Raw genomic sequence first — 94,632 nt, 5'->3', positions numbered from 1 at the left:
GTCGAAGGAGTGCTCGCCTCCCGCCGCGACCAGGCGACGCGGAAAGGCATCGACCTCGCCGAACACCTGACGCCCGCGGCGACGACCGGAGACCCGAGACTGATCGAGAGCCTCGTCGCCAACCTCGTCGACAACGCCATCCGCCACAACCACGCAGACGGGCAGGTGACGGTCACCACGCACACCTCCGGCACGCAGGTGGCCCTCACGGTCGCCAACAGCGGGCCGGTCGTCCCCGACGACCAGGTCCAGCGCCTCTTTCACCCCTTCCAGAAACTGGCGCCCGACCGTCACGGCAGCCGGGACGGCTACGGTCTCGGCCTCGCCATCGTCAATGCCGTCACGCAGGCTCACCACGCCACCCTCACCGCCGGCGCACGCCCGGAAGGCGGCCTGTCCATCACCGTGCGGTTCGCGAACGGGGTTCCGCCGAACCGCCCCTGACGTCGGGTGCCGGCGTACCGTGCGGAACTCCGTACGAGGGCCGCTGTGGGGGCGGCGGCCATGACGGGTGGGAGCGAACCCCGAAGGGCGTGTCACGGTGGGTTCCTCAGGTGCCTGACCCGGACGACGCCGGGCACCGTGCGGGCCAGCAGGTCGGCGATGTGGTCGGCGGGCTCGTGGGGCGGCCCGCTCAGCTCGGCCACGCCGTCGTGCACGGTGACCTCCCAGCTCGGGCCGAAGGGATACTGCTCGCGCAGCGCGGCCTCGACCGCGGCGCGGAGTTCGCTGTCCGGGCGGGCCAGCATGGCCATCAGGTCGCGGCGGCTGACCATCCCGACGATCTCGGCGCCGCGCAGGACGGGCAGGCTCTTGATCCGCTTGCCCACCATGAGCTCGATGGCGGTGGTGACGTCGGTGGTCTCGGTGACGGTGGCGGCCTCGCGGGTCATCACCTCCATGACCAGCCGCGGTGCCGGCTCACGCGCCGCATGCGGGGGCAGGACGGTGGCGCGGGGGTCCGGCTCGAACTCGCCGCGCAGCAGATCCAGTTCGCTGACCACGCCGGCCAGGCGGCCCGAGTCGTCGACGACGGGGGCGGCGGTGATGTCGTTGTCGTAGAGGGCCCGGACGGCCCGCCGCACCGGGTCGGTGCGGCGGACGGTGATGGCCGGGCTGGTCATGACCTCGCGTACGAGCATGACTACATGCCTTCCCACTTGGAGTCGTCCCGCTTCCGGCTGAGCTCGTCGACGACGTCGACCACGCCGTTGACCCGGCCGGCCATGCGCACCGCGACGGCGGCCTCGGTGCGGCGCTTGACGTCGTGGGTGTCCATGAGGCGGGCGGCCTCCACCGCGGCCGCGGCGGCCGTGACGGTGACGGGAGGGCTGGTCATCGGCTCGGCGTGCGCAGCAGGGCGGCCTCGGACACCATGCCGATCACCTGGCGATCGTCACCGAGCACCGGCACCGCGCTGATGCCGCCGGAGATGAGCGCTTCGGCGATCTCCCTGAACGGGGTGGCGGCGGTGACCGTGACGACCTGGTCCGTCATCACGTCCGCGACGGTCATGCGCATGGCACTCAACCCTTCTCCGGCTGCTGTACGAGGACGCGGGTGCCGGCCGGTCCGGACTCGGCGATCTCGAGTCCGCCGTCCCGGTGCGCGATGGCGTTCACCCGTCCTCCTGGTCGGTCGCCTTCATCACACCTCGCGAAAGCGGCGCTCCTCAGAGGAGAAGGTCCCCGAACGGGACAGTCGTTGGTCCGCCGTTGGCCGGCACGGCCAGGCCCGAGCTGCGCCCATCCGCGCCGGCCATCGTCCGGCCCCGTCCGGTCCCGTCCGGTCCCGTCCGGCCCCGTCCGGGTCAGGGTTGGGCGTTGAGCCACTCCTGGAAGGTGGGGCCGGCGAGCTTGGCGTGCGGGCCGGGCAGGAACCCGCCGCCGGCGGCCGTCTCGGCGTCGGGCATGCCGGAGCCGTCGACGCCGACGACCTTGACGCCTCGCCGGGCGCCGAGGAGGGCGGCCGCCTCGGACATGGTCTCCCGGCGGGGTCCGGCGATCTCGGGGATCGGTGTCCCGGGAGCGGGCTGGGCGGGCGCGTCGCGGTCGGTGGCCAGGTCCACCAGCTCCTCGGCCACGGTGCGGCAGGCCACGAGCTGGGTGGGCAAGGCCGGGATGTAGGCGACGTCGCCCGGTTGCCAGTCCAGCAGCTGACCGACGAACTCGTGGAACTGCGCGGCCCGCAGAATGCGGGCGGGGAGCGGGCCGGACAGACTGGCCTCCTCGTGCACCTGCTGGGCGGCGATGAAACCGGCGGTGGCCTTGTCGGTGCCGATGATGGATGCGATGACGATCTGGCCGGCTCCCGCCTGCCGGCCGGCCTCGTGCAGGTTGCGGGTCGCCGTGCGGAAGAACTCCGTTGCCGCCTGCTGGTCGGAGCCGTGCCACGACGCGACGTCGATGATGACGTCGACCCCGGTGAGGGCCTCGGCGAGGCCCTCACCGGTGATGATGTCCACGCCGGTGGCCCGGGACATCGCAACGACCTGGTGCCCCCGTTCGGAGAGGACGTCCACGACGTGGCGTCCCAGCCGCCCGGTTGCCCCTGCCACGGCGAACTTGCTGATGCTCATGCTTCGTCCCTGTCTTGGGTGCCGAATGGTGTCACTCGCTGTAGTTCTGGCCAGGGGCCCTGCCGGGGATCGGCTTGGCGATGAGAGCGGCCGGGGTGAAGAATCCGATGTGACCGATCGCCAGGACGAGCGACCAGAGCGCCTTGTCGTCGTACTGCGCGGACGCCCTGGCGTACAGCTCGTCGGGGACGCGTTCCCCGGACGGGTTCGGGGTGAGGACGGCCTCGACGAGCTCCAGCGCGATCCGTTCCTCGCCGGTGAAGTAAGGGGCGTCCCGCCAGGTCGCCACGGCGGTGATGCGCTCCTCCGGTTCCCCGGCCTGGCGGAGGTTGCCGGTTTCCCGGACGGTGAAGTACGTGCTGCCCAGGATCTGCCCGGCGCGGAGCTGCAGCAGGCTGATGGTGGTCTGGGGAATCGAACCGTTCCCGACGGCTTTGTGCACTCCTTCGGCGATCGCCGCCATCTCGGGGACGAACCGGAGGGGGTTGGGCATACGCGACCGCAGGTCTTCCTGGTTGGTCGTCGTGGGTGCGGACATGGTGAGGTCTTCCCAACTCGTGGTGTGTTGCGTGCCGCCCGGATCGTCCGAGCGGCGTCCTGACGAACACGAGACGCCGGCGGCCCGGCCGCTGTGACAGCGCGATCATGTGACGTGGATTACCGAGCGTGGGTGTCACAGGGCGGTGGGGACCGGCGTCTTGTGCGTGTGGCAGTGGTGAGAGCGAACAGGCAGGAGCCGGGGATGAGCGAGCACAGCGAACGGACCGCGGGCCCGGCCGGGCCGCTCGATCGTGCCGAGCGCGTGGACTCCGCCACCGAGGCGTTCGTCGCCCACCGCAACCTGCTGTTCACCGTCGCGTACGAGATGCTCGGTTCGGCCGCCGACGCCGAGGACGTGCTGCAGGAGACCTGGCTGCGATGGGCGGGCGTCGATCTCGGCACCGTGCGGGAGCAACGTGCCTACCTGGTACGGATCGTCACCCGGCAGGCGCTGGACCGGCTGCGTACGCTCGATCGGCGCAAGGAGTCCTACGTCGGGCCGTGGTTGCCCGAGCCGCTGCTGACCGCGCCCGACGTGGCCGAGGACGTCGAGCTGGCCGACAGCGTCTCGATGGCTATGCTGCTGGTGCTGGAGACGCTGGGGCCGATCGAGCGGGCGGTGTTCGTGCTGCGCGAGGTGTTCGATCTGGAGTACGACGAGATCGCCGAAGCCGTCGGCAAGAGCCCGGCCGCGGTCCGCCAGATCGCCCACCGGGCCCGGGCACACGTCGCCGCGCGCCGGCCCCGCGGCATCGCCTCCCCGGCCGAGACCCGAGCCGCACTCCAGGCATTCCAGCGCGCGGTCGAGACCGGCGACCTGCAGAGCCTGCTCGACATCCTGGCGCCGGACGTCGTCGCCCTGAGCGACGGCGGCGGGATCAAGCATGCCCTGCTCCGGCCCGTCGTGGGTGCCGGCCAGGTGGCTCGCCTGCTGGCCGTCGGCTGGTGGAAGCGCGACGCCGAAAGGTCCGCCGAGCTGGTGCAGATCAACGGTGGCCCCGGGTTGCTCATCCGGCTCAACGGGGAGATCGACGGCGTGGTGGCGGTGCGGCTGGAGAACGGCTACGTCACCGGCGCCTACCACGTGCGCAATCCCGAGAAGCTGTCGCGCGTGGACCGGGAAACCGTCGTGAGCCGCTGAGACCGGAACGTCCCTGCGGCACGGGCCGGCCCGGGCCGCAGGATCGTGCCGGGAGGGCCAGGCCCCGGGGCGCGTCGTGCCCACCGCGCGAGCCGATCGTCAGCGTCGCTCCCGGGGCTCGCCGGTGGTCCAGTCCCAGCCGGTGATCGTGGTGCGCATCAGGCGGGCGGCGGCTGACAGGTGGCTGTCGGCGCCCCAGCACAGGGTGACCGTGCGACGGCAGTCGGGGCTGTCGACGGCGATCCAGGTCCCGGGGGTGCGCGTGGCGCTGCGGCGGGCGAAGCCGGGGACGAGGCCGATGCCGAGTCCCGCGCTGATCAGGTCCGCGATGGCGCTGTGCTCGTCGCTCTCGCAGACGATCTTCGGAGTGAGGCCTCTCGCGGCGAACAGCCGATCGAGCAGCCGGCGGATCCAGTGTCCCTTGCGGGCGGTGACGAAGGGCTGGCCGGCGAGCTCGTCGATGCTCACGGAAGCACGGCCCGCCAGCGGATGATCGAGCGGCGTGCCCACGCCCACCGCCTCGTCGAACAACCGCACCGACTCCAGGCCCTCGGCGTGGATCGGCTGCGAGGCGACACACAGGTCGACGTCCTGGGACCGCAGGCGGCGGGCCATGTCCTCGGCCGGCGACCACTGGAGCTCGATCTCGACCGAGGGATGGGCGCGCTTGTAGGCCGCCAGCGGCCCGGTGAGGGTGAGGAAGGTCTCCGAGGCCAGCCGTACGGTGCCCAGGCCCTCGCTGGTGGCCGCGGCGACGGCACGCCGTCCCGCCTCGAGCTCGCCGAGGGACCGCTCGACGTGATCGCGGAAGAGCCTGCCCGCGTCGTTCAGCCGGAGCCGGCCGCTCCGGTCGAACAGCGGCGCGCCCAGCTCGCTCTCCAGCCGGGTGATGGTCCGGCTCAGCGACGGCTGGGCCACGTGCAGCTCGTCGGCCGCCCGGCTGAGGTGCTCAAGCCGGGCCACCACCAGGAACTGCCTGAGCGAGTTCAGCTCCATCATGCCTCCCCGAGCATAACGCCATAGCAATATTGATCTTAGACAAGATAACTCCCGAGCCATAATCTCGCCCCAACGACAGCAGAGCGAGGAGGGATTCACATGCTCACCGTGGCCGCGCAGCGGACGGAACGCTCGGGGTGGACGCTGCGGGCCGTCGTCAGCGCGCACCTGGTGGCGATCGCCGGCCAGCCGGTGTTCGCCGGGGTTTACCTGACCGGCGACTACGACAGCCTGCGAGGGCACGCGATCGGCGCCGACGTGGTCACCTCCCTCGGCTGCCTTCAGGTGCTCGTGGCGATCACGGTCTGGGTACGCATGCGTCAGGCCTGGCCGTTCCTGACCACGACGGCGGTGGTGGCGGCCGAGACGGTGCAGTACTTCGCCGGCCTGGACGGCGCGCTGTGGCTGCACATCCCGCTGGGCGTGATGACCGTCGCCGCGCTCGTCGTGCAGTTCATCGCCGTCTGGCGGCGGCCCCTCCTGCGGCAGGAGGCCCGCGATGCGCGTTGAGGGCCGTGACCCGAGCCGGCGGCGGATCCTCGGCATCGGCGGGGCGCTCGGGCTGATGGCGGCCACCGGGCTGTCGGCCTCGGCCGCGCTGGCCCGCCGGCCGTCGGTCACCGGTGCCGAGCTGCGCAGCGCCGTGCCGCTGCCGCCGCCCTTCCAGGTGCCGCTGCCGATGCCTGCCGTGCTGCAGCCGGTCCGCACCTCGGGCGGCACCGACCGTTACGAGATCACCCAGCGCGAGGCGAGCGCGGAGATCCTGCCCGGCCTCAAGACGCCGCTGTGGACGTACGAGGGCACCTTCCCCGGGCCGACGATCGAGTCGCGCCGCGGCCGGCCGGTCACCGTGACGCACCGCAACGACCTGCCCGTGCCCACCGTCGTTCACCTGCACGGCGGACGGACCCCCGCGGCCTCCGACGGATACCCGACCGACCTGGTCCTGCCCGAGCACTGGCCCGAGCAACAGCCCGAGCAACAGCCCGCGGAACGGCCCATGGAACGGCCCGACGCCGCCGTGCACGTGAGGCATGGCATGCACGACCCGCGGGCCGTGGTGACCAGGCGGACCCGCGACTACACCTTCCCGCTGGACCAGCGGCCGGCGCTGCTGTGGTACCACGACCACCGGATGGACTTCACCGCCCCCGCTATCTGGCGCGGCCTGGCCGGGCTGCACATCGTCCGCGACGCCGCCGAGGACGATCTCGGCCTGCCCGCGGGGCCGCGCGAACTGCCGCTGATGATCGCCGACCGGGCGTTCGCCGCCGACGGCGGTCTCGCCTACCCCGCCCTCGACCCCACCCTGCGCGAGCGGCCGGGCGTGCACGAGGCCTATCTCGCCGGCGTCCTCGGCGACGTGATCCTGGTCAACGGCGCCCCGTGGCCCGTGCACGAGGCCGACGCGGCCCGCTACCGGCTGCGCGTCCTCAACGCCTCCAACGCCCGCCACTACGAGCTCGAAGCGGTCACCGACGACGGGCGCCGGCTCGACCTCGTCCAGATCGGCGCCGACCAGGGGCTGCTCGCCGCGCCGGTCACCCACCGGCTCCTGCCGATCGCGCCCGCCGAACGCCACGACCTGATCGTCGACTTCTCCGGTCTCGCGATCGGCAGCCGCGTCAGACTCCTCAACCGGCTCGGCTCCGGCCGTACGCGCGACGTGATGGCCTTCCGCATCGCCCGCCGCGCCACCGACGGCAGCCGCATCCCCCGTACGCTCTCCACCGATCTGCCGACCTGGCGGCGGACGGACGCCGCCAGGGTGCGCGACTTCTCCTTCCGCACCGGGCGGATGCGCGGCGGCCACGGATGGCTGATCGGCGGGCGGCCGTTCGATCCCGCCCGCACCGATGTCACCACCCGTCTCGGCGATGTCGAGGTGTGGCGGCTGGTCGCCGACGTCCACCATCCCGTACACCTGCATCTGGCCGGCTTCCGGGTGCTCTCGCGCAGCGGTCGCCCGCCGCTGGCGCACGACGCGGGGCTCAAGGACACCGTCTCGCTCCGGCCGGGCGAGGCGGTGGAGATCATCACCCGTTTCGACGGCTACCGCGGCCGCTATCTCTTCCACTGCCACAACGCCGAGCACGAGGACATGGGCATGATGGCCAACCTCGAGATCATCTAGCGGCACGTCCGGCGCCTGCCGCCGGTGGGCGCGCGTCAGGCGCCGGCGAACGGCATGTGCACGCCGGGCACGTACGTGGGGAACGGCTGGTAGACGTTCACGCCGGGGTCGCCGCGCAGCAGCAGCGCGGAGACGAACGGCTGCTGCTCGCTGGTGATCCGGGTCGAGGTCGGGATGTAGCGGATCGTCAGCCCGCACCGGCGCCTGGGCGAGGTGTTGGCGTTGGAGGCGTGCAGGATGTTCGGATGGTGCACCTCCACGTCGCCGGGTGACAGCACCAGGTCCACGGCCTTCGACTCGTCGACCGTCACGGCGCTCTCCGAGCCGAGCACGTTGTCGACGTCGTCGCGCTGCCGCAGCTCGTGCAGCTCCTCCCGGTGCGAGCCGGGGATCACCCGCAGGCAGCCGTTCTCCGGCGTGGCCTCATCGACGGCCAGCCAGAGGGTGACCACCCGCATCGGCTCCAGGGGCCAGAACGCGCCGTCCTGGTGCCACAGGACCGCTTTGCCGGAGAAGGGCGGCTTGCTGATGTAGTGCGAGGCGAACAGCGCGATGTCGGGGCCGACGAAGAGCTCGGCGAGGTCCAGCAGCCGTTCGTCGCTGACCAGGCGGACCCAGAAGGGGTCGCCGGCGACCAGCTCGGTGGCCAGGTCCTCGCCGAGCCGGTCCGGGTATTTGGCCTGCAGCCAGGAGACGTGGTCGCTCGCCTCGGCGATCAGGCCCGGGTCGAGGACGTTGCGGAAGATCGTGTAGCCGTCGCGGTCGTAGTCCTGGAGGGTCCGGTCGACTTCCGTGATCACCATGTGCTCCTCTGAGGGCCGTGGGCGGGGCGTCGATCCGGATTCTTCGGGCTCCGCGGCCCGTGTTACTAGTACTCGTCACCCCATAACTATTAATTTCCTGACATGTCGACCATCCTGCGCTGGGTCGAGTTCGCCGCCGGGCTGCCGTACCACGCGGCCCTGGTGCCGGTGACCGGCGGCCACCGCGACCGGCCCGAGCCGCACACGCACGCCGACTTCCACGAGCTCGTCCTCGTCACGGCCGGGGCGGGGACGCAGCGGGTGGGCGACGCCGAGATGCCGCTGCGCGCGGGCGACCTGATGCTGGTGCGGCCACCGGACCTGCACGAGTTCGCCGCCACCGCCGTGGGCATGCGCTTCGTCAACATCGCCTTCCCCAGCGAACGCTGGCGCGCCTTCGCCGACCTCGCCGGGCTGGCGGGCACGGCGGAGTGGGACCGGCGCGAGCTGCCGCTCATCGCGCGTACGGACCTGGACGGGCCGGTCGCCGCGGAGTTCGCCCGGGTGCTGGGCGCCTGCACCGGTACGCCTCGGGTGCTCGACCTGGTCAGGCTCTGGACGGCGGTGGTCCCGGTGCTGGAGCGCGCCGACGGCACCGCGGTGGACCGGCGGCCGGGCTGGCTGGTGTCGGCCTGCGTGGCGATGAGCCGGGAGGAGAACCTGCGCGAGGGGCTGCCCCGGCTGCTGGCCCTGGCCGCGGTCAGCTCCGGGCACCTGGCCCGCTCCATGCGCCGTCACTACGGCTGCACCCCGGTCGCCTTCGTGGCCGGTCGCCGGCTGGAGCACGCCGCCCTGCTGCTGACCACGACGACGGAGGGCATCGGGGAGATCGCCCAGCGCTGCGGGTTCTCCGGCCAGTCGTATTTCGGCCGGCTCTTCCAGCGGAGGTACGGGATGGCGCCGCGCGAGTATCGGGAGGAGGCGCGGCGGGCCGTGGTCCCCGCGGCTATGGACAGCCAAGATATCAAGTGATTAGATGACTCGCCACGGGCCCGTTTCACCCCCACCGTGAGCACTTGTGAGCGAACAGGAGGCCGGGCATGAACCGGTCGCGTCCACTGCTTGTCGCCGCCCTCATCTCCCTCGTCCTGGCCGGCTGCTCCTCGGGCGGCGGCGCCGCGCCGCAGGCCGCGAAGACCGAGCTGAAGCTCTACAACGACAAGGGGGCCTGGAGCAAATACTTCGACGAGATGGGCGTCCTGTCCAAGCAGCAGATCGGCCTGTCGATGAAGCCGGTCGGCTACACCGACGAGCCGACGTACCAGGCGTTCATCAAGGCGTCGTTCCGCACCGACGTCAAGCCCGACCTGTTCACCTGGACGACGGGCGGGCGGCTGGCGGAGATCGTCGCGCAGAAGCAGGTGGCGGAGACGACCGCGCTGTGGCAGGAGGCGATCAAGAACGGCGACCTGTCCGCGGACCTGGCCGAGTATTACACGGTGGGCGGCAAGCAGTACTGCGTACCGCTGAACGCGGCCTACTGGGGCATGTTCTACAACAAGAAGGTCTTCGACGAGTACGATCTCCAGCCACCGTCCACCTGGGACGAGCTGATCACGGTCGCCGACACTCTCAAGAAGAACGGCGTCAAGGCCTTCTACCACACCAGCGTGCTGTTCTCCTTCGTCTGGTTCGAGCAACTCCTCGCCGGCACCGACCCCGACCTGTACGACCGCCTGTCCACCGGCCAGGCCAAGTACACCGACCCCGGCGTGGTCCAGGTGATGGAGCGGTGGAAGTCGATGATCGACGCCGGCTACTTCACCAACCCCGGCGACAAGACCGACCCGGGCGACGTGCTCAAGACCGGCAAGGCGGCGATGGTGTCGTTCGGCACCTGGTTCAACACGAGCATGACCCAGCGCGGCATGAAGGCCGGCACCGACTACGGCTTCTTCGTCATCCCGAACGTCAACCCGGCCCTCCCCAAAACCTCGATGATCTTCGAGAGCGGCCCGCTCTGCTCGCTGGCCAAGGCTCCCGACCCCGAGGCCAGCATGAAGTACCTGAAGTGGTGGGTGGGCTCGGCCGCCCAGGAGAAGTGGGCCACCGCCAGGGGCGACGTCTCGGCCAACCCCAAGGTCGCCATCGCCGACCAGGCCATCGCGCAGGTCAGCAAGGCCGCGGGAAGCGGCGAGCACCGCCTGGTCAACCGCTATTTCGAGGCCACGCCGCCCCCGGTGCTGACGGCCGCGCTGGACGGCTTCAGCGCCTTCGTCGTCAAACCGGCCGGCTACCGGGAGGTCCTGGCCGGCATCCAGGCCGCCGCCGACGAGTACTGGAGCACCCACAAGCCGGGTGACTGACACCGCCCGACCGGCACAGACACCTGCACCCCGTCCCTCGTCAGCACTCACCTCACGCGCCCCCGGCAGCCGTCGGCGATCTCCCGGGCGGCGGACAGCGGCGTGATCGGGTCGCGGGAGCCGGCCATGACCAGCGCGTGGCACCGGATGGAGGCCAGGCGGCCGGTCGGGGTCGAACCGGGCGGTGGACATGAAGCCCATCGTGAGCCCGGGGTTGGGGATCATGCGGGCCATGGAGGCCCCAGCGGGCCGAGGAGGCGGCCGCCGCGGCCGTCCCCCTCCTGGTCCGTGCGGCCGATCCGCGGGTCGGTATCGTCATGGCGAACCTGCTGGTCCGGGCGCTGGACGTGTCCGGTGAGGCGAACGGAGAAGACATGCCAGAAGATCGCCGCCCGAACATTGTGATGATCTTGACTGATGACCACGCCGCGCAGGCGATCAGCGCCTATGGATCGATGCTGAACGTCACGCCGCGCATTGACGAGATCGGGCGGCGCGGCGTGCGGTTCGACAACTGTTTCGCGACCAACGCGCTCTGCTCGCCCAGCCGGGCGTCGATCCTCACCGGTACGTACAGCCACGTCAACGGTGTGACGACCCTGGTCACCCCGATCGACGCGAGCCAGCCCACCTTTGTCTCGCAGCTCAAGCAGGCCGGCTACCGGACGGCGATGGTCGGCAAGTGGCACATGGGGGAGCACGAGGGAAGCACGCCCGAGGGCTTCGACTACTGGGACATCCTGATCGGCCAGGGCGGGCAGGGGGAGTACTGGGACCCGCTGTTCCTCTCGGCCGAGGGAAGGCGGGTTGCCGAAGGCTACGCCACGGACGTCATCACGGATCTCGCCCTCGACTGGGTGGAGTCCTTGGAGGGTGACGACCCGTGGTGCGTGCTGATCTATCACAAGGCGCCCCACCGCCCCTGGGAGCCGCATCCGCGCCATGCCGGGCTCTACTCCGACCCGGTCCCCGTGCCGAAGACGTTCGACGACGACTACTCGACGCGGACGTCGTCGGTGCGCCGCGCGCTCATGCGCCTGGCCGAGAACCTCAACGTCGAAGACCTCAAGGTCACCCCTCCGGCGGGGCTGACCTACGAGGAGCTGGCTCTGTGGAAGTACCAGCGTTTCATGGAGGACTATCTGCGGTGCGTCGCCTCCGTCGACGAGAACGTGGGCCGCGTCATCGACTGGCTCACCGAGCGCGGCGACTTCGCCGACACGATGCTCATGTACGCCTCCGACCAGGGCTTCTTCCTGGGCGAGCACGGATGGTTCGACAAGCGCCTCATGTTCGAGGAGTCGCTGCGGATGCCGATGCTCCTGAGCTACCCGCGCCGCGTGCCGGGCGGCACGGCGCACGACGGCATCGTGACGAACGTCGACTTCGCGCAGACGATCCTGCACGCCGCCGGGGTCGCGGCGCACCCGCGCATGCAGGGCCGGAGTTTCTGGGGCGACCTGACCGGTGCGGACGCTCTCCCCGCCGCGGAAGGCATGTACTACCGCTATTGGGAGCACGACGACATCTTTCACCACGCCCCGGCGCACTACGGGTACCGCACACACCGCTACAAGCTCATCTACTACTACAACGACGGGCTCGGGCTGCCCGGCACGGGCGGGTTCGTGTACCCGGGTGAGTGGGAGCTGTACGACCTCGAGGCCGATCCGTCCGAGTTGCGCAACGTCGCCGACGATCCGGGCTACGCGGAGATCCGCGCGCGGCTGACCGAGGCCATGCTCACGGAGCAGCGCAGGCTGGGCGACGAGCCACACCCCTCGCAGTTCGCGGCCATGTCCTGACGTCCGCATCCCAGTCACCTCCAACTGATCCACAAACGCCGGATGGTGGGCTTCGACCGCGAGCCGACGACGTCTGTGCGCGTTGCCATGGGGCTCGCGACTCATCGAAAGGGAGGCAAGGACCAGTGGGCAAGAAGATCGTTCGTCTGGACGACCTGAGCGAAGAGCTGACAGCCATCGACGAGGTCGATCTCGGCCTCGTTTCCGGTGGTCAGCGGATGGAACGCTGCTACCACACGGCCGGCACGGAAGGCCGGCCGTCCGACGGCTGGGTTTCGGACTACTAGGCCGTCACCGTCCCGAGGACTCGTGCGTAGCGCCGCGTGGGAGGGACGCGCCTCCCTCCCACGCGGCTGAGGGGGAGAGTTGCTGCTGATCCTGAGTGAGCCCGGCGACGCCACGGTTCACATGGTCCTGCCCGAGCTGAAAGCCCGGGGGGTGGACGTTCTGTGGTGGGATCCCGGCGAGTATCCGGCCGGCGCCCGGCTGACCGCCCGGTTCGACGCGGACGGAACCCGGCTCGTCCTGGCCAGAGGCGGGCAGGTCACCGACCTCTCCGAGACGACGGCCGTGTGGTACCGGCGCCCCGGCCCACCGCGCGCCGCGGAGCAGGTCACGGCGGCCGACCTGCGGGACCGCGTCGGGGAGCTCTCGGAGTGGTTCCTCGAAGGCTTCTGGGACCTGCTGGACGCTCGATGGCTGCCCGGCAGGCAACCGGTGCTGCGCAGGGCGCACAACAAGCTGGTCCACCTGCCCCTGGCCCGCGAGCTCGGCTTCGCCGTGCCACCGACCACGGTCACCAACGATCCGTTCGAGCTGGCACCTGCCTATGAGCGGGCGGGCGGCCGGCTGATCGCGAAACCGATGGAGCACACCGGGTTCGAGATCGACGGCGCGGCGCACACCGTGTACACCACCGTGGTGCAACGGAGGGATCTCGCGGGCCGGAGCCGGATCGCCCACGAACCGACCATCCTGCAGCCGTACGTGGACAAGGCGGTGGAGCTGCGGGTCACGGTGGTCGGGCGCGAGGTGTTCGCCGCCGAGATCGCCTCGCAGGACTCGCCGCGTACGCGGGACGACTGGCGTCACCATGACTTCGACCGCGCCCGGCACAGCGTGCACCACCTGCCCGATGACATAGCCCGCCGGTGCGTGGAGCTGGTCGCGGCGCTCGGCGTGTCGTTCGGGGCGATCGACCTCATCCTGACTCCCGGCGGCGAGTACGTGTTCCTGGAGATCAACCCCAACGGTCAATGGGGCTGGATCGAGGACCTGACCGGCCTGCCCATCAGCACCGCCATCGCCGACTGGCTCACGGCCGAAGAAACGGACCCGCGATGACTCACACTTCCCTCGGCCCCGCCCTGGAAAGCGGCGTGAAGCTGCTCCGCGGGCTGACCCGGCGGCGTTCGGCGGTGGCGGAGGCACACCGCGGCGCCGACGCCTGGGCCGCGGCGCATCCTTCGTTCGCCGCCCAGCTCGTGGCCAGCCCGCGTCCCGGGTCGCCGCTCGTCGATTACGACCTGCTGATCGACGACCCGTCGGGCGGCACCATCATGCTCGGCGTCCAGGTGGACGACGGGGCGTCCTGGCTCGTCGATCATGCGACCCACTGGGCCGCCGGCCGCCTGCTGACCGTGGACGGGACACCCGTCTCGGTCTCGGAGGCGATGCTCATGCTCCGTTCGCTCACCCGCCCCGGGCTGTCGCCGCAGGAGGAGTTGGTGCGGTTCTGCCTCCTGCGCAACGCCGCCGCCAAGGAGCAGGTCAGCCTGGCCGACATCCAGGCGGCCGCGGACACCTTCCGCAAGCGGCGCCGCCTGACCAGCCGGGACGCGATGAAGGCGTGGCTGGACCGGATGGGCCTGAGCGCCGAGGCGTTCCATGATCACATGGCCGCGACCGCGAGGGATCACACGTTCCGGGCCCGGATGCGCGCGGAGCTCGGCCCCGGACATCTGGCCCGTCATCGTGACCGGTTCGCGAGGGTATGGGCGGCCTGGGTGCTGTCGGAGGAGCCGATCGACGTCGCCGAACTGCAGCGCTCACCCGGCGGCTCACTCGCGGACCGCTGGGACCTGCAACTGACCAAGGCCCGCACCTGGTCCGGTGACCTGCCCGCCCCCCTCCGCGAGACGCCGGCCGGAGGCGGTGCCGGACCGGTTTTCCACGAAGGGCGCTTCCTGACGGGCTTGATCACCAAGCGCCAGGAGGCCATGGCGGACGCGGAAACACTGGAGGCGGCCGGACATGCCGCCTTCGACCAGTGGCTGGCCGACGCCGCCGAGCAAGCGCAAGTCACCTGGCACTGGCTTTGAGCCTGCCCGCCCCCAGATAATTCGTATTAGCTTATTGACGCGGCATTCCGATGGGGGCGAGCGTGTGATTCCGTACCACGACGCAGCGTGAAGGAGTCGAAGTGGACACCCCCCACCCATTGATCCGACGTCGAACCGTGTTGCTGGGCGGAGCCGCGGGCGTAGCCGCGGGTCTGGGACTCGGATCGGCCGCGAACGCGGCGGCGGGCCCGGCCGGGATGCCGACCTACCGCTACCTGCGCGACGCGCTGGCCCTGCCGCTCAGCCACAACCCGACGGGGGAGTTCATCTTCCCCTGCATCAGGGGCGTGTACGACAAGCTCAGCAGCCCCCGAGCCCGCTACTACCTCTACTACGCCCCGCACGAGAATCCCGGCGGCATCTGCGTGGCCTTCGCCAACTCCCTGGCAGGCCCCTTCGACGACCACTCGGGCAACCCGCTCATCGACAACCGCCTCCCGACCACCACGGTCTCCCACGTGTCCTCACCGCACGTGACCTGGGACGCCGCCACCCGGCAGTTCTTCTGCTACTTCCACGGCGAGAACTTCACCACGCGCGTGGCCCGCTCCACCGACGGCATCACCTTCACCGACGAAACCCCGATCCTGAGCACCCGCCTGGTGTCCGGCACCTCCGAGACCTCCTACGCGCGAGTCTTCGAACACCAGCTGCCCGGCCGGAACAACAAGTACGTGATGATCTTCATGGGGGTGCGCAACGGCCGTCGCCTCTTCTACGGCTGGTCGCCCAACGGCTGGGACGGCTGGCAGTTCAGCTCGACCCCGCTGGTGAACCCCGAACCCGACGGCGTGACCGATATCTCCGGCCCCACCCTCGTCAAGCGCAACGGAACCACCTATGTGGCCTATCACGGCAACGACGGCAGGATGCGGATCACCGAGGTCGGCAACGCGTTCGACAGGGAGACCCACCTCGGCGTCTTCCACTCCCCGATCCCCTCGGACAACGGCAGGGTGGCGGCGCCGTCGTTCGGCACCCAGGACGGTGTGGAGTACATGTTCTACGAGGCAGGGCCGCGTCTGAGCGCACGCATCTGCATCGCCCGCGCGGTCTGACCGCCGTCGTTCGAGGACGAGCCCGGGGCGACCTCGTCACTTCGGTGCGGGCTCGGGCGGGGAAGACCGGCATGACACGGTCGGGGGAGACGCGGCGCCGAACGGCCGCGTCTCACCCCGGCCCACGCCGGCCCCGGCCGACGGCGCGATCACCGCGCGAGGGCACCGTACGGTCGGCCGGTCACCCGCCATTCGCTCGGCGTGCGGCCTGCGAGGTGACGCGCTCGATCGCCTGGACGGCGGCCGGCCTGTCCAGCCCATCGCCCCCTCCGTGCATCAGGACGATGACGCCCGCCGGTGTGGCGGGACCGCTAGGCTCGCCCGATGATCGATCTCCGTCGGGTCCAAGACCTGTGGCGGCGGTGTGACGTCACGGTACGGGACTTCCCTTTGGCGCTGCTGCTGACCGTCCTGTCACTCCTGCCGGGGTTCCAAGGCAACGGGACGCAGATCAGCGATCTGCCGACCCGCCCCTACGACGCGCTGGCCGTCGTGGTGGTCGCCCTCGAGTGCCTCCCGCTGACCGTGCGCCGGCGGTGGCCGGCCGCCGGTCTTGTCCTGGTGTCGCTCGGCTTCGCCCTCGACCAGCTCCTCGTCTATCACACGCCGGCGGGCACCGCGCTGCCCATCGCGCTCATCAGCGCGGGCGCCCATCTGGAACGCCACCGGCGCGTCATCGCGGCCCTCCTCTCGGTCGCGTACCTGCCGCTGATGTTCGCGCTCCACCGGCTCGGCTCGAACGAGACGCCGGCCGATATCGCGCTGTTCTACCTGGCGCTGGTCCTCGCGTGGGGCATCGGGGCCTGGCTGCGCTCCACCCGGGCCGCCGAGGCCGAACGCCGCCGCCACGTCGCCGCGGCCACCCGCGCCGCCGAACGCACCCGCATCGCCCGCGAGCTCCACGACGTCGTCACCCATCACGTGACGGCGATGGTCGTGCAGGCCGAGGCGGCGCGCTACCTGACCGCCGCCCCCGATCGCCTCGACGCCACGTTGAGCGCCGTCACCGACACCGGCCGGCGGGCCATCGGCGACCTGCGGCACCTGCTCGACCTGCTCAACCCCGACCACGACACCGACGCCAGGACGCCGCCCGCCGGCGACCTGCGCACGCTCGTCGAGCAGACGCGCCAGGCCGGGCAGCCGGTGGAGTTCACCGAGGAGGGCCGCCCGGCTGAGCTGATCGGCAGCGCCGAGTTCGTGACCTATAGGGTCGTGCAGGAAGCCCTGACGAACGCCCTCAAATACGCCCACGGCAGCCCCACCGCGGTTCGCGTGCAACATGGCGAGAAGGAGATCACCGTGGAGGTCAGCACCGACGGTCCCGGCTCGGGGACCCGCTCTCCCGGCGGCAGCGGGCGGGGCCTGGCCGGGCTCCGCGAGCGGGTCGACGCCCTGGGCGGCGAGTTCAGCGCCGACCGGCAGGCGGGAGGCGGCTTCGTCGTACGGGCCCGCGTCCCCGCCGGGAGCCCGTCGTGACCGCGCCGGTCCGGGTGCTGGTCTGCGACGACCAGGCGCTGATCCGCACCGGGTTCGCGACGATCATCGATGCCCAGCCCGACCTGGAGGTGGTGGGCGAGTGCGGCGACGGCCGCGCCGCGGTCGACCTCGCCCGCCGGCTGGACCCCGACATCGTGGTGATGGACGTACGGATGCCGGTGCTCGACGGCATCGAGGCCACCCGCCTGCTGGCCGGCGCCGGAGTGGCGGACCCGGTCAAGGTGCTCGTGGTGACGACGTTCAACCTGGACGAGTACGTCTACGAGGCGCTGCGCGCGGGGGCGAGCGGGTTCCTGCTCAAGGACGCCCCGCCGGCGCAGCTGCTGCACGGCATCCGCACCGTCGCGACGGGCGCCGCGCTGCTGGCCCCCGAGGTGACGCGGCAGCTCGTCGGCAGGTACGCGGCGCGCATCCGTCCCGCCCACGACACGCCGGACGACGTCGCGCTGACCCCGCGCGAACTGGAGGTGCTGCGCCTCATCGCCGACGGCCGGTCCAACAGCGAGATCGCCGCGACGCTGGTGATCAGCCAGGAAACGGTCAAGACGTACGTGTCACGCATCCTCACCAAGCTCGACCTGCGTGACCGCGTGCAGGCGGTGGTCTACGCCTACCGCAGGGGCCTGGTGACCTGAGACGCCCACCGTGTTCCGTGGGGAGTAGCCGGCACGATCCCCTGCGGACCGTGAGTAGACGACCGGTCGTACACTGCAAAGTATGGGACGGACCAGCGATGCCAGGGAGAAGATTCTCGGTGCCGCGCGAGCGCTCATCGAACTGCGCGGTTACTCCGCCCTGGGCGTGGCCGAGATCTGCAAGGCGGCCGGCGTGCCCAAGGGCAGCTTCTACTACTTCTTCGAGTCCAAGGAGGCCCTCGCTCTGGCGGTCATCGACGAGCAATGGGCCGTCCAGGAGCGGTCCTGGAAGGAGGTGCTGGCCGGCGACGCCGAGCCGCTGCTGCGTCTGCGCCGGCTGTTCGAGGTGACGCAGGCCGCCCAGCACGCCGGGCAGCGTGACTGCGGCACCATCTCGGGCTGCATGTTCGGGAACCTCACGCTGGAGATGAGCAACCACACCGAAGCCGTCCGCGTACGGCTGCAGGAGATCTTCGACGCGCAGGTCGGCATGATCGACGCGGTCGTCGCCGAGGCTCTCCTGCGTGGGGACGTCACCGTGACCGACACCCGGGAGGCCGCGCGGTCCGTGGTGGCCCAGCTGGAGGGGCAGGTGCTGCTCGCCAAGCTCTACAACGACACGCAGGGGCTCGGCGTCCTGTGGGCCAACTGCCTGGCGCTGCTCGGCGCCCGTGCGCCCGGCGAGGTGGCCACCGGCCTCTGACGCCCGCCGACCCTCGGCATTGGTAGGCGCAGACTCTCACCGCCGTAGCATGGTGAGTGTGGAGCTGCGTCAGTTGCGGTACTTCGTCGCGGTCGCCGAAGAGCTGAACTTCGGCCGCGCCGCCGGTCGGCTGCTGATCGCCGGCCCTTCCCTGTCCCAGCAGATCAAGGCGCTGGAACGGGATCTCGGTGTCCGCCTGTTCGACCGGGATCGCCGCTCGGTGTCCCTCACCCCGGCCGGTGCCGCGCTGCTTCCCGAGGCCCGTGCCCTGCTGGAACGCGCCGACGACCTCCGGCACCGTGCCCGCCGGCTGTCCGGATCGGAGCCGGTCCGGCTGGGCTACGTCAACTGGCTGCCGCCGGACATGATCGCGCGCACCGCGGCGGTGGCCCAGGTCCACGTCGACGCCTGGGTCGCGCCCTCGCACACCCAGGCCGCCCGGGTCGCCGACGGCGGCCTGGACCTCGCGGTCTGCTGGCTGCGCGCCGACGACCTGGAGCGACGCGGCCTGCGCGCCCAGCTGATCGGCGCCGACCGCCTCTACGCGGTCGCCACCGGCCATGACGTCGGCGAGGTTCCCGCCCGGGAGACCGCCGTCCTTCTCGACGACGACACCACCTCCTGGTCGTCCTGGAACGCCTACGCCGAGGAAGTCGCCCGGCACACGGGGGCCCGCGCGGTACGCATCTCTGACGGCGGCATCACCGGCCCGGCGTTCTTCGACCACGTGCGCCGCGGCCGCCGCCCGGTCATCAACTCGCCCAAGGGCCAGACCGCCCCGCTCCCGCCGGATCTCGTCCGGCGCCCCGTCGTCGCGCCGGAGATCTACTGGACCTGGTCCCTGGTGTGGCGCCGCGGGGAAGACCGCAACTCGGTCCTCGCCGTCGTCGAGGCCCTGCGCGCCGACGGCGACTTCGGGATCCACGGCCCCGACGCCTGGCTGCCCGAGGGCGACCCGCACCGGCGCCGGCCGGTGCCGGTAAAGCCGGGCTGATCTGCCGTAGGAGTCTTTGCCTAGCATTTGGCAGGATTCCAGTCCCGGTTGGCGGGCTGTCATCCTTTGACTTCCCCATGCCCGCCGCCTGGCTTCGCCCTGACTGATAGGCGACCGGTTGCCTAGTAAGCCGGTAGGCGAAGCTCTCGGCACGGATCTCAGGGGAAGGGTCATCATGAGCATTCAGCAGCAGCAGAAGGTCGCGCTCATCACCGGCGCGTCGAAGGGGATCGGCGCCGCTCTCGTCGACGCCTACCGCAAGCTGGGCTACGCCGTCGTCGCCGTCTCGCGCACCATCTCACCCTCAGACGACCCCGATGTCCTCACCATTCAGGGCGACGTCGCCGACCGTGCCACCGCCGAAGAGGCGATCGCCGCGGCCGTCGAGCGGTTCGGCCGGGTGGACGCCCTGGTCAACAACGCGGGCATCTTCGTCGCCAAGCCGTTCACCGACTACACGCTCGACGACTACGCCGCCATGCGGGCGGTGAACCTCGACGGCTTCTTCCACATCACCCAGTTCGCCGTCGCACGCATGCTCGGCCAGGGCGGCGGCCACGTCGTCACCATCACCACCAGCCTGGTCGACAACGCCGACGCCCGGGTCCCGTCCGTGCTGGCCTCGCTGACCAAGGGCGGTCTGCAATCGGCCACCAAGTCCCTCGCCATCGAGTACGCCACCCGTGGCGTCCGCGTCAACGCCGTCTCCCCGGGCTCCATCAAGACCCCCATGCATCCCGAGGAGACGCACGAGGCCCTGGCGTCGCTGCAACCCGTACGCCGCATGGGCGAGATGAGCGACGTCGTGGACGCGGTCGTCTTCCTGGAGAAGGCTCCCTTCGTCACCGGCGAGATCCTCCACGTCGACGGTGGCGTGAGCGCCGGCCACTGACCGCGTGCCCCGGCACTGCACATCTCGATCCCATCGAAAGGAGAAGCCCGATGACCAGCACGGAGGCAGTCCTCCGGGACGTCCTCGACCGGTGGCAGGCCGGCGTCGACGGCCACGAACCGCAGCAGGTCGCTGACCTGTTCACCGAGGACGCGATCTTCCAAGGGCTCCACCCGTACAGCGTCGGCAGGCCGGGCATAGCCGCCTACTACGACTCCCAGCCGGCCGGGCTGACGGCCGCGTACCGCATCGTCGAGACCAGAGACCTCGCCGACGACCTCGTCCTCGGCTACCTGGCCGTCGACTTCTCCTTCACCGACCGCCCCACCATCAGCGTCCATCTCAGCGTACTGGTGAAGCGGACGGCGGAGGGCTGGCGGATCGCCCACTACCAGGTCTCCCGCCTCTGAGCCCCGGCACCGCGCGTCCGATTCCGTGCGCGAGCAGGCCGGGGGAGAGCTCCCGTCATGAGCGAGTTCACCTGCCGCGCCGTCACCGTTGCCGGCCGGACCGCGACCCCCGGGTGCCCCACCGGCATCGGCGGCGCGTGCCCACGTGATCTCAGCCGGGGCGGCTCGGCACATTGACACTGTCACGGACGGCAATGCACCAGCCACAGCCCCAGCGATGTGGAGGAGACTCCCGCCAGAGCGGGGGCAGCGCCGGTACGCAGCGCCTCCAGGATCGGGGGCCAGGCGGGACGGGGCACCGAGGGAAGGCACGCCTCCAGGTAGCCGGCCGCCGCGGCAGGCGACATGGGCTGCGGCTCGATGACCGCCGCCGCCGTGAGCACGTCCCTGAACGGCCAGGCGTCGGCCGGCGGGGTGGGGAGCGCGCGCGGCCTGGCGGCCCTGTACGCGGCGGCGGTCTGGGGCATCGCCGGACGGCCCCCGCTGCTCAAGCCGGACACCGTCGCGGAGTTCGCCCAGCTGCACTCCACCGGCGGCGATCCGGTCCGCGGCGACCGGGGCGACTACGCGCTCGGCTTCCAGGCCAAGGGCCTGCGCTAGGCGTTCCTCAGCGCGAACGCCTTCGGCCACGACGGCTCGGCCGGCTCCGAAGCCTTCGCCGACCCGGTCGCCGGCATCGCCTTCGGCTACACGCGACACCGCTTCGGCTTCGGCTGGTCCTACCCGGAACACGACCGGCTCGCCGCCGCCGTCCACCGAGCCGCCACCTCCTGAGGAGCGGCCTCGCCCGCCCGCCTCGGTACGGTCGTCGGCGAGTCCCCGCCGGGCCGATTATGCGAATCCCCGGTAAATGTCGCCGTTATTGCGTAAGCCCGCGGGTAACTGCGGCGACTATTTGTGTCGAGCCGTATTGTGTGCCCGCGAGCAACCACCGGACAACCAAGCGTTGTTGGACGACGAGGACCGGAGCTTCGAACGATCCAAAACGCAGAATCGGCCATTGAACGGCCGATATTTAAAGGGTGAGTAGAGCGTAACTTTTTCCGCCCGTGATGTCGGGAGAGTGTGGGAGGCACGCATGGACGAAGGTGAGAATCCCCCAAGGAGGAGGATGACGTGCCGACATCCCCGGGCCATAAGGTGCCGTTCCTCGACGTCCTGAATCCGGCCTTCGACTTCGACACCCCGGAGGTCTACGCCGCGCAGGCGGAAAGCTGGTACGCGAACAGTCCCATCGGCCTGCTCGTGCTCCGGTACGAAGAGGCCAACGACCTCCTGCGCGACCGCAGGCTGGACCACGACGGCAAGCGCTACATGGAGACGCACGGCATCTTCGACGGACCGATCTACGACTGGTTCGTGCCGATGATCGTCAACCACGAGGGGGAAGACCACCGCCGCCTTCGCGGCTTGATGAACAAGGCGTTCACCGCCCGCCGGGTGGCCCGGCTGCGGCCGTTCATCCGGGAGCAGTCCGAGCAGCTGACCGACCGCCTGGCCGGCGCCGGGACGTGCGACTTCGTCTCCGAGTTCGGCATCCGGCTGCCGCTCGCGGTCATGTGCCGGCTGCTCGGCGTACGGCCCGAGGACTATGACCGCTTCGGCACCTGGACCGCCGACCTCGGCCTGGTCTTCGGCCTCTCGACGGGCGGCGACGTCATTGCCCGGGTGGAGAACGCGGTCAACGGTCTCAACGACTACGCCGACCACCTCATCGACGAGAAGACCGCCCGGCCGACCGACGACCTCGGCTCCGACCTGATCGCGGCCCACCAGGCCGATGACGGCCAGGTGAGCCGGGAGGAGCTGCGCAACCTCCTGGTCACCCTCGTGTTCGCCGCCCACGACACGACCCGGCACCAGCTCGCCAATGCCATGGTCGCCTTCTCGGAGCATCCCGACCAGTGGACGCTGCTGGGGCGGCAGCCGGAGCTCGCGGCCCAGGCGGTCGAAGAGGTGATCCGCTGGCTGCCCTCGTCGGCCACCGTCTACCGGTTCGCCGCCGAGGACTTCGACTACCAGGGGCTGCGCATCGAGAAGGGGACGTACCTCACGATGTGCGTGAAGGTCGCGCAGCGCGATCCGCGAGCGTACAAGATCGCCGACCGGTTCGACATCACCGCCGTCAGGGACATGCCTCCGCTGCAGTTCGGCGCCGGCCCGCACCACTGCCTGGGCGCCGCCCTCGCCCGCGTCGAGGTCGGCGAGGCGCTGACCGTCCTCACCGGCCGGCTGGGCCCGCCGTCCGTCATGGGGCCGGTGTCCTGGCCGGGCCCCCTCGGGATCCAGGGCCCCGAGACGCTCCCGCTGCGCTTCGGCTGATCAAGGAGAGGTCGTCCGAGGCGGGTTCACGCCCGGGCCGCGCCACCGGCCCGGCCGTCAGTTGCGTCGCGGCGGGCAAACGGCGGCAAGGGCCGGCGCCACTCCATGAAACCGGCGCAACTCCAAGAAAGGGGTGGGCTCGACGTCCACGATCGGCTCCGCCGGTCGGGCGGCGGTTCAGCTCTGCGGGCTCAGCCCCGCCACGGTCAGCCGGAACAGCCGGTCCGCCCGGGCGGCGGGGTCGGGGTGGTGCTCCGTGGCCAGGGCGATGCCGACGGCCAGCGTGATCAGGTCGGCGACGGTGACGCCTGCCGTCACCGCGCCGTCCTGCGCGGCGCGGCGCAGCAGCGGGGCCGCCGCCTCCTCCAGCGCCGCCGAGCAGGCGTTCTCGTGCACCGGGTCGGATCCGGCGTCGTCGTAGGAGAGCGCGGCCGCCAGCCCCCGGGCGGCGACGCAGTAGGCGACGACGTCGCTCAGCCACTCCAGGAGCGCGGTGCGGCTGTCGCCCGTGCCGGTCAGGTCGTGGGCGCGGACGCACAGGGCCTCGATCCGGTGCCGGGAGACCGCCTCCAGCAGGGCGTATCGGGTGGGGAAGTGCCGGCGCACGGTCGCCGAGCCGACTCCCGCGGTGCGGGCGATCTGTTCCAGGGAGGCGCCTGAGCCGTGGGCGGCGACCTCCTCCTCGGCCACGGCGAGGATGCGCGCGTAGTTGCGCCGGGCGTCCGCGCGCTGGCGGTCGGGCATGGCGTCATCTCCCAGGTTGCTAAATGGCGGGCCCCGCCATATCGTACCGGAACATAAACGGCGAACCCCGCCGTTTATGTGACGAGCACCTGAGGAGCACCATGCCCACAGATTCCGCACCCGTCCTGGTCACCGGCGCCACCGGCAGGCAGGGCGGAGCCACCGCCCGCGCCCTGCGCGCGGCGGGCGTTCCCGTCCGTGCGCTGGTACGCGACCCGGCCACCGACCGGGCCAGGGCCGTCGAGGCGCTCGGCGCCGAGCTGGTCACCGGCGACCTTCACGACCGCGACTCCGTGATCCGGGCCGCCGAGGGCGCCCGCGCCGTCTTCTCCGTGCAGATGCCCGCGGTGACCGCCGAGGGCTTCGATTTCGAAGGGGAGGTGGCCCAGGGCGTCAACCTCATCGAGGGCGCGAGGGCCGCCGGGGTGCCGCAGTTCGTGCACACCTCCGTCACCGGCGCCGGCCGGCACACCGAGACCCCTGGCTGGGCCGAAGGCCGCTGGGCGTCGATGGAGCCCACCATGGGCGCCAAGAGCGCGATCCAGGACCGGCTCCGCGCGGCCGGCTTCCCCCATTGGACGCTGCTCAAGCCGGGCTTCTTCATGGAGAACTTCCTGCCGTCCATGGCGTACCTGTTCCCGCGCGGCATCGAGGGCGGCCTGGTGAGCATCCTGAACCCCGAGACCAGGCTGTCCCTCGTCGCGGTGGACGACATCGGCAGGGCGGCCGCCGCGGCCATCGCCGCGCCGGACCGGTTCGACGGGGTCGAGCTGGAGCTGGCGAGCGACTACCTGTCGATGACGGAGATCGCCGAAGTCCTCTCCCGCGCCCTCGGCACGCGGCTGTCCGCGCCGGACATGACCGAGGAGGAGGCCCTCGCCGCCGGAATGCCGGCGATGGGCGCCTCGGGGGAGTGGCTCAACGTGGCCGGCCAGCCGGGCCGCCCGCAGTACGCGAGAGACCTCGGCATCCCGCTCACCAGCTTCGAGGAATGGGCGCAGGAGCACATGCGCGCCAAGGCCTGACACGCCGGCACCACTCCCTACTCGCTCGCGGCCAGCGCATCGTCGGGGACGGTGCGTGCGGTCCGCTGCCGGGTGCCGAGGGTGAGGAGCAGCGAAGCCGCTGTCAGCGCCACGCCGAACCAGACGACACTTGCGACACCCAGATGATCGGCGAACAGCCCGCCGAAGAGCGCCCCGAGCGCGATGGAGGTGTTGTACGCCATGGTGTTGAGCGACATCGCGGCCTCGAAGGTGTCGGGCGCGGCGGCCTGCGTCATGTTGACCTGGCAGAGCTGGACGACGCCGAAGGAAACGCCCCAGAGGATCAGCGCGATGACCGAGCCGGCCTGGCCGTGACCGACCGCGAGCAGCAACAGCATGGACCCCACCAGTCCCGCGCAGCCGGCGACGAAGCTGCCCCGCAGGTTCCTGGTCACCGTGTGTCCGGCGATGAAGTTCCCGGCCGCGCCGCCGGCGCCGTAGACCATCAGCAGCACGGTGATGAAGAGGGGAGAGGCGGAGGTGGTGCTCTCCAGGTAGGGGCGCACGAAGGTGTACGCGCCGAAGTGGCCGAGCACGAACAGCACGACGGTGCACAGCACCAGGCGGAGCGGCACGTTCCTGAGCGGGAGCCCGAAGACCTCCCGGACCGGAACCGCGTTCGCCGACGGCAGCGATGGGACGGCGGCGACGACCGCGAGGAACACCAGCGCGCTCAGCCCGGCCCAGATCAGGAACGTGGTCCGCCAGTCGGTGAGGCTTTCCAGGACCGTTCCCAGCGGTATGCCCACGACCGCGGCGATCGAGATGCCGGACATGACGATCGCGGCCGCCCTGCTCGCGTGGCGTCCCGGAACGAGGCGCATCGCCATGCTCACCCCTATGGCCCAGAACACGCCGCTGGCGAATCCCATGACGAGCCGCGTGGTGAGGACCAGCGGATAGTTCGGCGAAAGGGCGGTGATGACGTTTCCGAGGGTCAATATCGCCAGCAGCGTGGACAGCAGGGCACGCCGGTTGACCCGCCTGGTCCAGGCCACGATGAACGGCACGCCCAGCCCGGCCGAGACGCCGTAGAGAGTGACCATCAGCCCGGCGACGCCCACCGGGATCCCCAGGCTCGCGCTCACCGGAGTGAGCAGGCCGACGGGCATCAACTCGGTGGTCAGGAAGACGAACAGGCTGGCTGTGATCGCGGAAACACCGAGCCATGGCCTCAAGGCCGGCCGCGGATGTTCATCGTGTGTGGTCACTGATCTTCCTTCAGGGGTGCAGGAATCATCGGCAAGACGGGAAAGGCGTCAGCGCCTCCGTCGCGGGTTCAAGGGTGCGCCCCCATCGATCGATGAGTCCAACACATAGTTTTCATCGTGATCGATCGTGATGCACGATGGTCGGATGGAGCTGCAGCAACTGAGGTACGTCATCGCGGTCGCGGAGACCAGCAACTTCACCCGGGCGGCCGAGCGCTGCCGGGTGGTGCAGTCCGCGCTCAGCCACCAGATCGCCGGTCTGGAGCGGGAACTGGGCGCCCGGTTGTTCGAGCGCACCAGCCGCCGCGTGCGGCTGACGCCGGCCGGAGAGGCGTTCCTGCCCGCCGCCCGGGAGTGCCTGGAGGCCGCCGACCGCGCGCGGGCCGAGGTGGCGGCCGCGAGCGGGGAGATCCGCGGGCGGCTCGCCGTCGGCGCGATCCCCACGGTGACGGCCGTCAACCTGCCGGTCGCCCTGAGGGACTACCGCCGGCGCCATCCGCGGGTGCAGATCACGCTCACCTCGGCGGGCAGCGGGGAGCTGATCGAGCGGGTCCGGCAGGGCGGCGTCGACGTCGCGTTCCTCGGCCTGCCGCCGCGCGCGGAACCGAAGGGCGTGCGGAGCCGCCGGCTCGGCGGAGGCGAGCTGGTCGCCGTGGTCGCGCCGGATCACCACCGGACGGAGTCCGAGGCGGACCTGCGGGGCCTGGCGGACGAGCCGTTCATCGACTTCCGCGCCGGCGCGGCCGGGCGCGCACAGTCGGACCAGGCCTTCGCGGCCGCGGGGGTACGGCGTGAGGTGCCCTTCGAGGTGTCGTCCGCCGACTTCCTGGTCGATCTGGTACGGCAGGGCCTCGGCGTCGGCATGCTGCCGGCCGCGTACGCGCTGCGCTTCCCCGACCTGCGCGTCATCCGCCTTCGTGACGCTCCCACGCGGATGGAGCACGTGATCTGGGACAACCGGCCGTCCCCGGCGGCCACCGCCTTCCTCGACCTGATCCGCGCCGATCGCGCGGAAACGCTTCCCGCCTGAGCCGCCCCGGGCGGGAGACCTTCTCCGCGACGCGTCAGCCCTTCTCCGCGCCCTGGTTGGGGTCGCGGACGAAGTACCGCTGGAACACGACGAAGATGATCGCGACCGGGATGGTGGCCAGGAGCGCGGCGCCGAGCTTGAGCGGGAACTGGGTGCCGCCGCCGAGTGAGCCGCTGACCAGGTCGGCCAGGCCGCGCGGGAGGGTGAACAGCGCCGGGTCCTGCACGGCGACCAGGGTGTGCGGGAACTCGTTCCACGAGCCCTGGAACGACAGGATCGTCAGCGTGATGAGCGCGGGCCGCGACATCGGCAGCACGACGGACCAGAAGACGCGGAACGTGCCGGCGCCGTCGATGCGGGCCGCCTCCTCGACGCTGTGCGGGACCGACTCGAAGAACTGCTTCATCACGAACACGCCGGTGGCGTCGGCGATGAGCGGGAGGATCAGCGCCAGGTACGAGTCGTACATCCCCAGCTGGTTCAAGACCAGAAATTTCGGGATAAAGAGCACGACCCCCGGCACGGCCATCACCGCGATGACCGCCACGAACAACCCGCGCCGCCCCCGGAACCGCAGCCGGGCCAGCGCGTACCCCGCCATCGAGTCCAGCAGCACCCGCCCCAGCGTGACCACCACGGTGACCAGCAGCGAGTTCGCCAGCCAGACCGGCATGTCCGTGCCCAGGAACACCCGCTCGAAGGCCGACAGCGTGGCCGGGTGCGGGATGGGCGACAGGGGGTTGACGGCGGAGTCCGGATCGGTCTTGAAGGCGTTGGCGATCTGGATGACGAACGGGTAGATGAAGACGACCGAGAACACGGTCAGGACGACGCGCCTCATGGCTTCCGCTCCCTCATGACCCACCGCTGGAACAACGTCAGCAGCACGATGATCAGGAAGAGCACGAACGAGATCGCCGTGCCCGCCCCGTAGTCGAAGTCCCGGAACGCCGTCCGGTACGACAGGAACGCCGGCGTCAGCGTGGTCTTGGCGGGATCGCCCTGGCTCATCACGTAGATCTGGTCGAACACCTGCCACGTGCCGATCAGCCCGAGCGTCAGCACGAGGAACATCGTCGGCTTGAGCAGGGGCAGCGTCACCCGCCAGAAGCGCTGCGAGCGGGTGGCGCCGTCGATCATGGCCGCCTCGTCGAGCGTCCTCGGGATGTTCTGCAGCGCCGCGAGGAACATCAGCATGAACGTCCCCGACGTCGTCCACACCACCAGCACGATGATCGCGCACATCGCCACGCTGGGCCCCGCCAGCCACTCCCACCAGGTCAGCCCCAGCAGGCCGTGCTCGGTCAACGCCGCCGGCGGGTCACCGAGCAGCAGGTGGATCACCCCGCGCGCGTCGGAGAACCACTGCGGCCCGTCCACCCCGGCGAACGCCAGGAGCTGGTTGACCGCCCCCGAGTTGGCGAAGATGAACAGGAACACCACGCTGATCGCCACCGAGCTGGTCACCGAGGGGAAGTAGAACGCGGTACGGAAGAAGGTCCTGCGCTTGTTCACCACCAGCGCGAGGAAGAGCGCGAGCCCCGTCTGCAACGGCACGACGGCGGCCACGTAATAGACGTTGTTGCGGATGCTGGTCATGAAGTTCTCGCGGGCCAGCCCGTCCTCGGCGAACAACCGCGCGTAGTTCTCCCCGCCCACGAACGGCACGCCGCCGCGGAAGGGGCTGCCCTGCCCGTTCCATCCCGTCAGGCTCACCCAGAGCGCCATCAGGATGGGCAGCAGCAGGAACAGCCCGAGGATCACCACCACCGGCGCCACGAACAGCCATCCCGCGAGGTTCTCCCTGGTACGGCTGCGCATGATGTCAGCCGAGCGCGCTCTGGGTGTTCTTCTGCAGCCTGGCCAGGATCGTCTTGGGATCCTGGGTGGCCAGCTGCTGCAGCCCGGTGTCGAAGTCGGACAGGACGCTGTCCATCTTGGGGGCGTTCACCGGGCCCTGCGCGTACTCGACGCCGTTGACGAAGGCGGCGTCGGCCGGGAACTCCTTGAGGTAGGCCTCCTTGGCCGCCTGCCGCGACGGCATGACGCCGAACGCCTCGGCGAAGGCGAGCTGCTGGTCGGTCTTGGTCATCGCCTCCACGAAGTCGATGGCCGCGGCCTTGTTCTTGGACTTGGCGGCGATGCCCCAGCATTGGGTGAAGGAGAGCGTGCCCTTGCCCTCGGGGCCGGCGGGCAGCTCGTGGACGGAGAACTTCACGTCGGGATAGTCGGCCCGCAGCGCGCCCTTGATCCAGTTGCCCTCGATGGTCATCGCGGCCTTGCCCTTGCCGAACGCCTCGCCGCCCCACTCGGCGTCGAGCGCCTTGGCGTACTGGGCCTGCTTGCCGGTGAGCAGGCCCTTGACGTACTCCAGGGCGGCCAGGTTCTCCGGGCTGTCGCCGGTGGCCTGCTTGCCGTCCTCGCTGGTGATCCAGCCGCCGGCCTGCACCATGAAGACGCCGAGCCGGTCACGGCTGTCGCCGAACGTCAGCGGCGTCACGCCCTTGATCCTCTTGGTGACGGCCGTGAGCTCGTCCCAGGTGGTGGGCAGGTCGTCGTCGGTGAGCCCGTTCTTCTTCCACAGCTCGTCGTTGACGACCAGGGCGAGCGTGGAGAAGTCCTTGGGCGCGCAGTAGAACTTCCCGTCGTAGGTGAACGTCTCGCGCAGGCTCGGATAGAAGTCCTGGCTGTCGGAGATCTTGTCCCCGTACGGCTCCAGGGCGCCGACGCTGGCGTAGTCGGCGAAGCGGGCGGCGTCGACGTAGAACACGTCCGGCGGGTTGCTGCCCGCGAACGCCTGGCCGAGCTGCTGGTGGATGTCCTGGGCCGGGGTGACGGTGGCGGTGTTGCCGCTGGCCTTGGCCCAGCTCTCGGCCGCCTGCTTGACCGCGTTCGTCTCGGCGTCCCCGGAGGAGGCCATCAGGACCTGGAGCGCGGCCGGGCCGCTGCTCTGCTGTTGCGGCGCGGCCTGCTGGTCGTCGAAGCCGCTGCCGCAGGCCGTCGCGGACATGAGTACGGCGGCTGCCGCGGGGATCGCGAGGCTTTTCATGATCAGGGGTCCTTTCGGATGACCAGGGTGGGAGTGAGCAGCACGTGCGGCGCGGTGGGGCGGCCCGAGAGGCGGTCGGTCAGCAGCTCCACGCAGCGCGCGGCGGCCTCGGCGAGGGGCTGGCCGAGGGTGGTGAGCCCGATGGCGGCGGCCACCGGGGTGTCGTCGAACCCCACGACGGAGGGGGTGACCTGCAGGGCTCCGAGGGCCACCGAGTCGCTGACGCAGACCAGGGCCGTCGCCCCGCGCTCCACCAGCTCCCGCGCGCCCGCCTGCCCTTGGGCCGGGGTGCCGTCGGTCTCCATGGCCAGGTCGGTGTCGAGCCCTCCGGCGGCCAGCGTCCTGGACCAGCCGGACTTGCGGTCGTCGCCGACGCCGGAGCCGGTCTCCCAGCCGAGGAAGCCGATCCGGCGGTGCCCGCCGTCGAGGAGGTGGCGGGTGGCCGCCTCGGTCCCGGCGGCGCCGTCCACGTCCACCCAGGGGTGACCGGCCTCCGAGGTGCCCCACGGCCGGCCGAAGGTGACGAACGGCAGGTCCCGCTCGGCCAGCCAGGAGGTCCGCGCGTCGCCGTGGTGGGTGCTGGTCAGCACGAACCCGTCGGGCTCGAACTCGCCCAGGAGCTGGTCGAACGCGGCGATCTCGGACTGGTCGTCGGTGGCGGTGTAGAGCAGCACGCGGTAGCCGGACCCGGCCGCCGACTCGGTGAGGCCGTGCAGGAAGCGGTCGAAGACGTTCATGCCGTCCTGGGTCGTCTCTATCCGGGTGGCCAGGAGCCGCGACCTGCCGGTACGCATCTGCCTGGCGGCGGCGCTCACCCGGTAGCCAAGGGCCTCGACGGCGGCCAGCACCCGCTGCCGGGTCTCCTCCTTGACCACTTCGGGGGAGTTCAGCACGTTCGACACGGTCTGGCGGGACACGTTGGCGTGCCGCGCCACATCGGCGATCGTCACCTTCGCCGCCATATATGGCCTTTCTAATAGTTTGATCGATCCAAAAGGCGTATGACAGGATTAGATCGTTCAAGTTAACGGAGTGTCAAGGGGGCCTCACACGTGCCGGACCACCGCCTGCAACCGCTGCTGCACGACCTGGTCAGCACCGTCCTGGCCCCGACGACCGCGCTGAGCGGCGCCGACGGCCAGATCAGGCCCGCCGGGGTGCAGGGGCTCTTCCACGCCGACGCGCGGGTGCTCTCCCAGGCCGGGCTGCGGATCGACGGCCGCGAGCCCGAGCCGGTCGGCCACGCCGTACCGGGTCCCGGGGTCTCCCGCTTCGTCTCGCTGGCCCGCTGGCTCGGTGACCCCGGCCCCGACCCGACGGTGCGGATCGACCGCGTGCGCCGCGTCACGCCGGGCGCGATGGAGGAGGAGCTCACGATCGCCTCCACGGCGGCCGCCCCCTTCACCTGCACCGTCACCATCGAGCTGAGCTGCGACTTCGCGCCCATCGAGGTGGTGAAGTCGGGCGGCGCCGCCACCCCGGTCCCGCCCGCCGCGGGCGGCGGCGAGCTGACCTGGCAGGCCGGCGGCATCCGCGTCGCCGCCGCCGGGCCGGACTTCGAGGTCGCCGGCGCCGCGTTGCGGCGGGAGGTGACGGTGGCGCCAGGAGAGCGCGTCACGTTGCGGTGGGGCGCCTCCGTGGCGGACCCCAAGGCGGTGGTGGCGGCGCCGGCCGGCCCGCGGGAGTGGAGCAGGCCCGAGGTCGAGGCCGACGACGCCCGCCTGGTACGCCTGGCCCGCCAGTCCCTCGACGACCTGGAGTCGCTGCGGCTGACCGAGACGGCGGCGCCGGGGGACACGTTCCTGGGCGCGGGCGTGCCCTGGTTCCTGACACTCTTCGGCCGCGACAGCATCTGGGCCGCCCGCATGCTGCTCCCGCTCGGCACCGGGCCGGCCGCGGGCACCCTGCGCGTCCTGGCCCGCCGCCAGGGGAGCAAGGTGGACGCCGCCTCCGGCGAGGCCCCCGGCAAGATCATGCACGAGCTGCGCCGCCACGAGTTCGCCGTCGAGGGCAACGAGCTGCGCCTGCCCGCCGCCTACTACGGCACCATCGACGCCACCCCGCTCTGGATCGCCCTGCTGCACGACGCCTGGCGCTGGGGCATGCCCGAGGCCGAGGTGGCCGCGCTGCTGCCCCCGCTGGAGGCGGCGCTGGGCTGGCTCGCCGATCACGGCGACGCCGACGGCGACGGCTTCCTGGAATACATCGACACCAGCGGCAGCGGCCTGGCCAACCAGGGCTGGAAGGACTCAGGCGACGCCGTGCGCTTCCACGACGGCACCCGCGCCGAGCCGCCCATCGCCCTGGTCGAGGTCCAGGGGTACGCGTACGAGGCGGCCATGGCGGGGGCGGCGCTGCTGGAGGCGTACGGCAGGCCGGGCGCCGAGCGGTGGCGCGACTACGCGGGCGGGCTGGCCGAGCGGTTCCGCGAGCGGTTCTGGGTGGACGGCGGATACCCGGCGCTCGCCCTCGACCGCGACAAACGCCCGGTGGACGCGCTGACCAGCAACATCGGGCACCTCCTCGGCACCGGCCTGCTCACGTCGGCCGAGGAACTCCGGATCGTCCAGACACTGAAAAGTCCGGCCATGTCCGGCGGTTTCGGCCTCCGTACGATGTCCACCGCCGACGCCGGCTTCAGCCCGCTCTCCTACCACTGCGGCTCCGTCTGGACGCACGACACCGCCATCGTCATCTCCGGCCTCGCCCGCTCGGGCCACGGCGGGCCCGCCGACAGCCCCGCCGCTGACCTGGCCGCCGACCTGGCCGAGGGGCTCCTCTCGGCCGCCGAGACCTTCGGCTACCGCCTGCCCGAACTCCACGCCGGCGACGACCGCACGCTCATGGGGCGCCCCGTGCCGTACCCCGCGGCCTGCCGCCCCCAGGCGTGGTCGGCGGCGGCGGCCATCGCGGTCCTCCACGCCGCCGTCGGGCTGTACCCGGACGTCCCCGCAGGCCGCGCGGCCATCCGCCCGCTGCCCGGCGCGCCCCTGGGCGCGCTGACGGTGCGCGGGCTGCGCGTGGCCGGGGCTCCCGTGGACGTGACGGTCGAGCGGTCGGGCACGGCACGCGTCAGGGGCCTGCCCGCGGGCGTCTCGCTCCTGATCCCGTGAGGGGAGCGCGGCGGCGCTCCCCTCCGGCGTGCTGTGCGGTCAGGTGTAGGGATTGTCCACGGTGTACGACTTGGTGCGCGTGTTGTACTGGTTGCCGGGATAGAACCAGCCGCCGGTCACGTCGAAGCGGACGTTGCCGACGGCGCCGCCGTGGTTCACCTCCGCGGCGTACAGGGACGTCTGCTGGCAGCCCGGGGTGGTCGTCGAGCCGGTGGAGGCCGGCCAAAGCTGGGTCGTGCCGTTGACGACGATGCTGAGGTTGGGCGCGGGGTAGGCGTGCAGCCAGCACAACCGCAGCGAATACCGGAACATCGTGTCCCCGTCGTCGAACGCCACCGTGCCCTCCAGCCGGGCCAGCCCCGTGTTGTAGGGGTCCGTCGCGTTCACCTGGATGTAGACCGGCTGGTCCGGGCCGTACGCCGCATGCGCGGCGCCGAGGGGCAGGAGAGCGGTGGCGAGCGCCGCGATGGCGACGGCGATCGACCTCGTCGCGCGGCGTACTCCGGAACGTGCTGCCAAGTCGCACCTCGTTTCTTTCCTGGGTTTCTTTCCTGGCGTGTACGAGTGACGCTCGGCGATTATTTGCGGAAATGAGCAGCCGGTCCAGGCGGCCAATAAACGCCGCGATTCCGGCTGGACGTTAAACCGCGCCGCGGTTTTGCGCCCTGAATGCCGTTCCGGCCGCCACCAGCGAAGGGCCGGGCGGCAGACCGGTCCATGACATGGGCGGGACCGGTGAAATTTTCATTTCCGGCACCACCGCATTCAGGCCGGCATTCCGCGGCCCGGCCAGAACGCGCCCGGAAAGCGCGGGCGCCCACCGCACCACCACTCGGCCGGCGCGGGTTCCTAGGCCGGGAAACCGTGGATCTTGTCAGGGATGACGCGGACGACCACTCGTACCGTGCCCTCGTGGTCCGCCGGCGGGTCCTGGCCCAGATACTTGTGCGAGACCGCGAGCTGGACCGCCCGGTCGTGGTCCTCGACCACTTCGGCGGTGCCGCGGATCTCCACGGACTGGTACGGATCACTGGTGTCGAAGACGGTCAGGCTGATCCGCGGGTCCCGGGTGAGGTTGCGGGTCTTGCGTCGGCCGGCCGTGCTGGAGAACAGCACCGTGTCGCCTTCGCGCAGGACCCACACGACCGACGTCTGGGGGCCGCCGTCGGGGTTCAGGGTCGCGACGGTGGCGAAGTTCCTGCCGTCGAGAAGCGTGCGCGTCTTGTCGTCGAACGTGATCGTCATGGTCGGCCTCTTCGTCGAACGTCCACCGGTGAACCCTTTAGGGCACCTTTTGTTACCGTGGCCATGATCGGTGACCGAGCGCTCCAGCGGAAGAAGGCACTTTCATGTCACAGCGGAACACCTGTGTGACCGAGCAGGCCGGCGCCTCGGAGGCGTGCACGGTCCTGGAGGTGCTCAACCGGGTGAGCGGCAAATGGAGCATCGGCATCCTGATGGAGGCCACCCGCGGGCCGGTACGCTTCACCGAGCTGGAGCGCTCGATCAACGGCATCAGCCGGCGCATGCTCACCCTGACACTGCGCAACCTCGAGCGGGACGGCCTGCTGACCCGGACCGTCCACCCCACGGTGCCGCCCAAGGTCGAATACACCGCCACCGACATGGCCCGCGAGCTCTACGACCATCTGGCGGGGCTCACCGAGTGGGCCGAACGCCACCGCGCCGCCGTCACGCGCGCCCGGGCCGCCTACGACACCTCCACCCCGCGATGACGCCCACGCGCGCGGGGGGCCCGGAACGGGGCACGCCGTCATCGCCTCGGCTCGGCGTCCCCGTTCCGGACGGCGATCACGACGGTCGAGGCTGGCGCTCCGGCGTGACCCGGTGGGCCCGGATGAGGGCGATCACCGTGTCGGTGGTGCGGTCGAGGTGGCTGCGGCCGTCGGGCAGCAGCGCCTCGGGGTTGATGTAGCTGCGCTGCCCCACGTGGGTGGCCGGGTCGAGCCGGTGCACGGTGACCTTTCCGGCGCGGATGGCCCGGTTCCATCCGCTGCCGCGGAACAGTGGCCAGCGTTGCGGGAAGATCCAGGTGGAGAGCCGTTCGATCTGGTCGTGGGCGCTGGTGAGCTGGTGGAGGTGGCGGGCGTGGGTGAGGTCGTTGGCGCCGTTGTGGAAGCCGCCGATGGTGACCAGCAGGAGCGGGGCGTGCAGCCGGGTGTGCAGTTCGGTCACCGCGCCGGTGGCGACCTGGGCGCCGCCGCTGTAGCTGAGCAGCACGACCGGGATGCCGCTGCCGGGCTGGTAGCCGGCCCGGCGCAGCTGCTCGGCGATCTGGGCGCCGACGGCCCGGTTGTACAGGGGGCGGTAGCGGTGGTCGGCGGCGACGAAGATCTGCATGACGTTGTGCAGGAACAGCACGATGGCGATGTGGTGGCGCAGCCATTCCCACACGGGCCGGTTGACGAGCGGGTCGGCCAGCGGCGAGTAGGGCTGCACCTGGCCGAGCACGCGTAGCTCCGGCGCCGCGGCGATCAGGGCGCTGACCAGCTGGCCGCCGTCGCGGGTGTCGCGGAAGCGGCGCTTGCCGATGCCGTCCAGGTAGACGAGGTACGCCTCCGGCGGCCGGTCGGGGTCCGCGCCTCGGGCGTAGGGCATGCCGTGGGGCAGCTCGGTGGTGGGCCTGCGCCAGCCGGCGGTGTAGACGAGCACCTCGTAGCGGGCCAGCAGGGCCTCGGCGAGCAGGACCGGGCCGAGCACCAGGGCCAGGAGCGGGAAATCGATCATGCGAGCAGCTCCCGCCACCGGGTGGTGCTGATCTTCATGACCAGGCGCCGCACGGCCTCGACGGCGAGGCCGAGCCCGACTCCGGCGATGGTCACGCAGCCTGCCGCGGGCCACCAGTCCAGCCCCGTCGTCGTGGCGAGCGGGGTGACGAGGCCGGCCCCGACCCCTACCAGGAGCAGCAGGTGCAGCAGGGGACCGAGCAGCGGGAAGGCGAGGACGGCGGCGCACACGAGCGGGGCGGCCAGGCCGGGGGTCCAGGTGAGCGCGGCCACGCCGGACACCGGAGCGGACAGGGCCAGCTCGGCGAGGGTCCAGGCGGTCTGTGGCCACAGCGCGAACACCGAGGCCTCGACCACGGCCCCGATCAGCAGCAGCCGGATCGCATGGGATCGCGACACGCTGGGCCGGCGAGCGATCAGGGGCAGGATCCGGCCGGCGGACTCCGACAGCCCGGCCAGCAGCAGCACGACGGCAACGAGGGGTGACATCGCTCAGCACTCCTGGGGCACTGCCGGCCGGCCGGCCTGGTACAGGTAGCTCTCGAGTTCGTCGGTGGCGCGCAGGTAGCCGCCTGCCTCCCGCTGGGCGAGCCGCATGGTGGCGGCCGCGGTGCGGAAGCGCGGCTCGTCGAGCAGGCGCCGGGCGAGGGCGTTCACCGCTTCGGCGGTGGCGTCCTGGGTGCGCAGGGACAGGCCGGTGCCGAGCTCGACGACCCGCCGGGCCACCAGCGGCTGATCGGCGCCCTGCGGGATCACCAGCATCGGGACCCCGGCGTGCATGGCCTCGTTCACGCTGTTCATCCCCCCGTGCGTGACGAACAGCGCCGCGCGGGCCAGCACCTCCGGTTGCGGTACGCAGCGGCGGGCGAGCACGTTGGCCGGCAGCGGTTCCAGCGCGGCCGGGTCGGTGTGCCCGGTGGAGATGACCACGGTGCCGGCCAGCGGGGCCAGCGCGGTGGCGAAGGTGCGCAGCAGCTCAGGGCCGGCGTTGAACACGGTGCCCAGCGAGGCGTACAGCACCGGATCGCGCAGGCGATCGGCCGGAAACGACGGGTCGGGCGGACGGGCGCCCAGGCTCGGGCCGACGAACCGGTAGGACCCGTCGAAGGCGTCGGCGCCGGGCTGGAACACGCGCGAGGTGAAGACCAGGTTGAGCGGCTGGCGCACGTTCGCCAGGTCGATCAGCGGCAACCCGTGGGTGTCGTAGCGGCGCGACAGCTCCCGCCGCGCCCGCAGGTAGCCCTGGACGGTGCGGGGCCGGGTCGCCGCCGTGGCCAGCAGCTCCCACGAGGCGCGGGTGGGGCTCGGCGCGTAGTGGTTGAACGCGAACGTGGTGTACGCCGCCGCCGCCGGCACCCCGAGCTCGCGGGCGGCGACCGCACCCCAGGGGCAGGCGGCGCCGTGCACGATCAGGTCGGGCCGGATCCGCCGCAGATCGGCCAGCACGGCGGGCAGCAGGCCGACGGCGGTGCGCGCGAGCCCGTCCAGCATCGTCACCGGCAGCGGGGGATCGGGCAGCGGCTGGTCACCCCCGGGGTAGCGGCACACGGTCGCACCGGCGGCCTCGATCTCCCGCGCGAACGCGGGCGAGGTGTGATAGGTGACCGTGTGCCCGCGACGGACGAGCTCGGCCACGACCGGCAGGGTCGGGTTGATGTGCCCGTGCATGGCGATGTTGAGGAATGAGATGGTGCTCATCGGCCGACCTCCCATACGGCGGTTCGTGCCCTGCCCACGACGGCCGGCGCCGCCGGAGGGCTCTCGGCCCGGTACAGCCCGGGCCCGTTGATGCGCAGCCCGTCGAGAAAGCGGCCCGCCGTGAGCGAGGCGGTGTGGATCAGCCGCCGGGAATGGCGGAAGTCCCACGGGGCGGGCCAGCTCTCGACGCCGGTGGGCAGCACGACGGTCGGGATCCGTTCGGACACCTCGTCCAGGTCGCGCTCGATCTGATGCCGCAACAGCAGCAGCCCGGCCCGGGCGGCGACCCCGCCGGGCCACCGGGGCGGGCCGGCCGGGCGCGGCGGCGAGCTCGTCTGACCGGTCGACAGCACGACCACGCTGGCCGCTCCTGCCTGCAGCGCCGCCCGTACCGGGACGAAGGCGATCACGCCGCCGTCGACGAGCGTCCGGCCCTCCCGCTCCACCGGAGGCAGGATGCCGGGAATGGCCGCGCTGGCCAGCAGCGCGGACTCGAGGTCCCCGCGGTCGAGCAGCACCTGAGCGCCGGTGGCCAGATCCATGGCCACCGCCGTGAAGGGGACCGCCAGGTCCTCGATCCGCGACGGCAGCGCGGCCCCGGCGATCAGCCGGCGCAGGCCCCGATCGCCGAAGACGCTGGCCCGCGAGGGCAGGTAGCCGAACGGGAACACCTGACGGCGGCGCGCGTGGGTCCAGACGAGATCCAGCCACGGCGCGGCCTTGCCGGGATGGGCGGCCGCGATCGCTCCGTTGAGGGCGCCCACCGACGTCCCGACGATCAGGTCGGGGACGAATCCCCGCTGCTCCAACGCGTACCCGATACCCACCTGCGCGGCCCCGAGCACCCCGCCGCCGCCGACCACCACCGCCACGGGACGGGGGAGGGCGTGCAAGCCCACCGGCGGGCGGCTCGACGGCGAGGAGTGCGCCCGCTCGAAGCCGTTGAGGGCCGAGGAGGCCGATCTCCGATGACTGGTAACCCTCATGGTCCGTCCTCTCTCACTACGGCGCCTCATGCGGATTCGTTGCTCAAGGGCGGCCGACTTGGTCCGGGCAGCTGCCAGGAGGCCCTACGTGGGAGATTCCGCAGTGGCGCCCGGCTCGGGCGGCCATGCCGGCTCGGGGACCGCTCCGCGCGGAAGTGGGCCCGCGGGTGCGATCAGGCGAGGTCGGCGAGGTCCTCCTCGGTGAGACCGATCGACCGGGCGGCCAGGTTCTCCTCCAGGTGAGCCACGGAACCGGTGCCCGGGATGGCCAGGACCACCGGCGACAGGGCCAGCAGCCAGGCCAGGGCGACCTGGTGGGCGGTGGCGCCGTGCCGTCCGGCGACCTTGACCAAGCCGGGGTCGTCCATGTCGGCCCGGCCGCCGCCGAGCGGGAAGAAGGGCACGAAGGCGATGCCGGCCTCCGTACAGGCGTCCAGGACGGCCGTCTCGGCGCGGTTGGCGAGGTGGAAGTGGTTCTGGACGGCCGCGACAGGAGCGATCGCACGGGCCTCGGCGAGATGGGCGGCATCGACGTTGCTGATGCCCAGATGGCGGATCAGGCCCTCCTCGCGCAGCGCGGCGAGCGCCTCGAAGCGCTCGGCCAGCGACTGGCCGTGCGGCGGTTCGGACTTCCCGATGCGCAGATAGACCAGGTCCAGGCGGTCCAGGCCGAGGCTTTCCAGGTTGGCTTCGACCTGGGGCCGGAGCTCCGCGGCGGTGGCCTGGCGCGGGCCGCCCGGGCCGAAGACCGGGCCGACCTTGGTGGCGATGACCAGGTTGTCCGGACGCGGGGACAGGGCTTCGCGGATCACGGTGTTGGCGCTCACCGACCCGTCCTCGTTGCGATAGAAGTGGGCGGTGTCGATGTGGTCGACACCGAGCTCGACGGCGCGGCGCAGGACGGCGCCGGCGGCCCCGGGGTCGCGCCCGGGCCCGCCGGGGCCGCCCTGGAGCAGGCGCATGGCGCCGAAGCCGAGCCGGTCGATCATCAGGTCACCGCCGAGGCGGAACTGGCTGGTCATGTCTCTCCACGTGAGGTGATGTGGTGCCCTTGGCCGGGCGTCGTCAGCCGCGGTCACGGCGCTGTGGCGGGTCACTCGCCGCCGTGTGCCGTTCGGCGCACGAAGGCGGGGACGTCCGCCGGGCCTGGACCACGGTCCAGTGCGGCCCGCTGGAGTGGATGCGCTCCTTGTTCGGGTGGATCCACCGCAGCGGCGTACGGGAGCTGCCTCTGCGCAGCGCCCGGCCGGTCGAGCGCATGGCCGCCACCGGGCGGCGGCAGCCGACCCGGAAGGGCGGCGCCCCGGCCGCAGGACCGGCACCCCCGACGAACGTGACCGTCTCATCGAGCGGCGCGCGGCCCGTACGGGGGTGGTGCACCGAGACGTCCTCGAACCCGATCGACATGCCGCAGAAGAGGATGAGCTCGTCCGGAGGGCGCAGGACCTCCGAGACGGTGTTGCGGTACACCGACCATGCCATCTGCGGGCAGCTGTGCAGCCCTTCGGCGCGCAGCAGCAGCATGACGGTCTGCAGGTAGATGCCGAGGTCGGCCCACTGGGGCGGGCCCATGTCGCGGTCGATGTAGCAGAACAGGGCGACCGGCGCCCCGAAGCACTGCCAGTTCTCGGCCGCGGCCCTCTGGCGCGCCTCCCAGTCGTCGCGCGCGATCCCGAGCGCGCCGTAGCGCTCCCGCCCGAAGGCGGATCGGCGCTCACGGTACGGGGACTTCAGCGCGGCCGGGTACATCTCGTACTCGCGCTCGTCCCAGGGATCACCCGAGGCCAGGCGCTCGCCGGCGCGCCGCTTGATCTCGGCGAGCGGCTCGCCGGTCACCACGTAGACGTGCCACGGCTGGAGGTTCGACCCGGACGGCGCCCAGGCCGCGGCTGACAGCACGCGCTTCAGCACCTCCATCGGGACGGGCTGGCCGGTGAATCCGCGCACCGCCCGTCGGCTCGTGACTGCCTCGTAGACATCCATGATCTTTACCTCCTTGCCTGCTCGGCGTGTCTAGTTTCGTTACATTCATTATCGTATCAGACGATACGGTCTCATTCAATACGATTTCGGGACATGGGAATCCCGCACAGTGACGACACGGGTGCGCGGCCGGGCCTACGCCTCGCCGCCCGCGGGATAGGCGATCCGGGTCAGCAACTCCTTCAGCCGCTCGGTCTCACCGGGCTCCAGGCCGGCGACCAGGCGCTCGGCCGGCGACTCCGCCGCCACATGGGCCGCGTCGAAAAGCTCGACGCCCTGAGGTGTGATCTCGACCACCCGCACCCGCCGGTCCCCCGGAACGGTCTTGCGGACGGCCAGCCCCTTGCGCTCCAGGTCGTCCACGACCCGCATGACGCCGGCCTTGTCCGACCCCGTTGCCGCCGCCAGGTCCCGCTGCACCGTGGGCCCGCGGTCCATCAGGACGATCAGCACGGCGAAATGCCGGAGCTCGATGCCGAGCGGCCGAAGCGCCTCCGTCATCACCGCGGCCGCGCGCCAGTGTGCCTGGCGCAGCAGCAGGCCGAGGGCGAAAGGTGAGGTGTCCCCGGGGCGGTCGGTCGCGCGCGAGGTGGTGGCCTGGTGAGGAACGTCGGTGGTCATGGGGACATGCTACCGAACACCATTTCATCCGATACGGTCTCAGTTGATATGAACTGTGGCGTGCTCAGCCCTGTTGGTGGTGGGTGAGCAGCCGGGTGAGCAGGCGGGTCAAGGTCTGACGGTCCTCGGCCGGGAGTGGTCCGAGCAGGTCGTCCTGCACCCTGTCGAGCGCCCGGTCGAGGCGTCCCAGTTGCCGGTCGCCCGCCTCGGTGAGGGAGACCATGTTGCGCCTGCGGTCGCCGGGGTCGGGCGTGCGCTCGACGAGACCCTGCCCGGCCAGTTCGTTGATGGCCGCCACGACGTCGCTGCGGTCCATGTTGCACCGGCGGCCGAGCTCGGCCTGGCTGGCCACCCCGAACTCGTCGAGCGCGGCCAGGATCCGGTAGTGGTAGCCGCGCGCGCCCGCCTCGGCGAAGCCGTCGGACGCCAGGCGGTGGGCGTGCATCGCCAGCTGGGTGAGCAGCCAGCTCGGCTTCGCGGTCAGGCGTGCGGGAGTCTCTTCCACGGCAGTCACCCTACATCGTTGGCGAATCCAATGATTTTCTGTATAGTTGGCGTTGCCAATGTTGGAGACGCCAACGAAAGAGGAATGTCATGTTCACGGATACTTTGATCGCCGACCGTATCGAGATCGCCGACCTGTTCACCCGCTTCGCGCGCCTGCTCGACGAGCAGCGGTGGGAGGAAGCGGACACCGTCTTCGCCGACGACGTGGCGGTGCACTCGCCGCGCGGGGGTGAGCTCCACGGCATCGACAAGGTCGTCAGCTTCATGCGACAGGGTGAGGTCGAGGGGCAGCACACCCAGCACACGACCACTGACCTGCTGGTTGACCTCGACGGGGACCGGGCGGCCGCCTCGGCGAACTCGCTGGTGTACTACTACCGCGATGGTCAAGCCCCCCACTTCACCGGCGGCCTGCGGATGACCTCCACCGTCGTGCGGACGCCGGCGGGCTGGCGACTCCGCGAGGTGCGGATCACGCCCGCCTGGACACGCGAGGGCTGATCCGGCTCCGGGAAGCAGGCCCGGAAGGCCACCTCGGGCGGCGGCCGCCGGGGCCGCCGCCCGGCCGGTCAGCGGAAGTCGGAGATGCGCAGCACCGCCAGCATGTCCGTCGCCCGGGAGCCGGTCGAGAAGGAGGCCTCCGCGCCGACCCAGCCGCGGAAGGCGCCCGCGTCGTCGATGATCTGCATGAGCGGTTTGACGTGGGAGTTGCCGGTGTAGCAGAACTCACGGCGCTCCATCGCCAGGCACGTGCACCAGTGCCAGAGCGTGTCGCGGCGGTCGGACTTGGAGATCATCGTCAGGTAGTACTGGATGGAGCTGATGTTGGGGCGCGTTCCGCCGCCGTACTTGGGGCAGCCACCCGACTTCTGGCAGGCGCCGCGCGAGGACGGTTGCAGGTAGGTCAGGCACGAGGTGGTGGCGGCGCAGGCGCGGAAGGCCGAGTGGCCGAACGGCTGGTCGCCGGAGGTGACGAGCTTGCCGCTCGCCCAGCTCGTCAGGTCCTGCCTGAGCGAGCCGGGGAACGCCTTCACCGAGCTCATCGCGCGCCGCGTGCCGACCGCGGCGTTGCTGCCGTAGCCGTACCCGTGCGTGGCCAGCGTGCTCCGCTTGAGGTCCAGGCGGGCCAGCTTGCCGTCGGGGGAGGACCGCACGTACCACTGTTCCGTCCACGTCTGGGCGATCTTCCACCGGATGGTGAGCACGTTGCCCGCCACGGTGTACGTCCCGGTGCGGGTCTCGTCGGGGGCGCCGGTGAAGCCCCCGGCGGTGAGCACCTCGCAGGCACGGGGCCGCGATTGGGAACCGCCCGCCTTGGTGGTGCAGCTCGGGTCGGGGACGGTGCCGGTGCGCTGCCGGGCCTGGGGGTGACGCTGCCACCACAGGTACAGGGCGGCCCGTACCGTGCCGTCGGCGGCGAAGCGGTAGTTGCCCAGGCGTACCCAGTTCTGCTGGGAGGCGGCCTTCAGATGGCCCTGCGAGATGACATAGGTGGTCTTGCCGCCCGGCAGCGCCGCGGCGGTGGCCGGCTGGACGGGCAGGATGGTGATGGCGAGCACGAAAGACAGGATTGCCGCTGCGGTGCGCAAGAAGAGACTCCGGAAGGCTTGCTGGCTTGGCTGATCGTCAATGAGCCACGGTATTCGGCCAGGCCCGGAAATGTCGCCGAAACCGCAGCCATGCGGAACCTGGCGCTCCCGATGTCCGGCCGCAGCGGCCGGCCGGTCCGGTGGCGGGGGGGGGGGGGGCCGATGTCGCTGGGGATGGACGACGTCGGCCCGCCGGGCCGATCAGTGGCTGGCGGCCGCGGCGCGCTCCTGGGCCAGGCGCTCCTCGCCCGACAGCGTGTTGAGCGGCTTCTCCTTGATGAACAGCACCGCCACCAGCGCGAGCGCGGTGAGCGGGACGCCGATGAGGAACAGCTCGGCGGTCGCGGTCGCGTACACGTCCTGGATGACGCGGACGACGGGAGCGGGCAGCTTGGAGATGTCGGGTACGGCGTGCGAGTCGCCGCCCCCGCCGCCCGCGGCGGCCATCGGGCCGAGCTTCTCGGTCATGAGCGTGGTGATCCGGTTGGCCAGCACCGCGCCCAGGGCGCTGACGCCGACGGCGCCGCCCATGCTGCGGAAGAAGGTCAGCGCCGAGGTGGTGGCGCCCAGGTCGTGGGCGGGCACGTCGTTCTGGGCGGCCAGGACCAGGTTCTGCATGAGCATGCCGACGCCGATGCCGAGCACCGCCATGTAGGCGCCCAGCAGCACCGTGCCGGTCTGCCCGTCGATGGTGCTGAGCAGGCCCATCCCGCCGAGCATGACGACGCCGCCGGCCACCAGGAAGCCCTTCCAGCGGCCCCACTTGGTGATGAGCTGACCCGCTACGGTCGAGGAGATCAGCAGGCCGAACACCATCGGCAGGCTCATCAGGCCGGCGACCGTCGGCGACTTGCCGAGCGCCACCTGGAAGTACTGCGACAGGAAGACCGTGCCGCCGAACATGGCCACACCGACCAGCACGCTGGCCACGGTGGCGAGGGCGACGGTGCGGTTCCTGAAGAGGGACAGGGGGATGATCGGCTCGGCGGCCCGGGACTCCACCCAGACGGCCAGCGCGAGGATGAGCACGCCGGCGCTCACGAGCACGGCGGTCTGCCAGGAGCCCCACGCGAACTGGTTGCCCGCCAGCGACGACCAGATCAGCAGGGTGGACACGCCCACGGTGATGAGCAGCGCGCCCAGGTAGTCGACCTTGACGTCCTTGCGGACCACCGGCAGCTCGAGCGTGCGCTGCAGCAGGATGATGGCCACGATCGTGAACGGCACGCCGAGCAGGAAGCACCAGCGCCAGCCGAGCCAGGAGGTGTCCACCAGCACGCCGCCGATGAGCGGCCCCGCCACGGTGCCGACGCCGAACACGGCGCCGAAGATGCCGGCGTAGCGGCCGAGCTCACGCGGCGGGATCATGGCGGCCATCACGATCATGGCCAGCGCGGTCATGCCGCCGGCGCCGACGCCCTGGACGACGCGGCTGACGATGAGGACCTCCACGTTCGGGGTGAGGCCCGCGATCAGCGAGCCCGCCACGAACAGGCCCAGCGAGAGCTGGATCAGCAGCTTCTTGTTGTACAGGTCGGCCATCTTGCCCCAGAGCGGCACCGTGGCCGTCATGGCCAGCAGCTCGGAGGTGACGATCCAGGTGTAGACGGTCTGCGAGCCCCGCAGCTCGGTGATGATGCGCGGCAGGGCGTTGGCCACGACGGTCGAGGCCAGGATGGACACGAACATGCCCACCATCAGCCCTGACAGCGCCTGCAGAACCTTTCTCCTGGACGTGGGCGCCGCGGCCACGGGCTCGGGCTGCGCGCTGGTGGATGTCATCTTTCCTCGATTTTCTCGGGCAGCGGCCGGCGCTCCGCGGGATTCGTGCGGACGCCGGCTCGACGGAAACGTTTACGGGACAGTCGGAAAGGACGTGACCGGGGCGGTCAGGGGTTGGGCAGGCCGGCGGCGAGCTGGGAGAAGGCCTCGTCGACCAGGTCCACCAGCTCCGGGCGGCCGCCCGCGGCGCTCCACCGGAGCATCGCCACCCGGAAGGCCGCCAGGGCCGCCGCGGTGGCCAGCTCCGGATAGCCGGTCGTGACGGGTTCGACACCGGCCCGGCGGGCGACGGCCTCCGTGACGACGCGCTCGGTCTCGGTGCCGCCGGCGACGAGCCGGGGGAGAAGCGAGGGGTTCTGCTCGAACACCTTCAGCCGCAGCAGCCACTGCTCGCGCTGTTCCTGGACGTGCTCGGCCTCGCCCCGCGCCAGCAGCCGCAGCGCCTCCAGGACCGGTACGTCCGGGGGCACGGCCTCCAGCCTGTCGCGCAGCCCGGCGGCGGACGCCGGGCCCGGGCCGATGAGCGCGTCCTCCTTGGACGGGAAGTAGTTGAAGAACGTACGCGAGGAGACGTCCACCGCCTCGGCGATGTCCTCCACCGTGACCGCCGCCAGGCCGCGCTCGGCCACCAGCGTCAGGGCGGCGTGCTCCAGCGCTGCGCGGGTCTCGAGCTTCTTCCGATCCCTCCGGCCGAGTTCGTCAGCGCTGTCCACAATGGTCACGATGCCAGAGTAGGGAAAAACTTTCAGATCCTGCAATGTTTCAGGATCTGAAGTGCGGCAGATCACATACGGGACGGTACGGCGTCCTGCGGCTCCCTGAGCGGGAAGTGGCAGGCCGCCGCGTGCCCGGGGTCGAACCCGAGCAGCGCCGGCTCCTCCTCGGCGCACCGGGCCCGCGCCCGCGGGCACCGGGTGCGGAAGCGGCACCCCGAGGGCGGGTCGAGCGGGCTGGGCAGCTCCGAGCCGAGCTCCACCGGATCGGCGGCCTCTCCCGCGCCAGGATCCGGCTCCGGGATCGCGGCGATCAGGCTCGCGGTGTACGGGTGCACGGGACGGAGGTAGATGTCATCCGCCGGCCCGATCTCGACGAGCTTGCCGAGATACATCACCCCGACGGTGTCCGCCATGTACCGCACCACCGTCAGGTCATGAGAAATCACGACATAGGTGAGCTCGTGCTTGGCCTGCAGCCGCTTCATCAGGTTGAGCACCTGCGACCGGATCGACACGTCCAGCGCGCTCACCGGCTCGTCGGCCACGATCACCCGCGGGTTGAGCGCGAGCGCCCTGGCCAGCGCGATGCGCTGCCGCTGCCCGCCGGAGAACTCGTGCGGATGGCGCTCCAGCACGCTGTGCGGCAGCCCGACCTCGTCGAGCAGCTCCCTGATCGCCGCCACCTGCTCCTCGGCGGTGCCGATGCCCTGGGCCTCGAACGGCTCGCGCAGGATGGCGCCGACGCGCATGCGCGGGTCGAGCGCGTCCAGCGGATCCTGGAACATCATCTGCAGGTTGCGCCGATGCCGGCGCAGGCTCCGCCCGCGCAGCCCGTTCAGCCTGCCGCCGAGGGCCGTGACGCTGCCCGAGGAGGGCTGCTCCAGCGCGACGATCATCTTGGCCAGGGTGCTCTTGCCGCAGCCGCTCTCGCCGACCAGCCCGAAGGTCTGGCCGGCCCGGACCTCGAACGACACCCCGGACACGGCCTTGACGCTGCGCGCGGGGCCGAGCAGAGGGAAGCGGCGCGGCGCGCCGTACTCCTTGACGAGGTCGTCGACGGTCAGCACCGGCTCGGCCGCCCGACCGTCCCGCGCCGTCGCCGCCGCGGGGCCGGTGACCGGCGCGAGCGGCCCGTCGACCGGGTGCCAGCAGGCCAGCAGGTGTCCCGGGCGCGACTCGGCGAGCGGGGGCGCCGCGCCCGCGCAGCGGTCGGTGGCGTGCGCGCAGCGGGCGGCGAAACGGCAGCCGGCCGGCGGGTCGGCCAGGTCGGGAGGGGCGCCGGGGATGGAGTAGAGGGTGTGCTCGCGCCGCTGGGTCAGCCGTGGCGTGCACGCCAGCAGCGCCTGTGTGTACGGGTGCCGCATCCCGGCGAAGAGCTCGCCGGTGCGCGCGCTCTCGACGATGCCGCCCCCGTACATGACGCTGACCCGGTCGGCCCAGCGCGCGATCACGCCCATGTCGTGGGTGATCAGCAGCATGGCCATCCCGAGGCGGTCCTTGAGGTCGTGCAGCAACCGCAGGACCTGGGCCTGGACGGTCACGTCCAGCGCCGTCGTCGGCTCGTCGGCGATCAGCACCTTCGGCTCGCAGGACAGGGCCATGGCGATCATGACCCGCTGCCGCAGCCCGCCGGAGAGCTGGTGCGGGTGGTCGCCGAACCTCTCGGCGGGGCGGGCGATGCCGACCAGCGCGAGCATCTCGATCGCCCGCTCGCGCGCCTGCCTCGGGCTCGCGCCGAGGTGCAGCCTGATCGGCTCGGCGACCTGCTCGCCGATGGTCTTGGTGGGGTTGAGCGAGGTCATCGGATCCTGGAAGACCATGGCGATCTCGTTGCCGCGGATCCGCTGGTACTCCCGTTCGGGCAGGCCGACCAGCTCCCGGCCGTCGAGCTTGATCGAGCCCTCGGTGATCTGGCCGCCGGGCGGCAGCAGGCCCATGATCGACAGGCCGGTCATCGACTTCCCGCTGCCGGACTCGCCCACCAGCCCGAGGGTCTCGCCCGGGCGCAGCCGCAGGTCCACGGCCCTGACGACGTCGACCGCTGACCTCCTCAGCCGGATGCCGGCCGACAGGCGCTCGATGGCCAGAACGTCACCGTCGGGCATCACTTGCCCCTTTCCGTGCGGGCGGCCATCAGCGCCGCCTCAGCCGTACGTCGATCGAGTCGCGCAGCGCGTCCCCGACGAAGTTGAACGCCATGACGATCAGGACCAGGCAGCCCCCGACCGGGTAGATCAGCCACCAGGCGCCCTCGAACAGGTGGCTCACCCCGTCGGAGAGCTGCGTGCCCCATTCGACGTCGGGATAGTTGAGCCCGAACCCGAGGAAGCCCAGCAGCGAGACCGCGATGATCGCGTCGGCGACCTGGAAGGTGATGTTCACGATCACGACGCCCAGCGCGTTCGGGATCAGGTGCCTGGCGATGATCCGCGGCTTCGTCGCCCCCATCACGGTCGCGGCCGCGACGAACCCGCGCGAGCGCAGGGAGAGGACCTCGGCCCTGACCAGCCGGGCGGGGGCGAGCCAGGAGAACGCCCCCAGGATCAGGCTGAGCGACAGGACCGAGGAGCTGAACTGCGTCGCGGCGATGAGCACGACGAACAGGAAGGGGATCGACAGCAGCGTGTCGACCACGCGCATCATGATGCCGTCCACGATGCCGCCGGCCAGGCCCGCGACCGTCCCGTACAGCGTGCCGAACGCGGTGGCGATGAGCGCCGCGAACAGCCCGATCTGCAGCGACGCCTGGCCGCCCAGCATGATCCGCCCGAGCACGTCGAAGCCCTGCGCGTCGGTGCCGAGGGGATGGACGGCGTCCGGCGGCAGCAGGCTGCTCACCGGGTCGACGGCGATCTGCTCGGTGACGTACAGGTGGGGGCCGGCGAAGCAGAACAGGGCGAGCAGGACGATGATGCCCACGCCGATGACGGCGAGCCGGTTCTGCGCGAAGGAGCGCAGGGCGAGGCGCCATCCGCTGGTGACCCGAGGCGGTGCCGTGTGTGGTGCCGTGTGTGGTGCCGTGTGTGGTGCTGTGTCGGTCATGCGCGTTGTGTCCTCGGGTCGCTGACCGCCACGAGCAGGTCGGCCAGGAGGTTGCCCAGGACGGTCAGGGTGGCGGCGACCAGGGTGTAGCCGAGCAGGACCGGATAGTCCTGGTTGTTCAGGGCGTTGAAGAACAGCAGCCCCAGGCCCGGGTAGTTGAAGACCGACTCGACCACGAGGTTGCCGGCGAGCAACAGCGGGATCGTCATGCCGATCAGGGTCACCAGCGGCAGGCAGGCGTTGCGCAGCAGGTGACGGGTCAGGACCAGGCGCATCGACAGTCCTTTCGCCCGCGCCACCCTGATGTAGTCCTGCGCGAGCTGGTCCAGCGCCGCGGAGCGCTGGTACCGGGAGTACAGCGCCACCGTGATGCCGGTCAGCGTCAGCACGGGCAGCAGCATGGCGCGGGGCTCGGTGAAGATCACGAACGTGGAGCTCGACTGCGAGGCCTGCGCGGGCAGGACGCCCAGCCCCAGCGCGAAGACCTGGATCAGCAGCATCGCCAGCAGGAAGACGGGCATCGAGTAGGCGATGAAGGTGAGCGTGGTCAGCACGTTGTCGCCGATGCTGTTGCGCTTGACCGCCTGGAAGACGCCCAGCGGCACCGCGATGGCGACGGCCAGGACGAGGGCCACGCCGGCCAGCATCGCGGTCCGGCCGGCGTTCTCGGCCAGCAGCGCGTTCACGCTCTGGTTCAGCTTGTAGGAGTAGCCGAGGTCGCCCTCCAGGAGCCGGCCCAGGTAGCTGAAATACTGCACGAACAGCGACCGGTCGTAGCCGTGCTCCCGGTCGAAGGCGGCCACCGCTTCCGCGCTGGCCTGCACGCCGAGGATCGCGCGGCCGGGCGAGCCGGACATCCCGTGCAGCATGACGAAGGTGATCACCGAGACGCCCAGGACCACGATGGCCGACGTCGCCAGCCGGCGCAGCACGAACTGGATCACGCTGCCCCTCCTTCCTGTGGTTCTGTGGTGCTAGCGCAGGTACCAGTACTCCGGCGTCAGCACCGTGGTGGGCAGGGCGGCGAAGGTCTCCTGCGGGCCGGACAGCGTGTCCTTCCAGGCCCAGATGGTGTGGGCGGTCGGCAGCCAGAGCACGGGCAGCTCGGTCCGCAGCCGCTCGATCTCGGCCTGGACGGCCCGGCGGTCCTCGCCGTGCACGGAGGCGCGGATCAGCTCGTCGGTCTCGGGGTCGTTGTAGGCGCCCACGTTGCCCGAGCCCTTGGAGTCGAAGGTCCCGGTCATGGTCGGGTACGGCGTGGTGCTGAAGCCGCCCCAGGTCGACATGGCCCACTCACCGGCCTTCGAGGGCGCCGCCGGCACGTTGTAGTTCTGGATCAGGAAGCTGAACGTCTTCGGCGCGACCGTGATCTCGATGCCCAGCTTGCGGGCCTCCGAGGAGAACGCCGTGCTGACCGCGCTGTGCAGCTGCGGCTCGCTGCGGTAGAAGAGGTTGAACTTGATCGCCTGGCCCTGCGGGATCCCCTCGCCGCACTCCGACGGCCCGCTGCCGGGACGTTCGCACGTCGTGGCGCCGTTCGGCACGACCTTCCACCCGTGCTCCTCCAGCAGCTTGCGCGCGGCGGCCGGGTCGTAGGGGTACGGCGCGGTGGCGACGCTCTTCGACGCGTACGGCGAGCTCGCCGGCGCCGTGCCGTAGCTCTCCGCGGCCGCGCCGTTGTACATGCCCTTGCTGGCGATGTAACCGGGCTGGTCGATGAGGTGCTGCAGCGCCTGCCTGACGTAGAGCTGACCGAGGATCTTGTCGACGTTGTCGGTCGTGTCCTTGAAGTTGAGCATGATGAAGTTGAAGCCCAGGCGGGGGGCGCCGTAGACGTGATAGCCGGCGGCCTTGAGCGCCTTCACCTGCCCCACGTGGCCCTGGTCCACCGTGGCCATCGTCAGGTTGCCGCTCAGGAGCTGGTTGAACTTCGCGGTCTCGGAGGTGAACGGCCGGAAGTTCAGCGTCTTGATGCGGGGCTTGCGCGGGCCGGAGTACGCCTCGTTGGCGGTCATCGCGTAGAAGTTCGTGGTCACGTCGAAGGCGCTCAGCCGGTACGGGCCGTTCACCGTCTGCCAGAGCGGGTTCGTGGCGAAGCCGGCCGGGTCCCGGGAGGCCTTGTCGAGGTAGGCGTAGATCGCCTCGGCGTTCTTCGGCTCACCGGCGTCGAGGATCGGCCCGCCGGCCGACGCCCTGGCCCACTGCTTGGCCGGCAGCGGCACGACCGAGGTCAGCTCGTCGGCGGTGAACCACTCGGGGTTGTAGGCCTCTTCCAGCTTCAGCGTCACGGTGTCCGCCGAGGTCGCCTTCGCGCTGGTGACGTTGTCGGGGAACTGGCCGGGCGTGTAGCCGCCCCAGTTGGCGGCGTTCTTCCGCAGCGCGGCCTTGAGCAGGTCGATGAAGAAGACCACGTCGCCGGCCTCGACCGGGGAGCCGTCTGACCAGGTGTAGCCCGGCTTCAGCTTGATGGTCACCGTCTTGTTGCCGTCGGAGAACTCCGGCGGCTCGGCCAGGCTGAGCGCCGGGTTGACCTTGGGGCTGGCGCCTTCGGGGAACCAGTAGAGCGGCCGGTACATGAGCCGCTGGAACTGGTAGGTCACGTAGGTCGAGTTGAACGCGCCGGGCACGATCGGCAGCATGTAGTAGGGCCCGGCTCCGGGCTGCTGCGCGATGTCGATGGTGCCGCCGTCCTTGGGCGTGCCTGACTCCGCCGGCAGCTCGCCGAAGGTCTGGGACCCGGACCTGCGGGCGGCCTGGTCGCCGCCCGTGCCCTCGGTGCCGCCACTGCCGCTGCCGCCGCTGCCGCCGCTGCACGCCGCGAGCGGCAGGAGGGTGGCCAGCGTCGCCGCGATGAGCGCGCGCCGGCCGCGGACGCCGCTCATGGCCGCCTCGTTGCGGCTCGATATCCGGTGAATCGGTAGATGTCCACGTCGCCCGCTCCTGTTGCCGTATGCGGGGGGAAACGTCACGGCTCGGCGGCCGTCAGTCGCCCCAGACCGCCTTTGCGTAGGTGTAGAAGTTGAGGCCGAGGATCTTCTCGATCCTGGCCGACGAATAGCCGCGCTCCTCCAGCAGGCGCGCCAGCTCCCGGAACTGGTCGACCCCGCGCAGGTCGACGACGAACGGGAAGGTGTCGCTGCGCTCCCCGGCCGCGGAGGCCCCGGCCTGCCGGCGCAGCGCCACGTGCTCGGCGAGCCGGTCCCGGTAGGCGTCGAGGTCGTCGATGGCGGTGATCGTGCCGTCGGTGCCGATGCCCACGTGGTCCTCGCCGCACACGTTGACGGCGTGGACGATGTGCTCCACCACGTCGGAGGCGCGGGCGTGCCCGGAGGCGTTGAGGAACGGCATGAAATAGATCCCGACGAAACCGCCTCGCGAGGCGACCAGCCGCAGCTCCTCGTCGGTCTTGTTGCGCGGCAGGTCGACCAGCGCCCGGCAGCCGGTGTGGTTGATCGAGACGGGCTGAGCGGACACCCGCGCGGCCTCCAGGCAGGTCCGCTCGCCGCTGTGCGACAGGTCGACCATGACGCGCTGCTCGTTGAGCGCCGCCACGACCTCCCGCCCGAGCGGCGTCAGGCCCCGGTTGCCCGGCGCCATCGAGCCGTCGCCGACCTGGTTCGCCTGGTTGTAGGTCAGCTGGATGACCCGGACGCCCAGGCGGGCGAAGGTGGCGACGCGTTCGGGCCGGTCCTCGACCGCGGCGGCGTTCTGGAAGCCGTAGATGATGCCGATCTTGCCGGTGCGCTTGGCCTCGGGGATGTCCTCGGCCGTGTCGACGCGCACCAGGTGCTCGTGGTGGGCGCGGATGATCGCGTCCCAGGTCCCGATCTCCCGCAGGGTGTGCTGATAGGGCGGGAAGTCGCCCATCGTGTAGCCCAGGGTGACGTTGATCGCGGTCACGCCCGAGGCGTGCGCGTCGGCCAGCGTGCGCGCGTCGATGGTCAGCCGGTCGCTGGTCTGCACGAGCGTGCCGGCGGCCTCGGCGTTCGGGTTGTCCAGCACGCCGAGCGCGTTGACGACGATGTGACCGGAGATGTCGATGCTCATGCCGGCGCCCCTTCCTCGACGCCCGCGGCGCGGGCCCGGTCGTGGTCGGCCCGGTCGTGGTCGGCCCGCTCGTAGTCGGCCCGCTCGTAGTCGGCGCGGTCGTGGCGCCGGCCGCGCTTGACCGTCGTGACGATGTGGCGCAGGTGGCCGATGTCCTCGTACGGGTCGGCGGCGACGACGAGCAGGTTGGCCAGCTTGCCGGCCTCGACGCTGCCCGTCGTGGCGCGCTGCCCCAGGGCGGCCGCCCCCGCGAGGGTGGCCGCGCGGACCGCCTCCCGGGGCGGCAGGCCCATCGCGTGGACGAGGTGGTCGAGCTCGTCGTGGAGCGAGGGGTAGGGGTCGCCCGGCGGGGTCTCGTAGTCGGTGCCGGCGCAGATCTCCACGCCCACGTGCCGGGCGCGGTCGATCAGCCGCCGCAGCACGTCCTGCGCCATCCCGGCCGCGCCGGGCGGGCTGAGCGGGATCCTGGCCACCACGCTCGCCGTGGCGTCGAGGATCGTGCCGCGCCGCCGCATGTCGCCCAGCAGCGCGTCGATCGCGTCCACCGGCGCGTCCAGGAAGCGCTCGTAGACCTCCGCGAGGTGGGCGCGCTGTCCCCGGTACGTCGCGGGCCGTACGCCCGCGAGCTGGTAGGCGAGCATGTGGACGTGTGACACCACGTCCACGCCGGCCGCCACGACGTCGCCGGGCAGGGCGGGGAACACCGACGCGTGCGCCCACACCCGCATGCCCTGCCGGTGCGCCTCGGCGGTGATCCGGGCGATCGTCGGACCGTCGAGGTCGGCGTAGACCTTGACGGCCACGGCTCCGGTGCCCTTAGCCCGCGCGACGGCCAGCGTCAGGTCGGTGTCCTCGTCGATCGCCTGCATCCACGGCGCGGTGCCGGGCGTCGTGCCCCGGGTCACCTGCCACGTGCGGGGGTCGTCGAAGAAGCTCGGGCCGGCCATCAGCGCGGCGTTGTGGACGTCGGGGCCGGGGATCTCGCCGATCAGCGCGGCGCGCTCCAGGTCCGCCATCTGCCGCAGGTCGCCGGCCATCTCGCGGATCGCGGTGACGCCGCCGTACAGCTGGCGGCGCATCATCTCCTCGGCCCACTCGCGGTTGGGCGGGGTGGACAGGTGCTGGTGGGTGTCGATGAGGCCGGGCAGCAGGAACGCCCCCGCCACGTCGACGACCTCGGCGCCGTCCAGGTCCGACGAGCTCAGCTCGGCGTCCGGCAGGACCGCCTTGATCATCGGCCCGTCGGTCACCACCGCCATCCCGCGGCGGACGGGCGCACCGGTCCCGTCGATCAGCGACGCGTCGCGGTAGACCGTCACCTCTCCTGGCGCGGCGGGCGCGAAGGGGGTGGGCGCCGGGTCGTTGCCCGCGACCGGTCGTTCGTCTCTGTCGGTCATGGGGGTCGCTCGGTCTCCGTTCCAGAGCTTCGTCGAGTGGGGAGTCTCGACTCGATCTGTTACATACAGCGTAACAAGTGTTGCAACAGTAGCAACGTCTGATAACATGCGTCAAGCGTGGAATGATGGCGTCGACGACCGTGGAGGGGGACCTTGCCCAGACCGGCCAGCTCTGCCGTGGACAAAGCCCTGGACCTCATCGAGGCCGTCGTCCAGGCGAACCGCCCGCTGCGCCTCAGTGAGGTGGCGAACCTGGCGGGGATGCACCGCGCCACCGCCTACCGCATCCTGGTCGACCTGGTCCGCCGCGGCTGGATCATGCGCAGCCAGGATCACTACCTGCCCGGGACGATCGTCCTGCAGTTCTCCCAGGCCGCGACCGCCAACTCGCTCGTGGTCCTGAGCAGGCCGGTGCTCCAGGCGTTGTCCGACCAGACGGCGATGATGGTGAACCTCCAGGTCCTGGAGCCCGAAGGGGCGCGGGTGATCGACGTCGTGCGGCCACCGCGGCTGGCGATGATCACCGACCTGCTGGGGGAGCTGCTGCCCATCCACAAGTTCGCCGGCCCCATGGCGCTGGTCTCCGCGCTGGACGACACCGCGCAGGTCCCTTACCTGCGCGTCGCCGAGCAGCAGGGCGGCCCCACGGTCGCCCGGGCCGAGCTGCTGAAGGACATCGACCTGACCCGGCGCACCGGTTTCGCGCTGGAGCGCGGGCGCAACGAGGAAGTGATCGCCTCGCTGAGCCGAGCGGTGCTCACCGGCAACGGGCGCCCGATCTGCGCCCTGACGATCGTCGGTCTCGACAGCGAATTCGACGACGCCACCCTGGCGAAGCTGAAAGACAGCCTCACCGCCGCCACGGACGAGCTGCAAGGCACCCTGAGCGGCACGACGACCCCCGGAGTCGACCTTGATTGACACCGCAGTGAGCGGAGTTCTCGTCCTCGACCGGGATCAGACCAGGGCGGCCCTGCCGGCTGACGCGCTCCTCGCGGCGGTGCGCACCGCTCTTGTCGCCATCAGCCGCGGCGACGCCTCCGCCCCGCCCCGCGTCGCGGCCCGATCGCCGCACGGGCTGCTGGGCGCGATGCCGGGCTACGTGCCGCAGCTCGGGCTGGCCGCCAAGCTCGTGACCGTCTTCTCCGCCGTCACGGCGGGCGGGCACGGCGCCCACCGCGGCATCGTCGCCTACTTCGACGAGGAGAACGGCCGGCCGCTGGCGGTCATGGACGCCGAGACGATCACCGCGCTGCGCACGGCGGCCACCGCGACCGCCGCCATGATCGCGCTCGCGCGGCCCGGCGCCCGCCGCGTCGCCGTGATCGGCACCGGGACGCAGGCCCGCGCCCAGCTCGGCCTCATCGCGGCCCTGGGCTCGGGTCTTGACCCCGCGCTGGATTCCGTGCGGCCGGTGGTCGGAGCGCGTGACCGCGGCGCCGCGGAGCGCCTCGTCGCGGAGCTGCCCGCCCGGAGCGCGACCACGGTCGAGGAGGCGGTCAGGGGCGCGGACGTCGTCTTCTGCTGCACCTCGAGCCGGGAGCCGGTGGTTCGCCGGTCCTGGCTCGGCGGCGGCGCGCACCTCAGCTCGGTGGGCGGCTCCGACGGGCCGGAGTTCGGCGACGACACCCTGCGGGCGGCGTCGCTGTTCGTGGAGTGGCGGGGCGCCGTGACCGAGCCGCCGCCGGCCGGCGCCTGGGAGCTGCAGGGCGCCGACCCGGCCGACGCCCGCCTGATCGGCGCCGTGCTCGACGGCGCGCATCCGGGGCGGCGGTCGGCCGAGGAGCTGACGCTGTTCAAGTCCACCGGGCACGCCGCGCTCGACGTCGCGGCGGCCTCGGTGGCCTACAGGGTGGCCCGCGAGCGCGGGCTGGGGTTCAGCGTCGACCTGTAGCCGCCGTTCAGCGGGTGGGTGCCGCGGTGACCGGCCTGTGGGCGAGAGGGCTCGAGAAGATCATGGTGCTCGACGGCTTCCCGTAGACCGCCAGGCGGTCGATCAGGGCCTCGAACGCCGCCATCGACGGCACTGCGATCTTGAGGATGCTGCACACGTCACCGGTGACCCGGTGGATCTCCCGGATCTCCGGCCAGGCCGGCACCTCCGGATCGCGCAGCACGCAGGTCGGCCCGTAGCAGGTCAGCTGTACGAACGCGGACACCGCCCAGCCGGCCCGAGCCGGATCCACCGTGGCGTGATAGCCGGTGATCACCCCGGTCTCCTCCAGGCGGCGGACCCGCTCGGCCACCGCGGGCGGTGACAGGTGGACCCGGCGCGACAGCTCGTTGAAGGAGAGCCGGGCGTTCTCCTGGAGCTCACGCAGCAGCTCCCAGTCCATGGCGTCCACCAGGGCCACCTTTCACTTGAAAATGGTATGACCGAAATAGATACCAGACATGAGGCTCTTCGCGAGAAAGGCCGTTGAACTGGCATTCCTCCCGGCCGTATCACCGCACCATCATGAGGTGCCGATGAGCGAAGGGAGTGCGGCACACATGGAAACGACAGGACGGGTGCGTCCGACCTCGGCCGGAGAGCGGGCCGAGCGGGCCAGGGCGAGCGGCGGGCTGCCGACCCTGGAATTCGAGCGGGAGATCCCCTACGACGCCTACGTCCGTACCGACATCCTGCACGACCTGCAGCGGCCGCTGAGCGACGCTCCGGGCGAGATGTCGTTCCTGGTGATCACCCAGGTGATGGAGCTCTACTTCAAGCTCATCGCCTACGAGCTGCTCTCCGTCCGGGAGTCGCTGCGGGCCGACCGGGTGCCGGACGCGGTCGGGGCGCTGCGCCGCACGGCCCTGCACCTGGAGGCCCTGAACGCCAGCTGGAACGGCCTGCGCTGGATGACGCCCGCGGACTTCAACAGGTTCCGTGACCTCCTCGGGGAGGCGTCGGGGCTGCAGTCGGGCATGTACCGGCTGGTGGAGTTCAGGCTGGGGTTGAAGAACGAGGCGCTGCTGCGGCCGTTCAAGGGGGCGGCGATGAGCGAGCGCCTGCACCGCGCGTTCGCCGAGCCGAGCGTCTGGGACGCCGCCACCGCGCTGCTCGCCCGGCACGGCCACGACCTCCCGGACACCGTGCTCGACCGGGACTTCGGCACCGAGTACGAGCCGGACGAGGCGGTCGAGCGCGCCTGGGTGGCGGTCTACCGCGACGACGCGCCGGGTGGCCTGCGGGCGCTCGGCGACGCGCTGGCCGAGGTCTCCGAGCGGTTCGGGGACTGGCGCTACGCCCATGTGGCGGCGGTGCGCAGGTCGATGGGCGCCAAACCGGGCAGCGGTGGCTCCAACGGCCTGGCCTGGCTGGAGCGCAGCATGGCCAGGGTGGTCTTCCCCGAGCTCTGGTCCGCCCGTACCCACATGTGAGGAGACGCACCATGACTGAAGACGACGCGCGGCGGCGGGACGCCGAAGACCCCGGTCATCGCTCCCTGTTCCTGATCCCGCCCGCTCAGGGCGGGAACCACGAGGAGTGCGCCTACTTCGCCGGGAACTCGCTCGGGCTGCAGCCCCGGGCCACCCGCGACGAGCTGCTGAGCGACCTGGACAGCTGGGCCACGCTCGGCGTCGAGGGCCACATGGACGGCGGCCGCCCCTGGGTGCGCTACAACGAGCTCCTCACCGAGCCCGCCGCCCGGCTGGTCGGCGCGCTGCCCGAGGAGACGGTCGTCATGAACACGCTGACGGTCAACCTGCACCTGCTGATGGTCTCCTTCTACCGGCCGCGCGGCGAGCGCACCCGCATCCTGATCGAGGAGTCGGCGTTCCCCTCCGACCGTTACGCGGTGCGCAGCCACGTGCGCTTCCACGGCCTCGACCCGGACCTCGACGTGGTCGCGACGGCGGACCCGCCGGCCTACCTCGCCGCCGAAGGCGACAAGGTCGCGCTGGTCCTGCTCGGCGGGGTCAACTACCTGACCGGCGAGCTGCTGGACATCCCGCGGATCACCCGGGCCGGCCACGCGGCGGGCGCGAAGGTCGGCTGGGACCTGGCGCACGCCGCCGGGAACGTCCCCCTCGAACTGCACGCGTGGGGCCCCGACTTCGGGGCCTGGTGCACCTACAAGTACCTCAACTCCGGGCCCGGCGCGCTCGGCGGCGTCTTCGTCCACCAGCGCCACCTCGACGACCCCTCGATCCAGCGCTTCGAGGGCTGGTGGAGCACCGAGCCGGACACGCGTTTCCGCATGGACCCCGTCTGCGCGCCTCCCAAGAGCGCCGACGCCTGGCAGATCTCCAACCCGCCCATCTACGCGATGAGCCCGGTCCGTACCTCGCTCGAGCTCTTCGACCGGGTCGGCATGACCGAGCTGCGCGCCCGCAGTGTCCGCCTGACCGCCTATCTGGAGAGCCTGCTCGACGGCTGGTGCACCGTGGTCACCCCGCGCGCCCCGGAGCGCCGCGGCTGCCAGCTCTCCCTGCGGGTGCCCGACGCGGACGGCCTGTCCAGGCGGCTGAGCCGGGCCCACGGGGTGATCGCCGACTCCCGCAATCCCGACATCCTGCGGCTGGCGCCGACCCCGCTCTACTCGACGTACCACGACTGCTGGCGTGCCGCGGAGGCGCTCAGGAAGGAGTTGTGATCCGTACGCTGAACGCTTGCATGGCATCCAATACATTTGTATAGAATTCTGGACGTGCGACCAATATCTGAAGAGGACCTGACGACGCGCGCCCGGATCCGCGACGCCGCGATGGCGTTGTTCGCCGAGCAGGGGGTCAAGGCCACCACGATCCGCGGGATAGCCGAGGCGGCGAAAGTCTCGCCCGGCCTGGTGCAGCATCACTTCGGCACCAAGGAAACGCTGAGACAGGCTTGTGACGAGTACGTCCTCGGCTACCTGCGCGAGCAGGTCGACGTGGGCGTCACCGACCGCAACCTGGACAAGCCCGAATTCATCGAGAACGTCCACCGCACCGCGCCACCCCTGATGAAATACCTCGGCCGGGCCCTCGTGGACGGCTCTCCCGCGGCCGCCGCCATGTTCGACGAACTCGTCGCCGTGACGGAGGAGCACCTCACCCGCGGTCAGCACTCCGAGGCCGACCACCGCGCCCGCGCGACCGTGCTCACGGCGATGAAGCTGGGCATCACGGTGCTGCACGAGCACGTCTCCCGCGCCCTCGGCACCGACCTCTACGCCCCGCAGGGCGCGCTGCGCGTCGGCAAGGCGCAGCTCGACCTGATCGCCCCGGAATTCCTCGGCCGCGAGGTGTTCGACCAGGCGCGGACGGGCCTGGAGAAGTTCGAGGAGCAACAATGAGCGCCCCAGAGCACACCTCAGCGCACACCGCAGGGCCCACAGCGGGGCCCGCCGCGGTGCACGCCGACGGCCTGGTGAAGACCTTCGGCCGGACCAGGGCCCTGGACGGGCTCGACCTCACCGTCGGGACGGGCGAGGTGCACGGCTTCCTCGGCCCCAACGGCGCGGGCAAGACCACCACGATCCGCATCCTGCTCGGTCAGATGCGCGCCGACGGCGGCCGGATCGCCTTACTCGGCGGCGACCCGTGGCGCGACGCCACAGAGCTGCACCGAAGGCTCGCCTACGTGCCCGGCGACGTCACCCTGTGGCCCTCGCTGACCGGCGGTGAGGTCATCGACCTGCTGGGCAGGGCACGCGGCGGCCTCGACCCCCGGCGGCGCGCCGAGCTGCTGGAGCGCTTCGAGCTCGACCCGCGCAAGAGGTGCCGCACCTACTCCAAGGGCAACCGGCAGAAGGTGGCGCTGGTGGCCGCCTTCGCCTCCGACGCGGAACTGCTGGTGCTGGACGAGCCGACCTCGGGCCTGGACCCGCTGATGGAGGCGGTCTTCAACGAGTGCGTCCTGCGGGAGAAGCGCGCCGGCCGCACCGTGCTGCTGTCCAGCCACATCCTGTCGGAGGTCGAGACGCTGTGCGACCGCGTCAGCATCATCCGCGCCGGCCGTACCGTCGAGTCCGGCAGCCTGGCCGAGCTGCGCCACCTCACCCGCACCTCGGTGACGGCCGAGCTGATCGGCCCGGCGCCCGGGCTGGCGACGCTGCCCGGCGTGCACGACCTGACCGTGGACGGCGCCCGGCTGCGCTGCCAGGTGGACGGCGACGCGCTCACCGCGGTGCTCGCCGAGCTGGCCGGGGCGGGCGTGCGCACGCTGACCACGCAGCCGCCGACGCTGGAGGAGCTGTTCCTGCGGCACTACGAGGGGGCCGCGAGATGACCGGCACCTGGGTTCTGATCAGGCTCATCCTGCGCCGGGACCGCGTGCTGCTGCCGGTGTGGATCGCGATCAGCGCGCTGATGCCGGCGAGCATCGCCTCCGCCACCGCCGACCTGTACGCCGGCCAGGCCGCCCGCGACGCCTTCGCGGCGGCCTCGGTGAGCAACCCCGCCCAGCTGGCCATGCGCGGCCCCATCTACGACGCGAGCGTCGGCGGCCTGACCGCCTGGACGCTCGGCTCGTCCCTCGCGCTGATCGGCGGGCTGGTCAGCATCCTGCTGATGACCCGGCACACCCGGGTCGAGGAGGAGACCGGCCGGCGGGAGCTGCTGTCCTCGGGCGTCATCGGCCGGCACGCCCCGCTGGCCGCCGCGCTCGCGGTCGTGCTGGCCGCCAACCTGCTGCTGGGCCTGCTGTCGGTGCCCGCTCTGGTCGCGGGCGGCCTGCCCGCGGGTTCCTCGCTGCTGTTCGGGCTCTCCATCGCCGCGGGCGGGTGGGCGTTCGCGGCCGTGGCCGCCGTCACCGCGCAGCTCACCGCGTCATCCGGGGCGGCCCGTGGCATCGTGATCGCCGTCGGTGGCCTGCTGTTCGCGCTGCGCTCGCTGGCCGACGCCGGCGGCATCGGCTGGCTCGCGTGGCTGACGCCGTTCGGGTGGGTCCGGCTGACCAGACCCTACGCCGGTGACCGGTGGTGGGTGCTGGGGCTGATCGCGGTGTTCGTGGCGGCCCTGGCCGCGTTCGCGTTCGTGCTGTCCACCCGGCGTGACGTGGCCGGCGGCCTGGTGGCCGTGCGCCCAGGACCCGCCACCGGCGCGCTGCGCGGTCCCTTCGGCCTGGCCGCCCGGCTGCACCGGGGTCCGCTCGCGGGCTTCGCGATCGGTTTCGGCCTGATGGGCGCCCTGCTCGGCGTGGCGGCGCGCGGGCTGGACACCCAGTTGGACACCCCGCAGTTCCAGGAGCTGGCCGCGACCATCGGCGGCGCCGGCGCCCGCGTGTCGGACGTGTTCTTCACGCTCGTGATGTACGTGCTCAGCCAGCTCGTCACAGGAGCGGCCCTGGTGTCGGCGCTCCGCGCCCGTGGCGAGGAGGCGGCGGGCCGGGCCGAGCTGCTCCTGTCCACCCCTGTCGGCCGGCTGCGCTGGGCGCTGAGCCACCTGGCGTTCGCGGTCGTTGGCCCGGTGCTGCTGCTGGTCGCGCTGGGCGCGGCGGCGGGGCTCGCCTACGACGGTGACGTGGCCCGCGTCACCGGGGCCACGCTGGCCTACCTGCCCGCGGTCTGGATCGTGGTCGGGATCGCGACGCTGCTGTCCGGCCTGCTGCCCCGGTCGGCGGCGGCCGCGAGCTGGACCGTGCTCGGCCTCTTCCTGGTCGTGGATCTGCTGGCGGAGTTCAAGCTGGCCACCGGGTTCGTGCTCGACCTGTCGCCGTTCGTGCACGTGCCGGCGATGTTGCTGGGCGGTGCCTCGTCGCCGGTGGCGCCGTTGCTGGGGCTGACCGTGGTGGCCGTGGCCCTGGCCGCGGCGGGGCTGGCGTTCCTGCGCCGCCGCGACCTGATGCCCTCTGCCTGAAACGCCCCATGGAGCGGCCTGCCGCCGTTGGCGCTACCGTACGGCGCAAATGGCGGATCCGATCACCGACGTCACCGCGTCCGGGTGCGAGATCAGCGTGAGGTGGGATCCGCCCTCGAACCGGGTGATCGTCGAGTGCGCCCGGCGGGCCATGGACAGCTTCGAGGCCGGGGTGATGATCCGGTCACCGGTGCTGACGAAGTACCACGACGGGATCGTCTTCCACGCCGCGGCCGCCGACGGGGCCATGAACGCGCTGGTCGAGGCGGCTCGCTGGGTCGCCCACAGGCGCAGCGCGGTGTTCCGCGGCAGGTCGGTGGCGAAGGAGCCGACGAAGGTGTCCCGCTTGAGGTACAGGTCGGTCACTCCCTGAGGCCGGGGCACCTTGTCGTAGAGGGTGTCCGGGTTCGCGTTGAGCGCGGAGCCCGATCCGCTGAGCTTGCCGGTGGCCTCCCCGACGTCCGGCGCGGCGGCATCGACGTACACCAGGGCCTTGACGCCGGGAACGCCCGCGGCGGCGTTCGTGATCACCGAGCCGCCGTAGGAGTGGCCGACGAGCACGATCGGGCCGGGCAGGGTCTTGAGGAAGTCGGCGACGGCCGCGGCGTCGCCGCTGAGGCCCTGGAGGGGGTTGGCTATGGCGCGCGCGACGTAGCCTGCCCGGCGCAGGGCGTCCACCTCTCCGTTCCAGCTCGACGTGTCGGCCCAGGCTCCGTGGACCAGGACGACCGTCGGCTTGGACCGGCCCGGTGACGCGCCCGGTGATGGGCAGGGCAGTGGCTCGTTGGTGGTGGTGGTGGCGGCCTGGGCGCCGGTCGGCGCCGCGGCTCCCCACGACGTGGCGGCCAGGGTGAGCGCCGCCACGCATCTCATCGTCTTCCCGGCACGTGCAGGATTCATCCGTCCCCCCCGGGCGCTCTCCCTCACGCTCAGCCGTGTGCTGACGAGACTCTGATGCCGCAAAAGGTGCGAAACCAACCCAAAGTGACCAAAACATTGCCAGGGCTTCGGGTCGGATCTCGCCGCGGTCACGCGTCGCGGAGGGCGTCCGGGCACCTCTCGGTGACGATGCGGGCCAGATCGACACGGGATCCTATGTCGAGCTTGGTGAAGATCCGGCGAAGGTGGGTGGAGACCGTGTGCGGGGACAGGAACATGCGGGCCGCGGCCTGCCGGTTGGTCAACCCCTGGGCGACCAGCACCGCCACCTCGCGTTCGGTGTCGGTGAGGCCGTCCCATCCGAAGCTGGGCCGTGGCGGCTGGGCCCAGTGGCGGCGCCGCACGCCCAACGCGCGCAGCCTGGCTCGTACGCGTGCCGCGTCCCGCAGCGCGCCGACGTGCTGGTAGCCGTCGAGCGCCTGGTCCAGGCTGTTGACGGCCTGTTCGCGGGCGGCGGTGCCGGGTCGGGCGGCCAGCAGGACGCCGAGGTCCTCGGCGGCCGACGCGCGGGCCCACGGTTCGGGCTGATCGGTGACGGCGGAGGCCAGCGCGCCGGGGTCCTGGCGCAGAAGGCCGCGGGCGTGGGCGGCCGTGACGGCCAGGCAGGGGAAGTCAGGGTTGTTCCGGGCCAGGGATTCGGCCGTGTCCACGATGGCCCGCGCGTACGGGCGGTTCCCCGTGGCCAGCGCCAGCCGGGTCATCCAGGAGGCGGTGAGAGGCGTCGTGGTGAGCGCCCAGCGCCGCTCCTCCTGGTCGGTGTAGATCGCGTGGAGTATGTCGATCGCGCGTTCGGGATCGCCCTGGGCCTCGGCCACCGCCGCCATCACCCACCTCTCCCAGACCGATCCGAACAACATTCCGGACGCGGCGTTGATGGAGTGGTAGCGCTCGATGTGCCGGACCGCGGTGTCGATGTCGCCACGCCGCATGGCGATGAAGGCGAGCATGGACAGCCCGACGCGGATGAACCCGTGCGTGCCCAGCTCGTCGGCGATCATCATCCCGGCCTTGGCCTCGGCGGCGGCATCGTCGAACCGGCCGGCGGCCAGCCTCAGGACGGAGCGGAACAGGGCGGGCCCCGCGGCGAGCACGGTCAGCCCCAGGGCGTTGATCTCCTCCTCGGCGTCCTGGATGGCGATCTCGGACGGCCCGAACTGGCGCATGGCCCGGTAGTTGAGGCTCAGCAGCAGGCGCGCGTACGGGCGCTGGATGGCCTCGACGGTGCCGCTGTTCGCGATCCGCTGGGCTTCGTGCAGGTGCGCGAACGAGTCGGCTATCCGGCCGTCGACCATGGCGAGCCGGGCGAGCAGGAGAAGGGCCCCGACCACGGCGGCATCGGTGTGCCGCGCGCGGTCGGCGAGAACGGCTTCGGCCCGCAGCCGTCCTCTCCCGAAGTCGTTCAGGCAGATCAGCCCCCAGAACACCGTCCATTCGGCGATGCCGCGAAGATCCTCCGGGATGTCCTGCGCGAGCAGGCTTTCGGCCTCGGACTCCGCCTCGGCCGGCCGGCCGCTGAGCAGCAGGATGTACGCCAGCGCGCACCGCAGGTGAGGGGCCTGGGCGGGCGGTGCCCGGCCGAGCGCCGTACGCGCGAGATCGGCCGCCTCCGGCAGCCGCCCGATGGTCGTCAGGGCGTCGACCGCTGTTGCGGCACGACCGGCCCAGCCGGGGTCGGCGGGATCGCTGAGTTCGAGCGCTCGCGTGGCGAGGTCGGCGGCGGTCTGGGGGGAGGACCGCAGCACCTCGCGCGCGGCCCGGTCCAGGCCGAGCAGTGCGGACTCGTCACCGCGACCGGCACTGTGGAGGAGGTGCGCGGCGGCAGGGACGGCCGATCCACCTCGTCTGAGCAGCATCTCCGCCGCGTCGTGGTGCAGGGCCCGCCGTACGGCGGCGGGGAGGGTGCCGACCACCGCCTGCCAGAGCAGGTCGTGCCGGAAGGCCAGCTCGCGCTCGGTGGCCTCGACGATGCCCGCCGCCATCGCCTCCTCCAGCATGGACAGCAGCCCGCTGGTCGACTCGCCGACCATCTCGGCCAGATCCGTCACCGAGAACGAGCGGCCCAGGACCGCCGCGGCCTGCAGCAGATGTCTGGTCCGGACCGGCAGCTGCGCCAGACGTTCTTGGGTCACCGCCTGAACCCGGGGCAGCCCCGCCGACACCATGTGAACGTGACCATCGGCGACCTGGAACGCGCCCTCGCTGTTGAGCTGCTCCAGGAGGTCGACGAGCAGGAAGGGATTGCCCTTCGCCAGGCTGGCCAGGGCCAGCACGTCCGGCTCGGGCGCCGCTCCGAGAACGTCGGTGACCACGTCCGCCACCGCCGGCTCGTCCAGCGCCGCGAGCTCCAACCGCGTGGCGCCCTCCTTCTCCAGCACGTTGAACAGGCAGTCGAGCCGGGGAGCGTCGCCCCTGCCGATCGTACGAGCCAGCATCCAGACGAGCGGGTAGGAGGACAGATCGCTCGTCATCGACCGCAGGGCCAGCAGCGTCAACGGGTCGGCCCACTCCACGTCGTCCAGCGTGAGCAGCACGGGCCCGTCGGCCACCAGCCTTTCCAGCGGCTCCTGCAGCTCCTGCAGCAGCTGCAACCGCTGATCGGCCGGACCCGGGACGCTCGCGTTCCGGCCCGGGAAAAGGGTGCGGTCGGACTCCCCGAGCGCCGACAGCAGCGGGGCCAGCGGGATCAGCTGGGTCAGCTCATCCGCCACCCCCCTGGCGACCCCGAGCCCGGACCGTTCCGCGGCGGCCGCGGCCAGGCCGAGCAGGTGACTCTTGCCGGCGCCCGACGGACCTTCGACCAGCAGCACTCCGCCCCGGCCCGCCCGGGCCGCCTTGATCGAGCCGACGACGAGCCCCCACTCCCGCGCGCGGCCACGCCAGCCAGGCCAGGATGACCTCCGGGAGTCGGGCCCACCCGCCGCTTCGGTCGCATGGTGAGATGCCTCTCCCATACCTGGTCGCTACCCGGCGCATCGAGCCCGGCAAACCCGTTCGCGAGGGCAGGCTCGTCCAGCGCGGAAACCAAATCGCACAGATATGCGATACGGGGGCTTCGTGCACCGAGCAGGCTGATAACCGGAGAACGTCAGCGGCATGCCGGCTTTCCTGCCGAAAGGATGGCGATGATGGACCTGTCCAGCAACTGGCTGGTACTCCTGTGGCCCTTGGTGATCCCGCTCACCTGGATGGTCACCGCATACCTGCTGACGGTGCGCGAGAAGTCGGCCTTCATGAGGGTGTGCCTGTCGCTGCGCGGGCAGATCACGTTCATGGCCACCGTCGTGGCCGTCATCACGCTCCTCACAGCGGGAGTGGGGGCGTACCTGCTGGTCTCGTCCTCGCCCTCCTGGCCCGGCTTCCTCCAGCTGATCCTGGTGCTCGAAACCGTGGAGCTGGTCGCCTTGGGCGCGTGGGCGACCTGGAAGGTGACCGGCAGGCTGCTGCTCCCCCTGGAGACCGTCCGCGCCGAACTCAAGGTGATCAACCCCGGTGACCGGCCCGCTCGCGTCTCCGACCCCGGAAACGCGCATGAGATCACCCGCTTGTGCCGCACGATCAACGACGTTCTGGGCCGGCTGGACGAGGACAGGAGCGAACTCGTGGAGCTCGCGCTCCGCCAACGGCAGTTCGCCTTCGATGTCTCCCACGAGCTGCGCAATCCCATCGCGGGACTGCTGACGCAGCTGGAGGTGGCGCAGCGGGATCCGTGCCACACCCGGTGGCCGGAGTTCCTCGGAACGACGTTGGTCCAGGTGGAGCGGCTCAAGACGATCACCGATGACATGCTGCGCCTGGCCCGTGTGCGGACCGGCGCACCCGAGGAACCGCAGTGTCTCGACCTCGCGGCACTTGTCCGGACCGAGATCTCGCATCGGGCGGACCGCCTCCCGGTCCGGCTCCACCTGACTCCCGGCGCCACCGTCACCGCCGTGCCGTCCCAGCTCGGCCGGCTGCTCGCCAACCTCCTGGACAACGCTCAGCGGCACTCCGCCCACATGGTGTGCGTCGCGGTGCGGCCGTCCAACGCCGCCGTCGAACTCGCGGTCGGCGACGACGGACCGGGGATAGCGGTCGGCGACCGGGAGCGGGTGTTCAACCGTTTCACCCGGCTGGACGACGCCCGGCGGCTCGACCGCAACGGCACCGGACTCGGCCTGGCCATCGCCCGTGACATCGCCCGAGCGCATCACGGCAGCCTCCGCGTGGAGGAGAGCGCCGCGGGCGGGGCGCGCTTCATCCTTCGGCTCCCCCGTATCCGGCCCAGCGAAAGGGGACCGACATGACGCTGCGGAAATGCTCGATCAGATGCCGGGTGGTGCTGTTCACCAGCGTGACGGTGGGTGCGCTCTGCATCGCGTTCTCCGCCGTCCTGCTGTTCACCGTCAACCTGATGGCGACGCAGAGCCTCACCGAAGAGGTGACCGCGGTGGGCGAGTTGACCGCGTACTACGTGGACCGGGGGGCGCTCGTCAATCCGCTGCCGCCCATCTCGCACGACCTGATCCGGCCCGTCCAGGTGGTCGATCCGCACGGGCGCGTGGTCGCCGCGACCAGGGACCTCCAGGACAAGCCGGTCATGGCGCATTTCGCGCCCCGAGGCCCGCGACGAGTGGCCAGCGCCGTCGTCTGCCACTCCATCCTCGGCTCCGGCCGCTGCCACATCGTCGTCGCGCAGCACGTGTACCGCGACGGTGACTGGATCATCTACAGCGCCGCGCCGGCACTGCCGTTCTACGTCTATCCGGACGTGGCGGCCCTCCTGATCGCGGGGACGGTCGTCTTCACCGTCGCGATCGCCTACGGGGCACGGTGCACCGTCATCCGCTCGCTCAGGCCCGTGGATGCCATCCGGGCCCAGCTCGACCACATCCGCGGCACCGACCTGGGCCGCCGGGTCCCGGTCCCGGCGCCCGAGGACGAGATCCACCGGCTGGCCGGAAGCGTCAACCAGACCCTCGACCGGCTGGAGGACGTGCTGGAGCAGCAGCGGCGGTTCTGCGCCGACGCCTCCCACGAGCTGCGCACCCCGATCACCGCCATCCGGGCCCAGATGGAGGACGCCCTCCTCGCACCGGAGGAGGCGGACGTCACCCGCCTGTGCGGCGCCGTGCTCCCGAGCGTCGAGCGGCTCCAGTCGGTCGCATCCGGCCTGCTGACGCTCAAGCGGCTGGACACCGGCGCACCGTGCGAGCGCCAGGTCGTCGACCTGGCGCAGCTCATCGCCGCGGAGCTGGAGAGTCACCCGGTGAGCAGAACGGTCGTTCCACGCCTGACGCCGGGCGTCACCGTCCTGGGGGACCGGTCCCGGCTGGGCGAGCTGGTCGGCAACCTGGTGCACAACGCCCAGCGGCACGCGGCGTCCACGATCACGGTCACCCTGCGGTGCGGGGACGGCGACCATGCCGCCGACCCGAGATTCCGGGGGAGCGTCGCGGAGCTCGAGATCCTCGACGACGGCACCGGGATCGCCGCCGACCAGCGAGAGACCGTGTTCCGGCGGTTCACCCGGCTGGACACCGCACGGAGCAGGGACGCGGGCGGCGTCGGGCTCGGTCTCCCCATCGCCCGGCAGATCGCCGAGAGCCACGGCGGCACGCTGACCATCCAGGACAGCGATCGAGGCGCGCGCTTCGTCGTCCGCCTGCCGCTGTACGTACCGGCCGACGCGCCACCCGGCCGGGCCTGATCCTCGCGGGGGGCACGCCCGAGCCGGCCTCACCTCTCCTGAGCTGCGGTGAAGCAGTCGTGGACGGGTAGGGGGCCGATATGCGGATCGAGGACTACGCCCTCATCGGGGACACGCGCTCGGCGGCCCTCGTCGGTCGCGACGGCTCGATCGACTGGCTCTGCCTCCCGCGGTTCGATTCCCCGTCATGTTTCGCCCGGCTCCTCGGCGACGAGTCCAACGGGTTCTGGCGGCTGGCGCCCACCGGGCACGAGCGGGCCACGTGGCGCGCGTACGCCGGCGAGACTCTGATCCTTGAGACCGTGTGGGAGACCTCCACGGGGACCGTCAAGGTGATCGACTTCATGCCTCCCCGGCACACCAACCCCGACCTGGTCCGGATCGTCGAGGGCGTGTCCGGGACGGTGGGCATGACGGCGGAGATCAGCATCCGGTTCGACTACGGCAGGGTCGTACCGTGGGTCCGCCCCGTCGGCGACCGGCTGCACGCCATCGGCGGGCCCGACTCCGTCTGGATGCGCACGCCCGTGCCCCTGGAGGGCGACGACTACCGGCGTTCCGGCCGCTTCACCGTCGCCGCCGGGGAACGCCACACGTTCGTGTTCGCGTGGCACCCCTCGCACCAGCCGGAACCCGTCCCCATGGACCCCGCCGAGCAGCTCACCGAGACCCGGCTGTTCTGGCAGGAATGGGTCTCCCGCTGCCGGGCCACGGGGCCCTGGCACGACGCCGTGGTCCGCTCGCTCATCACGCTCAAGGCCCTCACCTACAGCCCGACCGGCGGCATCGTGGCCGCTCCCACCACCTCGCTGCCGGAGCACATCGGCGGGGTGCGCAACTGGGACTACCGGTACTGCTGGCTGCGTGACGCCGCCATGACGCTCGACGCCCTGTCCAGGGCCGGGTACGTCGAGGAGGCCGGGGCCTGGCGTACCTGGCTGCTGCGCGCCGTGGCGGGCCGCCCCGAGGACGTCCAGGTCATGTACGGAGTGGCAGGCGAGAGACGCCTGCCCGAGCAGACGCTCGACTGGCTGTCCGGCTACGAGGGCTCCCGGCCGGTGCGGACCGGCAACGACGCCGTCAGCCAGCTCCAGCTCGACGTCTACGGTCAGGTGGCCGGTTGCCTCTACCGGGCACGTAAACAGGGCCTGCCGACCGACGACTACGCCTGGGCCACCATCAGCAAGCTGATGTGCTTCCTGGAGCGCAACTGGGACCAGCCCGACGAGGGCCTGTGGGAGGTCCGCGGCCTGCGCCGGCACTTCGTGCATTCCAAGGTCATGACATGGGTGGCGGCCCACCACCTGGTCCGGGCCGTCGAAGAGTTCGACCTGCCCGCTCCCGTCGAGCGCTGGCGGGCCATGCGGGACCGGGTCCACGCCCAGGTCTGCGACAAGGGCTTCGACCCCGGGCGTGGCACGTTCACCCAGTCGTACGGCTCGCGCGAGCTGGACTCGGCGCTGCTGCTCATCCCGATCGTCGGGTTCCTGCCGCCGGACGACCCGCGCGTCATCGGGACGATCGAGGCGATCCAGCGCGAGCTGATGACGGACGGCCTCCTGCTGCGCTATCCGATCTCCGAACGCAACCACATCGACGGGCTGCCCGGCACCGAAGGCGTCTTCCTCGCCGGCAGCTTCTGGCTGGTCGAGGCGCTCGCCCTCATCGGACGCAAGGAGGAGGCCGTCCAGCTGTTCGAGCGGCTGCTGAGCCTCACCAACGACGTCGGCCTGCTCTCCGAGGAGTACGACCCCGTCCAGAAGCGCCAGCTGGGCAACTTCCCGCAGGCCTTCACCCACATCCACCTGATCCACGCGGCCCAGGCGCTCAGCTGAGCCCTGTCATTCCGGATCGGCAGGCAGGCCGAACGGGGGGTCGTTGGCCAGGTTGTACGCGGCGGCGAGGATGGTGAGGACCTGGATCGTGGCCTGAGGCGCCAACGCGTACTCGCCGCGCCGCCGCTGGGTGATCAGCCTGGCGCTCTGGAGCGCGCGCAGGTGGTGGTAGAGCTGGCCGCTGGTCGTCTGCTCGCCGTCCCCGCCCAGGGACTCCTGGAGCTCGGTGGTGGTGCACCGGCCCCGCCGTACGAGCGTGGCGAGCAGCGCCAGCCGCGGCAGGCTGCCGAGGGACTCCAGGATGCCGGCCACGGGCGCCCAGTCGGCCGACAGCAGCTCGGCGAGGGAGAGCTGCCTGTCCCAGAGGCTTTCCCCGCCCGGCAACCGCGCGGCTCCGACGTAGCCGACCGTGCCGAGCCCGTCCTCCTCCTTCGCCTGGCGGAGCATGCCGGTGGCCGCCGCGGTGAGGGACGGCGACTCCGGGGCGCGTCGCGGCGGGTCGACGGTGTCCACCCCGGTGCCGAGCCGGCTCTCCAGGCGGGCGATCCGGCGTTCGAGCTCGGCGAGTCTGTCCTCGCTCATCGTCACGCTCCTACGTTATTCCATAATTACGAAATAGCGTAGATGAGGTGGACCAGGCATGGCAACGTCCGGCCGGGCCGGCACCGATGAGTTTGCCGCTCGGGCCGGGTCTACCTCCGTGTACGGCAAGTTACGCACATGATCAGGGAGGGACCATGAGTACGAAAGCACTGCCGCCCGTCGTCGACGCCGACACCTGGCAGCGTGAGCTGGACGCGCTGCGTGCCCGGGAGAAGGCCGCGACCCGCGAGCTCGACGCCATCGCCGCCCAGCGCCGCCGTCTGCCGATGGTGCGGATGCCGGACTACGTCCTCGAGGGCGAGAAGGGACCGGTCCGGCTGGCGGACGTCTTCGACGGCAGCAGCCAGCTGATCGTCTACAACCACATGTGGTTCCCGGGCAAGGAGTGGCAGTGCCCGGGCTGTACGGGGTTCACCTCGCAGTACACCCGGCTGGAGTTCCTGGAGCAGTACGATGCCCGGTTCGTCATCGTCACCCAGGGCCCGATCGACGAGGCGCTGGCCTACAAGCGGCGGGTGGGCAACGCGATGACCTGGTACTCCACCGCGAACAGCCCGTTCGGGGCCGATGTCGGCGCACCGGCCGGCGGGGGCTTCGCCGTGAACGTGTTCCTGCGCGACGGCGACACCGTGTATCGCACCTGGCACACCAGCGGCCGGGGCACCGAGCAGCTCAGCCACACCTTCGCGCTGATCGACCTGCTGCCGTACGGGCGGCAGGAGGAGTGGCAGGACTCGCCCGACGGCTGGCCGCAGTCGCCCACCTACAGCCGGTGGTCCACCGCCAAGGACGTCGCCGCACTCTACGGCCCGGACGACCTCGCCTAGGGGCCTTCGTTGTGACGGTACGCCCACGGCGACCGGCCGCTCGTGGCCGGTCCGCCGCGGGCCGGTCCGCCGCGGGGCCGTCCCGCCCAGGCCGTGTGCCGGTGGGCGCCCGCGAACGCGAGTCTCTTGCGAGACTTCGGGGTACACGGTCGGTGCCGGTGCCTGACGGCCGCGGAACACCACGCGCATGATGACACGGGGACTTTCATGAGCTCATCGGTCTACCTGCTGATCCTCGGGGATCACCTGCCGGATCCACGAACCGGGCGAGCACCCTCCGAGCCGGATCGCATCCGCGCCATGGTCGACCAGGCCGTCGTGGCCGAAGAGGCCGGATTCACCGGCGTGGCCATCGGCGAACACCACTTCGCCCGCTACATCGTCTCCGCGCCGGCGCTCCTGCTCGCCACGATCGCGGCCCGTACGACCACGCTGCGCCTGTCCACCGGCGTCACCCTGCTGGCCCACCACGACCCCGTGCGCGTCGCGGAAGAACTCGCCACCCTCGACGTGCTGTCCGGCGGACGGGCCGAACTCATCGTGGCCCGCGGCGTGTCCAAGGAGACCGACCTGGCGTTCGGCATCGCCCCCTCGGACCTGCGGCCGCGGTTACACGAACACCTGCGCCTGCTGCTGAGACTGCTGCGGGAGGAGGACGTCACCTGGCGCGGCACGTTCCGCGGCCCGCTGGAGAACGTGACCACCACCCCGCGCCCGATCCAGAGACCGCACCCGACACTGTGGGTCGGCAGCGGATCCGCGGCGTCCGCGGACTTCGCCGCCGAGCTGGGACTGCCGCTCATGCTGCCCAGCACCCTGCGCGACCCCGGCATCTACGTGGACGTCGTGGCCGGCTACCGGCGGGACGGTCCCGGCCGGGTCGCCCTGCCCAGCCACGTGTTCGTCGCCGAGAACGACGCGCGGGAGCGGTGGCGGCCCCACCTGGCGGCGTACGCCGCGTTCGCCAGCCCGTGGCGCGGCGACGGCAGGGCGATCGACCTCGACGAGCTGATGGAGGGTGCCGCGATCTGCGGTGATCCCAGCGAGGTCGCCGACCGGCTCAACGCGGTGCGCAAACTGCTGGGTCTCGACGCGCACCTGGTGCTGATCGACATCGGCGGCCTGCCCCAGGAGGAGGTGCTCGCCGCGATCCGGCTGTTCGGCGAGAAGGTCATCCCCCAGCTCACCGCGTGACGGGGGAGCAGCGGCGGCATGCCGCGACCGGATCGGGAAGATCCCGGCTCCTGGCGCCCGGACTCGCGGGACACGCCCGGCGCTGCCCCGGCGTCGTCGCCTTCGCTCGAAGGCGAGATCGCCGTGCGTGCCGAAGCGGATGACGGCGAGATCGCCGTGCGTGCCGGAGCCGTCATGCGGGGGAGGACGGCCAGATGCCGCGTAGCGGACGCATGCCCTCCTCGACGTAGTCGGCGATGGGGCGCTCGCCGCCGTCGAGAACGTTCCCGGTCTCGCCGCGGTCGCGCTGTGGAGAAGGACGCGATGACCGAAGGCCCTCCGCGGGTGCGGAGCATCGGCCGTGCGGTGGTGCGCGGGCTCGCGGCGCTCAAGCGCGCGATGTACCGACGAGGGCGGCCGAACGCGCTCATGCGGCTCGTGAACCGGCTCGATGTCCTGGTGTACGGGGCTCGCCGCCGCGCCCGGCGCGCGGCCGCACCTGGAGCTGGGGTCGACGGCTCCCTTGCCCGAGTTCCAGCGGATCGCGCCTCGTCACCCGGTCTTCCGGATCCGTGAGCGCCCCACCCAGGAGGTGACCTTGGTACGGTGGCCCGGGTTCGCACCGCTTGGAGAGCACGGCAGCGCGTAGGGGAGAGGGGCCAGGCAACGATGGAGGCGTCGGAGTTCCCGCGCGCGACGGCCGCGGCCATGTCGACCGCCGCGGCACTCGGTCTGGCAGCCGACGACGCGGTCGTTCTTCATGACTCGAACAAGCTGACTCTGCGTCTGTTGCCTTGTGACGTCCTGGCCCGGGTGGCACCTGCGGCGCATCAGGTCGCGCAGTTCGAGATCGAGCTTGCGCAACGGCTCGCCGAGACCGAGAGCCCTGTGGCCGCTCTCGATCCTCGAGTCGAGCCACGCGTCCACGAGCGTGACGGCTTCGTGATCACACTGTGGACCTACTACGAACCTGTGCCGCCTCAAGAGGTCCCACCAGCCGACTACGCCCACGCGCTCGGGCGGCTGCACGCCGGCATGCGCAAGCTGGACGTCCCTGCGCCGCACTTCACGGATCGGGTCGAGGAGGCCCGGCAACTCGTGGCCGGCCGCGACCACACTCCGGAGCTCGCCGACGCGGACCGGGAGCTCCTCGCCGACACGTTACGAAACCTCAGGCGGGCGGTCGTCGAGCGCGGCGGCGCCGAGCAGTTGCTGCACGGCGAGCCGCACCCGGGCAACGTGCTCACCACGAAGAACGGGCTGCTGTTCGTGGACCTCGAGACGTGCTGCCGCGGGCCGGTCGAGTTCGACCTCGCCCACGCGCCCGAAGAAGTCGGTGACCTCTATCCGGGTGTCGATCGGGACTTGCTGCGCGACTGCCGGATCCTCATGCTGGCGATGATCACAGCGTGGCGCTGGGATCGAGGCGACCAATTCCCGGACGGGCGCCGGCTGGGCACCGAGTGGCTCGGCCGGATCCGGGAGGCGCTCGATCGCAGAGGGCCGGACGCCCATGGCTGATCGCGGGCCTTCGAGATCGTGGCCGGCGTCGTCCCACTCCGGCGAGGCACGCGGTCCGGTCAGCCGGCCATCGCCGTCCGCAGGCTCTCCCGATGCGCGCGATTCGTGGCCATCAGACCATCGAGCGCGTCCCGCGTGCGGATGAGCTCGGTGATGTGCCGGGACAGCCGGTCGCGCTCCTGCGCCATCCGCTCCAGCGCGGCGTCGGAATTGTCCATGCTGGGCGAATCGACGCACGGCAGCAGCTCGACGATGGTGCGGCTGGACAGACCTGCGGCGTACAGCCGTTGGATGAACGTGACCCGATCAACCTCGTCGTCCGTGTAGTGCCGCTGCCCGCTGGAGCTGCGGGTGCTGGTGAGCAGCCCCTGCTCCTCGTAATAGCGCAGGGACCGGACGCTGACCCCGGTCCGGGACGCGAGCTCCCCGATACGCACTTCGTCCTCCCTGTTGTGACCTGCGGCGCACATCTTGCCTCTGACATCCATGTGAGGTTCTAGCCTAACCGTCGTGACCTGACGCTGCCCAACCGCGTGGAAGCGCACGATGCCAACGGGGCGTCCGGGAATGGGCCGGCCTCCAGACGCTGCGCATCCGCACGACGTGCGGGTGCGTGGTTGACAGCCGCGGGGGGCCGGTCCAGGATCTCCGAGTGCGGGAAAACGCGTAGCAAAGGGCCAGGCCCTTCGGGCGTCCGGTGGCTCGCCCTGTCCTTCATGATGCGGGCGCTTCCTGGGAGAAGCGCCCTGCAACTGCTCCTGGCGTGCGTCTGCGGGGTGCTGCCGGCCGCGTTCGGTGGCCTGGTCGGGCTGATCGCCGGAACGCTTCCCGAGACCGTTCGCGCTGGCGGCCTCGACACGGGAAGTGGTAGGCGGCTCGTCGCCCTGCTGGTCGCGGCGGTCGTCCTCCTGGTGGCGCAGGAGCTGGCCAACTCGGCCTATGAAGTAGCGAAATGGGCGTTCTACCGGCGGTACGAGCACTACCTCCTGGGACGCGTGATCGACGCGACCTTGGGGACGCAACGGCTGGAGCTGTTCGAGGATCCCCAGCTGTCCCGGGTCGTCGACCGGTCCGTGCGGCTCGCCGGGCTCGATCCCGGTGACCTGGTCGACGGCTGGTGCACGAGGTGGCTGCACCTGTTCCAGGGTGCCGCGGCCGCCGCGCTCGTCGCGACGGTGTGGCCGGTCGCGGCCGGTGTCCTGGCCGTCGTCTGGCTCGTCGCCGGCGCCGTCATGATGACGGCGCTGCGGCGCCTGGACATCAACGCGTGGTCCTCCGGGCTCCTGGAGGCGGAGTACCTCGCCAGGATCGCCGAAAGGCCGGCGTGGGCGAAGGAGGTCCGGGTGTTCGGGCTGACCGACTGGCTCGCCGAGCGATTCGGCCTGCGGTGGACCCGTGCCCTTGAGCAGCTGGCGCGGGCGCGCAGGGTCGGGCGGTGGCGGACGGCGGTGGTGCTCCTGGTTCTCCTGTGCTCGCACGGGGTCATGGTCGGCGCCATGGTCGCCGATGGCCTGGCCGGAGGTCTCTCCGCGACGCAGCTGACGGTGCTCCTCCTCGGCATGTCAGGGATGACCGCGCTGGCCGACCAGAGTGGCGCGGACCTCATCGAATACGGCAGCCCGCGCGTGCCCGTCGTCCTGGCCCTCGAGAAGGAGGCCGCGCAGGTCGGCACCGGCTCCCCGCCGGCGGCGAGCACCGGGCCCGCGCGGTCCCCTCGTCCCGTCCGGATCTCACGGGAGATCCGGTTCTCCGGCGTGGACTTCGCCTACCCGAACTCACGACCGGTGCTCCGGCAGCTGAATCTGGCGATCGAGGCCCGCACCTCGCTGGGCGTCGTCGGGCTCAACGGCGCCGGCAAGACCACCTTGATCAAGCTCCTGAGCGGCCTCGAGGTCCCCGCGGCGGGCACCATCACCGTGGACGGCGTCCCTCTCCCGGACCTCGACCCCGGCGCGTGGCGCCGGACGATCGCGGCGATCTTCCAGGACTTCGTGCACTACGAGCTCCCCGTCCGGGACAACATCGGTCTCGGGGCGGTCGAGGTGCTGCGGGCCGCCGGCCGGCACACCGGCGGGCCGGCGTCCGGGACGGCCCGCGACCGCCTCGACGCCATGGTGCACACCGCCGCCGAACGGGCCGGAGCGCACGGCGTCATCGCGGGTCTGCCCGGCGGACTCGACACGACGCTGTCACGACGGTACCCGGGCGGCGTCGACCTGTCCGGCGGCCAATGGCAGCGCATCGCCCTCGCGCGAGCCATGGCCGCGGTGGAGAACGGCGCCGGCCTGCTCGTCCTCGACGAGCCGACGGCACAGCTGGACGTCCGCGCCGAAGCGGACCTGTACGACCGCTTCCTCGACCTGACCCGTGACCTGACGACGATCGTCATCAGCCACCGGTTCTCGACCGTGCGCCGCGCGGACCGGATCGTGGTGCTGGACCGCGGCCGGATCGTCGAGGACGGCAGCCACGACGAACTCGTCGCGGCCGGCGGGGAGTACGCCCGGCTCTTCTCCATCCAGGCTGCCTCCTACCAGGCATCCCCGGCCGACGGGACGGCCACGTGACAGGGGACGGGTCCAGGCAGAGCTGGCGGCGATCCGCCACCCTCGTGCTCAGCGCCGCGTGGTCGGCGGACCGGTGGCGCACTGCCCTGGCCTGCTTCGCCCTTACCGCTCAGGTCGTCATCGCGGCGCTCTTCGCCTACTGGCTGAAGCTGCTCATCGACGCGATCGCCGTGCCGGACGCCAGGGCGGCGGTGCCGGCAGCCTGTGGTGTCGTGGGTTCGATCGCCGGCACCTCGATCTTCGCCTACGCGGGAAGCCGCGTGCTCGCCGGGCTCAGCGGCCGGCTGCGCTACTGGCTCAACCTGCGCATACTCCAGATCTCGGGAGGCATGCCGACGATCGATCTGCACGAGACGCCCGAGCACCTGACCCAGCTGGAGGCCCTGCGCCGGCAGCAGCACCAGCTGTACCAGGCCGTCCCGCGGCTCATCGAGCTGCTGGCATCCCTGATCCGCATGGTCATGATGGGCGTGCTCCTGGCCGGTGTCACCCCGGCGCTCCTGGCACTTCCGTTGTTCGGGATTCCCGCTCTGGTGGCGAGCCCCTGGACCGGCGGCCTGTTCCGCGCCGGGCAGGAGCGCGCGGCCGAGCCTGCGCGCAGGGCCGAACACCTGCTGGAGCTCACGGCCACCGCCGGTGCCGCGAAAGAGATCCGGCTCTTCCGGATCGCCGGTGAGCTGCGCTCGCGTTTCCATGCCGAGCAGCGCGGGATCCGCCGGATTCACCACCGGCTCCAGCTGCGGGCCGCCGGGATCGGCGTGGCGAGCCGCTGCTTCTTCGTGATCGGCTACGTCGGCGCCGTCGCGCTCGTCGTCGGCCTCGCCGTCGAGGGACGCGCCACGGTCGGCGACGCGGTTCTCACCGCCGCGCTGGCCGGGCAGGTGCTCGCGCTGGTGACGGGTTCCGCGGAAACGCTCCAGCTCACCATGCAGAGCCTCGTCGCGGCCGGCCGGCTGGTCCACCTGGTCGACCTCGAGAGATCGGCCCGCGACGCCGCCGTCGCCACCGCGCGACCACCGGAGGCGCTGGAGCGCGGCATCCGGCTGGAGGGCGTCTCGTACCGCTATCCGGGCACCGATCGCCCGGTGCTCCAGGGGGTTGACCTGCTGTTCCCCGCCGGGCAGACGGTGGCGATCGTCGGCGACAACGGCGCCGGGAAGTCGACCCTGGTCAAGATCCTGGCCGGCCTGTACCGGCCGAGCTCCGGAGCGGTCCTGTACGACGGCACCGCGGTCGCCGCCATGGATCCCGCGGAGTTCAGCCGCCGGCTGTCGGCCTGCTTCCAGGACCATGCACGGTTCGAGTTCCTGGTCCGCGAAACGGTCGGCATCGGAGATCTCCCGGCGCTCGCGGATCCGTGCCGTCGTGACGCGGCGGTCGAGCGCGCGCTGGACAGCGCCGGGGGCTCCGACCTGCTGCCGGGGCTCGCGGCGGGGCTCGACACCCAGCTGGGCCCCCGCTGGCCGGGCGGGGTCGACCTCTCGGGCGGGCAGTGGCAGAAGCTCTCGCTCGCCCGCGCGATGATGCGCTCCCGCCCGCTGCTGCTGCTCCTCGACGAACCGGCGTCCGCCCTCGACGCCGACGCCGAGCACGACCTGTTCCGCCGCTGGGCCGCGGCCTCCCGGCAGGCCGCGGCACGCGACGGCGGCGTCACCGTGCTCGTCTCGCACCGGCTTTCCACCGTCCGGATGGCTGACCTGGTCGTCGTTCTCGACCAGGGGCGGGTCGCGGAGGTGGGCACGCACGACGACCTCGTCCGTCGCGGCGGCCTCTACGCGGAGATGTACCGTTTGCAGGCGTCGTCGTACCGGTGACCGCCAGATCGCTGTCCTGAACGCCGCCGTCAGTCGTGGTCGTGGTGGACGAACCAGATGCCCCGGGCCGGGACGGTGCCCCGGTTGCGGAACAGGTGGGGGACGGTGGAGTTCAGCCCGAGCGACTGACCGGCGTGCAGGGTGAAGGTGTCGAACCCGAACGTCACCTCCAGCTCGCCCTCCAGGAGGTAGCCGTACTCGTACCCGTTGTGGCGCAGCATCCGCTCGTCGTTGGTCGAGCTGGCGCCCGGCGGGTAGATGATCTCGATGAAGTCCAGCTGGTGCGCGGTGTTGGTGGCCAGCTGCTCCCAGATCACCCCGGTGTCCATGACGAGCCGGGTCCTCGGCCCGGTGCGGTGGCGGGTCCGTCTCGTGCAGCAGCGCCGAGATGTCGGGCGCCGCCTCCGGCTCCCCCTCGTCCGGTTCGAGGTCCGGATCCGGGCCGGCCTCGTCGGCCGGCTCACTGTCGTCCTCGCCGGTTTCGAAGAGGTGGTCGACGGACACCATGAGCATCTGCGCCATGGGGTACAGCGTCGCCACCGAAGGCTGCGACTTGCCGTTCTCGATCTGGGACAGGAAGGAGGGCGAGACGTTGAGCCGGCGCGCGAGCTCGCGCAGCGACAACCCTGACTTCTTACGTGCCCTCCGCAGCCGGAGGCCGAGGTTGACGGCCGTGGCGTCGTCCGAAGTCTGCGGTGAATGGGGAGAAGTCAAAGGTGCTCCTAGCTCATGGCGACGACGATGGGACAGGCGGCCCGCGAGGGACCGTCATGCGGGGCTCAGACCAGCACCATGCCCCCGTCAACCATGATGACCTGACCGGTCAGGTAGTCGGAGTCGGCGGAGGCCAGGAACAGCGCCGTGCCCAGGATGTCCGCGCCGGTGGCGACCCGGCCCCGGAGGATGTCGGCGGCGAAGCCGGCCATGGCCTGACCTGGCGCGTCGGCGTCGCCGATGTTCATCAGATCCTGGTCGAGCTTCGTCCAGAGCGCGGGCGGCCCGCCCGTACGTCGGTCCGACCGGCAGCCCCACCGGCAGACCGACCGGCAGTCCAGCCGGAAGTCCAGCCGGAAGTCCAGCCGGAAGTCCGGGCGGCGCAGTCGCAGGCCGGCGCCGCCATCCCGCGCACGGCCCCCGCCGCCACCCCGCACCCGGCCCCCGCCGCGCCCCGTCCGGTGGCCGCCCACCCGGCCGGGTCCGGCACCCGCGGCCGGGTCGAGAGCCTCTCCCGGCGCCGCAAGGTCATCGCCGACCGCATGCACCGCTCGCTCCAGGAGTCCGCGCAGCTCACCACGGTGATCGAGGTGGACCTCAGCCACGTCGTCAGGATCCGCGAGGCGGCGAAGGACACGTTCCGCAGCCGGTACGGCGTCGCGCTGTCGGTGCTCCCGTTCGTGGCCGAGGCAGCCGTGCGGGCCCTAGCCGGCCACCCGGTGATCAACGCTGAGCTGGACCTGGCCGCCGGGACGGTCACCCACCCCGCCGGGGTCGGCCTCGGCATCGCGGTGGACACCGACGAGGGGCTGGTCGTCCCGGTCATCCGCGACGCCGGCGACCTCACCGTGGGGGCGCTCGCCCGGCACATCGCTCACCTCGCGGCCCGAGCCCGGGACGGTTCGGCCACCGCCGACGACTTCGCGGGCGGGACGTTCACGATCACCAACACCGGCAGCAGGGGAGCGCTGTTCGACACACCCATCGTCAACGCCCCCCAGTCGGCGATCCTCGGGCTCGGCGCCGTCACCCGCCGGCCGGTCGCACTGCGCGGCCCCGACGGCGACGACCTCATCGCGGTCCACCCGATGGCGTACCTGTCGCTGACCTACGACGACCGCCTGGTGGACGGCGCGGACGCCGCCCGCTACCTCACGTCCGTGAAGGGACGGCTCGAGGCCCCGGACCACACATGGCCGCACAGCCTGGGCATCGCAGAGATCGCGAAGTGAGATCCTGGCCCAGGGGCACGAGGAGAACCGCTCGGGCGGAGCGGGGACAGCGGGCCGGCCGGCCTCGCCTCCGCCGGCAACCGGTTCACCGCCCGGTCGACCGGGCCTGACCGCACCCGCCGGTGGACTAGACGGGAAGGAGCCGCATCAGAGCGTTGCGCGGCGCCGCGAGGTGGCCGGCCCCGGCCAGGCGGGTCATCCACCGGGACGCGGCGACCATCCGCTGGGCCACCGGACGGCGGCGGGCGTCATACGAGCGCAGCGCCCGTGCCACGTCGCCGGGATGCGCGCGCAGGCAGGCGGCGAGTTCGACGGCGTCGAGCAACGCCTGGCAGGCGCCCTGCCCCAGCGCGGGCGTCATCGCATGGGCGGCGTCCCCGACCAGCGCGACGTTGCCGGTGACGTAGGACGCCAGGGACGGCGACAGGTCGTGGACCTCGTGCCGCAGCACGGCGTCCTCGTCGGCCGCGGCGAGCACGGTGGGGATGGGGTCGTGCCAGCCGGCGAAGCGGGCGCGCAGGTCGTCGAGGGTTTCGCGCGTCCCCTCGGGGGTCCGTACGGGGGCGTACCAGTTGGTCACGCCCGGCGCCTGCGGTGTCATCCCGAACATCTGCCCGCGACCCCAGCTCTCGCCGTAGTCCTGCGGTTCGAAGCCCTCGATCACGCCGCGCCAGGCGACGATCCCCGTGTACCGGGGCCGGGTCGCGGCGTCGAAGAACGCCTGGCGCACCGCGCTGCGCACCCCGTCGGCGCCGACCACCAGGTCGTGGTCGGCACGCAGCGCGGCAGGGTCGGTGATCTCCACGCCCGTGCTGATCGTCGCCGGGTCCACCTCCCGCACCAGCATCTCGATCAGCGAGGCCCGCGAGAGCATGCGGACGGGTGCTCCGCCGCGCCGTTCGATGCGGTCCAGCGGGAGGTCGGCCAGGCGTCTGCCGCCGGGGGTGCGGATCTGCGCCCGCCGGTAGGGGACGGTGCGCTCGCGCAGCCGCTCGCCCAACCCCAGACCGGCCAGGCCCGCCTGGGCGTCCGGGCGGATCCCGAGTGCGGTGCCCTCGGCGACGATCCGGGGCCACCGTTCGAAGATCGATACTTCCCAGCCGATCGCGCGCAGCGCGATCGCGGTCGTCAGCCCGCCGACTCCGGCGCCGACGATGACAGCTCTTCTCATCTTCATCACCACATATGTGGTACCACGGATGTGGTGGTCCTGTCGAGCGGGACAATGGGGAGCCATGGCGGAGAACAGGGATCGACGCGGCCTGCTGTGCGACGCGGCCATCGAGGTGCTGGCGGGCGAGGGCGGCAGGGGCCTCACCCACCGTGCGGTGGACCGGGCCGCCGGGCTGCCGGAGGGCACGGCCAAGAACTACTTCCCGACCCGCGACCGCCTCCTCCAGGCCACCGCCGAGCGGTGCGTCGACCGCTACTGGAGCGAGCTGCAGCAGGCCGAGATCCACACCGTCGGCCAGTTGCTCGCGCTGCTGCGCCAGATGATCGACCGGGCGCTGACGGTCAACCGGTCCCGGGTCCTGGCCTACCTCGAGCTGCACGCCGAAGCGGCCAGGAACGCCGAGGTGCGCCAGACCCTGGCCCGGCTCACTCGCGCCGACCTCGACCTGCACCTCCGCGCCCAGCAGTCCGCCGGCCTGCCGGCCACCCGCCAGAGCGCCGCCATGGTCACCCTGGCCGTCAACAGCGCGCTGACCTACCTGCTCACCCAGCCGCCCGACGTGCTGGCCGCCTACGGGCTCGACGACCTCGACGCCTTCCTGGACCGCCTCATCGCCTCGGCCTGCCCACCCCGGCCGAGCTGACCTGGCGGCCCCCACCCGCAGCCCTCCGCTACTGTCCCGGGCGCAGGATGGTCTTCCACGCCGAGCACTCGCCCGTGGGCCGCTTGGCCGTGCCACGGCAGACCTGAACCCTGACCTGCCGCGTGTTGCGGTAGTCCTTGCTGAACGTGCCCACGCCCGGCACGCAGTTGAAGAAGCCGTGCTCGCGCCAGCGCCCGTTGCGCGAGTCCTGCGAGCGCAGCACCGCCCACGCGCAGCCCTTGCCGCGCGTGTCCTCCAGCTTGCCGTCCACGACGTGGCCGAACTGGTGGATCGCGACCTCGCCCCAGGCGGAGGCCATGCCGTCGGTGGAGTGCACGGCACGCCACTTCCATATCGCCGGGGTGGCGGCGGCCGGGGCGGTGAGCATCAGCGAGACAGCGGCGGCGGCGGTCAGGACGGCGAGCGAACGCATGAGAGAGCTCCACGGCGCGGTGACGAACGAACCCTCCCAGGAATAGGGCGCCGCGCTTGTGATCGGCTTGGAAGCCGCTGCGTCACACGGGACGTTCGCCCGCACCGCCCACAACGGGACGGCATGGTCCGCTCGCAGTGCCGCGGCCCGGGTGCTCAGCGGTGCTCGTGCTGGCCGCTGGTGCCCGTCGAGTGGGAAAGCCCGCCGGAGGTGAGAACCTCAATTCCGTGGGCCCAGAAGTTGTGCCACCAACTACCGTCATGACGGTGCATGATGTCTCCCTTCGGTGGGGCGAGCCTGTGGAGATCGGCGGGGAACGGTCGCGATGTCGCCCGGAACGACCACAGCCCGACAGGGCGATGGCTGCGGACGATTTCGGCGAGATCTTCCCGGATTATGTCCGGCACTTGGACCGCTCCGGGCAGGCGGCATCCCGGGCGTATTCCTCCAGCCCTTGCGCCTCCTGGCCGGCTTGATGGGCATCCGACCGGCATCTTGAGCCCGCCGGCCAGGCTGACCTGCAGTCGATGGCGGCAGTCCGCGAAGCAGCCTCGTCACGATGCGAGCCGTACAGGAACGCCGTGGTCGCGTTTCCCGCCGCCGGGTCAAGGCTCAGCCGAGGGCGGTGAGCCGGTCGCGGATGAGGTCGGGGAAGACGTGACCTGGGTCGGCGTCGCCGATCTCGATCGCGATGTCCAGCGCCTGCTGCCACACCGCCCGCGCCTCGCCGGCCCGCCCTGCCGCCAGCAAGGCGTCGCCGCGGTTACGGAGGGACTTGATCTGCCCGTACCGGTCCCCGAAGCCTTCGAACAAGATGAAGGCGTCCCGGTGAAAGGCCACGGCCTCGGTGTGGAGACCGGAGCGATGGTGGGCGGAGCCGAGGGCGTCCAGGGCGAACGCCTCGCCGCGGACGTCACCGATGTCACGCTCCAGCAGCAGCGCCTCCCTGCAGCGCGCGATGGCGGGCGCGGCCTGGCCGAGGATGGCCAGGTACCAGCCACTGAAGTAAAGGGCTCGGGCGAGCGCGCGCTCGTCACCTGTACCCTGTGCCAGTTCGAGCGCCCTGTCGCCGTGGATCAGCGCCTCGGACACGTTGCCTTGGTGCTCACAGATGTGGCTGATGTCGATGAGCGCGTGCGCGTGGCCCACCGGATTGCCCAGGGTCTCGAAGAGCCGCGCGGCCTGCGCGTAGTGATGGCGCGACTCCTGGTCCATGCGCGGCCAGTGATACGCCCTGCCCAGCGCTGAGTGCGCGTGGGCTTGCCCGATGGTGCTGCCTTCGCGCTCCGCCGCCCATGCGGCGGTCTTCTGCATGAGCAGGCTGTCGTTGCGGTGGCCGCGCCGGTCCAGGTACTCCTCCATGGTCCAGGGCAGCTGCCATGCGTACGTGTAACGTCCCGTTTCGGCCGCCAGGCGGACGGTTGCCATGAGGGTCGCGTGTTCGGTCTCGAACCACGAGATGGCGTCGGCGTAGTTCAGGATCTCCGCGAGCACGACCTTGGGACGCGGGTGGCCGGGGATGTCGATGAGCGGGCCGGCGCGTGGGTGGAGGAGCACCGCGGCTCCGAAGGCGCTGTGCAGGTAGTGCGCGAGCAGCCGGTCGATCGCCTCCGCACGATCGTTGCCCTGCTCCTGTACGTCGGCCAGCTCGCCGGCGTAGGCCCGCAGCAGGTCGTGCTGGCTGTAGCGGCCGGCCGTCAGCTCGGCGACCAGATGCGCCGCCGACAGGTCGGAGAGCGCCTCGCGCGCGGCTCGCCGCCCGATGCCGGCGAAGCTCGCCACGGCGAGCACGGTGATCTCGTGCCCGGGATGCAGGCCCAGCAGGCGGAACACCTTCGCCGCGGGCTCCGCAAGGTGCCGGTACGACCATGAGAAGACGGCACGGACATCCGCCGGCGCGTCCTCGCAGGGGAAGGCGTCGAGGCTCTGCTCGCTGTCGCGGAGCTGGGCGACCAGCGCGGCCAGGGAGAACTGCGGGTGCACCGCGCCGCGGGCGGCGACGATGGCCAGTGCCAGGGGCAGGCCGGCGCACAGGGCGACAAGCGTGTCCACGGCCGCCGGCTCGGCGTCGATCCGTTCCCGGCCGAGCCAGTGGGCCAGGAGGTGGCGGGCCTCGTCGTCGGAGAGCACGTCGAGGGTCAGCGGGTACGAGCCTTGCAGGACCATCAGGCTTGTCAGCCGGTGGCGGCTGGTCACCACGACGGCGCTGCCCCGGGAGCCGGGCACCAGCGGGCGTACCTGCTCCGCGTCTCTGGCGTTGTCCAGGACGATCAGCATGCGCCGCTCGCTCATGACACTGCGGTAGAGCGCGGCCTGGGCCTCGGCATCGGCCGGGATGCGCTCGGGAGGCACTTCGAGCGCGTCCAGGAATCCCCGCAGTGCGTCCTTCCAGGACACGGGATCGCCAGCGGGGTCGAAGCCGCGCAGGTTCACGTACAGGTGGCCGTCCGGGAATCGGCCGGCCACCAGGTGCGCCCAGCGGATGGCGAGCGCGGTCTTCCCGATGCCGGCCATGCCGTCGATCGCCGAGATCACGATGAGGCCCTCACCGTCGGGAAGGGCGCTGTCGAGCAGGACCGTCAGCCTCGTGAGCTCGGCGATGCGCCCGACGAACCCCGGCGGGACCGCGGGAAGCTGCCGTGGGACGATGGCGTGGCGGGGCTCGTCGGGAGGAAGCGCGCTGGTGCCGGTGGGTTGCCTGCTCGCCCATACGCCGAGGGGCAGGGAGAGCACCGCTGTGGACAGCCCGGCCAGGGACAACGCGACCTCATCAGGACTGATCAGCGTACACAGGCCCCAGGTGGCGAAGAACGCGGCTATGAGGACGATCAGCGCGAGGCTCCATCTGCTGCTGCGTCCGGCCACGGCGACTCCTCATCCCGTCGGGAGAAGTATCCCCTCGCGGGAGCCGTACGAGGCACAGCATGTCGAGTTCGTTGGCTTGGCGGTGGAGACTGTGCCTGCCGAAGGTTCATCCATGCAGGTCAAGCGGGCATGTGAGTACTCGTGAAGGACGCCGCCCAGCCGGTCTCGTCGGCGTACCAGGCGAAGGAGCACGGCGGATCATCCTGCCGTACGCGTTCCGTCTTCTGGGCGGCCGGAGCTCGCGCTGCCAAGCGAAGTCCTCACATGGTCATGACCTGGACGGATGTAATTATCGGCAGGCGCAGTGCCCCATGCCTTCCCCCGGCCAGGGCTTCTCCTGCCAGGCCGGTTCTCACACGATCTTTTCTCGGCGATGTGTTAGCGCTAACTTGGGTTTGGTAGACGGATTTCTCTCCGGGCGGGCGTTAACAATCACGCGGTGAGCGTGTGCTGGCCGGCAGTGCCGCCGGTCCATGGTGCATGCCCTCAAGGAGAGAACTATGACAAGCCCCACGTCTCGTCGTGCCCGCTCGACAGTGCGCGACCACGCCAGGTACCAGGACCATCTCGGCCGGACCGGCCGACGCGACCTTCCGGCCCGTGAGCAGACCGCCGCGACGACGCACGAGAAGGGTTCCCTCATGGACACATTCCGAGCCAGGCGGCTGCTCGCCGGGCTGGCGGCCCTGGTGCTCCTGCCGATCGCCGCAGTGGGCTTATGGACGACGCCCGCAGCGGCTGCGACCAGTCAGTTCCGCGGCATGAACTGGGCCGTGCTGGGCGACAACTTCAGCACCGGCCCGCTCGTCGTCGACGGGCTGAGCGGCTCCGACAGCTACGCCACCGTCCAGGCCAAGGCCAACGCGCTGTACGACGACATGCAGTCGACACTCGGTGTGAACACGGTTCGGCTGCCGATCAACACCCACACCGTCGGCACCACCTGGTGGAACGCCTACCGCGGCGCCGTCGACGCCGCCACGGCGCGCGGGTGGAAGGTCATCCTCGCGTACTGGGAGGACGGCGCGGCCTCCGGGGGCCGCATCACCAACCTGTCGGCGTGGAACTCGATGTGGTCGACCGTGACCTCCCAGTACGGATCGAACAGCCTCGTGTACTTCGAGCCGATGAACGAGCCGCACGGCTACAGTTCGGCCGAGTGGCGCACCATCGCCGCCGACTGGCTGGACCACCACTACTCGGCCCCGCCGAACCGGGTGCTCGTCGGCGGTACCGGCTACAGCCAGGACCTCCGTGACCTGTGCAACGACTCGCGTTTCGCCGGCACGCTGTTCTCGTTCCACCACTACGCGTTCTTCTACTCGGCGAACACGTACGACGGCTGGCGGTCCCACGTCCAGACCCGCCTCGGCAACTGCGCTTCGCGGGCGGTCGTCACCGAGTTCGGGGCTCCGATGAACAACGGCCTGAACTACGCCGACGCGAACAGCACGGACAACTTCGTCCGCCACATCCGCGCCGTCACCCAGGTGATGCGGGACAACGCCATGGGTGGCACCTACTGGCCGGCCATCGGCGGCAAGCCCGGCGACATCGGCTACGACTGGTACTCGATGTACGCCAAGAGCGGCAGCGGCACCGGCCTCAACCTCGCGATCCGCAACCAGTCCGGCGCGAACCGCCTGCGCTACGGTTGGGGCGACGCCGTCGACGGCGGCGGTGGCGCAACGACGACCCAGATCGTCAACCAGAACTCCGGCAAGTGCGTCGACGTCCTGCAGGGCTCGACCGGGGACGCCGCCGAGATCATCCAGTACACCTGCAGCGGGGCCGCCAACCAGCAGTGGCAACTGCGCGATCTGGGCAACGGCTACCACAACATCGTGGCGCAGCACTCCGGCAAGTGCCTCGACGTGAACAACGCCTCCACCGCGAACAACGCGGCCGTCATCCAGTACGCGTGCGGCAGCGGCACCAACCAGCAGTGGCAACTCCGCGCCGTGTCCGGCACGAGCTACGTCGAGATCGTCGCCCGGCACTCGGGCAAGTGCCTCGACGTGTCCGACCAGTCGACGGCGGACAGCGCCCGTATCCAGCAGTACACCTGCTGGGGCGGCGCGAACCAGCGCTGGGACGCTTGAGGCCACACCGAACCGAAGCACGTGAACACGAAGGCATCGGGCCGCCGGAGGGCGAGCAGTCCACGTGATCCTGGACGGCACCCCGGGGCGTCGTCCGGCCCGTGGTCCAGTTCTTCCTGCCCGGCGGCCAGTCGCCGGCCGCGCGACCGTCCCGCCGGGGAGAAGGCGGCCACCCAGGTCGAACTGGTTTGCCCGCTCAACGGCAGCCCGATCCCGCGGACCATTACCGCGGCCCGGTCACCGGCCAGGGCATGACGTGCTGGCCGTAGAGCATGCCCGGACCGGCGGTGAGGATGCCCTTGCCGGAGGCGGGCATGTTGACGCGGTTTGTGCGGCATGTTGTGATCCACACATGCGTATTTCGTGATCATTTAGTAGGAAATGAGGTGGTCATGAGGTTCCTCCAGCGTGCCGCCGCGGTTGTCATGTTCCTGGTGAGCGCGGCGGGCATCCAGGCCGTACAGGGTGGACCGGCGCAGGCGGCTCTGCCCACCGCCGCCGTCGCGCTCGGCGACAGCTTCGTCAGCGGGGAGGGTGCGGGGGACTACCAGCCCGTCGTCGACGCCTCCGGTACGGCACAGACCTTCCCCGGCTGGTCGGCGGCCAACAGCAACGCCTACTTCTGCCACCGGTCGGCGAACGCCTCGGTGTTCACGGCGTCGCTCCCAGGCATCCAGCAACGTTTCAACCTCGCGTGCTCCGGTGCCCAGCCCGCCGACATCGCCGCCCCCGCCAGCGCCCGGGCCGAGGGCCGCGCCGTCGCCTCGCAACTCGATCAGCTACGCGCCCTCGCCCAGACGCACGACATCGACGTCGTCCTCGTCGGCCTCGGCTCCAACAACACCCAGTTCACCTTCGGCGACGTGGCCACGTTATGCGCCAACCGCTTCATCGCCGACGCCTGGACAGGCTGGTGGGAGTTCTGGGCCTACCTGAAGGGCGAAGTGCCGCAGAAGCCCTGCACCGCCTCGGACCTGGCCACCGACGCCGAGGTCGCCGCCGCCACCACCGAGACCACCGCGGCCCTGCGCCAGATCCTCGACACCCTCGCCCAGATCGACGCCGACGGCACCCACCAGGTGATCCTGCAGACCTACACCAACCCGCTGCCGCCCGACATCGCCGCGCAGTACCACGACGAGGACGGCCGCACCGACACCCGCGACAAGTTCCGCGCCCTCGGCGCCGAGCGCTACGCCGCCGGATGCCCGATCCACCGTGCGAGCCTCGCCCCTGGGCACGTGTTCTCCCAGAACCTCGGCTCCCTGGTCAAGAACGCGCGTGCCACGCTGGCAGCCGAACGTCCGGCGGCCGACCTGCGCGTACTGGACGTCCAGAGGGCTTTCGACGGGGCCAGGCTCTGCGAGAACCCCGGCAGCCCGGCGGGCGCGCTCGCGACGCCGGTCCGGGTACAGGACGGGCCGTCCGGCACGTTCATCACCAGCCTGTCCGGCTGGGACAAGATCGACATCCAGCGGGCGGCGAACACGTGCGTCACCTACTTCCAGACCTGCCAGGAGTCGTGGCACCCCAACGCCGCGGGCCACACGGTCCTCGGCCAGTGCCTGGCCGGCGCCTTCGCCGCGGCACCCCGCGCGGTCGTCTCGTGCGCCCGTAACGCGGACGGCACGCTCACCATGTCCTGACGTCTCCTCAGCTTCGCGTCCGGCTGTCTGGAGCCGGACGCGTCGCGGGGCAGGCGATCGGTCCGGGCAGCGTGGCGGGGACGGCGCCGCCGGAGCTGCCGTCGGCGCAGGCGTACGGCTGGGAGTTGCTGCCAGCACTGGCCCGGCTCGGCGATACCGCCAGGACCTGGCCACACCCGCGAACCGGATCTCCACCCGCCCACGGCCCACGGCCGGCCGCCACCTCTCAACTGATCCACTCCGCCGGTGATCGCACGGCATCATGCCGTGCGCGGTGCCAGAACGCGGACACTGCTGCCGAGCTGGGCGTTCGCCGGGTGATCAGGCTGCCCTGTGGTACTCGTTGATCAGTCCTGTGACGGTCCTTCTGACTGGGGTGGTGCAAGGGAGGGCGGAGGGAACGGCTCTGATGTGGGCGATGACGGTTCGCGCCCGGTGACCCGGGAGGTGGCGCGGGTTCTCTCGGGAGGATGACGTTCCGAGTCGCAGACGCTGTCTGTCGTGGTCGGCGCTGACGGCCGTCCGGTGGTCGCGCGGATGGACAGCAGGACCGCGCGGTCCGCGTGGTCTCGGGCGAGGACTCCGCCTGCGCGCCCGCACGTCACCTGGCCGGTGGCGCCCCAGACGATCGAGCTGACCCGACGCGCTTTTGCCGGCAGCCCAAAACCTTGACTACCTGGCCTTGAGGCAACTCCAGTCCTGAGACGGGCGCCGGATCGGTGTGAACGTCTTGGCTCGTTCCCGGGCGAGGAGCGGGAAGGGAGCCGGCGGGGAGCGGCTCGTCGCATCATTTCCTCAGCCGGCGGGCACCGGCCCGAAGCTCTCGGAACGGGAATGAGACATGACCTTGCACCATGCGGAGCGGCGGACATGACGCTGCGGCAGGAGATCGCTCCTCGGCTCTCCGCGGTGGCGGGCGCCGCCGTCGTCGAGCTCGAGGGCGTGACGAAGACGTTCGGCGCCGTGCGCGCGCTGAACGGCGTGACCCTGCGGATCGACCCCGGCCAAGTCTACGGAGTGCTCGGGCCCAACGGCGCGGGAAAGACGACGCTGATGCGCATCCTGCTCGGCCTGATCCGCAGCCATACGGGCACCGTCAAGGTCCTCGGCGGGACACCCGGCGACGGCCGGGCGCTGCGGCGGATCGGCGCGCTGATCGAGTCGCCGGCGTTCGTGCCGCACCTGTCCGGGCGCGCCAACCTGCGGGTGCTCGCCCGGGCGCGGGGCCTGTCCGAGGCGGAGGTCGGGCGGGTGCTGCGGGTCGTGGACATGGAGCGCGCCGCCGACCGGCGGGTCTCCGGCTACTCGCTGGGCATGCGGCAGCGGCTGGGGGTCGCCGCCGCGCTGCTCGGTGACCCGGCGCTGGTCATCCTGGACGAGCCGACCAACGGGCTGGACCCCGAGGGCACCGCGTCGATGCGCTCGCTGATCAGGGAGCTGCGCGAGCACGCCACCGTCCTGCTCTCCTCCCACCTCCTCAGCGAGGTCCAGCAGGTGTGCGACCGGGTCATGGTGCTGGACCGGGGCGAGATCGCGGCGGAGGACACGGTGGCCGCACTGCTGTCGCGCACGCCGTCCGGCGCGGTCGCCCTGTGGCTGCGGCCGGTGGACGCCGCGGAGCGGGTGCTGCGGGCGAACCCCGCCTGGGCGGGCGCCGTCCGGGCCGGCGGCGCCGACGATCCGCACTGGCGGCTCGACCTTCCGCCGGACGGCGTCCCCGGCCTGGTGAGAGCTCTGGTGGAGGCCGGTGTCGAGGTGCACGAGGCCCGGCGTGAGCGGCCGTCGCTGGAAGAGGTCTTCTTCGCCCTGACCGCCCACGATCATTCCCCGGGACACTCCCCGGGGCACTCCGCGGGGCATTCCACGGGGGACGCTTCGTGACCGCGGCCATGTCAGGACAGGTGAACCCGGTGGCCGGGGGCAGGGCAACGCCCTGGTGGCGATCGTGGTCCGACGCGCTGGCGGCCGAGGCTCTGCTGCTGTGGAGGCGGCCCGCTCTCCCGCTGATCGGGACGGGGTGGGTGCTCATGGTGGTGGCGTTCGGGTTCGGGGTGCCGTACATCGTCTACTCGACGCTCGATCCCGCCGGGGAAGCGGCCGAGCGTGCCGCGCTCCTGGAGATGCTGCTGCCCTCGGCCGCCCACACGACGGCGGCGGGCAGCTACCCCCTGTTCGGCGGGGCCACGATGCTGATCTTCGGAGTGCTCGTCACCGGCTCGGAGTACCGCTGGCGGACCTGGCAGGCCCGGCTGACGCAGGGCCCAGGACGGGCGCAGGTGATCATTGCCAAGGCCGTGGCGGGTGCGGCAGCCGTGACCGTCTTCGTGGCCGCGGCGCAGGCGGCGGCCCTGGTCACCTCGATGGTCATCGCGGCGGCCACCGGGCGAGCGGCGATCTGGCCGCCGCTCTCGGAGGTGGCCGCTGCCCTCGGCGCCACGGCGTTCCTGTCCATCGCCTGGATGAGCGCCGGGCTGGCGCTCGGCGTGATCTTCCGGGGCGTCGGCGCGGCGCTCGGCGTGGGGCTGATGTGGACGCTGGGGCTGGAGAACGCCTTGGCCGGGCTCGCCGGGATCGTCCCGGCCCTGCGACCCGTGCGCGCGATCCTGCTGGGGCCCGCCGGCGGCTCGCTCGTGGCCGCCCTGGGAACCCCGTCGCCGGGGGGAGGAGGCGTGGGAGTGGCCGCGTACGTGAGCGGGCCGGTCGCCTGCGCTGTGCTGCTCGCGTACGTCGCCGCCGGGATCGCGATCGCGCTCACCTTGATCAGCCGCCGTGACCTTGCCTGACGTTCAGAACCTCGACAAGGGGAGATCGTTGTGACAACCCAGCCTCGTGACGTCGTCCGCCCCCGGATGCGTACCGACATGGCCTTCCTCGAGACCCCGGACGGCATGTACGTCCGCGGGCGCGGCGACGGATTCCTCATCAGGGGCGCGGGAGCCTATCGCTACCTGTCGGCGCTGCTGCCCCACCTCGACGGCACCACGCGGCTGAGCGACCTGCTGGCGGACGTGCCCGAGGCGCAGGCCGCCAGCGTCAGGTCCCTGATCACGACCCTGGCCTCGCGCGGCGTCGTGACGGACGCGCCGGAGAGCGGCGTCGCGCTGGAGTCCGATCTCCGTGACCGGTTCTCGGGGCAGATCGCCTTCCTGGAGCATCACGGCGATGACGGGACCGGTTTCCTCCGGGCCGCGGCGGCGCGGGTGCTGGTGGTCTGCGACGAACCGGGCCAGGCGAGTGCGCTGGCCGGGGCGCTGGCCGCCAACGGGATCGGCAGCGCGCGGGGAGGTTGGGTCCGTACCGCCGACGCACGCTCCGCTGCCACCATGGTGACGGGTTCCGCGCCGATGACGGTGAACGGTGATTCCGCCGCCGTGGTGAGGGGTTCCGCGTCCGTGGCGGTGCACGGGGCTTCCGCCGCTCTGGCCGTCGAGGGCGTGGACGTGATCTGTCTGGTCGCCGCGGACCGGCCGTCGCCCGACCTCTTCGGACTGGCCGAGCGCGCCCGTGCGGCCGGGGCCGGCTTCGTGTCGCTGATCCGGGTGGGGGACCGGCTGGTCCTCGGCCCCTGGCAGCCTGGCGGGAGCACGATCGAGACCGTCCGCTCCGCGATGCTCCGCATGAGCGACAACGCCGTACCGGGGAGCGGGGACGTGTGGCTGGCGGCCGGGGGCGGCTCCGCGGCTACCGCCGCGCCTGAGGTGCTGCCCGCGGCAGCGGCGACCATCGCCGTCAGCGTCGCCGCGTTCGAGGTCTTCAAGCTGCTCACCGGCCGTATCCCGAGCGACATCGAGGACTCCGTCGTGATCGTCGATCCGGACCGGCTGAACATCCACATCGAGCACGTCGTGCCGCACCCGGCCACCACCCGCGAGCCACTGGCGGGTCTCCCGGACGCCGGCCTCGCGGATACCGGCCTCGCGGTCGAGGGGCCAGTCGGTGCCGGGGTGCGGCCGTCGCAGGAGGAGGCCTATCAGCGCTTCAAGCACGTGGTCGCCGACCACGTCGGCATCATGCGCAGGTTCGACGACGACGACGTCCCGCAGATCCCGGTGAAGATCAGCGCGCTGATCGCGCCGTCCGCCGACCCCGCTCCGATCGTGGCCTTCGGCACCGGCACCCTGATCGAGGCCAGACTGAGCGCGCTCGAAGAGGCGTCCCTGCGCCACGCCGTCAACCTTCACCGCCGATGCCACGGCCTGCTTCCCCCAGCGCCGGAGGAGGCCGAAGCCGTCGCGGCGGAGCGCGTGCGGGGCTGGCTCGGCGGTGCGCCTCTGGCGGGGGACCCTCTGGTGGCGGGCCTCGACCTGAGCGGGACGAACGTGCTCGCCTCCCTCGACCTGAGCGCGACGAACGTGCTCGCCTCCCTCGACGGCACCGGCACACCCGCGCGGACCGTCACGCTCGGCCTTCCCCGCAGCGCCGTCCTGGCCGGGCCCTGGGATCGCCGGGCCGCACGTTTCGAGCCGGACCTGCTCGGCGTCGCGGCGGGCCCGACCCTGCGGGCAGCGGTTTCCAGGGCGCTGCTCGGCGCGGCGGGCGCGTACACGGTCGCCGCCATCGCGCGGGGCGAGGTCCCCGTCACCCCCATGGCGGACTTCGCAGCCACGGGCGAGGACGCCGG

General features: G+C 71.4%; 89 protein-coding genes and 1 pseudogene. 46 read left to right on the top strand and 44 right to left on the bottom strand.

Features of this window, described 5'->3' with window-relative positions; all coding sequences use genetic code 11:
* Positions 1 to 444 (top strand): sensor histidine kinase (locus ACTWPW_RS28235; protein ID WP_443170419.1); only part of this gene is annotated, 444 nt, incomplete at its 5' end.
* Between the two features lie 92 nt (positions 445 to 536).
* Here ACTWPW_RS28235 and ACTWPW_RS28230 read toward each other — a convergent pair.
* The 5 genes from ACTWPW_RS28230 to ACTWPW_RS28210 all read right to left on the bottom strand — a co-directional run bounded on the left by ACTWPW_RS28230 (position 537) and on the right by ACTWPW_RS28210 (position 3,116).
* Complete coding sequence (locus tag ACTWPW_RS28230; protein ID WP_443170418.1) at positions 537 to 1,142, bottom strand: CBS domain-containing protein; 606 nt, start codon at positions 1,140 to 1,142, stop codon at positions 537 to 539.
* A gap of 2 nt (positions 1,143 to 1,144) precedes the next feature.
* The gene (locus ACTWPW_RS28225) at positions 1,145 to 1,339 is read right to left on the bottom strand and encodes a hypothetical protein (RefSeq protein ID WP_443170417.1); all 195 of its coding nucleotides are present in this window, start codon (positions 1,337 to 1,339) and stop codon (positions 1,145 to 1,147) included.
* The gene (locus tag ACTWPW_RS28220) at positions 1,336 to 1,521 is read right to left on the bottom strand and encodes a CBS domain-containing protein (RefSeq protein ID WP_443170416.1); all 186 of its coding nucleotides are present in this window, start codon (positions 1,519 to 1,521) and stop codon (positions 1,336 to 1,338) included. Before ACTWPW_RS28220 ends, ACTWPW_RS28225 begins: the two co-directional genes overlap by 4 nt.
* Before the next feature lie 289 nt (positions 1,522 to 1,810).
* Positions 1,811 to 2,578 carry an SDR family oxidoreductase gene (locus ACTWPW_RS28215; RefSeq protein WP_443170415.1) on the bottom strand — a complete coding sequence of 256 codons (768 nt, stop codon included), beginning with the start codon at positions 2,576 to 2,578 and terminating at the stop codon, positions 1,811 to 1,813.
* A 31-nt stretch (positions 2,579 to 2,609) separates the two neighbouring features.
* Positions 2,610 to 3,116, bottom strand: coding sequence for a carboxymuconolactone decarboxylase family protein (locus ACTWPW_RS28210; protein WP_443170414.1), 507 nt, complete (start codon positions 3,114 to 3,116; stop codon positions 2,610 to 2,612).
* A 204-nt stretch (positions 3,117 to 3,320) separates the two neighbouring features.
* Between ACTWPW_RS28210 and ACTWPW_RS28205 the strand changes: the two genes are divergently transcribed.
* Positions 3,321 to 4,259, top strand: a complete 939-nt coding sequence (locus ACTWPW_RS28205) for an RNA polymerase sigma-70 factor (protein WP_375112809.1) — start codon at positions 3,321 to 3,323, stop codon at positions 4,257 to 4,259.
* A 99-nt stretch (positions 4,260 to 4,358) separates the two neighbouring features.
* On the opposite strand, the gene ACTWPW_RS28200 is transcribed toward ACTWPW_RS28205, so the two are convergent.
* Positions 4,359 to 5,258 (bottom strand): LysR substrate-binding domain-containing protein, encoded by a 900-nt coding sequence (locus ACTWPW_RS28200; RefSeq protein ID WP_443170413.1) that lies wholly within the window; start codon positions 5,256 to 5,258, stop codon positions 4,359 to 4,361.
* Between the two features lie 99 nt (positions 5,259 to 5,357).
* Here ACTWPW_RS28200 and ACTWPW_RS28195 point away from each other — a divergent pair, with 99 nt between their 5' ends.
* Positions 5,358 to 5,768, top strand: a complete 411-nt coding sequence (locus ACTWPW_RS28195) for a hypothetical protein (RefSeq protein ID WP_443170412.1) — start codon at positions 5,358 to 5,360, stop codon at positions 5,766 to 5,768.
* Entirely contained in the window at positions 5,758 to 7,392 is a 1,635-nt protein-coding gene (locus ACTWPW_RS28190; protein WP_443170411.1) for a multicopper oxidase family protein, read from the top strand. The genes ACTWPW_RS28195 and ACTWPW_RS28190 overlap by 11 nt, the downstream gene beginning before the upstream one ends.
* 35 nt (positions 7,393 to 7,427) lie before the next feature.
* Here ACTWPW_RS28190 and ACTWPW_RS28185 read toward each other — a convergent pair whose 3' ends face one another.
* Positions 7,428 to 8,195 carry a phytanoyl-CoA dioxygenase family protein gene (locus ACTWPW_RS28185; RefSeq protein ID WP_375112805.1) on the bottom strand — a complete coding sequence of 256 codons (768 nt, stop codon included), beginning with the start codon at positions 8,193 to 8,195 and terminating at the stop codon, positions 7,428 to 7,430.
* Between the two features lie 102 nt (positions 8,196 to 8,297).
* Here ACTWPW_RS28185 and ACTWPW_RS28180 point away from each other — a divergent pair, with 102 nt between their 5' ends.
* The 13 genes from ACTWPW_RS28180 (at position 8,298) to ACTWPW_RS28120 (ending at position 20,840) form a co-directional block, all read left to right on the top strand.
* The gene (locus tag ACTWPW_RS28180) at positions 8,298 to 9,167 is read left to right on the top strand and encodes an AraC family transcriptional regulator (RefSeq protein WP_443170410.1); all 870 of its coding nucleotides are present in this window, start codon (positions 8,298 to 8,300) and stop codon (positions 9,165 to 9,167) included.
* Between the two features lie 68 nt (positions 9,168 to 9,235).
* Positions 9,236 to 10,501 (top strand): ABC transporter substrate-binding protein, encoded by a 1,266-nt coding sequence (locus ACTWPW_RS28175; RefSeq protein WP_443170409.1) that lies wholly within the window; start codon positions 9,236 to 9,238, stop codon positions 10,499 to 10,501.
* Positions 10,502 to 10,818: 317 nt separating this feature from the next.
* A complete protein-coding gene (locus ACTWPW_RS28170; RefSeq protein WP_375112802.1) occupies positions 10,819 to 12,306 on the top strand; it encodes a sulfatase family protein in 1,488 nt (495 codons plus the stop codon).
* A gap of 125 nt (positions 12,307 to 12,431) precedes the next feature.
* Positions 12,432 to 12,593, top strand: a complete 162-nt coding sequence (locus ACTWPW_RS28165) for a hypothetical protein (RefSeq protein ID WP_375112801.1) — start codon at positions 12,432 to 12,434, stop codon at positions 12,591 to 12,593.
* Between the two features lie 79 nt (positions 12,594 to 12,672).
* On the top strand, positions 12,673 to 13,650 hold the full coding sequence (locus tag ACTWPW_RS28160; protein WP_443170408.1) for an MvdC/MvdD family ATP grasp protein: 978 nt from the start codon (positions 12,673 to 12,675) through the stop codon (positions 13,648 to 13,650).
* Complete coding sequence (locus ACTWPW_RS28155) at positions 13,647 to 14,627, top strand: TIGR04500 family putative peptide maturation system protein (protein ID WP_443170407.1); 981 nt, start codon at positions 13,647 to 13,649, stop codon at positions 14,625 to 14,627. The genes ACTWPW_RS28160 and ACTWPW_RS28155 overlap by 4 nt, the downstream gene beginning before the upstream one ends.
* A 137-nt stretch (positions 14,628 to 14,764) precedes the next feature.
* A complete protein-coding gene (locus tag ACTWPW_RS28150) occupies positions 14,765 to 15,706 on the top strand; it encodes a hypothetical protein (RefSeq protein WP_443170406.1) in 942 nt (313 codons plus the stop codon).
* 324 nt (positions 15,707 to 16,030) lie between these two features.
* On the top strand, positions 16,031 to 17,185 hold the full coding sequence (locus ACTWPW_RS28145) for a sensor histidine kinase (protein WP_443170405.1): 1,155 nt from the start codon (positions 16,031 to 16,033) through the stop codon (positions 17,183 to 17,185).
* On the top strand, positions 17,182 to 17,841 hold the full coding sequence (locus ACTWPW_RS28140; protein ID WP_375112796.1) for a response regulator: 660 nt from the start codon (positions 17,182 to 17,184) through the stop codon (positions 17,839 to 17,841). Before ACTWPW_RS28145 ends, ACTWPW_RS28140 begins: the two co-directional genes overlap by 4 nt.
* Positions 17,842 to 17,923: 82 nt before the next feature.
* Positions 17,924 to 18,544, top strand: coding sequence for a TetR/AcrR family transcriptional regulator (locus ACTWPW_RS28135; RefSeq protein ID WP_443170404.1), 621 nt, complete (start codon positions 17,924 to 17,926; stop codon positions 18,542 to 18,544).
* Between the two features lie 58 nt (positions 18,545 to 18,602).
* Positions 18,603 to 19,538, top strand: a complete 936-nt coding sequence (locus ACTWPW_RS28130) for a LysR family transcriptional regulator (RefSeq protein WP_443170403.1) — start codon at positions 18,603 to 18,605, stop codon at positions 19,536 to 19,538.
* Between the two features lie 175 nt (positions 19,539 to 19,713).
* The gene (locus ACTWPW_RS28125) at positions 19,714 to 20,430 is read left to right on the top strand and encodes an SDR family NAD(P)-dependent oxidoreductase (RefSeq protein ID WP_443170402.1); all 717 of its coding nucleotides are present in this window, start codon (positions 19,714 to 19,716) and stop codon (positions 20,428 to 20,430) included.
* A 50-nt stretch (positions 20,431 to 20,480) separates the two neighbouring features.
* A complete protein-coding gene (locus tag ACTWPW_RS28120) occupies positions 20,481 to 20,840 on the top strand; it encodes an SgcJ/EcaC family oxidoreductase (protein WP_443170401.1) in 360 nt (119 codons plus the stop codon).
* Positions 20,841 to 21,022: 182 nt separating this feature from the next.
* On the opposite strand, the gene ACTWPW_RS28115 is transcribed toward ACTWPW_RS28120, so the two are convergent.
* A complete protein-coding gene (locus ACTWPW_RS28115) occupies positions 21,023 to 21,223 on the bottom strand; it encodes a hypothetical protein (protein WP_443170400.1) in 201 nt (66 codons plus the stop codon).
* Here ACTWPW_RS28115 and ACTWPW_RS28110 point away from each other — a divergent pair.
* Together ACTWPW_RS28110 and ACTWPW_RS28105 are read left to right on the top strand one after the other, a co-directional pair.
* Positions 21,216 to 21,440 (top strand): hypothetical protein, encoded by a 225-nt coding sequence (locus ACTWPW_RS28110; RefSeq protein WP_443170399.1) that lies wholly within the window; start codon positions 21,216 to 21,218, stop codon positions 21,438 to 21,440. The two genes, ACTWPW_RS28115 and ACTWPW_RS28110, sit on opposite strands and share 8 nt — an antisense overlap.
* A 516-nt stretch (positions 21,441 to 21,956) precedes the next feature.
* The gene (locus ACTWPW_RS28105; protein WP_443170398.1) at positions 21,957 to 23,162 is read left to right on the top strand and encodes a cytochrome P450; all 1,206 of its coding nucleotides are present in this window, start codon (positions 21,957 to 21,959) and stop codon (positions 23,160 to 23,162) included.
* Between the two features lie 177 nt (positions 23,163 to 23,339).
* On the opposite strand, the gene ACTWPW_RS28100 is transcribed toward ACTWPW_RS28105, so the two are convergent.
* Positions 23,340 to 23,906, bottom strand: a complete 567-nt coding sequence (locus ACTWPW_RS28100) for a TetR/AcrR family transcriptional regulator (protein ID WP_443170397.1) — start codon at positions 23,904 to 23,906, stop codon at positions 23,340 to 23,342.
* A gap of 101 nt (positions 23,907 to 24,007) precedes the next feature.
* Here ACTWPW_RS28100 and ACTWPW_RS28095 point away from each other — a divergent pair, with 101 nt between their 5' ends.
* Positions 24,008 to 24,931: an NmrA family NAD(P)-binding protein gene (locus ACTWPW_RS28095; protein ID WP_375112788.1), complete on the top strand. Its 924-nt coding sequence runs from the start codon at positions 24,008 to 24,010 to the stop codon at positions 24,929 to 24,931.
* Positions 24,932 to 24,948: 17 nt separating this feature from the next.
* Here ACTWPW_RS28095 and ACTWPW_RS28090 read toward each other — a convergent pair whose 3' ends face one another.
* Positions 24,949 to 26,163, bottom strand: a complete 1,215-nt coding sequence (locus ACTWPW_RS28090; protein ID WP_443170396.1) for an MFS transporter — start codon at positions 26,161 to 26,163, stop codon at positions 24,949 to 24,951.
* A gap of 145 nt (positions 26,164 to 26,308) precedes the next feature.
* On the opposite strand from ACTWPW_RS28090, the gene ACTWPW_RS28085 reads away from it, so the two are divergent.
* Complete coding sequence (locus ACTWPW_RS28085) at positions 26,309 to 27,193, top strand: LysR family transcriptional regulator (RefSeq protein WP_443170395.1); 885 nt, start codon at positions 26,309 to 26,311, stop codon at positions 27,191 to 27,193.
* Positions 27,194 to 27,227: 34 nt separating this feature from the next.
* On the opposite strand, the gene ACTWPW_RS28080 is transcribed toward ACTWPW_RS28085, so the two are convergent.
* Genes ACTWPW_RS28080 through ACTWPW_RS28065 form a run of 4 tightly spaced genes read right to left on the bottom strand, consistent with a single transcriptional unit; the run spans position 27,228 to position 31,192 of the window.
* On the bottom strand, positions 27,228 to 28,034 hold the full coding sequence (locus ACTWPW_RS28080) for a carbohydrate ABC transporter permease (protein ID WP_443170394.1): 807 nt from the start codon (positions 28,032 to 28,034) through the stop codon (positions 27,228 to 27,230).
* Entirely contained in the window at positions 28,031 to 29,014 is a 984-nt protein-coding gene (locus tag ACTWPW_RS28075; protein ID WP_375112784.1) for a carbohydrate ABC transporter permease, read from the bottom strand. The genes ACTWPW_RS28080 and ACTWPW_RS28075 overlap by 4 nt, the downstream gene beginning before the upstream one ends.
* A gap of 4 nt (positions 29,015 to 29,018) precedes the next feature.
* Entirely contained in the window at positions 29,019 to 30,242 is a 1,224-nt protein-coding gene (locus ACTWPW_RS28070) for a sugar ABC transporter substrate-binding protein (RefSeq protein WP_443170393.1), read from the bottom strand.
* A 2-nt stretch (positions 30,243 to 30,244) separates the two neighbouring features.
* Positions 30,245 to 31,192: a LacI family DNA-binding transcriptional regulator gene (locus ACTWPW_RS28065; protein ID WP_443170392.1), complete on the bottom strand. Its 948-nt coding sequence runs from the start codon at positions 31,190 to 31,192 to the stop codon at positions 30,245 to 30,247.
* Positions 31,193 to 31,294: 102 nt separating this feature from the next.
* Here ACTWPW_RS28065 and ACTWPW_RS28060 point away from each other — a divergent pair, with 102 nt between their 5' ends.
* The gene (locus ACTWPW_RS28060; RefSeq protein ID WP_443170391.1) at positions 31,295 to 33,355 is read left to right on the top strand and encodes an amylo-alpha-1,6-glucosidase; all 2,061 of its coding nucleotides are present in this window, start codon (positions 31,295 to 31,297) and stop codon (positions 33,353 to 33,355) included.
* A 39-nt stretch (positions 33,356 to 33,394) separates the two neighbouring features.
* On the opposite strand, the gene ACTWPW_RS28055 is transcribed toward ACTWPW_RS28060, so the two are convergent.
* Positions 33,395 to 33,874: a hypothetical protein gene (locus tag ACTWPW_RS28055; protein WP_375112780.1), complete on the bottom strand. Its 480-nt coding sequence runs from the start codon at positions 33,872 to 33,874 to the stop codon at positions 33,395 to 33,397.
* 330 nt (positions 33,875 to 34,204) lie between these two features.
* Positions 34,205 to 34,600 (bottom strand): PPOX class F420-dependent oxidoreductase, encoded by a 396-nt coding sequence (locus ACTWPW_RS28050; protein ID WP_443170390.1) that lies wholly within the window; start codon positions 34,598 to 34,600, stop codon positions 34,205 to 34,207.
* Positions 34,601 to 34,704: 104 nt separating this feature from the next.
* On the opposite strand from ACTWPW_RS28050, the gene ACTWPW_RS28045 reads away from it, so the two are divergent.
* A complete protein-coding gene (locus ACTWPW_RS28045; protein WP_375112778.1) occupies positions 34,705 to 35,091 on the top strand; it encodes a winged helix-turn-helix transcriptional regulator in 387 nt (128 codons plus the stop codon).
* 76 nt (positions 35,092 to 35,167) lie between these two features.
* On the opposite strand, the gene ACTWPW_RS28040 is transcribed toward ACTWPW_RS28045, so the two are convergent.
* From ACTWPW_RS28040 to ACTWPW_RS28005, 8 genes are all read right to left on the bottom strand, one after another.
* The gene (locus tag ACTWPW_RS28040) at positions 35,168 to 36,103 is read right to left on the bottom strand and encodes a hypothetical protein (protein WP_375112777.1); all 936 of its coding nucleotides are present in this window, start codon (positions 36,101 to 36,103) and stop codon (positions 35,168 to 35,170) included.
* Complete coding sequence (locus ACTWPW_RS28035; protein WP_375112776.1) at positions 36,100 to 36,591, bottom strand: hypothetical protein; 492 nt, start codon at positions 36,589 to 36,591, stop codon at positions 36,100 to 36,102. The genes ACTWPW_RS28040 and ACTWPW_RS28035 overlap by 4 nt, the downstream gene beginning before the upstream one ends.
* Positions 36,592 to 36,594: 3 nt before the next feature.
* A complete protein-coding gene (locus ACTWPW_RS28030; protein ID WP_443170389.1) occupies positions 36,595 to 37,800 on the bottom strand; it encodes a macrolide family glycosyltransferase in 1,206 nt (401 codons plus the stop codon).
* Positions 37,797 to 38,786, bottom strand: a complete 990-nt coding sequence (locus ACTWPW_RS28025; protein WP_375112774.1) for a patatin-like phospholipase family protein — start codon at positions 38,784 to 38,786, stop codon at positions 37,797 to 37,799. The genes ACTWPW_RS28030 and ACTWPW_RS28025 overlap by 4 nt, the downstream gene beginning before the upstream one ends.
* Positions 38,787 to 38,959: 173 nt before the next feature.
* Positions 38,960 to 39,808 carry an aldo/keto reductase gene (locus ACTWPW_RS28020; RefSeq protein ID WP_375112773.1) on the bottom strand — a complete coding sequence of 283 codons (849 nt, stop codon included), beginning with the start codon at positions 39,806 to 39,808 and terminating at the stop codon, positions 38,960 to 38,962.
* A 43-nt stretch (positions 39,809 to 39,851) separates the two neighbouring features.
* Positions 39,852 to 40,769: a nitroreductase gene (locus tag ACTWPW_RS28015; protein WP_443170388.1), complete on the bottom strand. Its 918-nt coding sequence runs from the start codon at positions 40,767 to 40,769 to the stop codon at positions 39,852 to 39,854.
* A 135-nt stretch (positions 40,770 to 40,904) separates the two neighbouring features.
* A complete protein-coding gene (locus tag ACTWPW_RS28010) occupies positions 40,905 to 41,390 on the bottom strand; it encodes a MarR family winged helix-turn-helix transcriptional regulator (protein WP_375112771.1) in 486 nt (161 codons plus the stop codon).
* A 64-nt stretch (positions 41,391 to 41,454) separates the two neighbouring features.
* Positions 41,455 to 41,895 carry a MarR family winged helix-turn-helix transcriptional regulator gene (locus ACTWPW_RS28005; protein WP_443170387.1) on the bottom strand — a complete coding sequence of 147 codons (441 nt, stop codon included), beginning with the start codon at positions 41,893 to 41,895 and terminating at the stop codon, positions 41,455 to 41,457.
* An 89-nt stretch (positions 41,896 to 41,984) separates the two neighbouring features.
* On the opposite strand from ACTWPW_RS28005, the gene ACTWPW_RS28000 reads away from it, so the two are divergent.
* Positions 41,985 to 42,398, top strand: a complete 414-nt coding sequence (locus ACTWPW_RS28000; protein ID WP_375112769.1) for a nuclear transport factor 2 family protein — start codon at positions 41,985 to 41,987, stop codon at positions 42,396 to 42,398.
* Positions 42,399 to 42,466: 68 nt separating this feature from the next.
* Here the strand turns inward: ACTWPW_RS28000 and ACTWPW_RS27995 are convergent, their stop codons facing one another.
* The 9 genes from ACTWPW_RS27995 to ACTWPW_RS27955 all read right to left on the bottom strand — a co-directional run bounded on the left by ACTWPW_RS27995 (position 42,467) and on the right by ACTWPW_RS27955 (position 54,470).
* Complete coding sequence (locus tag ACTWPW_RS27995) at positions 42,467 to 43,456, bottom strand: hypothetical protein (RefSeq protein ID WP_375112768.1); 990 nt, start codon at positions 43,454 to 43,456, stop codon at positions 42,467 to 42,469.
* A 231-nt stretch (positions 43,457 to 43,687) separates the two neighbouring features.
* Complete coding sequence (locus ACTWPW_RS27990; RefSeq protein ID WP_375112767.1) at positions 43,688 to 45,268, bottom strand: MDR family MFS transporter; 1,581 nt, start codon at positions 45,266 to 45,268, stop codon at positions 43,688 to 43,690.
* A gap of 107 nt (positions 45,269 to 45,375) precedes the next feature.
* The gene (locus tag ACTWPW_RS27985; RefSeq protein WP_375112766.1) at positions 45,376 to 45,990 is read right to left on the bottom strand and encodes an acyl-CoA-like ligand-binding transcription factor; all 615 of its coding nucleotides are present in this window, start codon (positions 45,988 to 45,990) and stop codon (positions 45,376 to 45,378) included.
* A 62-nt stretch (positions 45,991 to 46,052) separates the two neighbouring features.
* On the bottom strand, positions 46,053 to 48,089 hold the full coding sequence (locus tag ACTWPW_RS27980; RefSeq protein WP_443170386.1) for a dipeptide ABC transporter ATP-binding protein: 2,037 nt from the start codon (positions 48,087 to 48,089) through the stop codon (positions 46,053 to 46,055).
* A 28-nt stretch (positions 48,090 to 48,117) separates the two neighbouring features.
* The gene (locus tag ACTWPW_RS27975) at positions 48,118 to 49,026 is read right to left on the bottom strand and encodes an ABC transporter permease (protein ID WP_443170385.1); all 909 of its coding nucleotides are present in this window, start codon (positions 49,024 to 49,026) and stop codon (positions 48,118 to 48,120) included.
* Positions 49,023 to 49,970 (bottom strand): ABC transporter permease, encoded by a 948-nt coding sequence (locus ACTWPW_RS27970; RefSeq protein WP_443170384.1) that lies wholly within the window; start codon positions 49,968 to 49,970, stop codon positions 49,023 to 49,025. The genes ACTWPW_RS27975 and ACTWPW_RS27970 overlap by 4 nt, the downstream gene beginning before the upstream one ends.
* A gap of 30 nt (positions 49,971 to 50,000) precedes the next feature.
* A complete protein-coding gene (locus tag ACTWPW_RS27965; RefSeq protein ID WP_443170383.1) occupies positions 50,001 to 51,908 on the bottom strand; it encodes an ABC transporter substrate-binding protein in 1,908 nt (635 codons plus the stop codon).
* A gap of 100 nt (positions 51,909 to 52,008) precedes the next feature.
* Positions 52,009 to 53,073, bottom strand: a complete 1,065-nt coding sequence (locus tag ACTWPW_RS27960) for a dipeptidase (RefSeq protein ID WP_443170382.1) — start codon at positions 53,071 to 53,073, stop codon at positions 52,009 to 52,011.
* Entirely contained in the window at positions 53,070 to 54,470 is a 1,401-nt protein-coding gene (locus ACTWPW_RS27955) for an amidohydrolase family protein (protein WP_443170381.1), read from the bottom strand. The genes ACTWPW_RS27960 and ACTWPW_RS27955 overlap by 4 nt, the downstream gene beginning before the upstream one ends.
* Before the next feature lie 153 nt (positions 54,471 to 54,623).
* Here ACTWPW_RS27955 and ACTWPW_RS27950 point away from each other — a divergent pair, with 153 nt between their 5' ends.
* Together ACTWPW_RS27950 and ACTWPW_RS27945 are read left to right on the top strand one after the other, a co-directional pair.
* On the top strand, positions 54,624 to 55,391 hold the full coding sequence (locus ACTWPW_RS27950; protein WP_443170380.1) for an IclR family transcriptional regulator: 768 nt from the start codon (positions 54,624 to 54,626) through the stop codon (positions 55,389 to 55,391).
* A complete protein-coding gene (locus ACTWPW_RS27945; RefSeq protein WP_443170379.1) occupies positions 55,384 to 56,364 on the top strand; it encodes an ornithine cyclodeaminase family protein in 981 nt (326 codons plus the stop codon). The genes ACTWPW_RS27950 and ACTWPW_RS27945 overlap by 8 nt, the downstream gene beginning before the upstream one ends.
* A gap of 7 nt (positions 56,365 to 56,371) precedes the next feature.
* On the opposite strand, the gene ACTWPW_RS27940 is transcribed toward ACTWPW_RS27945, so the two are convergent.
* On the bottom strand, positions 56,372 to 56,806 hold the full coding sequence (locus tag ACTWPW_RS27940; protein ID WP_375112834.1) for an Lrp/AsnC family transcriptional regulator: 435 nt from the start codon (positions 56,804 to 56,806) through the stop codon (positions 56,372 to 56,374).
* A gap of 157 nt (positions 56,807 to 56,963) precedes the next feature.
* Between ACTWPW_RS27940 and ACTWPW_RS27935 the strand changes: the two genes are divergently transcribed.
* The 5 genes from ACTWPW_RS27935 to ACTWPW_RS27915 are packed head-to-tail and all read left to right on the top strand — an operon-like array spanning position 56,964 to position 62,237.
* A complete protein-coding gene (locus ACTWPW_RS27935) occupies positions 56,964 to 57,836 on the top strand; it encodes a tryptophan 2,3-dioxygenase (RefSeq protein WP_375112758.1) in 873 nt (290 codons plus the stop codon).
* Positions 57,837 to 57,847: 11 nt separating this feature from the next.
* A complete protein-coding gene (gene kynU / locus ACTWPW_RS27930) occupies positions 57,848 to 59,053 on the top strand; it encodes a kynureninase (protein WP_443170378.1) in 1,206 nt (401 codons plus the stop codon).
* Between the two features lie 54 nt (positions 59,054 to 59,107).
* Positions 59,108 to 59,734 carry a TetR/AcrR family transcriptional regulator gene (locus ACTWPW_RS27925; protein WP_375112756.1) on the top strand — a complete coding sequence of 209 codons (627 nt, stop codon included), beginning with the start codon at positions 59,108 to 59,110 and terminating at the stop codon, positions 59,732 to 59,734.
* Entirely contained in the window at positions 59,731 to 60,669 is a 939-nt protein-coding gene (locus ACTWPW_RS27920; protein WP_375112755.1) for an ABC transporter ATP-binding protein, read from the top strand. Before ACTWPW_RS27925 ends, ACTWPW_RS27920 begins: the two co-directional genes overlap by 4 nt.
* Positions 60,666 to 62,237, top strand: a complete 1,572-nt coding sequence (locus ACTWPW_RS27915; RefSeq protein ID WP_443170377.1) for an ABC transporter permease — start codon at positions 60,666 to 60,668, stop codon at positions 62,235 to 62,237. The genes ACTWPW_RS27920 and ACTWPW_RS27915 overlap by 4 nt, the downstream gene beginning before the upstream one ends.
* A gap of 33 nt (positions 62,238 to 62,270) precedes the next feature.
* Here ACTWPW_RS27915 and ACTWPW_RS27910 read toward each other — a convergent pair whose 3' ends face one another.
* Positions 62,271 to 63,101, bottom strand: a complete 831-nt coding sequence (locus tag ACTWPW_RS27910; protein WP_443170376.1) for an alpha/beta fold hydrolase — start codon at positions 63,099 to 63,101, stop codon at positions 62,271 to 62,273.
* Between the two features lie 164 nt (positions 63,102 to 63,265).
* Positions 63,266 to 66,127 carry a helix-turn-helix transcriptional regulator gene (locus ACTWPW_RS27905; protein WP_443170375.1) on the bottom strand — a complete coding sequence of 954 codons (2,862 nt, stop codon included), beginning with the start codon at positions 66,125 to 66,127 and terminating at the stop codon, positions 63,266 to 63,268.
* Positions 66,128 to 66,298: 171 nt separating this feature from the next.
* Here ACTWPW_RS27905 and ACTWPW_RS27900 point away from each other — a divergent pair, with 171 nt between their 5' ends.
* The 3 genes from ACTWPW_RS27900 to ACTWPW_RS27890 all read left to right on the top strand — a co-directional run bounded on the left by ACTWPW_RS27900 (position 66,299) and on the right by ACTWPW_RS27890 (position 70,697).
* Positions 66,299 to 67,459 carry a sensor histidine kinase gene (locus ACTWPW_RS27900; protein WP_375112751.1) on the top strand — a complete coding sequence of 387 codons (1,161 nt, stop codon included), beginning with the start codon at positions 66,299 to 66,301 and terminating at the stop codon, positions 67,457 to 67,459.
* Positions 67,456 to 68,862, top strand: a complete 1,407-nt coding sequence (locus ACTWPW_RS27895) for a sensor histidine kinase (protein WP_375112750.1) — start codon at positions 67,456 to 67,458, stop codon at positions 68,860 to 68,862. Before ACTWPW_RS27900 ends, ACTWPW_RS27895 begins: the two co-directional genes overlap by 4 nt.
* Positions 68,863 to 68,942: 80 nt before the next feature.
* On the top strand, positions 68,943 to 70,697 hold the full coding sequence (locus ACTWPW_RS27890) for a glycoside hydrolase family 15 protein (RefSeq protein ID WP_375112749.1): 1,755 nt from the start codon (positions 68,943 to 68,945) through the stop codon (positions 70,695 to 70,697).
* A 6-nt stretch (positions 70,698 to 70,703) separates the two neighbouring features.
* Here the strand turns inward: ACTWPW_RS27890 and ACTWPW_RS27885 are convergent, their stop codons facing one another.
* Positions 70,704 to 71,279: a hypothetical protein gene (locus ACTWPW_RS27885; protein ID WP_443170374.1), complete on the bottom strand. Its 576-nt coding sequence runs from the start codon at positions 71,277 to 71,279 to the stop codon at positions 70,704 to 70,706.
* Positions 71,280 to 71,434: 155 nt separating this feature from the next.
* On the opposite strand from ACTWPW_RS27885, the gene ACTWPW_RS27880 reads away from it, so the two are divergent.
* From ACTWPW_RS27880 to ACTWPW_RS27870, 3 genes are all read left to right on the top strand, one after another.
* The gene (locus tag ACTWPW_RS27880) at positions 71,435 to 72,127 is read left to right on the top strand and encodes a DUF899 domain-containing protein (RefSeq protein WP_375112747.1); all 693 of its coding nucleotides are present in this window, start codon (positions 71,435 to 71,437) and stop codon (positions 72,125 to 72,127) included.
* 207 nt (positions 72,128 to 72,334) lie between these two features.
* Positions 72,335 to 73,321: an LLM class flavin-dependent oxidoreductase gene (locus tag ACTWPW_RS27875; RefSeq protein ID WP_443170373.1), complete on the top strand. Its 987-nt coding sequence runs from the start codon at positions 72,335 to 72,337 to the stop codon at positions 73,319 to 73,321.
* 648 nt (positions 73,322 to 73,969) lie between these two features.
* Entirely contained in the window at positions 73,970 to 74,821 is an 852-nt protein-coding gene (locus ACTWPW_RS27870; protein WP_443170372.1) for a phosphotransferase, read from the top strand.
* Positions 74,822 to 74,880: 59 nt separating this feature from the next.
* On the opposite strand, the gene ACTWPW_RS27865 is transcribed toward ACTWPW_RS27870, so the two are convergent.
* Positions 74,881 to 75,258, bottom strand: coding sequence for a MerR family transcriptional regulator (locus ACTWPW_RS27865; protein ID WP_375112744.1), 378 nt, complete (start codon positions 75,256 to 75,258; stop codon positions 74,881 to 74,883).
* 279 nt (positions 75,259 to 75,537) lie between these two features.
* Here ACTWPW_RS27865 and ACTWPW_RS27860 point away from each other — a divergent pair, with 279 nt between their 5' ends.
* A complete protein-coding gene (locus ACTWPW_RS27860; protein WP_443170371.1) occupies positions 75,538 to 77,388 on the top strand; it encodes an ABC transporter ATP-binding protein in 1,851 nt (616 codons plus the stop codon).
* Positions 77,385 to 79,202: an ABC transporter ATP-binding protein gene (locus tag ACTWPW_RS27855; protein ID WP_443170370.1), complete on the top strand. Its 1,818-nt coding sequence runs from the start codon at positions 77,385 to 77,387 to the stop codon at positions 79,200 to 79,202. The genes ACTWPW_RS27860 and ACTWPW_RS27855 overlap by 4 nt, the downstream gene beginning before the upstream one ends.
* A gap of 29 nt (positions 79,203 to 79,231) precedes the next feature.
* On the opposite strand, the gene ACTWPW_RS27850 is transcribed toward ACTWPW_RS27855, so the two are convergent.
* From ACTWPW_RS27850 to ACTWPW_RS27840, 3 genes and pseudogenes are all read right to left on the bottom strand, one after another.
* Entirely contained in the window at positions 79,232 to 79,531 is a 300-nt protein-coding gene (locus tag ACTWPW_RS27850) for a cupin domain-containing protein (RefSeq protein ID WP_443170369.1), read from the bottom strand.
* Between the two features lie 220 nt (positions 79,532 to 79,751).
* Positions 79,752 to 79,826, bottom strand: a pseudogene (locus ACTWPW_RS27845) (helix-turn-helix domain-containing protein); the annotation flags it as partial.
* Between the two features lie 155 nt (positions 79,827 to 79,981).
* Positions 79,982 to 80,389 carry an SDR family oxidoreductase gene (locus ACTWPW_RS27840; RefSeq protein ID WP_443170368.1) on the bottom strand — a complete coding sequence of 136 codons (408 nt, stop codon included), beginning with the start codon at positions 80,387 to 80,389 and terminating at the stop codon, positions 79,982 to 79,984.
* Here ACTWPW_RS27840 and ACTWPW_RS27835 point away from each other — a divergent pair.
* Positions 80,378 to 81,148, top strand: a complete 771-nt coding sequence (locus tag ACTWPW_RS27835) for a 2-oxo acid dehydrogenase subunit E2 (protein WP_443170367.1) — start codon at positions 80,378 to 80,380, stop codon at positions 81,146 to 81,148. The two genes, ACTWPW_RS27840 and ACTWPW_RS27835, sit on opposite strands and share 12 nt — an antisense overlap.
* Before the next feature lie 127 nt (positions 81,149 to 81,275).
* On the opposite strand, the gene ACTWPW_RS27830 is transcribed toward ACTWPW_RS27835, so the two are convergent.
* Entirely contained in the window at positions 81,276 to 82,319 is a 1,044-nt protein-coding gene (locus tag ACTWPW_RS27830; RefSeq protein WP_443170366.1) for an FAD-dependent monooxygenase, read from the bottom strand.
* A 64-nt stretch (positions 82,320 to 82,383) separates the two neighbouring features.
* On the opposite strand from ACTWPW_RS27830, the gene ACTWPW_RS27825 reads away from it, so the two are divergent.
* On the top strand, positions 82,384 to 82,965 hold the full coding sequence (locus tag ACTWPW_RS27825) for a TetR/AcrR family transcriptional regulator (RefSeq protein WP_375112737.1): 582 nt from the start codon (positions 82,384 to 82,386) through the stop codon (positions 82,963 to 82,965).
* 28 nt (positions 82,966 to 82,993) lie between these two features.
* On the opposite strand, the gene ACTWPW_RS27820 is transcribed toward ACTWPW_RS27825, so the two are convergent.
* Complete coding sequence (locus ACTWPW_RS27820; RefSeq protein WP_443170365.1) at positions 82,994 to 83,398, bottom strand: hypothetical protein; 405 nt, start codon at positions 83,396 to 83,398, stop codon at positions 82,994 to 82,996.
* 612 nt (positions 83,399 to 84,010) lie between these two features.
* Complete coding sequence (locus tag ACTWPW_RS27815) at positions 84,011 to 86,263, bottom strand: ATP-binding protein (RefSeq protein WP_443170364.1); 2,253 nt, start codon at positions 86,261 to 86,263, stop codon at positions 84,011 to 84,013.
* Positions 86,264 to 86,904: 641 nt separating this feature from the next.
* Here ACTWPW_RS27815 and ACTWPW_RS27810 point away from each other — a divergent pair.
* From ACTWPW_RS27810 to ACTWPW_RS27790, 5 genes are all read left to right on the top strand, one after another.
* Entirely contained in the window at positions 86,905 to 88,365 is a 1,461-nt protein-coding gene (locus ACTWPW_RS27810; protein ID WP_443170363.1) for an RICIN domain-containing protein, read from the top strand.
* A gap of 392 nt (positions 88,366 to 88,757) precedes the next feature.
* Positions 88,758 to 90,011, top strand: coding sequence for a hypothetical protein (locus ACTWPW_RS27805; RefSeq protein ID WP_443170362.1), 1,254 nt, complete (start codon positions 88,758 to 88,760; stop codon positions 90,009 to 90,011).
* Positions 90,012 to 90,881: 870 nt separating this feature from the next.
* Positions 90,882 to 91,892 (top strand): ABC transporter ATP-binding protein, encoded by a 1,011-nt coding sequence (locus ACTWPW_RS27800; protein ID WP_443170361.1) that lies wholly within the window; start codon positions 90,882 to 90,884, stop codon positions 91,890 to 91,892.
* Positions 91,889 to 92,794, top strand: coding sequence for an ABC transporter permease subunit (locus tag ACTWPW_RS27795; RefSeq protein WP_443170360.1), 906 nt, complete (start codon positions 91,889 to 91,891; stop codon positions 92,792 to 92,794). The genes ACTWPW_RS27800 and ACTWPW_RS27795 overlap by 4 nt, the downstream gene beginning before the upstream one ends.
* Positions 92,795 to 92,824: 30 nt before the next feature.
* Positions 92,825 to 94,632, top strand: a 1,808-nt coding sequence (locus ACTWPW_RS27790; protein ID WP_443170359.1) for a hypothetical protein, incomplete at its 3' end; no start/stop codon positions are given.

Source organism: Nonomuraea sp. KM90 (genome assembly GCF_052246675.1).
GTDB lineage: Bacteria > Actinomycetota > Actinomycetes > Streptosporangiales > Streptosporangiaceae > Nonomuraea.
Note: the sequence above shows the minus strand (reverse complement) of the source record. Positions and strands in the feature narration are given on the sequence as shown.

Bases quoted from the DNA above. Each gene is read 5' to 3' on its own strand.
- ACTWPW_RS28030 (WP_443170389.1), bottom strand. From the start codon at position 37,800: ATGAGCACCATCTCATTCCTCAACATCGCCATGCACGGGCACATCAAC.
- ACTWPW_RS28045 (WP_375112778.1), top strand. From the start codon at position 34,705: ATGTCACAGCGGAACACCTGTGTGACCGAGCAGGCCGGCGCCTCGGAG.
- ACTWPW_RS27850 (WP_443170369.1), bottom strand. From the start codon at position 79,531: ATGGACACCGGGGTGATCTGGGAGCAGCTGGCCACCAACACCGCGCAC.
- ACTWPW_RS28175 (WP_443170409.1), top strand. From the start codon at position 9,236: ATGAACCGGTCGCGTCCACTGCTTGTCGCCGCCCTCATCTCCCTCGTC.
- ACTWPW_RS28095 (WP_375112788.1), top strand. From the start codon at position 24,008: ATGCCCACAGATTCCGCACCCGTCCTGGTCACCGGCGCCACCGGCAGG.
- ACTWPW_RS27900 (WP_375112751.1), top strand. From the start codon at position 66,299: ATGATGGACCTGTCCAGCAACTGGCTGGTACTCCTGTGGCCCTTGGTG.
- ACTWPW_RS27870 (WP_443170372.1), top strand. From the start codon at position 73,970: ATGGAGGCGTCGGAGTTCCCGCGCGCGACGGCCGCGGCCATGTCGACC.
- kynU (WP_443170378.1), top strand. From the start codon at position 57,848: ATGACTGAAGACGACGCGCGGCGGCGGGACGCCGAAGACCCCGGTCAT.
- ACTWPW_RS28155 (WP_443170407.1), top strand. From the start codon at position 13,647: ATGACTCACACTTCCCTCGGCCCCGCCCTGGAAAGCGGCGTGAAGCTG.
- ACTWPW_RS28085 (WP_443170395.1), top strand. From the start codon at position 26,309: ATGGAGCTGCAGCAACTGAGGTACGTCATCGCGGTCGCGGAGACCAGC.
- ACTWPW_RS27825 (WP_375112737.1), top strand. From the start codon at position 82,384: ATGGCGGAGAACAGGGATCGACGCGGCCTGCTGTGCGACGCGGCCATC.
- ACTWPW_RS27890 (WP_375112749.1), top strand. From the start codon at position 68,943: ATGCGGATCGAGGACTACGCCCTCATCGGGGACACGCGCTCGGCGGCC.
- ACTWPW_RS28145 (WP_443170405.1), top strand. From the start codon at position 16,031: ATGATCGATCTCCGTCGGGTCCAAGACCTGTGGCGGCGGTGTGACGTC.
- ACTWPW_RS28215 (WP_443170415.1), bottom strand. From the start codon at position 2,578: ATGAGCATCAGCAAGTTCGCCGTGGCAGGGGCAACCGGGCGGCTGGGA.
- ACTWPW_RS28040 (WP_375112777.1), bottom strand. From the start codon at position 36,103: ATGATCGATTTCCCGCTCCTGGCCCTGGTGCTCGGCCCGGTCCTGCTC.
- ACTWPW_RS28120 (WP_443170401.1), top strand. From the start codon at position 20,481: ATGACCAGCACGGAGGCAGTCCTCCGGGACGTCCTCGACCGGTGGCAG.
- ACTWPW_RS27810 (WP_443170363.1), top strand. From the start codon at position 86,905: ATGGACACATTCCGAGCCAGGCGGCTGCTCGCCGGGCTGGCGGCCCTG.
- ACTWPW_RS27990 (WP_375112767.1), bottom strand. From the start codon at position 45,268: ATGACATCCACCAGCGCGCAGCCCGAGCCCGTGGCCGCGGCGCCCACG.
- ACTWPW_RS28195 (WP_443170412.1), top strand. From the start codon at position 5,358: ATGCTCACCGTGGCCGCGCAGCGGACGGAACGCTCGGGGTGGACGCTG.
- ACTWPW_RS27965 (WP_443170383.1), bottom strand. From the start codon at position 51,908: ATGAGCGGCGTCCGCGGCCGGCGCGCGCTCATCGCGGCGACGCTGGCC.
- ACTWPW_RS28000 (WP_375112769.1), top strand. From the start codon at position 41,985: ATGTTCACGGATACTTTGATCGCCGACCGTATCGAGATCGCCGACCTG.
- ACTWPW_RS27875 (WP_443170373.1), top strand. From the start codon at position 72,335: ATGAGCTCATCGGTCTACCTGCTGATCCTCGGGGATCACCTGCCGGAT.
- ACTWPW_RS27940 (WP_375112834.1), bottom strand. From the start codon at position 56,806: ATGGACTGGGAGCTGCTGCGTGAGCTCCAGGAGAACGCCCGGCTCTCC.
- ACTWPW_RS27885 (WP_443170374.1), bottom strand. From the start codon at position 71,279: ATGAGCGAGGACAGACTCGCCGAGCTCGAACGCCGGATCGCCCGCCTG.
- ACTWPW_RS28170 (WP_375112802.1), top strand. From the start codon at position 10,819: ATGGCGAACCTGCTGGTCCGGGCGCTGGACGTGTCCGGTGAGGCGAAC.
- ACTWPW_RS27905 (WP_443170375.1), bottom strand. From the start codon at position 66,127: ATGGGAGAGGCATCTCACCATGCGACCGAAGCGGCGGGTGGGCCCGAC.
- ACTWPW_RS28070 (WP_443170393.1), bottom strand. From the start codon at position 30,242: ATGAAAAGCCTCGCGATCCCCGCGGCAGCCGCCGTACTCATGTCCGCG.
- ACTWPW_RS27800 (WP_443170361.1), top strand. From the start codon at position 90,882: ATGACGCTGCGGCAGGAGATCGCTCCTCGGCTCTCCGCGGTGGCGGGC.
- ACTWPW_RS28075 (WP_375112784.1), bottom strand. From the start codon at position 29,014: ATGCGCAGCCGTACCAGGGAGAACCTCGCGGGATGGCTGTTCGTGGCG.
- ACTWPW_RS27805 (WP_443170362.1), top strand. From the start codon at position 88,758: ATGAGGTTCCTCCAGCGTGCCGCCGCGGTTGTCATGTTCCTGGTGAGC.
- ACTWPW_RS28210 (WP_443170414.1), bottom strand. From the start codon at position 3,116: ATGTCCGCACCCACGACGACCAACCAGGAAGACCTGCGGTCGCGTATG.
- ACTWPW_RS28025 (WP_375112774.1), bottom strand. From the start codon at position 38,786: ATGAGGGTTACCAGTCATCGGAGATCGGCCTCCTCGGCCCTCAACGGC.
- ACTWPW_RS27975 (WP_443170385.1), bottom strand. From the start codon at position 49,026: ATGACCGACACAGCACCACACACGGCACCACACACGGCACCACACACG.
- ACTWPW_RS27820 (WP_443170365.1), bottom strand. From the start codon at position 83,398: ATGCGTTCGCTCGCCGTCCTGACCGCCGCCGCCGCTGTCTCGCTGATG.
- ACTWPW_RS28200 (WP_443170413.1), bottom strand. From the start codon at position 5,258: ATGATGGAGCTGAACTCGCTCAGGCAGTTCCTGGTGGTGGCCCGGCTT.
- ACTWPW_RS27955 (WP_443170381.1), bottom strand. From the start codon at position 54,470: ATGACCGACAGAGACGAACGACCGGTCGCGGGCAACGACCCGGCGCCC.
- ACTWPW_RS27920 (WP_375112755.1), top strand. From the start codon at position 59,731: ATGAGCGCCCCAGAGCACACCTCAGCGCACACCGCAGGGCCCACAGCG.
- ACTWPW_RS28020 (WP_375112773.1), bottom strand. From the start codon at position 39,808: ATGACCAGCCAGTTCCGCCTCGGCGGTGACCTGATGATCGACCGGCTC.
- ACTWPW_RS28015 (WP_443170388.1), bottom strand. From the start codon at position 40,769: ATGGATGTCTACGAGGCAGTCACGAGCCGACGGGCGGTGCGCGGATTC.
- ACTWPW_RS28185 (WP_375112805.1), bottom strand. From the start codon at position 8,195: ATGGTGATCACGGAAGTCGACCGGACCCTCCAGGACTACGACCGCGAC.
- ACTWPW_RS28135 (WP_443170404.1), top strand. From the start codon at position 17,924: ATGGGACGGACCAGCGATGCCAGGGAGAAGATTCTCGGTGCCGCGCGA.
- ACTWPW_RS27960 (WP_443170382.1), bottom strand. From the start codon at position 53,073: ATGAGCATCGACATCTCCGGTCACATCGTCGTCAACGCGCTCGGCGTG.
- ACTWPW_RS27860 (WP_443170371.1), top strand. From the start codon at position 75,538: ATGATGCGGGCGCTTCCTGGGAGAAGCGCCCTGCAACTGCTCCTGGCG.
- ACTWPW_RS27895 (WP_375112750.1), top strand. From the start codon at position 67,456: ATGACGCTGCGGAAATGCTCGATCAGATGCCGGGTGGTGCTGTTCACC.
- ACTWPW_RS27935 (WP_375112758.1), top strand. From the start codon at position 56,964: ATGGAAACGACAGGACGGGTGCGTCCGACCTCGGCCGGAGAGCGGGCC.
- ACTWPW_RS28080 (WP_443170394.1), bottom strand. From the start codon at position 28,034: ATGAGGCGCGTCGTCCTGACCGTGTTCTCGGTCGTCTTCATCTACCCG.
- ACTWPW_RS28190 (WP_443170411.1), top strand. From the start codon at position 5,758: ATGCGCGTTGAGGGCCGTGACCCGAGCCGGCGGCGGATCCTCGGCATC.
- ACTWPW_RS28100 (WP_443170397.1), bottom strand. From the start codon at position 23,906: ATGCCCGACCGCCAGCGCGCGGACGCCCGGCGCAACTACGCGCGCATC.
- ACTWPW_RS28035 (WP_375112776.1), bottom strand. From the start codon at position 36,591: ATGTCACCCCTCGTTGCCGTCGTGCTGCTGCTGGCCGGGCTGTCGGAG.
- ACTWPW_RS28230 (WP_443170418.1), bottom strand. From the start codon at position 1,142: ATGCTCGTACGCGAGGTCATGACCAGCCCGGCCATCACCGTCCGCCGC.
- ACTWPW_RS28180 (WP_443170410.1), top strand. From the start codon at position 8,298: ATGTCGACCATCCTGCGCTGGGTCGAGTTCGCCGCCGGGCTGCCGTAC.
- ACTWPW_RS27915 (WP_443170377.1), top strand. From the start codon at position 60,666: ATGACCGGCACCTGGGTTCTGATCAGGCTCATCCTGCGCCGGGACCGC.
- ACTWPW_RS28010 (WP_375112771.1), bottom strand. From the start codon at position 41,390: ATGACCACCGACGTTCCTCACCAGGCCACCACCTCGCGCGCGACCGAC.
- ACTWPW_RS28220 (WP_443170416.1), bottom strand. From the start codon at position 1,521: ATGCGCATGACCGTCGCGGACGTGATGACGGACCAGGTCGTCACGGTC.
- ACTWPW_RS28125 (WP_443170402.1), top strand. From the start codon at position 19,714: ATGAGCATTCAGCAGCAGCAGAAGGTCGCGCTCATCACCGGCGCGTCG.
- ACTWPW_RS27880 (WP_375112747.1), top strand. From the start codon at position 71,435: ATGAGTACGAAAGCACTGCCGCCCGTCGTCGACGCCGACACCTGGCAG.
- ACTWPW_RS28225 (WP_443170417.1), bottom strand. From the start codon at position 1,339: ATGACCAGCCCTCCCGTCACCGTCACGGCCGCCGCGGCCGCGGTGGAG.
- ACTWPW_RS28205 (WP_375112809.1), top strand. From the start codon at position 3,321: ATGAGCGAGCACAGCGAACGGACCGCGGGCCCGGCCGGGCCGCTCGAT.
- ACTWPW_RS27980 (WP_443170386.1), bottom strand. From the start codon at position 48,089: ATGCCCGACGGTGACGTTCTGGCCATCGAGCGCCTGTCGGCCGGCATC.
- ACTWPW_RS27830 (WP_443170366.1), bottom strand. From the start codon at position 82,319: ATGAGAAGAGCTGTCATCGTCGGCGCCGGAGTCGGCGGGCTGACGACC.
- ACTWPW_RS28050 (WP_443170390.1), bottom strand. From the start codon at position 34,600: ATGACGATCACGTTCGACGACAAGACGCGCACGCTTCTCGACGGCAGG.